This is a genomic window from Flagellimonas algarum (genome assembly GCF_040513375.1).
GTDB lineage: Bacteria > Bacteroidota > Bacteroidia > Flavobacteriales > Flavobacteriaceae > Flagellimonas_B > Flagellimonas_B algarum.
The window spans coordinates 1,093,995-1,209,337 of sequence record NZ_JBEVTG010000001.1; the positions used below are offsets into that span (position 1 = coordinate 1,093,995).

The 115,343-nt window shown below is 47.8% G+C and carries 105 protein-coding genes (2 of these 105 cut by a window edge); 39 read left to right on the forward strand and 66 right to left on the reverse strand.

From position 1 onward, the window contains the following. The 11 genes from ABV409_RS05030 to ABV409_RS05080 form a co-directional block, all read right to left on the reverse strand. Positions 1-49, reverse strand: the beginning of a protein-coding gene (locus ABV409_RS05030) for a carbonic anhydrase family protein (RefSeq protein ID WP_353876452.1). The gene continues 578 nt to the left of window position 1, outside the view; the window shows 49 of its 627 coding nt (coding positions 1-49); its start codon is at positions 47-49; its stop codon lies off the left edge, out of view. Between the two features lies 1 nt (position 50). Then, a complete protein-coding gene (locus ABV409_RS05035) occupies positions 51-1,646 on the reverse strand; it encodes a SulP family inorganic anion transporter (RefSeq protein ID WP_353876453.1) in 1,596 nt (531 codons plus the stop codon). A gap of 75 nt (positions 1,647-1,721) precedes the next feature. Next, on the reverse strand, positions 1,722-2,021 hold the full coding sequence (locus tag ABV409_RS05040; protein ID WP_353876454.1) for a hypothetical protein: 300 nt from the start codon (positions 2,019-2,021) through the stop codon (positions 1,722-1,724). A gap of 57 nt (positions 2,022-2,078) precedes the next feature. Beyond that, entirely contained in the window at positions 2,079-2,837 is a 759-nt protein-coding gene (locus ABV409_RS05045; protein ID WP_353876455.1) for an SH3 domain-containing protein, read from the reverse strand. Further along, positions 2,834-4,618, reverse strand: a complete 1,785-nt coding sequence (locus ABV409_RS05050; protein WP_353876456.1) for a BatD family protein — start codon at positions 4,616-4,618, stop codon at positions 2,834-2,836. Before ABV409_RS05050 ends, ABV409_RS05045 begins: the two co-directional genes overlap by 4 nt. Next, the gene (locus ABV409_RS05055; protein ID WP_353876457.1) at positions 4,612-5,472 is read right to left on the reverse strand and encodes a tetratricopeptide repeat protein; all 861 of its coding nucleotides are present in this window, start codon (positions 5,470-5,472) and stop codon (positions 4,612-4,614) included. The genes ABV409_RS05050 and ABV409_RS05055 overlap by 7 nt, the downstream gene beginning before the upstream one ends. A gap of 1 nt (position 5,473) precedes the next feature. After that, positions 5,474-6,523 carry a VWA domain-containing protein gene (locus ABV409_RS05060; protein ID WP_353876458.1) on the reverse strand — a complete coding sequence of 350 codons (1,050 nt, stop codon included), beginning with the start codon at positions 6,521-6,523 and terminating at the stop codon, positions 5,474-5,476. Positions 6,524-6,527: 4 nt separating this feature from the next. Next, complete coding sequence (locus ABV409_RS05065; protein WP_353876886.1) at positions 6,528-7,526, reverse strand: vWA domain-containing protein; 999 nt, start codon at positions 7,524-7,526, stop codon at positions 6,528-6,530. After that, positions 7,526-9,190: a BatD family protein gene (locus ABV409_RS05070; RefSeq protein ID WP_353876459.1), complete on the reverse strand. Its 1,665-nt coding sequence runs from the start codon at positions 9,188-9,190 to the stop codon at positions 7,526-7,528. Before ABV409_RS05070 ends, ABV409_RS05065 begins: the two co-directional genes overlap by 1 nt. Continuing rightward, positions 9,190-10,056 (reverse strand): DUF58 domain-containing protein, encoded by an 867-nt coding sequence (locus ABV409_RS05075; protein ID WP_353876460.1) that lies wholly within the window; start codon positions 10,054-10,056, stop codon positions 9,190-9,192. Before ABV409_RS05075 ends, ABV409_RS05070 begins: the two co-directional genes overlap by 1 nt. A gap of 70 nt (positions 10,057-10,126) precedes the next feature. Further along, positions 10,127-11,128 carry an AAA family ATPase gene (locus tag ABV409_RS05080; protein ID WP_353876887.1) on the reverse strand — a complete coding sequence of 334 codons (1,002 nt, stop codon included), beginning with the start codon at positions 11,126-11,128 and terminating at the stop codon, positions 10,127-10,129. A 158-nt stretch (positions 11,129-11,286) separates the two neighbouring features. On the opposite strand from ABV409_RS05080, the gene ABV409_RS05085 reads away from it, so the two are divergent. The 3 genes from ABV409_RS05085 to ABV409_RS05095 are packed head-to-tail and all read left to right on the forward strand — an operon-like array spanning position 11,287 to position 14,057. After that, the gene (locus ABV409_RS05085; RefSeq protein ID WP_353876461.1) at positions 11,287-12,159 is read left to right on the forward strand and encodes an aldo/keto reductase; all 873 of its coding nucleotides are present in this window, start codon (positions 11,287-11,289) and stop codon (positions 12,157-12,159) included. A gap of 9 nt (positions 12,160-12,168) precedes the next feature. Continuing rightward, positions 12,169-12,924, forward strand: coding sequence for an SDR family NAD(P)-dependent oxidoreductase (locus ABV409_RS05090; protein WP_353876462.1), 756 nt, complete (start codon positions 12,169-12,171; stop codon positions 12,922-12,924). Continuing rightward, on the forward strand, positions 12,921-14,057 hold the full coding sequence (locus ABV409_RS05095; protein WP_353876463.1) for an ATP-binding protein: 1,137 nt from the start codon (positions 12,921-12,923) through the stop codon (positions 14,055-14,057). Before ABV409_RS05090 ends, ABV409_RS05095 begins: the two co-directional genes overlap by 4 nt. On the opposite strand, the gene ABV409_RS05100 is transcribed toward ABV409_RS05095, so the two are convergent. Both ABV409_RS05100 and ABV409_RS05105 read right to left on the reverse strand, forming a co-directional pair. Further along, the gene (locus ABV409_RS05100; protein ID WP_353876464.1) at positions 14,058-15,983 is read right to left on the reverse strand and encodes an amylosucrase; all 1,926 of its coding nucleotides are present in this window, start codon (positions 15,981-15,983) and stop codon (positions 14,058-14,060) included. It lies immediately after the preceding gene. A gap of 1 nt (position 15,984) precedes the next feature. Continuing rightward, on the reverse strand, positions 15,985-16,929 hold the full coding sequence (locus ABV409_RS05105; protein WP_353876465.1) for a carbohydrate kinase family protein: 945 nt from the start codon (positions 16,927-16,929) through the stop codon (positions 15,985-15,987). 138 nt (positions 16,930-17,067) lie between these two features. On the opposite strand from ABV409_RS05105, the gene ABV409_RS05110 reads away from it, so the two are divergent. Continuing rightward, complete coding sequence (locus tag ABV409_RS05110; protein WP_353876466.1) at positions 17,068-17,802, forward strand: metallophosphoesterase family protein; 735 nt, start codon at positions 17,068-17,070, stop codon at positions 17,800-17,802. An 8-nt stretch (positions 17,803-17,810) separates the two neighbouring features. On the opposite strand, the gene ABV409_RS05115 is transcribed toward ABV409_RS05110, so the two are convergent. The 7 genes from ABV409_RS05115 to ABV409_RS05145 all read right to left on the reverse strand — a co-directional run bounded on the left by ABV409_RS05115 (position 17,811) and on the right by ABV409_RS05145 (position 23,573). Then, positions 17,811-18,251 carry a hypothetical protein gene (locus tag ABV409_RS05115; protein WP_353876467.1) on the reverse strand — a complete coding sequence of 147 codons (441 nt, stop codon included), beginning with the start codon at positions 18,249-18,251 and terminating at the stop codon, positions 17,811-17,813. Between the two features lie 126 nt (positions 18,252-18,377). Continuing rightward, entirely contained in the window at positions 18,378-19,289 is a 912-nt protein-coding gene (locus ABV409_RS05120) for an OmpA family protein (RefSeq protein ID WP_353876468.1), read from the reverse strand. Between the two features lie 351 nt (positions 19,290-19,640). Continuing rightward, positions 19,641-21,194 carry an L-piperidine-6-carboxylate dehydrogenase gene (gene amaB / locus ABV409_RS05125; protein WP_353876469.1) on the reverse strand — a complete coding sequence of 518 codons (1,554 nt, stop codon included), beginning with the start codon at positions 21,192-21,194 and terminating at the stop codon, positions 19,641-19,643. Between the two features lie 74 nt (positions 21,195-21,268). Beyond that, on the reverse strand, positions 21,269-21,643 hold the full coding sequence (locus tag ABV409_RS05130; protein ID WP_353876470.1) for a DUF1304 domain-containing protein: 375 nt from the start codon (positions 21,641-21,643) through the stop codon (positions 21,269-21,271). A gap of 4 nt (positions 21,644-21,647) precedes the next feature. After that, positions 21,648-22,187, reverse strand: coding sequence for a 3-hydroxyanthranilate 3,4-dioxygenase (locus ABV409_RS05135; RefSeq protein WP_353876471.1), 540 nt, complete (start codon positions 22,185-22,187; stop codon positions 21,648-21,650). A gap of 111 nt (positions 22,188-22,298) precedes the next feature. Then, entirely contained in the window at positions 22,299-22,790 is a 492-nt protein-coding gene (locus ABV409_RS05140; protein ID WP_353876472.1) for a CAP domain-containing protein, read from the reverse strand. A 267-nt stretch (positions 22,791-23,057) separates the two neighbouring features. Then, complete coding sequence (locus ABV409_RS05145; protein WP_353876473.1) at positions 23,058-23,573, reverse strand: CvpA family protein; 516 nt, start codon at positions 23,571-23,573, stop codon at positions 23,058-23,060. 58 nt (positions 23,574-23,631) lie between these two features. On the opposite strand from ABV409_RS05145, the gene ABV409_RS05150 reads away from it, so the two are divergent. The 3 genes from ABV409_RS05150 (at position 23,632) to ABV409_RS05160 (ending at position 26,028) form a co-directional block, all read left to right on the forward strand. Next, the gene (locus ABV409_RS05150; protein WP_353876888.1) at positions 23,632-23,988 is read left to right on the forward strand and encodes a hypothetical protein; all 357 of its coding nucleotides are present in this window, start codon (positions 23,632-23,634) and stop codon (positions 23,986-23,988) included. Then, on the forward strand, positions 23,988-24,296 hold the full coding sequence (locus ABV409_RS05155; RefSeq protein WP_353876474.1) for an antibiotic biosynthesis monooxygenase family protein: 309 nt from the start codon (positions 23,988-23,990) through the stop codon (positions 24,294-24,296). The genes ABV409_RS05150 and ABV409_RS05155 overlap by 1 nt, the downstream gene beginning before the upstream one ends. Before the next feature lie 64 nt (positions 24,297-24,360). Next, positions 24,361-26,028 carry a glycerol-3-phosphate dehydrogenase/oxidase gene (locus ABV409_RS05160; protein WP_353876889.1) on the forward strand — a complete coding sequence of 556 codons (1,668 nt, stop codon included), beginning with the start codon at positions 24,361-24,363 and terminating at the stop codon, positions 26,026-26,028. Here ABV409_RS05160 and ABV409_RS05165 read toward each other — a convergent pair. After that, positions 26,025-27,026: an NAD(P)H-dependent glycerol-3-phosphate dehydrogenase gene (locus tag ABV409_RS05165; RefSeq protein ID WP_353876475.1), complete on the reverse strand. Its 1,002-nt coding sequence runs from the start codon at positions 27,024-27,026 to the stop codon at positions 26,025-26,027. The genes ABV409_RS05160 and ABV409_RS05165 overlap by 4 nt on opposite strands. Positions 27,027-27,150: 124 nt before the next feature. On the opposite strand from ABV409_RS05165, the gene ABV409_RS05170 reads away from it, so the two are divergent. Then, a complete protein-coding gene (locus ABV409_RS05170) occupies positions 27,151-28,068 on the forward strand; it encodes a nicotinic acid mononucleotide adenyltransferase (protein WP_353876476.1) in 918 nt (305 codons plus the stop codon). Positions 28,069-28,173: 105 nt separating this feature from the next. On the opposite strand, the gene ABV409_RS05175 is transcribed toward ABV409_RS05170, so the two are convergent. Further along, the gene (locus ABV409_RS05175; protein WP_353876477.1) at positions 28,174-29,022 is read right to left on the reverse strand and encodes a helix-turn-helix transcriptional regulator; all 849 of its coding nucleotides are present in this window, start codon (positions 29,020-29,022) and stop codon (positions 28,174-28,176) included. Between the two features lie 136 nt (positions 29,023-29,158). Between ABV409_RS05175 and ABV409_RS05180 the strand changes: the two genes are divergently transcribed. The 5 genes from ABV409_RS05180 (at position 29,159) to ABV409_RS05200 (ending at position 34,784) form a co-directional block, all read left to right on the forward strand. Then, a complete protein-coding gene (locus ABV409_RS05180; RefSeq protein WP_353876478.1) occupies positions 29,159-30,130 on the forward strand; it encodes a phytanoyl-CoA dioxygenase family protein in 972 nt (323 codons plus the stop codon). A gap of 31 nt (positions 30,131-30,161) precedes the next feature. Next, positions 30,162-31,841, forward strand: a complete 1,680-nt coding sequence (locus tag ABV409_RS05185) for a sodium:solute symporter (RefSeq protein ID WP_353876479.1) — start codon at positions 30,162-30,164, stop codon at positions 31,839-31,841. A gap of 4 nt (positions 31,842-31,845) precedes the next feature. Beyond that, positions 31,846-32,640: an SDR family NAD(P)-dependent oxidoreductase gene (locus tag ABV409_RS05190; protein ID WP_353876480.1), complete on the forward strand. Its 795-nt coding sequence runs from the start codon at positions 31,846-31,848 to the stop codon at positions 32,638-32,640. Positions 32,641-32,771: 131 nt separating this feature from the next. Further along, positions 32,772-33,098, forward strand: coding sequence for a Dabb family protein (locus ABV409_RS05195; protein WP_353876481.1), 327 nt, complete (start codon positions 32,772-32,774; stop codon positions 33,096-33,098). A 144-nt stretch (positions 33,099-33,242) separates the two neighbouring features. Beyond that, positions 33,243-34,784, forward strand: a complete 1,542-nt coding sequence (locus ABV409_RS05200) for a SulP family inorganic anion transporter (protein ID WP_353876482.1) — start codon at positions 33,243-33,245, stop codon at positions 34,782-34,784. A 1-nt stretch (position 34,785) separates the two neighbouring features. Here ABV409_RS05200 and ABV409_RS05205 read toward each other — a convergent pair whose 3' ends face one another. The 5 genes from ABV409_RS05205 to ABV409_RS05225 all read right to left on the reverse strand — a co-directional run bounded on the left by ABV409_RS05205 (position 34,786) and on the right by ABV409_RS05225 (position 37,243). After that, on the reverse strand, positions 34,786-35,367 hold the full coding sequence (locus tag ABV409_RS05205; protein WP_353876483.1) for a DinB family protein: 582 nt from the start codon (positions 35,365-35,367) through the stop codon (positions 34,786-34,788). Between the two features lie 10 nt (positions 35,368-35,377). Further along, the gene (locus tag ABV409_RS05210; protein WP_353876484.1) at positions 35,378-36,082 is read right to left on the reverse strand and encodes a DUF4488 domain-containing protein; all 705 of its coding nucleotides are present in this window, start codon (positions 36,080-36,082) and stop codon (positions 35,378-35,380) included. A gap of 2 nt (positions 36,083-36,084) precedes the next feature. After that, positions 36,085-36,324: a DUF1059 domain-containing protein gene (locus ABV409_RS05215; RefSeq protein WP_353876485.1), complete on the reverse strand. Its 240-nt coding sequence runs from the start codon at positions 36,322-36,324 to the stop codon at positions 36,085-36,087. Then, complete coding sequence (locus ABV409_RS05220; RefSeq protein WP_353876890.1) at positions 36,324-36,701, reverse strand: nuclear transport factor 2 family protein; 378 nt, start codon at positions 36,699-36,701, stop codon at positions 36,324-36,326. Before ABV409_RS05220 ends, ABV409_RS05215 begins: the two co-directional genes overlap by 1 nt. Positions 36,702-36,763: 62 nt before the next feature. After that, complete coding sequence (locus ABV409_RS05225; RefSeq protein WP_353876486.1) at positions 36,764-37,243, reverse strand: c-type cytochrome; 480 nt, start codon at positions 37,241-37,243, stop codon at positions 36,764-36,766. Positions 37,244-37,388: 145 nt separating this feature from the next. Between ABV409_RS05225 and ABV409_RS05230 the strand changes: the two genes are divergently transcribed. Beyond that, positions 37,389-37,862: a hypothetical protein gene (locus ABV409_RS05230; RefSeq protein ID WP_353876487.1), complete on the forward strand. Its 474-nt coding sequence runs from the start codon at positions 37,389-37,391 to the stop codon at positions 37,860-37,862. A gap of 18 nt (positions 37,863-37,880) precedes the next feature. On the opposite strand, the gene ABV409_RS05235 is transcribed toward ABV409_RS05230, so the two are convergent. Then, positions 37,881-40,619: a carboxypeptidase regulatory-like domain-containing protein gene (locus tag ABV409_RS05235; RefSeq protein ID WP_353876488.1), complete on the reverse strand. Its 2,739-nt coding sequence runs from the start codon at positions 40,617-40,619 to the stop codon at positions 37,881-37,883. Positions 40,620-40,692: 73 nt separating this feature from the next. On the opposite strand from ABV409_RS05235, the gene ABV409_RS05240 reads away from it, so the two are divergent. Next, the gene (locus ABV409_RS05240; protein ID WP_353876489.1) at positions 40,693-41,745 is read left to right on the forward strand and encodes an endonuclease/exonuclease/phosphatase family protein; all 1,053 of its coding nucleotides are present in this window, start codon (positions 40,693-40,695) and stop codon (positions 41,743-41,745) included. A gap of 24 nt (positions 41,746-41,769) precedes the next feature. Here the strand turns inward: ABV409_RS05240 and ABV409_RS05245 are convergent, their stop codons facing one another. The 8 genes from ABV409_RS05245 to uvrC form a co-directional block, all read right to left on the reverse strand. Then, on the reverse strand, positions 41,770-42,207 hold the full coding sequence (locus ABV409_RS05245; protein ID WP_353876490.1) for a hypothetical protein: 438 nt from the start codon (positions 42,205-42,207) through the stop codon (positions 41,770-41,772). Between the two features lie 97 nt (positions 42,208-42,304). Continuing rightward, complete coding sequence (locus ABV409_RS05250; RefSeq protein WP_353876491.1) at positions 42,305-45,547, reverse strand: TonB-dependent receptor; 3,243 nt, start codon at positions 45,545-45,547, stop codon at positions 42,305-42,307. A 156-nt stretch (positions 45,548-45,703) separates the two neighbouring features. Further along, positions 45,704-47,341 carry a glucose-6-phosphate isomerase gene (gene pgi, locus ABV409_RS05255; RefSeq protein ID WP_353876492.1) on the reverse strand — a complete coding sequence of 546 codons (1,638 nt, stop codon included), beginning with the start codon at positions 47,339-47,341 and terminating at the stop codon, positions 45,704-45,706. Further along, positions 47,316-48,620, reverse strand: a complete 1,305-nt coding sequence (locus ABV409_RS05260) for a peptidoglycan DD-metalloendopeptidase family protein (RefSeq protein ID WP_353876493.1) — start codon at positions 48,618-48,620, stop codon at positions 47,316-47,318. The genes pgi and ABV409_RS05260 overlap by 26 nt, the downstream gene beginning before the upstream one ends. A 5-nt stretch (positions 48,621-48,625) precedes the next feature. Further along, entirely contained in the window at positions 48,626-49,588 is a 963-nt protein-coding gene (locus ABV409_RS05265; RefSeq protein ID WP_353876494.1) for a tryptophan 2,3-dioxygenase family protein, read from the reverse strand. Between the two features lie 6 nt (positions 49,589-49,594). Beyond that, entirely contained in the window at positions 49,595-50,371 is a 777-nt protein-coding gene (locus ABV409_RS05270) for a DUF3108 domain-containing protein (RefSeq protein WP_353876495.1), read from the reverse strand. Positions 50,372-50,685: 314 nt separating this feature from the next. After that, a complete protein-coding gene (locus ABV409_RS05275) occupies positions 50,686-52,935 on the reverse strand; it encodes a patatin-like phospholipase family protein (RefSeq protein WP_353876496.1) in 2,250 nt (749 codons plus the stop codon). 8 nt (positions 52,936-52,943) lie between these two features. After that, on the reverse strand, positions 52,944-54,731 hold the full coding sequence (gene uvrC / locus ABV409_RS05280) for an excinuclease ABC subunit UvrC (protein ID WP_353876497.1): 1,788 nt from the start codon (positions 54,729-54,731) through the stop codon (positions 52,944-52,946). A 411-nt stretch (positions 54,732-55,142) separates the two neighbouring features. Here uvrC and ABV409_RS05285 point away from each other — a divergent pair, with 411 nt between their 5' ends. Continuing rightward, positions 55,143-55,703 (forward strand): 5-formyltetrahydrofolate cyclo-ligase, encoded by a 561-nt coding sequence (locus ABV409_RS05285; RefSeq protein ID WP_353876498.1) that lies wholly within the window; start codon positions 55,143-55,145, stop codon positions 55,701-55,703. Here ABV409_RS05285 and ABV409_RS05290 read toward each other — a convergent pair. The 9 genes from ABV409_RS05290 to ABV409_RS05330 form a co-directional block, all read right to left on the reverse strand. After that, positions 55,691-56,320, reverse strand: a complete 630-nt coding sequence (locus ABV409_RS05290) for a lipoprotein signal peptidase (RefSeq protein WP_353876499.1) — start codon at positions 56,318-56,320, stop codon at positions 55,691-55,693. The two genes, ABV409_RS05285 and ABV409_RS05290, sit on opposite strands and share 13 nt — an antisense overlap. 34 nt (positions 56,321-56,354) lie before the next feature. Further along, on the reverse strand, positions 56,355-56,978 hold the full coding sequence (locus ABV409_RS05295) for a hypothetical protein (RefSeq protein ID WP_353876500.1): 624 nt from the start codon (positions 56,976-56,978) through the stop codon (positions 56,355-56,357). A gap of 27 nt (positions 56,979-57,005) precedes the next feature. Further along, the gene (locus tag ABV409_RS05300; protein ID WP_353876501.1) at positions 57,006-57,389 is read right to left on the reverse strand and encodes a TraR/DksA family transcriptional regulator; all 384 of its coding nucleotides are present in this window, start codon (positions 57,387-57,389) and stop codon (positions 57,006-57,008) included. A 4-nt stretch (positions 57,390-57,393) separates the two neighbouring features. After that, positions 57,394-60,795, reverse strand: coding sequence for an isoleucine--tRNA ligase (gene ileS / locus ABV409_RS05305; protein WP_353876502.1), 3,402 nt, complete (start codon positions 60,793-60,795; stop codon positions 57,394-57,396). 86 nt (positions 60,796-60,881) lie between these two features. After that, on the reverse strand, positions 60,882-63,296 hold the full coding sequence (locus tag ABV409_RS05310) for a TonB-dependent receptor (protein WP_353876503.1): 2,415 nt from the start codon (positions 63,294-63,296) through the stop codon (positions 60,882-60,884). 1 nt (position 63,297) lies between these two features. Then, positions 63,298-64,017 carry a DNA repair protein RecO gene (recO, locus tag ABV409_RS05315; protein ID WP_353876504.1) on the reverse strand — a complete coding sequence of 240 codons (720 nt, stop codon included), beginning with the start codon at positions 64,015-64,017 and terminating at the stop codon, positions 63,298-63,300. A 65-nt stretch (positions 64,018-64,082) separates the two neighbouring features. Further along, a complete protein-coding gene (gene gdhA, locus ABV409_RS05320; RefSeq protein WP_353876505.1) occupies positions 64,083-65,426 on the reverse strand; it encodes an NADP-specific glutamate dehydrogenase in 1,344 nt (447 codons plus the stop codon). Between the two features lie 127 nt (positions 65,427-65,553). Beyond that, complete coding sequence (locus ABV409_RS05325) at positions 65,554-66,708, reverse strand: cystathionine gamma-synthase (RefSeq protein ID WP_353876506.1); 1,155 nt, start codon at positions 66,706-66,708, stop codon at positions 65,554-65,556. A 30-nt stretch (positions 66,709-66,738) separates the two neighbouring features. Continuing rightward, positions 66,739-67,200: a DinB family protein gene (locus ABV409_RS05330; protein ID WP_353876507.1), complete on the reverse strand. Its 462-nt coding sequence runs from the start codon at positions 67,198-67,200 to the stop codon at positions 66,739-66,741. Positions 67,201-67,263: 63 nt separating this feature from the next. On the opposite strand from ABV409_RS05330, the gene ABV409_RS05335 reads away from it, so the two are divergent. From ABV409_RS05335 to ABV409_RS05350, 4 genes are all read left to right on the forward strand, one after another. Then, on the forward strand, positions 67,264-67,566 hold the full coding sequence (locus tag ABV409_RS05335; protein ID WP_353876508.1) for an ArsR/SmtB family transcription factor: 303 nt from the start codon (positions 67,264-67,266) through the stop codon (positions 67,564-67,566). Positions 67,567-67,741: 175 nt separating this feature from the next. Then, positions 67,742-68,434 (forward strand): aspartate/glutamate racemase family protein, encoded by a 693-nt coding sequence (locus ABV409_RS05340; RefSeq protein WP_353876509.1) that lies wholly within the window; start codon positions 67,742-67,744, stop codon positions 68,432-68,434. Positions 68,435-68,488: 54 nt separating this feature from the next. Then, the gene (locus ABV409_RS05345; RefSeq protein WP_353876510.1) at positions 68,489-68,839 is read left to right on the forward strand and encodes an arsenate reductase family protein; all 351 of its coding nucleotides are present in this window, start codon (positions 68,489-68,491) and stop codon (positions 68,837-68,839) included. Continuing rightward, positions 68,839-69,750 carry a DMT family transporter gene (locus ABV409_RS05350; RefSeq protein ID WP_353876511.1) on the forward strand — a complete coding sequence of 304 codons (912 nt, stop codon included), beginning with the start codon at positions 68,839-68,841 and terminating at the stop codon, positions 69,748-69,750. The genes ABV409_RS05345 and ABV409_RS05350 overlap by 1 nt, the downstream gene beginning before the upstream one ends. Here the strand turns inward: ABV409_RS05350 and ABV409_RS05355 are convergent. Beyond that, positions 69,747-70,220 (reverse strand): acyl-CoA thioesterase, encoded by a 474-nt coding sequence (locus tag ABV409_RS05355; protein ID WP_353876512.1) that lies wholly within the window; start codon positions 70,218-70,220, stop codon positions 69,747-69,749. The two genes, ABV409_RS05350 and ABV409_RS05355, sit on opposite strands and share 4 nt — an antisense overlap. Before the next feature lie 102 nt (positions 70,221-70,322). Here ABV409_RS05355 and ABV409_RS05360 point away from each other — a divergent pair, with 102 nt between their 5' ends. The 3 genes from ABV409_RS05360 to ABV409_RS05370 are packed head-to-tail and all read left to right on the forward strand — an operon-like array spanning position 70,323 to position 73,669. After that, on the forward strand, positions 70,323-71,297 hold the full coding sequence (locus ABV409_RS05360) for an NAD(P)H-dependent flavin oxidoreductase (RefSeq protein WP_353876513.1): 975 nt from the start codon (positions 70,323-70,325) through the stop codon (positions 71,295-71,297). Between the two features lie 29 nt (positions 71,298-71,326). Next, the gene (locus ABV409_RS05365; protein ID WP_353876514.1) at positions 71,327-72,292 is read left to right on the forward strand and encodes a YheT family hydrolase; all 966 of its coding nucleotides are present in this window, start codon (positions 71,327-71,329) and stop codon (positions 72,290-72,292) included. 24 nt (positions 72,293-72,316) lie between these two features. Further along, positions 72,317-73,669 (forward strand): DUF5689 domain-containing protein, encoded by a 1,353-nt coding sequence (locus ABV409_RS05370; protein ID WP_353876515.1) that lies wholly within the window; start codon positions 72,317-72,319, stop codon positions 73,667-73,669. 14 nt (positions 73,670-73,683) lie between these two features. On the opposite strand, the gene ABV409_RS05375 is transcribed toward ABV409_RS05370, so the two are convergent. Beyond that, the gene (locus ABV409_RS05375) at positions 73,684-74,301 is read right to left on the reverse strand and encodes a DinB family protein (RefSeq protein WP_353876516.1); all 618 of its coding nucleotides are present in this window, start codon (positions 74,299-74,301) and stop codon (positions 73,684-73,686) included. A gap of 117 nt (positions 74,302-74,418) precedes the next feature. Here ABV409_RS05375 and ABV409_RS05380 point away from each other — a divergent pair, with 117 nt between their 5' ends. Genes ABV409_RS05380 through ABV409_RS05390 form a run of 3 tightly spaced genes read left to right on the forward strand, consistent with a single transcriptional unit; the run spans position 74,419 to position 76,303 of the window. After that, a complete protein-coding gene (locus ABV409_RS05380; RefSeq protein ID WP_353876517.1) occupies positions 74,419-74,898 on the forward strand; it encodes an ankyrin repeat domain-containing protein in 480 nt (159 codons plus the stop codon). A gap of 3 nt (positions 74,899-74,901) precedes the next feature. Continuing rightward, on the forward strand, positions 74,902-75,525 hold the full coding sequence (locus ABV409_RS05385; RefSeq protein WP_353876518.1) for an NUDIX hydrolase: 624 nt from the start codon (positions 74,902-74,904) through the stop codon (positions 75,523-75,525). Beyond that, entirely contained in the window at positions 75,509-76,303 is a 795-nt protein-coding gene (locus tag ABV409_RS05390; RefSeq protein ID WP_353876519.1) for a nitrilase family protein, read from the forward strand. The genes ABV409_RS05385 and ABV409_RS05390 overlap by 17 nt, the downstream gene beginning before the upstream one ends. Here ABV409_RS05390 and ABV409_RS05395 read toward each other — a convergent pair. After that, entirely contained in the window at positions 76,287-77,903 is a 1,617-nt protein-coding gene (locus tag ABV409_RS05395) for an Ig-like domain-containing protein (protein ID WP_353876520.1), read from the reverse strand. The two genes, ABV409_RS05390 and ABV409_RS05395, sit on opposite strands and share 17 nt — an antisense overlap. A 49-nt stretch (positions 77,904-77,952) precedes the next feature. Beyond that, a complete protein-coding gene (locus ABV409_RS05400; protein WP_353876521.1) occupies positions 77,953-78,534 on the reverse strand; it encodes a ComF family protein in 582 nt (193 codons plus the stop codon). Between the two features lie 167 nt (positions 78,535-78,701). On the opposite strand from ABV409_RS05400, the gene ABV409_RS05405 reads away from it, so the two are divergent. Together ABV409_RS05405 and ABV409_RS05410 are read left to right on the forward strand one after the other, a co-directional pair. Then, the gene (locus ABV409_RS05405; RefSeq protein WP_353876522.1) at positions 78,702-79,598 is read left to right on the forward strand and encodes an AAA family ATPase; all 897 of its coding nucleotides are present in this window, start codon (positions 78,702-78,704) and stop codon (positions 79,596-79,598) included. A 37-nt stretch (positions 79,599-79,635) separates the two neighbouring features. Next, positions 79,636-81,177 (forward strand): glycine--tRNA ligase, encoded by a 1,542-nt coding sequence (locus tag ABV409_RS05410; RefSeq protein ID WP_353876523.1) that lies wholly within the window; start codon positions 79,636-79,638, stop codon positions 81,175-81,177. Here the strand turns inward: ABV409_RS05410 and ABV409_RS05415 are convergent. From ABV409_RS05415 to ABV409_RS05425, 3 genes are read right to left on the reverse strand one after another with little or no spacing between them, the layout of a single operon-like run. After that, positions 81,174-82,490: a nucleoside hydrolase gene (locus ABV409_RS05415; RefSeq protein ID WP_353876524.1), complete on the reverse strand. Its 1,317-nt coding sequence runs from the start codon at positions 82,488-82,490 to the stop codon at positions 81,174-81,176. The two genes, ABV409_RS05410 and ABV409_RS05415, sit on opposite strands and share 4 nt — an antisense overlap. A gap of 3 nt (positions 82,491-82,493) precedes the next feature. Continuing rightward, complete coding sequence (locus ABV409_RS05420) at positions 82,494-83,504, reverse strand: nucleoside hydrolase (protein WP_353876525.1); 1,011 nt, start codon at positions 83,502-83,504, stop codon at positions 82,494-82,496. Then, complete coding sequence (locus ABV409_RS05425; protein WP_353876526.1) at positions 83,501-84,502, reverse strand: LacI family DNA-binding transcriptional regulator; 1,002 nt, start codon at positions 84,500-84,502, stop codon at positions 83,501-83,503. Before ABV409_RS05425 ends, ABV409_RS05420 begins: the two co-directional genes overlap by 4 nt. A 111-nt stretch (positions 84,503-84,613) precedes the next feature. On the opposite strand from ABV409_RS05425, the gene rbsK reads away from it, so the two are divergent. Together rbsK and ABV409_RS05435 are read left to right on the forward strand one after the other, a co-directional pair. Next, on the forward strand, positions 84,614-85,528 hold the full coding sequence (gene rbsK, locus ABV409_RS05430) for a ribokinase (RefSeq protein ID WP_353876527.1): 915 nt from the start codon (positions 84,614-84,616) through the stop codon (positions 85,526-85,528). A gap of 11 nt (positions 85,529-85,539) precedes the next feature. Then, the gene (locus tag ABV409_RS05435) at positions 85,540-86,544 is read left to right on the forward strand and encodes a multidrug DMT transporter permease (protein WP_353876528.1); all 1,005 of its coding nucleotides are present in this window, start codon (positions 85,540-85,542) and stop codon (positions 86,542-86,544) included. Between the two features lie 25 nt (positions 86,545-86,569). On the opposite strand, the gene ABV409_RS05440 is transcribed toward ABV409_RS05435, so the two are convergent. The 4 genes from ABV409_RS05440 to ABV409_RS05455 all read right to left on the reverse strand — a co-directional run bounded on the left by ABV409_RS05440 (position 86,570) and on the right by ABV409_RS05455 (position 89,515). After that, on the reverse strand, positions 86,570-87,409 hold the full coding sequence (locus tag ABV409_RS05440) for a glycoside hydrolase family 16 protein (RefSeq protein ID WP_353876529.1): 840 nt from the start codon (positions 87,407-87,409) through the stop codon (positions 86,570-86,572). Then, a complete protein-coding gene (locus ABV409_RS05445) occupies positions 87,406-87,831 on the reverse strand; it encodes a VOC family protein (protein ID WP_353876530.1) in 426 nt (141 codons plus the stop codon). Before ABV409_RS05445 ends, ABV409_RS05440 begins: the two co-directional genes overlap by 4 nt. A gap of 95 nt (positions 87,832-87,926) precedes the next feature. After that, positions 87,927-88,856: a LuxR C-terminal-related transcriptional regulator gene (locus ABV409_RS05450; protein ID WP_353876531.1), complete on the reverse strand. Its 930-nt coding sequence runs from the start codon at positions 88,854-88,856 to the stop codon at positions 87,927-87,929. Positions 88,857-88,924: 68 nt separating this feature from the next. Then, positions 88,925-89,515, reverse strand: coding sequence for a hypothetical protein (locus tag ABV409_RS05455; RefSeq protein ID WP_353876532.1), 591 nt, complete (start codon positions 89,513-89,515; stop codon positions 88,925-88,927). A 176-nt stretch (positions 89,516-89,691) separates the two neighbouring features. Between ABV409_RS05455 and katG the strand changes: the two genes are divergently transcribed. Then, positions 89,692-91,896, forward strand: coding sequence for a catalase/peroxidase HPI (gene katG / locus ABV409_RS05460; protein WP_353876533.1), 2,205 nt, complete (start codon positions 89,692-89,694; stop codon positions 91,894-91,896). Positions 91,897-91,946: 50 nt separating this feature from the next. Here the strand turns inward: katG and ABV409_RS05465 are convergent, their stop codons facing one another. After that, positions 91,947-94,064, reverse strand: coding sequence for a glycoside hydrolase family 97 protein (locus ABV409_RS05465; protein ID WP_353876534.1), 2,118 nt, complete (start codon positions 94,062-94,064; stop codon positions 91,947-91,949). Between the two features lie 63 nt (positions 94,065-94,127). Beyond that, entirely contained in the window at positions 94,128-96,185 is a 2,058-nt protein-coding gene (locus tag ABV409_RS05470; protein WP_353876535.1) for a TonB-dependent receptor family protein, read from the reverse strand. A 53-nt stretch (positions 96,186-96,238) separates the two neighbouring features. On the opposite strand from ABV409_RS05470, the gene ABV409_RS05475 reads away from it, so the two are divergent. After that, positions 96,239-97,003: an exodeoxyribonuclease III gene (locus tag ABV409_RS05475; RefSeq protein ID WP_353876536.1), complete on the forward strand. Its 765-nt coding sequence runs from the start codon at positions 96,239-96,241 to the stop codon at positions 97,001-97,003. 61 nt (positions 97,004-97,064) lie between these two features. Continuing rightward, positions 97,065-98,105, forward strand: coding sequence for an aldo/keto reductase (locus ABV409_RS05480; RefSeq protein ID WP_353876537.1), 1,041 nt, complete (start codon positions 97,065-97,067; stop codon positions 98,103-98,105). Here ABV409_RS05480 and ABV409_RS05485 read toward each other — a convergent pair. The 6 genes from ABV409_RS05485 to panC are packed head-to-tail and all read right to left on the reverse strand — an operon-like array spanning position 98,102 to position 105,040. After that, on the reverse strand, positions 98,102-100,261 hold the full coding sequence (locus ABV409_RS05485; protein WP_353876538.1) for an outer membrane protein assembly factor BamB family protein: 2,160 nt from the start codon (positions 100,259-100,261) through the stop codon (positions 98,102-98,104). The two genes, ABV409_RS05480 and ABV409_RS05485, sit on opposite strands and share 4 nt — an antisense overlap. 43 nt (positions 100,262-100,304) lie before the next feature. Next, positions 100,305-101,669 carry a DNA repair protein RadA gene (radA, locus tag ABV409_RS05490; protein WP_353876539.1) on the reverse strand — a complete coding sequence of 455 codons (1,365 nt, stop codon included), beginning with the start codon at positions 101,667-101,669 and terminating at the stop codon, positions 100,305-100,307. Between the two features lie 22 nt (positions 101,670-101,691). Further along, positions 101,692-102,834, reverse strand: coding sequence for an alpha/beta hydrolase (locus ABV409_RS05495; RefSeq protein WP_353876540.1), 1,143 nt, complete (start codon positions 102,832-102,834; stop codon positions 101,692-101,694). A 25-nt stretch (positions 102,835-102,859) separates the two neighbouring features. Further along, the gene (locus ABV409_RS05500; RefSeq protein ID WP_353876541.1) at positions 102,860-103,828 is read right to left on the reverse strand and encodes a lysylphosphatidylglycerol synthase transmembrane domain-containing protein; all 969 of its coding nucleotides are present in this window, start codon (positions 103,826-103,828) and stop codon (positions 102,860-102,862) included. Further along, positions 103,828-104,178 carry an aspartate 1-decarboxylase gene (gene panD, locus ABV409_RS05505; protein WP_353876542.1) on the reverse strand — a complete coding sequence of 117 codons (351 nt, stop codon included), beginning with the start codon at positions 104,176-104,178 and terminating at the stop codon, positions 103,828-103,830. The genes ABV409_RS05500 and panD overlap by 1 nt, the downstream gene beginning before the upstream one ends. A gap of 4 nt (positions 104,179-104,182) precedes the next feature. Continuing rightward, positions 104,183-105,040 carry a pantoate--beta-alanine ligase gene (gene panC / locus ABV409_RS05510; protein ID WP_353876543.1) on the reverse strand — a complete coding sequence of 286 codons (858 nt, stop codon included), beginning with the start codon at positions 105,038-105,040 and terminating at the stop codon, positions 104,183-104,185. 102 nt (positions 105,041-105,142) lie between these two features. Here panC and ABV409_RS05515 point away from each other — a divergent pair, with 102 nt between their 5' ends. The 6 genes from ABV409_RS05515 (at position 105,143) to ABV409_RS05540 (ending at position 114,729) form a co-directional block, all read left to right on the forward strand. Continuing rightward, on the forward strand, positions 105,143-105,952 hold the full coding sequence (locus tag ABV409_RS05515) for a glycogen/starch synthase (protein WP_353876544.1): 810 nt from the start codon (positions 105,143-105,145) through the stop codon (positions 105,950-105,952). Between the two features lie 6 nt (positions 105,953-105,958). Then, positions 105,959-107,827 (forward strand): DUF4270 domain-containing protein, encoded by a 1,869-nt coding sequence (locus ABV409_RS05520; protein ID WP_353876545.1) that lies wholly within the window; start codon positions 105,959-105,961, stop codon positions 107,825-107,827. 120 nt (positions 107,828-107,947) lie between these two features. Then, a complete protein-coding gene (gene glmS, locus ABV409_RS05525; protein ID WP_353876546.1) occupies positions 107,948-109,795 on the forward strand; it encodes a glutamine--fructose-6-phosphate transaminase (isomerizing) in 1,848 nt (615 codons plus the stop codon). Between the two features lie 205 nt (positions 109,796-110,000). Next, a complete protein-coding gene (locus ABV409_RS05530) occupies positions 110,001-112,772 on the forward strand; it encodes a TonB-dependent receptor (protein WP_353876547.1) in 2,772 nt (923 codons plus the stop codon). A 167-nt stretch (positions 112,773-112,939) separates the two neighbouring features. After that, positions 112,940-114,448: a F0F1 ATP synthase subunit beta gene (gene atpD, locus ABV409_RS05535; protein ID WP_353876548.1), complete on the forward strand. Its 1,509-nt coding sequence runs from the start codon at positions 112,940-112,942 to the stop codon at positions 114,446-114,448. Positions 114,449-114,450: 2 nt separating this feature from the next. Next, positions 114,451-114,729 (forward strand): F0F1 ATP synthase subunit delta/epsilon, encoded by a 279-nt coding sequence (locus ABV409_RS05540; RefSeq protein ID WP_353876549.1) that lies wholly within the window; start codon positions 114,451-114,453, stop codon positions 114,727-114,729. 77 nt (positions 114,730-114,806) lie between these two features. Here the strand turns inward: ABV409_RS05540 and ABV409_RS05545 are convergent, their stop codons facing one another. Together ABV409_RS05545 and ABV409_RS05550 are read right to left on the reverse strand one after the other, a co-directional pair. Next, positions 114,807-115,013: a helix-turn-helix domain-containing protein gene (locus ABV409_RS05545; RefSeq protein ID WP_353876550.1), complete on the reverse strand. Its 207-nt coding sequence runs from the start codon at positions 115,011-115,013 to the stop codon at positions 114,807-114,809. Between the two features lie 3 nt (positions 115,014-115,016). Further along, a protein-coding gene (locus tag ABV409_RS05550) for a DUF2975 domain-containing protein (protein ID WP_353876551.1) crosses the window boundary here: on the reverse strand, positions 115,017-115,343 show its 3' portion. Its footprint extends 189 nt past the window's final position; the window shows 327 of its 516 coding nt (coding positions 190-516); the start codon falls outside the window, past its right edge; the stop codon is at positions 115,017-115,019.

A 115,343-nucleotide genomic window follows, 5' to 3' on the forward strand; every position in this document is an offset into this window, starting at 1 on the left:
CCCCTTCCGGAGAAAGAGCGGCTTGTGTTTCTTTTGTTTGTGTGATCATGTTATGCGGTTTTCTTTTTTCTCAGATTAAAAAATTCAATGTAACTCGGCGGATTCTCAACGATGCCCCGTTCGGAAACCAATTTGATGTCGATGTTCCGTTCCTTGGCTTTCGATGAAAAATCTTCGAGGATCTCGATGATGTCGTTATCCAAATAACGGGTTTTGCGAACATCAAGTTCAAGGTAGGAATCTTCCGGGATTCGATCCAATTCCTTTAAGATGGCCCCTTTGTTGAAGAAGGTGACTTCTTCAGCCAAGGTCATTTTCATTCGATGGCTGCCGTTGCTCTTGTCTTCAATATGCAAGAAGTGGGAGTTTTGGTAGCTTTTGATCAGGATGACCACGATACCAACGGCAAGACCCAGACCGATACCGACCAAGAGATCGGTAAACACGATACCGACTACGGTTACGGTAAACGGAACGAACTGTTTCCATCCCAAATTATACATCTTCTTGAATAGTGATGGTTTAGCCAGTTTATAACCTACGATGAACAGTACCGCTGCCAATACCGAAAGCGGAATTTGGTTCAATAAGGTGGGGATCAACATGACTGAGATCAATAGGAAGAACCCATGGATGATGGCCGACATTTTCGTTTTGCCCCCAGACTGGATGTTGGCTGAACTACGAACGATTACCTGGGTAATCGGAATACCTCCGATCATACCTGAAAGGATGTTACCCGATCCTTGCGCCAACAATTCACGATTGGTCGGGGTCACCCGTTTTTTAGGGTCCAATTTATCGGTGGCCTCGACGCAGAGGAGTGTCTCAAGACTTGCGACCAAGGCTATGGTAAAAGCGGTGATCCAAATCTCACCTTTTCCTATGGCCGAAAAATCAGGAAAACTGAACTGGCCGATAAAACTATCAAAGCTGTCAGGAACGGGAACGCTGACCAAATGCTCTTCCGAAATGGCCAATGATGACGAATCCTTGGTCAGGATGTAAAAAACGATTCCGACGATGACAGCGACCAAGGGCCCCTGGACCAACTGAAAGAACCGCCCTTTTTTGGAAAGGACGTTGTTCCATAAGATCAGGATGAACATCGCTATGACGGCTACGATGGTGGCTCCCAAGGTGAAATTTCCGCTTAAAATACCACTGATGGTATTGAAGATTTCCGAAAAGGTATTTTCACCATCGATTTGGAAGAACGCGAAGTCACCTTCAGGGTCTTTGTCAAAACCGAAGAAATACGGGATTTGTTTTAGAATGATGATGATACCGATACCTGTGAGCATGCCTTTGATTACCGAAGAAGGGAAGTAATATCCTATGATCCCGGCTTTCAACAATCCGAAGATGATCTGGATAACGCCCCCTAAGACCACGGCTACCAAAAAAGGTTCATAACCTAGTGAGCTGATAGCGGCCAAAACAATGGCTGCCAGACCGGCTGCAGGTCCACTGACCCCGATTTGGGATCCACTTGCGGCACCGACCACGATCCCCCCGACGATTCCGGCGATAAGACCGGAGAAAAGGGGTGCCCCACTAGCCAAGGCGATACCCAAACACAAAGGCAGGGCAACGAAAAACACCACGATACTTGCGGGTAGGTCATTTTTTAAATTCTTGAACATAAAAGTAATTTTTTGTCTTCGTTGGTTGTTGCTTAAAATGAAGACAGTTAATAATTAGGATGTTTTCTGGAGCGGTTAGGCGAACGGTTCCGGAGGAGGTAGTACCACTTCGTGGTTGCCTTCGGAAAGCGAGATAAGGGCCGTCATACCGACGGATGCCGTTTGTTCGCTTGCGTACAGGGCGAGAAGGCTTTCTATGGGAAGAACACCGTCTTTTTCCCCGATTTTGAGTTCATTCTCACTGCTGTTCTCTTCTTCGTTCAGATCGACGACCAACGATAGGTCGTTCTTGGCGAATACCAAGGCCTCTACCGAAGGGGCCAGTATCGAACAAATAAGCAAGGACGCTATGAATGAAAAAACCAGGGTTTTCATGGAATACCTTCTAAAACAAATATAAAAGTAATACTATTGAAATCCTGTTAATTTTCTTTAAAAGTCTTTCAATAGTTTCAGGCTTTCAGCGGGAATCCAGCCGGTTTGGCCGTCAGCGATCCAGATTTTGTTCCACTCGTTCAAGGTTTCCAAGACATTGACCTTGGTGCCTTCATGCAAGGTGAATACTTTTTCGCTGCGTTCGTTGGGTTCCGAAGCGACCACGACTTCACGTTCGAATATAATGGCCGGATTGTCTGAAAGATGGTCTTGCCATTGCAGGTAGGCAAAAACCACCGATAGTCCGGCGAGGATCAGTGATACCACACTGGTAACGAACATCACCCGCTTCTGGGTGGCCCCGAACAGGGCGTAATACAAAAGGTAAGCGATAACAAAGGCCAAAACGAGGAAAACGGTCAAATAGGCCCACTGGTCGAACGTCATGATATTGACCAGGTTGTTATATAATTTCGACCAGGGGGTTTCGGGCATTTGATCAATGGCATCAAGGCGCATGTTCTGCGCATAGCCAAGGTTGTTCAAGATTTCGGGATCGTTGGGTCGCAGCAACAAGGCCTTTTCGAAATAATAGATACTCGGACCGATTTCATTCAGTTTGTAATGGCAATTTCCCAAATTGAAGTAAAGGGAAGCCGAATGCTTTCCGTTTTTCAGGATCTCTTGGTAATAGTCGGCGGCTTTTTCAAAATTTCCATCGTTATACGCCTTGGTCGCCTGCACGAATAAGGTCTCATTTTGGGCCTGGGCGCCGAGAGCAAAGCACAACATCACGATGAATATCCGGATCTTCATAGCTGCTTATCGATTTTGGAGATGACATCACTGGCTTTTTCGTAATCTTGCTGCATCTGCACCTCGGTGAATGGACTGTATCGTGCCATTTCACAATTTTTCAAAAGGCCGATAAAGGAGTCGATGTCGGTGGCATTGACCTGTTTTTCGTGCAATAATGCTTCTATTTTTTCTTTGCTGAATTCAGAGGTTTCAATTCGCAATTTCGCCTTTAAATAGTTGTGTAGCGCCTTCTCAAGGGCGATGTAGAACTGATCCTCGTTGCCCAGTTCCTTTTTGGCGGTCGAAAGGTATTTTCGTGCCAATCTGTTCGCTTTTCGTAAACGGTTGCCTTCGACGTTTTGGCTTTGCTTTTGTTGTTGTTTTCGGAAGAGGATGAACAACGGAATGATCAATAGGGATCCGAAAATATATCCGAAGAACCGGTTTGAACCAAAAAAGTAATTCGTAGCGATGGGGGTGAGGTTCGGTTTGACCTTGATGAAGTGGAACTGTTTTCCCGTAGGGATCGTAATTTTCCGGGCTCCCGGGGTGGCAGCAACTGATTCCCCTCCATCCGTAGGCCCTTCCATAACGTTGATGGTGATCTCGTCTGAATTCAGGGTTTTGTAGGTGGCCGTTTTGGGGTCGAAAAAGCTAAAAGAGATACTCGGAATCGGATATTTGCCTCGAAACGCGGGTACGATCGTATAGTTGTTGGCTACTTTGCCTTGCATGCCCGCAGCGGTAGTACGCACGTTTTCATCGAATTCGGGTTCGTAGACTTCCAAGGCACTGGGCAGATCGGGTTCTGGCAATTGAAACAGCTTCAGATTGCCTTTTCCGGTCACCTCGACCTTGGCCTGTAACGACTCCGAAGCATTCAAGCTCGTCTTGCTGGTGGTCACCTCAAAATCGAATTCCCCAACAGCACCACTGAAGCCATCGGGTTTTCCTGCCAAGGGTAATGGTTTCACATTCAAGGTGCGACGCCCCGCTGAAACGGTTTTGCTGGTTTGTTTGAAAATGCGCCCCCCGAAAAAATCCCGGCGATTGGTAGGAACATCCACGTAGATTTCCAATGAAAGGGGTTCGATATTCAATTTTCCTTCCTTTTGCGGATAGAGTACTACCCGTTTCAAGACCACGCTTCGATACGGTTTGCCTTCATAGGTAGCGTTCTTCGAGTTGTATTTGGTTACCGGGATGTCCTGACTCCAGAAATTATTGTATTTCGGACTGTCTAAAGGCCTAAAGTTCGTGACCGAAATGGAGGGACTGACATATAATTTGTAGACCACGGTGACCGCCTCGTTCAGGTACGGATTGCCCTTGGATACTTCGGCGACAAGATGAAGGCTTTCGTCGGCGACGTCATCGACCGATTTCGGCGCGTTCGGATTATCCACCGCCTCCGTAATGGTGACTTTCTTTACTGGGGTCTTATAGGTTTTGCCCTCGATTTCGACCGTGGCCTGGCCAATTTTGAAACTCCCTTTGCTCTTCGGTGAAAGAATATAGGAATACGTCAACGAGAACGATCGTTTACCGTTGACCCAGCTGTTGCTTTGGGAAAGCGCCGGACCCATGACCACTTTAAAACCCTCGAAATCGGGCGGGCTGAAATTATCACCGTTTTTGTTCATGGTGAATTCGACCTTCAACCGTTCGTTGATCCCCAGTCGTTCTTTGCTCAAATTGGTCTGGAATGAAATGGCCTCATCTTCTTGGCTCCAAGACAAATGGCTTGTCGCCAGCAAGAAAATCGCGAATCCATATGTTACCCATTTGTTCACTACCAATCCTTCTCGTTTTTGATCTTGGCACCTTTGACTTTTTTGGCGTCGATTTTTTCCTGGACCTTTTTCTCTTCGTTCTGCATGGCCTCTAAGAGGTTTTGGATCTGTTGTTTTGAAAGTTGGTTGGGTCGGGGTCGTTTTTGTTTTTCAGGTTCTTCGCCTTGATTCGGTTGTTTCTCCTGTTCCTTTTTTTGTTCACCGTCGCCTTCCTTATTTTCTTCGGGTTGGTTTTCCCCTTGGTCACCTTCGTCTCCCTCGTCCTTGTTTTCTTCGTCTTTGTTTTCGCCTTCCTTATCCTTGTCTTGATCCCCTTCGTTGTTCTGGTCTTGGTTCTTGTCTTTTTGGTCCTGTTGGTCTTGGTTCTTGTCGTCTTGGTTTTGGTCGTTGTTCTCTTCGTTCTGTTGCTTTTTTAGCATTTCTTTGGCCAAGGCAAGGTTGTACCGTGTTTCATCATCCTTTGGGTTGCTGCGCAATGCCTGTTTGTAGGCTTCGACCGCTTTTTCATATTCCTCGTTCTTCATGAACACATTGCCCATATTGTGAAAAGCCTTGTGCTTGCTCGGTTTTTCAGTCGCTTTTTCGCCGGCTTGTTTGAACCTACCAAAGGCTTCGGTGAAATTTTCCCTATTGTAATATGCCCTGCCTAGATTGTAGGGGGCGGCGGCATTTTGATCGCTTTTCGAAATCGCCCTCCGATAGTCGGCCTCGGCATTGACAAAGTCGTTTTTGGTCAGGGTCTTGTTGGCGTCATAGGTGATATCGGTCGATTCACGCAGGGCCTTTTCAGCTTGGCGCTGTGCTTCGGCATCCTCTTGGGCATGTCCGAAAACCACGGCGAATAGGAGAAGGGTACTCAATTTAAACTTTATCATCGTGCGCATTGAAAAGGTTCAACTTCTTTAACCATCCGGTTTTTCGATCTAAGAGGAAAATGTCTAAAAATAGAAAGAATAGTGCGATCCCCAAGAACCATTGGAATTGGTCTTTATATTCTGCGAACTGCTTGGCCTCGAATTCCTTTTTGTCCATTCGTTCGAGTTCCTCCTTGATATATTCGACGGCATCTTCGGTATTCGACCCATTGATGTATTGACCATTGCCTTTTTGGGCGATGTCCGATAAGACCATTTCATTCAATTTCGAAATGACCACCTCACCCTCTGAATTCTTTTTCAAACTTTCTACGATACCGTTGCGCTTGATGGGTATCGGGGCACCTTTGGGTTTACCCACCCCTATGGTAAATATCCGGATGCCGTTCAACACCGCACCTTCGACGGCATCAAGGGTCGATCCTTCCGAATGGTCTTCACCATCCGATATGATAAAAAGGATCCTATTGGTTTGATCCGCATCGTTGTAATAGGTGGTCGCCAATTCAATCGCCGAATTGATGGCGGTGCCTTGCGAAGAAAGCATATCGGTATTCATGCTCCTTAAGAACATTTTCGCGGCACTATAGTCGGTGGTGATGGGTAATTGCGGGTAGGCTTGCCCGGCATAGGCGATGATGCCGATCCGGTCACTGGCCAATTGGTTGATGATCTCGGAAACCAATCGCTTCGCTTTTTCGATGCGGTTCGGGGCGATATCCTCGGCCAACATGCTTTTCGAGACATCAACGGCAAAAACGATGTCGACCCCTTCGCGTTTGACGGTTTCGAGTTTAGTGCCGATTTTCGGATTGGCCAACGCAATGACCAAAAAGCTTAATCCCAACAACAAAAAAAGCAACTTCAGGGGTCCCTTGACCGTGGATCGATCAGGGGCTAGACGCTTCAACATGGCATGGGAAGCGAATTCGCGTTGTTTGCTTTTTTTCCAAACCTGGAGCAAAAGGAATAGCAAGACCAAAACCGGGACGATGCCCAATAAATAGAAATATAGTTTTTCGTCGAACTGTACCATTGTCCTAAATGAAACTTTTAAATAAAGTGGCTTTCAACCCCCATTCCAACAAAAGCAAAAGACCTGCCAAAAAGATCAATGGCCTGAATTTTTCTTCGTATTTGTAATACTTGAATTCTTCGATTTCGGTCTTTTCGAGTTTGTTGATCTCGTTATAGATTTCTTCCAGTTTTTCGTTGTCAGTGGCCCTGAAATATACCCCGCCGGTAACCTCGGCGATCTCTTGCAGCAATTTTTCGTCGATTTCGACCTGGCGCATTCCATATTGGAACGATCCATCCCTCTTATAGGCTATCGGGGTCAGTGCATTGCCATTGGTACCCAGACCGATGGTGTAGGTTTTGATATCGTATTCGACGGCCAGATCCGCAGCGGTCTGGGGTTCGATAAATCCGGAATTATTGACCCCGTCGGTCAACAAAATGATGACCTTGCTGATGGCCTTACTCTCTTTGAGCCGATTTACCGAGGTAGCCAGACCCATGCCAATGGCGGTTCCATCTTCCAGCTGCCCGTAGGTAATCTCACGAAGGGATCCCTGAACGATGGATTTATCACTGGTTATCGGCGTTTTCGTATAACTTTCCCCAGCGTAGGCGACCAATCCGATACGGTCACTAGGGCGCTTTTCGATAAAATCGGCTGCCACATCCTTCAAAGCCGCCAATCGGTTCGGTTTAAGGTCTTGGGCCAACATACTCGATGACACATCGATCGCCATCACGATATCGATACCCTTAGTCGTTTTGGTACGTGTCGAGATATCTTCGGTCTGCGGTCTTGCCAGGGCGGTAATGATCGCGGCCAATGCCAACAGACGGAGTACGAAGAGCAAGGGTTTTAATTTGGGTAACATCCCATTCCCTACAAAACCTTTGATACTCGAGAGGCGAACTGCGGCTACTTCTTTTTTACGCTTGAACAGATACCATAAAAGTGCCAGTGGCAAGAGCAAAAAGAGCCAGAAGAATTGAGGATTGGCGAACTCGATATTGTCAAACATCATACCTGGGTTTTTACATCGACCGAGGCCAATATACGTTGAACGATCTGTTCGGCGTAGGCATCGCCGTTTTCCCAAGTCATGATGACGTGTTGCATAAACCCTTTGCCCCCAAAACTGAGGATGGCATATTCGAAACGACGTGAACTGCCGCCGTCAGGTTCTTGCAACTGCCCCGAACCGTGGGTTTTCAAGCCCTGAACACCTGACTTTGAGAAAAAGTCATCTTGCTTGGTGATGATGTTTCGGACCCCACCTGACTCGAAAGTGGTCAGCATGCCTTCAATTGCCCCTTCGAAATTGGGATCTTCTTGTTCGACAAAGGTGGTCGAGTTGGTGGTTACGGAAAACAAACCGCGATAATTGCCGTACCCGAACGCCTGGAATTCCTTGACGGCCTTTTCGGCTTCCTGTGGTAGGGCAACCTCTTGTCGGATCAACACTTCGGGGGTTTCGATTTCGATTGGAGGGAAGCCGTAACTGCTGGCTACCCATTCCTTTTCAAGCAGGGTTTTGGTCGGATAGCCGAAAACGGAATCCTTAACGGTCTTGAATCCGAAATATGCCATGGAAATACCGCTTCCCAAAACGATGAACCCGAGAATACTCGCCGCTGCGATATAGATCCGTTTCTTTTTGTTCTTTTGGGCAAGTTCTTCCAAATAGGCCTCGTTGTGCAAGAGTTCCTCTTCGGAAGGTTCGGGTAAGGCTTCCTTGGTCTTTACTACTAGACTTTCAACGAATTTCCGGTCTTCCTCCGCCCTGCCCGAAGCGGGTTTCTTTTTGGCGAATTTGACCAAATCGGCGGTCTGTAATACATTCTTGAACTGTTGGATGGTATCGCCCTCCAAACCAAGTTCACCGGCATCCTTGAGCAGCTCCAACCTTTCGATCAATTGGTCGGTCGTACTTTCGAGGGCAGCGACATGGACATCTTCCTCAAGATACGAGCGGATGATATCGGTCAATTCCGAATAGTATTTCTTGTATTCGTCTTGAATGAGGTATTTTGAGTTTTCAAGACGCTTCAATTCCAATAGAGCTCGGTCATAAGCAGGCAACAAGGCTTCCTTCTCTTCTTCGCTCAAAGGTTTTCTTCGGTTGATATACCAATAGACCGCTCCTCCGATGGCGGCAAGCGCCAACAACACCCATAGCAAGATCATCCAGATTTTGGCGTTGCTTTTTTTCACCTGGATCAAGGGTTTGATATCGTACATCTTCTGTTTCGTGGTATCGACGACCACATCGGCGACCTTGATATTAAAAGAATCGGTAAAGTAAGGTTGTTCGTTGATCGCGATCCTTTGGGGCGGTATGGTATAGGCTCCGCTATCGAATTGGGTAAGTGCGTAAATGCGTTGCAGGGTAATCCGATCTTTATTTTTGGTCGAATCGATTTTTAGGGCTTCGACCATTTCAAGGGGCGAGAAAGTTTGGTCTTCCGGAAATGCAACGATGTTAAGGCTGTCAGTCTCAACGGTGATCGTAAACTGGATCTGCTCCCCGATCTTTATGGACGCGGTATCGATTTCAGCACGTACTTTGGAATCTTGCTGGGCCATCAATCCTTGGACGCCCAATAGAAAGCAACATAGCAAGGTTGTAGCGATGTGCTTTCGAAAAGCGAACGAATGTATGTATGGCACCCCGATCTTCTGCATTATCCCCTTCGTTTAAAATACCCCAATAATTTCTTCACATAGCTCTCATCGACCCGACAATGGATGACGCCACTGCCCGATTTGTTGAACGAATCATTGAAATAATCGACCCGCTCCAGATGGTATTTCCAATATTCATGGCGTACCTTTTTCGACCCGGTATTGATCAATTGATAGTTGCCCGACTCGGCATCCATTACCTGGACCATTCCAAGATTGGGAATGTATTCTTCTTTTTCGTCGTAGACCCTGATCCCGGTTACATCATGCTTGTTGCCGACGATCTTCATGGTCGTATCATATCCATCGGTGATGAAATCGGAAAGGACGAACACAATGGCTTTTTTCTTCATCACATTGGTCAAGAACTTCAAAGCCTCGGCCAAATCGGTTTGATTGCTTTGCGGTTTGAATTCCAACAATTCCCGTATGATCCGAAGCACATGGCTCTTTCCTTTTTTTGGAGGGATGAACAACTCTACTTCGTCTGAAAAAAGGATGAGTCCTACTTTGTCGTTATTCTGCAATGCGGAAAAGGCCAAGGTGGCCGAAATTTCGGTAATCACCTCTTTTTTGAACTGATCCGAAGTACCGAACAGTTCGGAGCCACTCACGTCGACCATCAACATCATGGTCAATTCACGTTCTTCTTCGAACACCTTGACGTAAGGTTCATTGTATCGGGCGGTGACGTTCCAGTCGATATTTCGAACATCGTCACCATATTGGTACTGCCGTACTTCGCTGAAGGTCATGCCCCGCCCTTTGAAGGTCGAATGGTATTCGCCCCCGAAGATATGATCCGACAACCGCCGGGTCTTTATCTCGATCTTACGTACTTTTTTTAGCAGCTCCTTTGTATCCATCCAAAAGTCAAGATTTCGGTTTGGCCGATTGCCATTGAACGACGACCGTCAAGCCAAACCCAAAGTGTGGTTAGGGCACTTCGACCTCGTTGACGATCTTGTTGATGATCTCTTCCGAGGTAATATTTTCAGCTTCGGCCTCATAAGTGATCCCGATACGGTGTCGAAGGACGTCGTGTACAACTGCCCTGACATCTTCTGGGATCACATAGCCCCTGCGCTTGATAAAGGCATAACATTTCGAGGCATTGGCAAGATTGATACTTCCCCTGGGGGAAGCTCCAAAACTGATCAGTGGTTTGAGGTTTTCAAGGTTGTATTTCTCCGGATAGCGGGTCGCGAACACGATGTCAAGAATGTACTTCTCGATCTTTTCGTCCATATATACCTCTTTGACCGCTTTTTGGGCACTGAGTATCTGTTTCACGGTAACTACCGGTTTGATGGCTTGGCCGCCACCGTTCAGATTTTGACGAATGATCAATTGTTCCTCGTTCAATTTGGGATAATCGATCACGGTCTTTAACATGAATCGGTCGACTTGGGCTTCGGGTAAAGGGTAGGTCCCTTCTTGTTCTACCGGGTTTTGCGTTGCCATGACCAAAAATGGTGCATCAAGCGCAAAAGTCTCGTCCCCAATGGTGACCTGACGTTCCTGCATCGCCTCGAGCAATGCCGATTGCACTTTGGCAGGCGCCCTGTTGATCTCATCGGCCAACACGAAATTGGCGAATATGGGTCCTTTCTTGATCGAAAAGTCGTTCTCTTTGATATTGTAGATCAAGGTACCCACGACATCGGCGGGTAACAAGTCGGGTGTAAACTGGATTCTGCTGAAACTCCCTTTGACGGCTTTCGCCAGGGTGTTGATCGCCAAGGTCTTTGCCAAACCGGGCACCCCCTCCAAAAGAATATGGCCTTGCCCCAATAAGCCGATGAGCAAACGTTCGACCATATGTTTTTGTCCGACAATGGCCTTGTTCATTTCAAGGGTCAACAAGTCGATAAAAGCGCTTTCCTTCGCAATTTTCTCGTTCACCGCACTAATATCCATCGTAGTATTTTCCTCCATATACAATTCGTTGTCTCTGTGGATTTTGTTCACCAAATTAATAAAGCGCAAAATGAAAATTAATTTAAAATCGACCTGTTAATTATTGGTTAAAAAAAGCCGGGAAGCCCAAGTTTTATGAAGAGTTTAAGGGATTAATTTTATACTTTCACCAGCCTATGGACAAGACCGATTTATATTCAAAGATCATTGCCGGAACGATGACTTGGGGAAGTTGGGGAAAGCAACTTTCGACCGATGGAATGCGCGATTTGATGCACCATTGCCTTGCCTCCGGAATCACCACCTTCGATCATGCCGATATTTATGGCGATTATGGAAACGAGGAGGCCTTTGGGGCCGCTTTTTCGGGCAGCGGTATCGCTAGGGAAGACATCCAACTCATCACCAAGTGTGGGATCCAACACGTCAAAGGAAGGCCCAATCACGTAAAACACTACCAATACGACAAAGACTACATCATTTGGTCTGCCGAGCGATCGCTCGAATGTTTGAAAACCGATTATCTTGATTTGTTCCTTTTGCACCGACCGAGTCCATTGATGCATCCCATGGAAATCGCTGAGGCCGTCGAACATTTGATGGACCAAGGAAAGATCAAGCAGTTCGGGGTTTCGAATTTCACGCCTTCGCAAATCGCCATGGTAGAATCGGCGGTGGGTGTTTCGGCGAATCAGGTCGAGTATTCCATGACCCATGACGCCCCCATGTACGATGGCACCTTCGATGATTGTATCGCAGCGAATCGTATGGCGATGGCCTGGAGCCCTTTAGGCGGTTATTTTAGGGAGGACGACGACCGAACCGCCAGGATCAAAGCGGCTTTGACCCCCATGTTGGAAAAGTATGATGCCAATGAAAGCCAGTTGTTGCTAGCCTTTATCATGAAGCATCCGGTTTCGATCCATCCGGTAGTTGGAACGGCCAACAAAGAGCGTTTGGTTGATTCGATGAAAGCTGCTGAAATCGATATGGAACTTACGGATTGGTTTACCTTATTGGCAGCCAGTCAAGGGCATAAGGTGCCTTAATCAAAGCTTATGAAAAAGACGGTATTCATTACGGGAGCCTCGAGCGGTATCGGTAAAGCAACGGCCGAACGTTTTGCGAATGAAGGCTACGGCTTAGTGCTCTGTGGCCGACGACAAGAACGTCTCGATGCCCTTAAGGAAGAACTTGGCGGAATGGCCCCGATCCATACCTTGAATTTCGATGTTCGGGAAAAGGAATCCGTGCAACAGGCCATCGCCTCTTTGCCAGAAACCTTCAGCTCGATTGATATCTTGATCAATAATGCGGGTAATGCGCACGGCCTGCACTTTATAGACGAAGGCAGCCTGGAAGACTGGGACGCCATGCTCGACATCAATGTGAAGGGACTTCTTTATGTCTCACGGGCCATTTTACCGCGAATGGTCGAACGCAAATCGGGCCATATCATCAATATCGGATCGACCGCAGGAAAGGAAGTGTATCCTAAAGGCAATGTCTATTGTGCGAGCAAGCATGCCGTCGACGCCATCAACCAAGCCATGCGCATCGATTTGAACGCCCACGGGATCCGTGTCGGGGCGATCAACCCGGGCTTGGTCGAGACCGAATTCAGCGAAGTGCGTTTTAAAGGGGATACGGAACGGGCCAAAGGTGTTTATGAGGGGTATCAGGCTCTTTTGCCCGAAGATATTGCCGATATCATCCATTTTGCGGTTACCCGCCCCTACCATGTGAATATCGCCGATTTGATCGTGATGCCCACGGCACAAGCCAGTTCGACCATTGTGAAGAAAACACCATGATCAACAAACGCTTGCTGGTCAAGAACTTGCTCGCCCACAATGACGAGAACAGTTTTTATGACAAAAAGCGTTTTATCTCGATCGGAGAAAAGGAAGGCAAGGCCAAATTCCTCAAGCATGTTTGCGCCCTCGCGAACAGCAACCCCAAGAACAATTCCTTTATCGTTGTCGGTGTAGAAGACGAAGACAACAAAATCGTCGGGGTCGATTTTTTCGATGATAGTAAGATTCAAAACCTGGTCAATGCCTATCTAGCAAACCCACCGAAGATCTCGTATGAGAACATCCCCTTTCCACATTTACCGGAAGGCAAAGTAGTAGGCTTGGTCACCATACGGTCTGATGGCAATATTTGTTCGTTGCGCAAGAATATCTGGAAATATTACGGAGGGTCCGTTTTCTTTAGGGAAGGAAGCATCAGTCTGCCGAAAGTCTTTGATATCGAAATCGAAGACATCAATTCGGCCACGGTTGCGACTATCGAGCAACATGCCCGCAATAATATCGAACTGACCTTGGATGGTGTCATCGATTTCATCAATAACCGCCACGGAGACCTGAATAGCAGCTACAAAGTATTCAAAGAACAGTTCGTGGTTTGTTGGGCAGGCCATCAAAAAAAAGTAAAGGATCAGGTCTATTACTCACGCGTCGATATCGAGCTGATCAACGAACAGGTCAAATTGTTCTATTCGGCTTTGGATGAAATTACGATCAGCTTTGATGACAATACGTTCAACACCCTCGAATTTGTGCAACTGGGGTTGGGGAAACAGCAGAAATACTATCCATTGGAGGAAGTGACCATTACCTTTTCCGAAAATGGCAATTATACCATTGACAGCCAATTGGTCTTCGACCCACCGCAATACGATAAAAAGACCTTGTTGCATATTTTGAATACCAACCAGACACTGCTATCGAAATTGACCAAAAGCATGCCACTTACGGCAACGGAACAAAGGGATTTGAAACATTTGCCCGACACCTTTCTGATCTGTTATCTGAACGGTTTCGAAGAGGCCAAAGAACAAATGGAACTGGCCAGACCGTTGTTGAAAGCTTTCGATACCGCGACCTACCTTTCGTTGAAAGAAGCCTTGCGGATCCTACGAAAAGTGCGGTACAGCTAATTAAGGCCGTCGGATCCATAACATGCCGTAAGGGGCAATGGAGATGAAACCGCTGTTCAAACGAATATGGTCACCACCGATGATTTCAAAAAAGCTTTGGTCTTTCAAATACCCTAAACGCTCTAAAAACCCGCTATCGAACACTTGTTCGGATTCATCGAAATTACAGATGATCAATAGGCTTTTTTCACTACCCTTCCGTTCAAAAACAAAGAGGTGCTCATTGCCGCAATGGTGGATCAACGGGTTGCTGCTATCAGCCAAAACCGGGAGTCGTTTGCGGAGTGCGATCAGTGATTTGATGCGGTGGTAGATAACGCCTTGCGGGTGTTGCATGTCATCCAATTTCTTGACCAGGGCCCAATCTTGTTTGGGGCGGTTCACCCATCGACTGTCTTCTTTTTTGTCGGTTTCGTTCAAAAAGGTGTAGTCGTTCAAGGTGCCGATCTCATCTCCGGCATAGATCATTGGAATCCCCCCGAACGACAAGACGATGCTGTGCAGCAATACGATTTTATCAATGGCTTTTTGGACCATTTCTTGGTTATTGCCTTCCAGTCCCCGCTCGAGTCCCAACAATGAAGCTGCGCTTCCTGTGATCCGACCGTCGCCGGTCTTTGGGTTGTACATAAAAGGAAGTCCTTTGGCCGGTGACCAGTCCAGCTGTTGGCAATAGTAGTCCAATAAGAATTTACGGTGCCCTTGGGGGTTCCAACCCAATTCGCCGATAAAGCGATCATCAAGACCCAAACCGATATCGTCGTGGCAACGGATGTAGTTGACCCACGTACAGTCTTCCGGTTTGCTGGCCACATTGGTCAGGCTTTTGTGTAGCAAGGCGGCTTTTTTGGTAGCGATCGAATTCCAGAGGAGGGCCATTAGGGAAGCGTTGTAGGCAATCTCACATTCATTGCCCTTTCGTTGCCCTTCGCCGAAATATTTCAAGATATCGGTCGGCGAAACGATGGCCTCGGCCAATAAAATGCTTCCTGGTGCAACCACCTGAAGACACATCCTGAATAAGCTGATCAATACATGGGCCTCTGGTAGGTTTTGCGAAATGGTCCCGATTTTCTTCCACAGAAATGCCAAGGCATCGAAACGGACCACATCGACCCCCAGATTCACAAGCTTGACCAGGTTTTCAAGCATGGCCAGAAAAACTTCCGGATTGGTATAGTTCAAATCCCATTGATAGGAATTGAAAACGGTCATCACCCAACGCTGCATTTCAGGGATAAAGGTGAAGTTGCCCGGGGAGGTTTCCGGAAAAACCTCAGGAAGGGTCTGTTCAAAAAGGTCAGGGATATCGCGTTCGGCATAGGTGTAGTAGAACCCCTGGTACTTTCGATCACCCGATTTTGCTTTTTCAGCCCACGGAAATTCATCCGAAGTGTGGTTGACTACGAAATCGAGCATTAAATACATGTTCTTTTCACGTAGGGTCGAACTGAGTTTCAGCAGGTCTTTTTTGGTGCCGAAGCGTTTGTCGATCCCGACATAATCATTCACGGCATAGCCTCCGTCATTTTCACCTTGGGGTCTTTTGGTCAAGGGCATCAAATGCAGGAAATTGACCCCTATCGCTTCAAAATAACCCAGCTTTCCCTCTAGCGTCTTGAGGTCCTTCGCAAAACGATCGACATAAAGCTGCATGCCCACGAGTTGCTCCGATTGGTACCAATTTCCGGAATGGAGCCGCTTGATATCTTGCGCTTTGAGTTCGTCGGGGCGCGATTTATGCAGCTTGCGCAGGGTTTTCAATAGCTTTTTGAAATGTCCGGATTCCTTGCCATTTGGGTATAGCATTAGGAAAAGGTCTTTGATCAGGGTCAGGTTGGTGGCCATTCGTAAATCGAAAAGCGCGGCCGGATCCTTGGGCTTGGCTTTTTCTGATAGCATGCGATGCAGCGCAGCCTGGTTCATTTTACGACTGGAGTTGGTTGAGGGTGGGTAGGGCGTTGATCGCCCCGAACTGTGTGGTCGTCAAGGCACCGGCCCGATTGGCGACTTTAACCATTTCGAGCAAGCTATCCGTGTCTTCAAAAATCGAAGGGATGTTGTGCAATTGCGCGATTTGGAACAAGAGGCATCCTATGAAGGCGTCGCCGGCACCAGTGGTATCAACGGCAGAAACCTTGATGCTGGGCACGGTATGTTGTTTATTCGGCGTGCTTACGAAGGTGCCGTCCTTACCTAGGGTAATCGCGATGATTCGGGCCCCTACTTCGTGCAGATAGGAGCAGGCCTCTTCAACCGCTGTTTTGCCCGATAGGAGTTGCGCCTCTTCGAGACTGAACTTGCACAAATGTGATTTTTCTACATAGGGCAGGCATTTTTTGATGAAGGTCGCCTGGTCATCTTGCCAAAGGTCACTTCGGTAATTGGGGTCGAAACTGATAAACGCCTCTTCGGTCAGGGCATCGAAAAGATAATGCCCATAGGCCTCTTCCAATTTGCCGCCCAACATGGCCGTTGCCGCACCGAAATGGATGATGTTGTTTTTGAAATCTTTCTTGATGGCCTTATCGTATTTCAGCTCCTTATCGGCCCCCCGATCGAAAACGAAATCGCGTTCGCCATCTTCCGCAATGGAGACAAAGGCTAAGGTCGTGAAGGTCTTGGAGCGTTGGGCCAATGAGATATCGACCCGCTCGTTCCTCAAAACGTTTAAAAGAAACGTACCGAAAGGGTCTTTGCCTACAGCTCCGATAAAGGAGCTTTTGCCACCTAATTTGGCAACGGCACAGGCCACATTGGCCGGAGCCCCACCGGCTTTTTTCGTAAAGTCGTTGGCTTTCGACAGTTCACTGCCTTGGTGTTCGGCAACGAAATCGATCAAGAGTTCCCCTATGCAAAATACTTTGGTCATGCGTTTGCATCATGCTTGGCTGCACAAGGTATAGAATTCGTATCGCCTTCCAAAAATTTTTGGGACATCGGCACAAACTTTACGCTAAGTTTTCATCCATTGCCGGGAATTCGACTAATATTGCCCCAAAATCGAAGTATGCGTACGTTGGTCATCGGTGATGTTCATGCCGGACTCAAAGCCCTGCAACAAGTATTTGAAAGGGCCAAGGTCAGCCCTGAAGATCATGTTGTTTTCTTAGGGGATTATGTCGATTCTTGGAGTGATGCCTTTGAAACGATCGCTTTTTTGATCGAGCTCGCCGACACCCATAACTGCACCTTTATTCGGGGCAACCATGACGAATTGTGTCGTGAATGGATGCTTACCGGAAACGAAAACCCCCAGTGGTTGGCCCATGGGGGCATCGCTACCCGCGATTCTTACCTTAAGGCCGGGAAATCGAAATGGGAGGCCCATCTTGATTTTTTTGCCAAACTGGAGAACACTTACTTGGATGATTTCAATCGACTTTTCCTGCATGCAGGGTTTACCAATTTGAAGGGGATCGAGTTTGAATACTTCAATCAGCTTTTTTATTGGGACCGCACCCTATGGGAGCTCGCCAAGGCCATGCCGGAAGGGATGTTGCAAAGCAATCCGAAGTATCCGAATCGGTTGCGCCATTATAAGGAGATATTCATTGGGCATACCCCGCTATCAAAAACGGGGGTCGTACCACCAAGCTGTCAAGCCAACGTTTGGAACCTCGATACCGGTGCCGCCTTCAAAGGGCCGTTGACCATAATGGATGTCGACACCAAAGCCTATTGGCAAAGCGACCCGGTCATATCGTTCTACCCAGGGGAAATGGGCCGGAACCAGGCCCTCTAAGTGTAATCTTAGAATTTACCTGCCTTATGTTCATCTTGCCATTTGACCAGTTGTTTCCACCGGCCTTCATAAGCCATTTTAGCCTGCATGGGCCAAGATGCCGGATCATGGATCCGGTAGCGGTCGCCACCAGAATCCAGGACTTCTTGGCATGTTGAAGCTGCGGTTTCAGATAAGGCTTTCCAAGTATCGATACCGGCGTTGTGGAATAGGCCTTCTATTTTCGGACCGATTCCTTCGACGATTTTCAGGTCGTCTTGCTTGATCCGTTTGCCGAAGGCCGCCTTTGCAGCGTTGGCATCGAATGCCATAGTCGTCGGTACCGCGGCCAATGGGGAAATGCTGAGGTCTTCTTGAGGGCTTGGCGGTGCTATCAACCGTTCTTCGCAAGCCTTCAGATCGGCTTCCAACCGATTGATTTTTGCTTGTAAGGCATCGGTTGCTGACATATCTACTTTGGGTTTTGCGGTTGATTTTCCCCAAAAGTATCCCAGCAAGGCACAGAGAAGCCCAACTAGAATCGGTATGAGCCAACACCAAATCGAATCTAATTCCATAATAGTTTTTTTAGCGGGTTATTGTTTTAACGTGACCACGGTTCTACGGTTCAAGGCTTTTCCTTCTTCGGTCCCATTTGAAGCAATCGGTTTGTCTGGGCCGTCTGACGCGGTAACGATACGATCGGAAGCGATGCCGTTACCGACCAAGTAGGCTTTTGCGAATTCGGCCCTTTGGAGGCCAAGGGCCACATTGGCCGTTCGTTCGCCAGTATTATCCGTATGACCTGTAATCGTACATTGTGATCCAGACACCTGGTCCAAAAAAGTCGCGATATCGATGACTTTTCGTCGTTGTTTCGAATCGAGCGAAATCGAAGCCTGTCCGGTTTCGAAATACAGCACCAAGGGATTTTCGGTAATCGAATCGAAAAGCGATTGAAGCTTTTCATGATCAGCGTCATCCATTTTGGTTATCGCAAAGGAAATCGGTCCGTAGAGTATGCTATCGGCAGCGACCATCCCTTCTTTCAATTTGCTCGATAAGGCCGTTCTGGTCGATGGGATCCCCAAAGCCACAAATCGATTTTTAACCGCGTTGGCCCTCGCGAAACCCAAATCGGGGAAGGCTGTCTGATTCACTTCGTCGGAACGGTAATGTCCGGTGATGGAGACCATGCGGTCACCATAGGTCGAAAAATGGGCTTTCAGGCTTTCGATACCCGAAACCACCTGTGTTGACAGCGAATCTTTAATCGTTGCCGAAGACAGGTTAAAATTGAAATTGTCATTGACCTCAAAGGCATAGCCGCCGTCCTTTAGCACAAAGGGGAAACGGGTCGCCTCAGGGGTCTCGGGTAATTCAGCTTTTTCAACCGGGGTATCGACAACAGCTGCGAAGCGACAAGTAGCGCAAAGCGAGAAATAGGCCCATACACCCAATATGATCACAGCCAAAATACCCAGGGGATACCCGAGGGTTTTCGTCATGTCAATGGTTTTAGTGTTTGAACTACAAAGTATTAAAAAATCGGAACAATCGAAAAAACACGGCTATGAAGCTTGTTCATTTACAAGGGATTACCGCCCTTGGGTTTCGAATTACACGAAAAAACCGCCAACCGAAAACCATGCAGAATCTACCACCCATACAATAATTCGGACCACTCATACCATTGCCCTTTCAAATTGAAGTCAAAATGGGCAACTTTGGGTAAGTTAAGTAACCGCCCTATTTCTCCCGACGAAGTTCCGGCATTGGGATAGGGTGATCAAATATTAAGTTTGAGTTAGTTAAGTTGGTTTAAAAAACCGTTGTTCGTGGTAGGGCAGCGGTTTTTTTTATAGGTCGAACTTTATGCCTTGGGCCAATGGCAACTCAGTGGTGTAGTTGATCGTGTTGGTCTGTCGACGCATATAGATTTTCCAGGCATCCGAGCCACTTTCACGACCTCCACCGGTTTCCTTCTCCCCACCAAAGGCACCCCCGATTTCCGCACCTGAGGTGCCGATATTGACATTTGCGATACCACAATCACTACCGGCCGCAGACAAGAACTGCTCGGCCTCCCGAAGATTGTTGGTCATCATCGCCGAAGAAAGCCCCTGCACCACGTCATTCTGTTGTGCAATGGCGTTTTCGACACTTCCGCTGTATTTCAAAAGGTATAAGATCGGAGCGAAAGTCTCTTCTTGCACGATGGCATAGGCGTTATCCGCTTCGACAATGGCGGGTTTTACATAGCACCCACTTTCGTAACCTGAACCACTGAGTTCACCACCTTCTACCAATACCGTACCCCCTTCTTGCTTTGCTTTTTCAAGAGCCGCCTTGTACATGGCGACCGCATCGGTGTCGATCAAGGGGCCGACATGGTTATTTTCGTCTAGTGGGTTTCCGATTCGAAGTTGCCCATAGGCGTCGACCAAAGCGCTTTTCACTTGGTCGTACATCGATTCGTGTATGATGAGCCTACGTGTTGAGGTACAACGTTGGCCTGCGGTACCGACCGCTCCGAATACCGCTCCGATTACCGTCATCTTAATGTCGGCATCTGGGGTAACGATGATCGCATTGTTGCCCCCGAGTTCGAGAAGCGATTTGCCCAAGCGGGAGGCGACCGCTTGGGCCACGATTTTACCCATCCGAATAGAACCAGTGGCTGAAACCAGAGGCACCCGTTTGTCGGCGGTCATCATTTCACCGACTTTATAGTCTCCATTGATTAGACAAGAAATGCCTTCAGGCAAGTTATTTTCTTTCAAAACCTGAGCGATGATATGCTGACAGGCCACACCGCACAAAGGCGTTTTTTCAGAGGGTTTCCAAACACAAACGTCACCGCAGATCCATGCCAAGGCGGTATTCCATGCCCAAACAGCCACAGGAAAGTTGAAGGCCGATATGATGCCGACGATCCCGAGCGGATGGTATTGCTCGTACATACGGTGCCCCGGTCTTTCGGAATGCATGGTCAATCCATGGAGTTGTCTGGATAGTCCGACCGCGAAATCGCAGATATCGATCATTTCCTGTACTTCACCAAGGCCTTCTTGATATGATTTTCCCATTTCATAGGAAACCAATTTTCCTAAAGGGGCTTTAAGTTCCCTAAGTTTTTCCCCAAATTGCCTTACCATCTCACCGCGTTGTGGGGCCGGTACTTTACGCCATGCTACAAAAGCCTCGGTGGCTTTTCCCATAACCTTTTCATAGTCTTCCGCCGTGGTGCACTCGACTTTCGCGATCAACTTACCGTCGACCGGTGAATACGAACTGATGGTTTCACCTGAAGCGAACCATTCGGAACCTGTTGATGTGCCTTTATTTACAGCTGCGATTCCTAATTGTTCGAGGGCGGTGTCAAGCCCAAAATCCTTGGCGATTTGTGACATTTTATAACTTTTTTGTGTGAGATTGTTAGATTTTTGACAAAACTACGAAGATTCGGACGTTCTTTTCCTAGGAGTCAGGATGAAAAATGGTCGATAAGGATCAAGAGGATCCCGATCAAGGCCGGAAGCCCCTGTACATAGAAAATCCTTCGCGAAACCGATAACGCTCCATACAGTCCGGCCACCAAGACACAACCAAGAAAAAACAGACTGACGTACATAGCCCATTGGGCATCACCTATGAGCAGGCCCCAAATCAAGCCCGCGGCCAAAAAACCATTGTAAAGGCCCTGGTTGGCAGCCATGTTCTTCGTGGGTTCGAATAAGTCGGAAGGAAAGTTCTTGAAGACCTTCGGACCCCGCGTCGTCCAGGCGAACATTTCGAGCCATAAAAAATAAAGGTGGAGCAAGGCCACAAGGGCTATCATTGATTTCGCAAGGTATATCATGGGTCTATGGTTTGGTTACAAAGCGTTCGTCTACCGGCATGACGGTACCGCAATTCGAACAGGTTCGAAGTGATTTCGAGCCATAGAAATGGTTGAAATGCTTTAAAAAGTCCTTTTCGATGTCATGTAGGGTAAAATACGCTTCGTATAGTTTGTTGTTGCAGTTGTCGCAGAACCACATCAGGCCGTCATCGACTTTCATATGGTCTCGTTTTCGCTCAATGACCAAGCCGATGGACCCTTCGTGCCGTACTGGCGAGTGAGGGACTTTCGCAGGATGCAGGTACATGTCGCCCGGCCCTAGTTGCAGGGTTTTTTTTTGGCCATCTTCTTGAATGTGGACTTCGATCTGCCCTTCAAGTTGGTAAAACAGTTCTTCGGTTTCATTGTAATGGTAATCCTTTCTGGCGTTCGGGCCTGCTACCACCATGACGATATAGTCCCCGGCATCTTTGTAGAGGTTTTTATTGCCAACGGGAGGTTTGAGGGTATCCCGGTTATCTTCGATCCATTGGTTGAGATTGAAGGGAGGAGCTATTGCCATTGCTTTTTATGGGTAAGTTACGAAACCTTCGCCACATCCCTAAAAAAGAAAAGGCCCGCATTTTTGCGGACCTTAACCAAACCATTGAAACACTTAATATAAAATCCGAATCTATTTTTTAAAGAAAATCTGGGTAAAATACAGATCACCGTTGGTATCGGCCTTGATGCTGATCGTGGTGTTGGTGTAATCACCCTCTATGGTATTTTTATGTGCGCTGCTGTTCAACCAACCTTGTAGGGCGGCATTGGCATTCGCATAGCTTTTGGCCACGTTCTCCGCTACGGATAACGCATTGGTCGCAGCGGCCACTTTTGAGGCCCGCTCACTGAAGTTGTCATGGCTGATTTCACCCACGCCGATCATATAGTCGGTATGTTCTATAGCATATGCATATGCATCAGCGCTGAACGAAAGGCTTTTCAAGCCGATATTTTGTCTATGGTCATTGATCAAGTCATGAAGCTCAAGCTCAATGGCTGAAATCTGTGCAGGAGTGGCTTCTTCGACCGTATTTTCGGTCTCGATCTCTTCGATACTCGATTTGCTGCAAGAGGTGAAGGCAGCTAGACACAATACTAATGATACAATTTTAATTCTCATGGTTGTTGATTACCCGTGGTTCATAAATCTTTCCGGAGGCTAAACTAGAGGATGTGCATCGCGGAACCACTAAAATGTCCATCACCGTCTGATTTTTTCGTTCAAACGCGCAATGCCAGTAAAATCAATGGTTTTGGGAGGTTGGACGATTTTTTTAACGGAAAAAACGTGCCGTTGAAAGATGAAATCCCCCTTGGTCGAACGAAAATTGCAGTTCGTCGTCACCGCTTGGTTAGGCTATGGGGATGAACGGTTGGGTTTCGGCGTTTAGAGGTTTTGATCCCTCGTCTCGGACTCCTCTTTATCGGTAAATACCAAACTGAAGACGAAGGCACCGATATCGCGAACTGGATAATACAAGATGGATTCCTTCTTGGTCTGTTCGTTCACCAGGTTCATCGAAGTGGCAGCGCGTTCAAAGAAAATCAAAAAGGCGCCTAGGATGATAGCGACCTTCAAGGCTCCGAAAATAGCCCCGGCAATCCGATTCAGAAGACCGAGCATGGCAAAATCGGCGATCTTGGTCAAAAACTTACCGGCCAATTGCACGGCCACTACAATGACCACGAAGGTGATAATGAACGAACCGGTCTTGATATAGTGTTCGTTCCAATCGAAACGTTGTGATAGATAATCCGCCGCGATATATGAAAAGTGGATGACCCCGTAGATACCGGCGATCAATGCGACCAAGGAGGCCAGTTCAAGGAACAGGCCGTTCTTTAGGCCTTTGAACAAACCCCAGAGCAATAAAATCCCCAAGACGATATCGATAAAGCCCATCGGTGCTTTTTGACAAATATAGAACTTTGGTTCGTACCTTTGTTTTTTGCAGATAGTCATGGCGAGAGATGCCCTTTTAAAACAGCAATGGGACCGACTGGTGGTCAAACTTTCCGATCAATTTTCAGATGGTGATCCCCTAGACCTCGATGCGATCATCTATCTCGTCGGCGTCCAAGAACTCGGACAATTCGATAGGAGCTTTAAAAAAGACGAAAAGGTCAATTTGATGCATATCGCCATATGCCGACTCTTGGAACCCTATGGGTATTATGAATTCGAATTCTTCGATCCCGACGGATGGCCGCATTATAAAGTAAAGGAAGCCCTACCACCATTAAAGGCCGGTGAACAAGCCGTGCTGATGAAGGAGGCCCTGGTAACCTATTTTCTGGAAAAGGAATTCATATCATAATGGAAATCAAAAAACCGTATTACGCCGTCATCTTTTCGAACCTGCGCACCGAAGGGGATAATGGCTACCCTGAAATGGCCGATGCCATGGAAAAACTGGCCCGTACCCAAAAAGGGTTCCTGGGTTTCGAAAGTGCGCGTGATGGATTCGGAATCGCAATCAGTTATTGGGAAAGTCTCGATGACATCGCCAAATGGAAAGCCAATACCGCCCATTTAAAGGCCCAGGAAAACGGGCGTTCGCAATGGTATTCGTGGTACAAGGTGCGGATATGTAAGGTTGAACGTGAATATTCTTTTGAAAAGTAAAAATTCAAGACCCTCGATTAGCATAGTGTAGCATAATTTGAGACCTTTGAAAAAAATTGCAGCCATGAACGAACCCATTCGATTTTCAAATAGCGACCGGCAAGAGACTTTGAAAACATTGCGCTCTGAATCCTTTGACCTAGTGGTCATCGGAGGAGGGATAACCGGAGGTGGCATCGCCTTGGATGCGGCATCGAGAGGCTTGAAGGTCGCCCTGTTGGAAAAAGGTGATTTTGCCTCTGGTACCAGCAGCAAATCGACCAAGCTGATCCATGGGGGCCTACGCTATCTCAAACAATTCGACTTTTGGTTGGTCAAAGAGGTCGGGTCCGAACGGGCCATAGTGCACAAACTGGCACCGCATTTGGTATTGCCCGAAAAAATGCTGCTGCCTTTGATAGAAGGCGGATCCTATGGTAAATGGTTGACCTCGATCGGATTGAAGGTTTACGATATCTTGGCACAGGTAGAAGGGGAAGACCAACGAAAAATGTTGGGTAAGAAAGACGCCTTGAAACTCGAACCTTTGTTGCCCAAGAAGATATTGAACGGAGCCGGGTATTACGCCGAATACCGAACCGATGATGCCCGATTGACCATTGAGAATATCAAGACGAGTTTGCAATATGGGGCCAAAGCCTTGAATTACGCCCAAGTCACTGATTTTCTATACGAAGACCAAAAGGTGGCCGGGGTAAGCGTTGTCGACCACTTGACCCATGAATCGTTCGAGATCAAATCGAAATATGTCATTAGTGCAGCGGGGCCTTGGGTCGACGAGCTTCGAAGTACCAACAATTCGAAAAAAGGGAAACGCCTCCATTTGACCAAGGGCGTGCATCTGGTCTTTCCACACGAAAAACTTCCGGTCAAGCAATCGGTCTATTTCGATATTCCCGATGGCCGGATGATGTTCGCGATTCCTCGGGGCAAGATCACCTATGTAGGTACGACCGACACCAATTTCAATTTGGATAAAGATCGTGTTCGTACCGATTTGGCCGATGCCATCTATCTGATTTCAGCGGTAAACAATATGTTCCCGGATATCCAATTGGAAATGGAAGACATCATTTCTTCATGGGCCGGCTTGCGCCCGCTGATCCACGAAGAAGGCAAATCGGCCTCCGAACTTTCGCGAAAAGACGAGATCTTCACCTCCGATACCGGCTTGATCAGTATCGCCGGGGGCAAATTGACGGGATACCGAAAAATGGCCGAACGGGTCGTGAACCGGATCACCAAGAAAATGGAAGAAGATCATGGCACTGAAGTCAATGCATGCAGTACCGATGAAATTCCGCTATGTGGTAATGGCTTTAAAAAGTTCAAGCATGTCAAAAAGTACATTGACGAAGTGCACGAGCAGATCAAAGGGGATGGATTCTCGCCTTACGATGCCTGGTATTTGGTGACCAACTATGGCAAACAGGCCGAACATATATTAAGCAACTACCAAGCATTTAAAAACAAAGACCCACGGGTACGCATGATCCGTGCTGAGTTGAAATTCGGTATGGAGCATGAGATGGTCTCCAGTCCGATGGATTTTCTGGTGCGCCGCACGGGCCGCCTGTATTTCGATATCGACAGTGTACGCGAACATCTGGCTACGGTCGCAGACGACATCCAAAAATTCTTCGGTTATGGGGCCGAGCAGATCGATGCCATGGTCACCCAAGTCGAAATGGAAGTCGAAGACCACTCCAATTTTTCATTAGAGCGGAACTAATCCAGTTTTTCGGTCAGTTTTTTAAAGGTTTTTTTGGCACTCTTCCCATTGTAGAGGATCTCATAAACGGCATCGATAATCGGTGTTTTCGATTTTTTTTCGTGTTTGGCATTCAACAAATGGGCACTTTTCGTGGCATAATAACCTTCGGCGACCATGTTCATCTCCATCATGGCACTTTTTACCCGATACCCCTTGCCGATCATCGTTCCGAACATACGGTTTCTGCTAAAAGTCGAGTAGCCGGTAACCAATAGGTCACCGAGATAGGCCGAGTTGTTGATATTGCGTTTCATTTTATGGACCCTACCAATGAACCGCTTCATTTCACGGATGGCATTGCTCATCAAAACGCTCTGAAAATTATCACCGTAACCCAAGCCGTGGGCGATCCCTGCGGCAATGGCGTAAATGTTCTTGAGCATGGCGGCATATTCGGTGCCGATGATATCATCCGAAATTTTCGTCCTGATATAATGACTTTTCAACTGGGCCGATAAAAATTCGGCCTTTTGGGCATCGGCACAGGCTAGGGTCAGATAAGATAAGCGCTCTAAGGCGACTTCTTCAGCGTGGCACGGACCCGTGATGACACCGATCTGCCCAAAAGGGACCCCATACTCGGAATGGAAATGCTCACCGACTATCAAACCCGTTTCCGGAACGATCCCCTTGATCGCCGAGAACACCACTTTATTCGTTAGGGGGAGTTGGAGCTTCTCCAACTCGGCGACTAAAAAAGCGGACGGAATAGCGAAGATCAAGAAATCGGAATTGGCGATCACCGAATTGATGTCGGTGGTGATACGCAACTTATCGGTCTGTAGCTCGACGGCGCTTAAATAGTTTGGATTGTGCCCTTCATTTTCAATATGGGCGACGGCGGCGGCATTACGCATGTACCAGTGTACTTCATTCAAATTTTCAGTAAGCATTTTGATGATCGCCGTGGCCCAACTACCACCGCCAAGAACACCGAATCGCCAAGTCATATCCATATTCCATTTTGATGATCAAATGTAAATAAATCCCCAAAACAGCTGTTAAGTATTGAAAAACAATAAGTTATAGTTTTTGGCACAATGCTTGGTTAGTATTTAACGAACCATAAAACCGTGAGATATGAAATCAAGAAAACTACTTTTAGCAATTTTAGCCCTAGGGCTATTGACCACCTCCTGCTACACGGAAGTGATCATCGATGATGATTTTATCGTTGAGTCGCCGGTCAATACGGATCAAGTATTGCAATCCTTCGACCTTTGGTATGTCGATATCAACGCCTCGAGCGCCGACGGTGCCGTTCCGTTTTTGCAACGTGCTTTTACGGTCTCTTTTGATCGTGGGGTGGTTTTGGCGAACAATAATATCGTAGGGATCGGTAAGACGGGTAACGGCCTGGGGATCGATGTGGGGTCGTACGCGACCTTGAACGGTGTGGTCGAGATCGATCACGACTTTGATGGGTTGTGGGCCTTAGAGGTATATGCCGTAAACAATACCACCATCGAGCTTTTCGATCCACGATCGCGAAGCAGCTACGTCTTACGCGGGTACCAACGGTCTAATTTTGACTATGACCTCGTCTTTTATGACAATATCGATTACTTCTTGGAAGAATATGAAGCATGGGAAAAAACCTTTACCAGTGAGGTCGGTGCCGTGAACGAATTCGATAACGAGAACTTTTTGCAATTCGTCGGGGGCAGTGCCACTTTTCGATCTTCGGTCGATGCCGTGCGTACTCCATTGGTGAACGTGCAATGGGACTATCAGGGCACCTATGAACTTTTCGATGTGGCAAACGATGCCACCTTGAAAACTTTAACACTGGATTATGACTTTTTGGGCAATGATTATTTTGAGCTCTACGTTATCAATGACAGTACGATCGAACTGTACCATGTGGCCAGCGAAACCGTCTATGAGTTTACGGGCCGCGGGTTTATTCAGTTTGCGAAAGCTGAGGTGAATACCGGTAAAATGCGTAAAAAATCAACGCGTAAGACCATGCCGGTGACCCGAAAGCGAAAAATGTAAGGAAAGTAAATAGTCGTCGACTATTCTAATAAGTTTTTTGGTTGGTTATTTAGTTAAGAATCGCCTTGGGCACTTGCGCAAGGCGGTTCTTTTTTTATCCCCTCCCTAGCGGTGCCCCCGCTGTCTTTTAAAAGTGGATGGGTTTTCGCCGACCACTTTTTTAAATACCCGATTAAAATAGGAGAGGCTTTCGAAGCCGCATGAAAAACAGGTCTCGGCCACATTCTTACCCATTAGCAATTGGCGCTGGGCATGACTGACGCGATATTGGTTCAAAAAGGTGGTAAACGTATTGCCCGTCGATTTTTTGAAATACCGGCAAAAGGCCTCTTTGCTCAGATGACATAGCTCGGCGATTTCCTGTATTTCGATCTTACGGCCATAGTGCTCATCGATGTGGGCGTAGATTTTGCGCAACCGTTCTTGTTCTTTTTTGCGGTATCGGTTGACGAAGGGCTCGTCATGCAGGTAAAACCGATCACTACTATTAGCCAGCAACTGCAATATGGCCATTGATTCCATATAAAAGGAAAACGGGTCTAGGCGGTGCAACGCCATCATGCGTTTGCCGACTTCCGACTTGGTCGCCCCGGTGAACACGATACCTCGCCTCGAATCTTCGAACAGCGTCCGTATAGCGGTCAGCTCTTCCGCTTTTTCAAGGACATCAGTGCTGAATGATGGTTTGATGTGGAGTACGTCTTTGATATACTCACTCTTCACCCCATAATCGAAATTCAAGTGCGGAATGTTCGAACCGATGAAAACGAGATCACTGCCCTCAAACTGACTGATACTATGGCCGACATGGCGTGTCGCACTGGCACCTTCAATATAGACCAATTCGAATTCAGGATGGAAATGCCAATAGAACAAATGGTTCAATCGGGGCAAGTGCAACAGTCGGAACGGACTTTGGGTATTCGGCGCTATGGTCTCTAATTGCACCTTCATAGTCACAAAAATAGCACAAAAAGTGACTCTTGAATGATAATTGATCAATATAGTTCAAATAATCATCAATATGTAGGTAGATTGCCCCCATAAACGACCGTAGTTTTACACCATTGAAATTTTAAAGTATCAGGTTATGAGCGAAGAAGTAAAATTGGAAATGGCCAATAAGGCCCATGAAGAGATCCCAGGAAACCCATCTACTGCGACCAGCAGTAAGCAAAAATTGAACGATCGCAGTAACGGGAAGCCTTTACGCGTATTGACCGAAGAAGAATGGAAGTTTTGGATGCACAATGGCTATGTGGTCATCAAGAACGCGGTGCCTCGGGAACAGGCCCAAGCGACCGCCGACTTCTTGTGGGAATTCGATGAAAAAGATCCCAACGATCCTAAAACTTGGTACGCCCCTCCAAGGGCGGCCATGCAGATGAAAGAATTGACCGGTACCGGTATGGTCGAGGTATACAATCACCAACATTTATGGAATAACCGCCAAACGCAACGGGTATACGATGCCTTTGTCGATGTTTGGGGCACTGAAAAGTTATGGGTGACCATCGATAGGGCGAACTTGAATTTTCCGCAACGCCCCGGTGAGAACAAAAAAGGGTTCATCCATTGGGACTATGACCCAGAGACCCGCCCGCAGAACGTACAAGGGGTCTTGGCCTTGGCCGATCAGACCGATGAAAATATGGGAGGCTTCCAATGCATCCCTTGGTTGTACCGAAACTATGATACCTGGAAGTTGACCCAACCCGAAGATCGAGATCATTTTCAACCCGATGTTTCCGACTTGCAAGATGAGATCGTCAAGGTCAAGATGGAAGCCGGGGATCTATTGATCTTCAACAGTACGGAGCCTCACGGTATCCGACCGAATAAATCAGGTGACAAAGTCAGGATCGCCCAATACATTTCGATGATGCCCGCAGAAGAAGACAACGCCGAGTTACGCGAATGGAGGGTCAACTCTTGGAAAAACCGTGTCGCCCCTGAAGGCTATGCATTTCCTGGGGATCCCAGAAATTGGGAGCGCGACCGATACGATACCGCCGAACTTTCCGATTTGGGCGAAAAACTGTTAGGACTGAAGAATTGGTAACTTTAGGGCATAACCAACCGAAAATCAAATCATGTTGACGAATATGAGTTCATGGGATGTAGGCATAATTTTGGCCTACTTCGCCATTATATTGTGGATTGCCCAATGGGCATCGAAATCAAGGGGTAAATCAGTAGCGGCCGCAGATTATTTTTTGGCCGGCCGTAGCCAAGGATGGCTGGTAGTCGGGGCATCATTGTTCGCTTCGAACATTGGATCCGAGATCATTCTAGGCGTTTCAGGGGCAGGGGCCAGGGCCAATATGCCGATGGCGAATTTCGAGATTTTGGCCGCCCTGGTGCTCATCTTGTTGGGTTGGGTCTTCGTGCCGTTCTATTTACGCACCGGAGTGTATACTATGCCCGAATTTCTTGAAAAACGCTATTCGAAAGCTTGTCGAAACTACCTTTCGGTGGTGTCGATCTTGGCTTATGTGATCACCAAGATTTCGCTGATCATCTTTGCCGGTGCCCTGGTCTTTGAGACCATAGGGGTCCCTTTTTGGACCGGAGCCATTATTACCGTGATCGCTACGGGTTTCTATACGGTTTTAGGGGGACTCAAGGCCGTAATCTATACCGATATGGTTCAAGCCGCCTTGCTGTTATTGGGGACGATTGCCGTCACCTGGTTCGGCCTACACCAACTCGGCGGATGGGAAGGACTGATGACCACCCTCGATGTGGCCTCACAAACCCCCGGAAACCCACCTTCAGAACGGTTCTTCAACCTTTGGAGACCCATTTCAGACTCCGAATATCCTTGGACCGGTATGCTCTTCGGAGCACCCATATTAGGGGTTTGGTATTGGTGTACCGACCAATATATCGTTCAGCGTACCCTTTCGGCGAAAGACGTTTCAAACGCTCGTAAAGGAGCGTTGTTCGCGGGTTACCTTAAGTTGTTGCCCGTCTTTATTTTCTTTATACCCGGGGTTATCGCCTATGCCTTGTTGCAAAAAGGCGAAATCAACTTTGCCCTCGACAATGCCGATCAGGCCTTACCGGCATTGATAACGAATTTCCTTCCTGTAGGAATCAAAGGATTGGCTATAGCAGGACTTCTCGCGGCCTTGATGAGTTCACTTTCATCAGCCTTCAATTCGAGTTCGACCTTGTTGACCATAGATTTTTACAAGCAGTACCGCCCGAAAGCTACCGAAAAACAACTGGTGCGTTTTGGGCAATGGGCCACCATAGTATTGGTGATCGTTAGTTTAGGATGGATCCCATTCATGCAGGCCCTGATGGGCGGTGGGATCTTTCACTACCTGCAAAGCGTGCAGGCCTATATTTCACCTCCGATCGCAGCGGTGTTCTTGTTCGGTTTGTTCTACAAATGGATCAATGCCAAAGGGGCTATTGTGGCCCTTTGGTCTGGGTTTATCATCGGGCTTTTGCGTTTGGTGACCGAATTCATGAGCAAGGAAGGCACGATCACGGTTTCGGAGGGGTCGTTTTTGGCGGCTTTTTTGGAGGTCAACTTCCTTCATTTCGCCCTCTTCCTCTTCATTTTTTGCGCTGTCGTCTTGATGCTGGTCAGCAAGACCGGAACGGCCAAGAGCGATGCCGAATTGGAATTGGTGACCTTTCAACGCGGCAGTTCGAAAACCACCTTGGGCTTACGCAATGATGCGCTGCTGACCATAGGCTTGGTCGTGTTGGTATTGATATTATGGACCCTGTTCAGTCCGTGGGGCATAGCGAATTAAACGTATGGATTTAAAACTTCAAGGAAAAACCGTCTTTATTTCGGGATCTACGGCCGGGATCGGTCTCGCCGTTGCCCAATCGATGTTGGGTGAAGGGGCATCGGTCATTGTGAATGGCCGAACCCAAGCATCCGTCGACAAGGCGATACGGTCTTTAAAGGCATCGTTTCCCGATGCCGATATTTCAGGGGTCCCTATCGATTTCGGGGATATCGAAACCCTGAGTGCCGCGCTAGGGCAACTGCGGGGGGTTGACATTTTGATCAATAATGTCGGCATCTATAAAGCGGAACCGTTTTTTGAGATGTCGGATGCCGATTGGCAACACCAATTCGAGATCAACGTGATGAGCGGGGTGCGTTTGTCGCGAGCCCTATTGCCGGGGATGTTGGAAAAGGATTGGGGGCGTATCGTTTTCGTCTCCAGCGAATGCGCCCTTTTGGTACCCCCTGATATGCTGGCGTATAGCATGACCAAAACGGCCATGTTGGCGGTTTCTAGGGGCTTGGCCGAAATGACCCAGGGCACTGGCGTCACGGTCAATGCCGTACTACCGGGATCGACCCTCTCAGAGGGGGCCGAGCGTTTTTTGGAAGAAGAAGCGCAAAGATCCGGTACCGATGTACAACAGGTCACCCAAGATTTTTTTACCAATGTCAGACCCACTTCCTTGCTGCAGCGTTTTGCGGCCGTTGATGAAGTGGCCCATACCATAACCTATCTTTCGAGTCCCCTAGCGGCGGCTACCAATGGCGCTGCGATCAAGATCGATGGGGGCAGTACGGGCGGCATTGTATAGCACTTTAAATTCAATTAGATCCTATGATAACCAAAACCCTTATTTCGCGAAGCGCTTTGTTACTGATTGTCGTTCTAGGCCTTTCATGTAAACAAACCGAGCAAGCGAAACCCGAACCTGAACCCACAGTTATGGAAACACCTGAAAACGAGAAACGCCTGCGGCATGTAGTCATTTTCAAATTCAATGACGACACCAGTGAAGAACAGGTACAGCAATTGAATGATAGCTTTGCCCAATTGCAGGAGCATATTCCCGTCATCCAAGATTTTGAATGGGGGTTGAACGATAGCCCTGAAGATTTCCACCAAGGTTTCACCCATTGCTATCTCTTGACCTTCGCATCTGAGCAAGATCGCGACAGCGTATACACCCCGCATCCGAAACACCAAGAATTCGTGGCCAGTTTGCAGCCGCATATCGAAAAGGTGTTCGTTGTCGATTATTGGGCGAATTAAGGCTAAGGAAAAAGCGGCCTTCGGCAGTTTAATTTGCCGATTCACACTTTTACGCCCTTTCGGATCGTTATTTTCCGAATAATGCCCCCGATACTGGTGGGCTAGGGTATTTATGCTAATTTTGCCCGCTTCAATACAGCAGCTATGCGCAAATACTTGAACCTCTTCGATTTTTCGCAACAAGTCAACTACCGAACCGAGGTCCTTTCGGGCCTAACGGTCGCCTTGGCCTTGGTGCCCGAAGCGATCGCTTTCGCCTTGATCGCGGGCCTTTCACCCCTGACCGGTTTATATGCCGCCTTCGTCATGGGCTTGGTCACTTCGATTTTGGGTGGGCGCCCGGGGATGATTTCAGGGGCCACTGGGGCCGTGGCCGTGGTCATTGTCTCCTTGGCTAAGGACTATGGGGTCGAATACGTTTTTGCGGCCGTCATTTTAGCGGGCTTACTGCAGGTCAGCGCCGGTTTCCTTCGACTGGGGAAGTTGATGCGCTTGGTGCCCCATCCGGTGATCTTCGGTTTCGTCAATGGCTTGGCCATCATCATTTTCATGTCACAGCTCGTTCAATTCAAGACCCCCGAGGGGAGTTGGTTGTCGGGTACTACCTTGTATATGTTCGGGGGCCTTGTTTTCTTGACCATGCTCATCATTTGGGGTTTGCCGAAATTGAGTAAAATGGTACCGGCGTCCTTAGTTGCCATTTTGGTCATCTTCGGTTTGGTGTTCTTCTTTGACATCGACACCAAGACCATTGGCGATATCGCTTCGATCAAAGGGGGTTTCCCTCCTTTCCATATTCCTTCGGTTCCGTTTAGTTTGGAGACCTTGACGATTATTTTCCCCTATGCCGGGATCATAGCGGGGGTCGGGTTGATCGAAAGCCTATTGACCTTGAATATCGTTGACGAGATCACCGAAACCCGTGGTAGGGGCAATAAAGAGGCCGTGGCCCAAGGAACCGCCAATGTACTTTCAGGCCTATTTTCAGGAATGGGCGGTTGTGCGATGATCGGTCAGAGTTTGATCAATACGTCGAACGGTGCGAGGGCCCGACTTTCAGGGATCGTCGCTTCGATCATGCTGTTGTGTTTTATCATGTTCGGGTCGACCTTGATCGAAAAAGTGCCGATGGCCGCTTTGACAGGACTGATGATCATGGTCGCCTTGGGTACTTTCGAATGGGCCAGTTTGCGCACTTTTCGAAGAATGCCGAAATCGGATGTTCTGGTGATGGTTTTGGTCACCTTGGTGACGGTATTTCTGCACAACCTGGCTTTGGCCGTATTGGTGGGCGTCATCATTTCAGCATTGGTCTTCGCCTGGGATAATGCTATTCGAATCAGGGCACGCAAACATACCGACGAAGCCGGTGTAAAACACTATGAGATCTACGGGCCGCTCTTTTTTGGGAGCACCACCCTTTTTGCCGAAAAATTCGATGTGGCCAATGACCCTGAAGAAGTGGTCATCGATTTTGCCGAGAGTCGGGTAGTCGATATGTCGGCCATCGAAGCGCTGCATAAGATTACCGAACGCTATCAAAAAGTAGGGAAAAACGTTCGTTTGAAACACTTGAGCAAAGATTGCAGGCGGCTATTGGATGATGCAGATGACATCATTCAGGTCAACGTTTTGGAAGATCCTACCTACAAAGTCGCCGTCGACAAAATCTGGCCGTATAAATAAATCACTCGCGGTTTTTCCCTAGAAAGACGTTGACCTTGGGATCCAATGGGTTGCCCGACATACGTCGAAAGGCAACGATTTGGCCGACGTGATAGATGCAGTCCGATAGCATGCCGTTGAGCATGTTCCATAAAGGAAAATCGAATTGGGCATCGCCGCGTTGAAAAATGACTTGGTACCCCTCCAATTCACTTTCGGTTCCATTCCGATACTTGGCACTGGCCGTTTTCAAATTGTTCAAGGTCATGGCCCGTAGGGTTTCGAACGAATGGCCCGAAAAATCCTTTGGGCGTTCATTGGGGGTGGCCTCGGGTACGTTCAAGATGATTTCTGACATGCCGTAAATATGTTGCAAGGTTTCCCAAACCGTTCGCGCATCTTCAGAGGGTTTGAATTGGATGTCGGTTTCGGTCAGGCCCTCGGTGGCCCAATAATAGCGATAACCTAGGCCATCGACCATACGTGAAATCACATTGCCGGCCGTATATGACTCGGGCGCATCCGGAATTTGGTGGTAGGGGAGTTCTTGGGCGGTCATATCGAGGGTTACCAATAAAGTGATGAATAAAAAGCGTCGTATCACGGTTCAGGTCTTAGTTTCGCAGGCTCCAAATTTCGTAAATCGGCCGGCCTTTGCTGCTCAGGCCTGAATGGTGCCAATCACCGTCCTTGAGCTCGAAATCGAATTCCAATTCGGCACCGACCCGGGCATTGTCCCTTGAGAAGAATTCGATATGCTCGGTGTATTTACCATCAACGGTGGTGTAGGTGCCCCCTCCGGTGCCCATGAATTCCTTGGTTTCGGTATTATAGGCGATCCATTGAAAGCGGGTTCCTGAAAGGATCTTCATGGTCTTGCGTGGCCGGTCGGTGTTTCTTTTCTGCAATGCGCCATCACGCATGCGCCCCGAAATCAACCAAGCGCCCATCAAAGCCCCCGGATTGCCGGCGTCGATCCGTTTCCAGACCTGGTCGTAGCCGTTGGCGGTCAATCGGTCGCCATCGATTTGGATCTCGAAAACCGAGGTAGACCCTACCCGGTCCGGGGTATCGGTATCGAACTCAACGGTTTCGGTCAGCTGGTTGCCCTCAAGGCTCCAACTGCCCCCGTTCGTACTGATGAAAGCACCGGTGTCGGCCTCGTAAAAGGTGGCGACTTGATAGCCTTCGGCAAAAATGACCACACTACGTTGGGTTGTACCGTCAGCTTCGAAGGTGGCTTCCCAAGCCCCTAATAAGGATTGCCCGAACGACAGGCTTGAAATCAATAAACAAAGGAATAACAAAGGGTATTTCATGATCATGGGTTTTCGGGTAAGGCATCAAAGGTCTTGCGTTTGTTCTCGAACCAGGTTTGCATGGCCTCTGGCGACTGCATCAGTGTTTTCATTTTTTCCATGGCTTCGAGATGGTCGGGATCCCCCGTCTGGAACATCCGCATGCCGTGTTGTTTGCTCATTTCAGCGATCTCTTCGAAGGTGTTGGCGGTAAAGGGGGTGTCGCAGGCACCACCCAATTGTTTACAGGTCATGGTTTTCATCAATACATGGTATTAGGGTTGGCTGATTTTTCGGGGATCTGTTGTATGGCATCCCAGTGTTCGATGATCTTTCCTTCCGTATCGAAACGGAAAAAATCCATGGTGACGTATTGGTCGTTGCCCGGCCAGGTCTGGTGGGTGTGCAGGGCGACCAGGTCGCCTTCGCCGATACAGCGCACAAAGGCGATCGACTTGTCGGGGTATTCGCGTTGCATGCGTTCGAAATAGGCAATGAACCCTTGGGTGCCGTCGGCCACATCGGGGTTGTGTTGTATGTATCCGTCCCCAATATAACGTGCTACCGCCCCCTTGGGATCCCCTTCATAGGCCATTCGGTAAAAAGCGATGGCATTGGCTTTGTTCGCTTCGATATCCATATAAAAAATGCCATTACCACCGAAAGGCGATAATGGCATCGAATTGAGTTATCTGAAATTGGTTATAACGTTCGAAGATACTCTGCCAAATCGCGTGCTTCGTCTTCGGTCAGGTTTTGGTTCAACATAATCGCATTGTTGTACTCTTTGAGCAACGCCTTGGCGATTGGGTCGTCTTTCAACATGCCATCGGGGTTGAGCATCATGTTCATGACCCACTCGGGGCTGCGACGCTCATAAACGCCTTTCATGGCCGGGCCGATCATACGCTGTTCGACCATATGGCAGGCGACGCATATCGCGTTGAATTTTGCTTCGCCGCGAGCGGCCATTTCGGCGTCGATCTCACTATCGAAACTCAGTTCTTTGATCGGGCCGATTCCCTTATTGTCAAGATCCACTGGGACCCCTTCGCTAGCGACCTCTTTCGCATCTTCTTTCTTGGTCCGATTGACTTCGAACCCTTCTTTCTTATCTTCTTTCTTACCGCCGCAACTGGCTATGAACAGGCCCATGACGGTCAACAGGAGCAGTCTTTTCATGTTTGTTTGATTAGAGAAACACTAAGATAAACAAAAGTTGGCAGTGGGGCCGGTTAATTTTTCGCAATGCCGAAATACCACAAAATTAACGAGGCTTGTTGCAACCCTGGGCCCTATTTGGCATCTCATTGCAAAACACTGCCCCATGAAACTTCGAATCCTTGGCCTTTGTTTGGCCCTTTTCTTCATGTCTTGCGATGATGACGACCCCTGTGGTGGTGTCATTGCCGATGTATTGACCCAGACCCTTTATGTTTCTTTCGAGAACGCCAATGGCGACAACCTGATTGCCGATGGCACCATATCAACAAGCGCGATATTCACCGAATTCAATGGGTTTCGATCGCCCGGGCTCATCTTCGACGACAGCCTTGAGAACGTACCCGAATCGCTGCGGCACCAACTTCAGATCCCCGTGGTGGGCGAAGAGGACACCGACAATACCTGGGCCATCGAACTCTCGGCTACCGAGACCGACACGCTGATATTGCGACTACGTGTCGAGAGTGAAGGCTGTAGCGGGCGGTTTTATGAGATCTTGGGGGTGACCTATAACGGCCAACCCAGTACGGTCATCGATCTGGGCGATAACAACTATCAGATTCGGGTGGTGAAATAAGCTAAGCTGTCGGTGAATTCATAAACTCACTGCGAAGTTGATAAAAAAGGTGCGGCCGAAACCATACCAGAACCGAGGGGCAAAGGAGGGGTTATCGCGTAACAGATCTTGCTGTAGTTGACCGAAGTTTCCATTGCGACTTTGTTCGAAACCCCCTGTTTTGTAAACGGTGTCAAAAATATTGTTCAAGCTGATGAACAGGCTGATATACTTCCCTTTTCGCAACCAAGACTTTCCACCTACCATGTTCAAAAGATAAAAATCGCCCAACGGATTTTGGTTCAAAAGCGCAGCAATGTTTTCAGGGGTCGCTTCAGGGAAAGGGGTGCTGGTTTCTGGGTCTAGGGCAAAACTTGATGTACGGGTTATCGTCGAAAGGCCCACATAAGATCTTTTTAGATGGTTGGCTGTCGCACCTATCCACCAATAACTTGGGTCCAGATACGAAAGTCCGATCGCATAGGCTTGTTCGGGACCTTGGGCTAGATGCAATCCCTTGATCTTGGCGTTACCCAAAGCGATACTGCCCTCGGGATCGATCAAATCTTCTTGCGCCGAGGCGGTATCAAAGTTTATGGTGACATTGGGATTGCTGGCGAAAACATAGGACCCCAAGTTTCCTGCCAAAGTAAGTTTGACCTGGGGGGACAGTGCATACTCGAATCCAAACTCGATACCCCTATGAAGTTGATCAAGATCGGTAAGTACCTCTTGCACGAAGTCAGATCCAAGTCCGGAATCCACGAAAAAGAAATTGATGTCGGTCCGGTTTTGGAAACGGGTATGGTATGCACCGATCCTTCCGGTCAGTTTAGGAAGTCTCATATCGTAGCCAACCTCCAAAGCATTGACGGTTTCGGATTGAAGCCCGGGCACGATTTCGTTTTGCTCCCTGGGGTTGACAAAGGCGTTTTGTAGCAAAGGGGGGCGTTCAGTGTGGGCGCCGCGGAAGCTGAACCAATGCCTGCCCGATATCCGATAGGTAAACCCTCCTTTTAATTGGAGCCCCGAATGATCGATGGGCTCACTTTCCCCCAATGAATCATCAAGAAAGCGTTCATTTCGAAATTTGCCAATCCTGCTTAGACTTTGGTTTCGGAACCCTACTGTAAGCGCTACTTGCCAACGGGATACCCCATAATGCAGTTGGGCGAAGAACCTACTGGAAAACCCTTCGATGTCATAATCGTAATTGAAGCGTTCGCCTTGTCCTTTTTGAACGTCCCCTTCCGTATCATTGCGGGTGTTTGAAAATGCATCTACATCGGCATGGAACACCCCGCCCAATAAATCTCGGATCTTTGCGAAATTGGACGAGGTGAGTTGTTTGATTTCCGCTCCAAAATCCATTGAAAGGGATTCCCCAAATCGAAAGTTCGCTACCATACCGGCAGTCAACTGGGTGTCGTCTACCGTATCATCATATAAGACATATGAAGCTTGGCCGTCGTTCAGTGGGGTCCGATTCGCTTGATGGATTCGTTCCCAATCAAGCTGTGGATTGTTCCTGAAACCTTCCCTTGCCAAAGCGGCATTGGTGAAATCAGCTCCGATGGGATTATTGATGTAAAAACTAGGGAGGTACCGGTAAAAAGTCGGGTCTGGATTTGGGGCATTGAAGAACCCCAATCGACTGTTCCTGCGGCTACCGATCTGATAAGCAACACCTGTGGTGAGCTCGAAATTTTTGGATCGATACCGGTAGTTGGCCATGACGATGGGTTCGAAAATAAAGCGCTCGCGTGCATTTCGGATCTTGCCATCTTGAAGTCCCCAATTCGGGTTGTACGCCCGGCCAGCCAAATCAAATACTTCATCGGTTACCGCAGCACTCCTACCACGTCTGGTATGGGCAAGGATACCGGAAATACTTAGGGAATGTCTATTCTTGAATTCCCATTCCAATGCACTGAAAAAGGAGAATCCGCCGAAAAGTGTACCGTCGATATATCCTTGATTTCCCGACCGATGGGAAACCGAAACCGTAAAGGCCAAACCATTTGATGGTGCACTGGTGTGGGTTGCCATAATACGTCCGCTATACGTACGGTTCGACGCTGATACCGAAAAGCGTGTACCCGGTCTCATTTTCGATGGTCGCAAATCAAAATCGGTGCTTCCCAGTACCCCACCGAAGCCATAACGGGAGGACCTTAATCCATGTCGATGTTCTTGGGTTCGTGTTACATCGTTCAACCCGCCCCAGTTGTTCCATTCCGGTCTTCCATTCAAAAGTTTGTTCATCGAAATCCCATTGATTCGAAGGACCCCTTCGCTCGAATCATAACCGCGGACCCGAAAAAAAGCTTGACCGAAATCGAAAGCTGCCTTTCTCAAGTACACATCCTTGGTGGCTTGCAATAAACCAACAGCTGCCTCAGGTGATTCCCCATCACCTGATAAATCGCTATCGGTCAACGACACGATGTTGTCCGTGTTCGCTATAGGAAGAAGGCGTTGAAGCCTAATGATGCCAAGAGCCAAGGGTTTGCTTTCAAGCATCAAGGCGATACTTTGGGTTGCGTAGTTGTTGGCCTCAATCACCAATACTTGATTGCCTTGCCATGTGGACCGAATCTCGAAGTACCCCTGTTCGTTGGTGGGGATGTGGGCGGTGCTCCCCAATAATGATACTTCCGCGAACGATATGTTAGTTCCTTGAAAATCCCGTATCGTTCCGGTAATTACCGTTTCATTTTGGCCGCAGACAGGAAAGTACCCACTGAAAAGAATTACAACGAAGAGCAGTGTTTTCATTACGATTTTTTGGATGGAGAATATAGGATGGCCATGTCGCAATTAATGCGAACGGGTCATGCTAAACTTCGGCATGAAGCATATGCTTGGTAAGGGAGTGTTACTGTGTTCCATTTTAGGGATTTCCGCGATATGGGGCCAAGTGGATAAGGAATATCAACTGCGCTCGGTGGCTTTTTATAATGTCGAAAACCTCTTCGACACCATCAACGACCCATTGACCCAAGATGATGCCCGAACACCAGAGGGGCGGTATCGATGGACGAAATCCAGATATGACCTCAAAATTAAGAACCTGGCCAGGGTAATATCCCAAATTGGAGCAGACACTCGGGGCACCCCTCCTGATATAATAGGCCTATGCGAGGTTGAGAACAGTGAGGTGCTCCAGGACCTGATTGCCGACCCCCAACTTGCGCCGTTTAGGTATCGGGCCATACATTTGGATGGAACCGATGAGCGAGGTATCGAAACGGCATTGCTCTATAAGAACGATAGTTTTTTGCCATTGACTATCAAATCCATACCCTTAAAACTATTTAACGAAAAAGGGTTTCGTGACCATACGCGAGATCAGCTTGTAGTCGAAGGACTCTTGGATACTGAACGGTTCTATTTTATCGTAAACCACTGGCCTTCCCGAAGTGGGGGAGAGCTGCGAAGCAAACCCTATCGTATGCAAGCGGCCCGATTGAATCGAAAGCTAATCGATTCCATTCAAATCCGGGACCCAAGAGCGAAGATCATCAGTATGGGGGATTTTAATGATAATCCGTTGGACGACAGTTTTAAAAAGGTTTTAGGTACGTCGTCAAAACGGGGGCAGGCCCAGGGGAAATCCTTGTACAATCCGATGGAATTGTTATACCGAAAAGGGATTGGATCCTTAGCGTATCGCGACCAATGGCACCTTTTCGACCAGTTCTTTATGACTGCTTCCCTTGACACGATAGATCGATCGTCCTATTCTTTTTGGAAAGCCTTCGTATTCCAATCACGGAATTTGTCGACTTCTTCGGGCAACTATAAAGGCTATCCATTTCGCACTTTTGTAGGAACGACCTATCAAGGCGGCTATTCAGATCATTTCCCGATCGGTCTTTTTTTAATCAAAACCGCGGAATAGGAAGAAGGAAGGGATCGTATTGACCTACCCAAACCACTGCCCCCAAGGGATCCGGCTCAGGATCAAGACCAGCCCGAGCAGATAGAAGATGGCGATGCTCTTGAACTTCGCCTTGTCGGTGGTTTTCTTTTTATGGCGTGACCAGCCCACGGTGATCAGGGCGATGGCCAATATATTGGTCAAAGGATGCTCTAAGGCCAACAAGCGCGATGCGGCGTTCATGCCCCCCATGCCCAATTCTTGGATCGCGTTGAACCCGTTCGAAGAAACAAAATACACGATCAGGCCGATGACCAACTGCAAATGGCTCAAAATAAGCGCGAACAGACTGACCCGAAGGTCTTTTTCGAACTTGAACTCGCGATTGCCCAACCAGCCCATCAAGGCGTTCGAGGTGGCGACGAATAAAATAAAGAGCACGGCATAGGCCATGTACGAGTGTAAGTTGGTCAAAATTTCCATGGGTATTCGCGTTTGATGCCCCAATGTACAATTTTTGGGAGCAAAAAAAAACCCCGCCATTGGCGGGGTTTTACTGGTATTGAACTATTAACCAAACTTAATTAAAGATATATCGAATACCTAGTTGTGCTTGCCATCTTGATGATTGGATACCGAAGTCATCCAATTGTTCGAAATCAGGGTTGCCATTGGCATCCATAACCCCATCATTGATAGCGAATACCGGAGTATCACCAGTCGATACGGTCGTCAAAGGACTGACCTCGCTGCTGACGAACTTCAATTGACCCCACTCTTTGTTCAACAAGTTGGTGAAGTTGAAGATATCGGCAGACAACTGGAAGGTGTGCTTCTTGTTACCGAAGTCGATCGTGAAGTCTTGAAGAACTTTCAAGTCAACGATATGGCTCCAAGGTCCGCGAACGGCGTTACGCTCGGCATAGTTACCACGGTTTTCACGTAGGTAATCGATGCTGTTGATGAAGGTATCCAAACGTTCCCATTGAGCAGCTTGCTCAGCGGCATCACCTGAGAATTGGATCTCAGCGGCGTTTCTTGGGATGTAGATCAAGGCGTTGTCACGTGAATCGTCGTTCAACAAATCACGGCCCTCACGGTAGCTAAAGCTGTAAGGGGTGCCTTGGAAACCTTGATAGAACAAGGCAACGGTCGTCTTAACGTTTTCGTTCCAAGTCAATTGGTATGACGCATCAGCAGTGATACGGTTACCGATGGCGAAATCGGAACGGGAAACAGGAATGTTCGAGTTCTTACCGTTAACGGTCAAGATGTTTCTCCATTGTGAACTGTTCTGTGAAGAGGTACCGTCAAAGATTTTGTTCGACTCCCCGTAGGTGTACGATACAGAGCCTGCAAAACCGTTTTCGAATGGCTTTCTCAAGGTGAAAGTCACGTTGGTCGCATCCCCACCACCGGTGTTCGAAGCCAAGATGATCCTACCGTAAGTATCATCGATCTCGGCCCTTCTGTCATAGAACGGACGGTTATCGGCACCTTGATAGAAACCGGTAGGGCCTCCAAGGTTCAAGTTTTCGTAATAAATATCCTGTACGACGTCGGTGTACAAGAAATCAACCGTACCGATCAAGCCCCACCAAGGGAGTTTTTGGTCGATAGCGATGTTGTATTTCATCACCTGTGGCAATTGGAAGTCTTCAGCGACCAAGTCGATGTTACCACCCAAACCACCTGAACCAGGTGCGGGATCTTCGAACTGGTTGTTTACATCAGCAACGAAAGGCTGGCCGAACTCGAAATTGAATCCACCGGTAACCCCGTTGTTGTTGTAGGTACCTCCAGGCCATACCAATGGCAAACGAGAGGTGAAGATACCAAGACCACCACGAATCTGGGTAGAACTCTCACCGTTAACGTCCCAGTTGAACCCAAGACGAGGGGAGAATACGGCCGTACTGACCTGTTGACCGACACGGGCACCTTGAAGGTCTTTTCCGTTGGCTTCCAAAAGCGCTACGGTTCTGGTGTTGAAATCTTCGTTTTCAGTACCGCTTTTCCAAACCGGAATATCGATACGTGCACCAAGACTAACCCTGAAGTTATCGGTAACGTCGATTTCATCTTGTACATAGAATCCGTATTGTTCGGTCTTGAAGTCGGCAGAACCGTCAGAATCATCACCGTTCAAACCGTTACCGACCAATGAGTAGCCGTGTTGGTAAACGTCGGCATCTTGACCGGTCAAGAATTGGTTCAAACCAGAAGAAAGCAAGTTTCCTTCATCGTCGAATTGATCTTCAAAGGTGTAATCACCGAAGTTAAAGGCGAAGAACAAGTTCTTTACGGTAGCGAATTCAAGGTTGGCCCCTAAGGTCACCGTGTGACGCCCTGCGTAGATGTTGAAGTTGTTCGTAATGGTCAAGTAATCGGTATTCAACAAGTTGGCCGTTGAGAAAGGCTCTGAACCAAAAGAGATCGTACCGTTACCGTCTTGGATATCGACAGTTGGGAACGGATCGCCAGAAGGATCCCTATCATCACGTACGGCAGTGTAACCGATAACCAAGTTGTTGCTGAATTTGTTTCCGAATCGGGAGTTCAATTCCAAAGCGGTAGAATTGGTGTTCGACTCGAAGAACTCAGAACCGTTGATGAACCCGATGTTGTTGTTTCCTGAACTACGGGCTTCAAGGTTTTCAGCACCAACATAACTGTGACGCAATGAAAGCTTGTGGTTGTCATCGATGTTCCAGTCCAATTTGGCAACAAGGGTGTTGCTTTCCAAAGTCCTGGTGTTGTTGTCGAAGATACCGGTGTTGTACCCGTAAGTGCTCTGTAAGAAGCTGCTCAAGTTATCCAAATCGGCCTGTGAGGCACGACCGGTGTAGTTACTGAAATTGAACGGCTGTGGAATCTCGGTCTCCCCTCTTTCGTAGTTCACGAAGAAGAACAGTTTGTCTTTGACCAATGGACCTCCGATACGAACACCATAGGTATTCGCTGAGAAGTCGGCCAATTTCTCACGCTCTTCACCGTCACCGACCAAGCTAGGTGGTGTTTTACCGGCCAAAGATTCGCCACGGGTAAAGTAGTAGGCAGAACCTTCGAACTCATTCGAACCCGAACGGGTAATCGCGTTGATCGAACCACCGGAGAAACCGGACTGACGTACGTCAAAAGGCGCGATGTTGATCTGGAAGGTTTCGATCGCATCGACAGAAAGTGGGTTGACCCCGGTCTGACCACCGTTGGTACCTGAGCCTGCTAGTCCGAAAACGTCATTGTTCACGGCACCATCGATGTAAATCGCGTTATACCTGTTGTTCTGACCTGCCAACGAAATCGAGAATCCGTCATCACCCTCGCTCAACTGTGCTTGAGGGGTAAGACGTACGAAATCCGCCAACGATCGTGAAGCGGCAGGAGTGGTAGCGACCTGTCGTTGCGAGATCGTGGTTTCAGTACCGGTCTTGCTCGATCCGAAAACCCCGTTTGAAACGGCAGTAACAACGACTTCGTCAAGTGCCGTAGCCGATTCTACCAATTGTACATTGATCCTTTGGGTCGAACCAAGGTTCAAGAAAATACCTTCTCTAAGGTCATCGTTGAAACCGATGTACGAATAGGTGATTTGGTAAGGACCACCAGAACGCATACCGGAAATACGGTAGTAACCGTCAAAGTCGGTAGCTGCACCATAAGTTGTTCCGGTAGGAACGTGAACAGCTACTACAGTTGCTCCGGGCAAAGGCTCCCCGTTGTTGTCGGTAACCTTTCCACCCAATGAAGAGGTGGTAACCCCTTGCGAGAACGCCGTAGCCGAAACTACCAACGCCAAAACTAACAAGTAGATTTTTTTCATTTTAACAGTGTTTTAAGTGTTCGGCAAAAGTCTTGCATTCACTCCTGTTATATGTTAACTAAACGTTAAGAATGGCGAAGGGCCGGTGTGCCGGCTGTTTGAAAACCCGATGATTCCCAATGGGTTAAGAAAGCCCGAATCTTACAAAATCGTAAATTAAGCTTTAAAAAATTGTATAAGATTCAAAGTCGACGAGTCGTGCTTGCCGATTTCGGAATTTTCAAGGTCGCTGAGTATGTTTTTGGCAAGTAATTTTCCCAATTCGACCCCCCATTGGTCGTAGCTGAAAATGTTCCAAACTACCCCTTGAACGAAAATCTTATGTTCGTAAAGCGCGATAAGACTTCCGAGGCTTTCTGGGGTTAGCGCATCAATGAGTAAGGTATTGGTCGGTTTGTTGCCCTCAAATACCTTATACGGTACCAAAGCTTCCATTTCGGAAGCCGATAATCCGCTGCCCTTGAGGTCAAGACGCACTTCGTCGGCATCCTTCCCGTTCATCAGGGCTTCGGTCTGGGCAAAGAAATTGGCCATCAACTTATTGTGATGGTCTTGTTCTCCGTGCAAAGGCTTCTTGAAGCCGATGAAATCGGCCGGGATCAATTTGGTACCCTGATGGATCAATTGGAAGAACGCATGCTGCGAATTGGTGCCTGGTTCGCCCCAAATGATCGTTCCGGTCTCATGGCCTACCCGTTGGCCGTTTCGATCGACGCTTTTTCCGTTACTTTCCATGATACCCTGTTGCAAATAAGCCGATAGGCGATGCAAGTATTGGCTGTATGGGATCACGGCCTCGGTTTCAGCGCCGTAAAAGTTGTTGTACCACACACTGATCATGGCCAACACCACCGGAATGTTCGTTTCGAAGGCTTCGTTTTTGAAGTGGGTGTCCATCCGGTTCGCGCCGCTCAGCAACTTTTCGAAGTTGGCATACCCAACGGCGATGGCTATCGATAGGCCGACAGCACTCCAAAGTGAAAAACGGCCGCCTACCCAATCCCACATCGGGAAAACGTTGGCTTCCGCGATACCGAATTCCTCGATTTTCGGTAGGTTGGTCGAAACCGCTGCGAAATGGGTCGCGATATCTTTCTCGGCGGCATGCTCCAGAAACCACTTTTTGATGGTCAGGGCGTTGCTCAAGGTCTCTTGGGTGGTGAACGATTTCGAAACAACGATGAACAAAGTCGTTTCCGGATTCAATGTTTTCAATACTTCATGTACATGATCCCCATCGACATTGCTCACGAAGTGGATGCCGAGATGGTTGCGGTAATAACGTAGGGCTTCCGTGACCATGACCGGACCGAGATCCGAACCCCCGATACCGATATTGACCACGTCGGTAAAGGCCTTGCCGGTAAACCCTTTCCTCTCGCCTGAAATGACGGCGTCGGCAAAATTTTTGATTTGCTCGCGTACCGCGAACACCTCAGGTACCACATTGCTACCTTCTACCAAAACCTCATCGTTTCGATTGGCGCGTAAAGCGGTATGTAACACCGCCCGATTTTCAGTGGCATTGATTTTGTCACCCCCAAAATAGGTTTTGATGGCTTGGGGCAGCCCTACTTCATTGGCCAAGTCGAACAACAGGTCTAGGGTGGTCTTCGAAATCCGGTTTTTCGAATAATCGACCAAGAAGTCCTCCCAATGGATGGTGAAATCACCCCCCCGATCGGGGTCGTTTTCGAAGAGGGTTTTTAAGGTGTGTGATCGTGTTTCGGTAAAGTGGGCTTCAAGCTTTTTCCAGGCTTCGGTCGACTTAGGGTCGATTTTGGGTAGTGCCATTAGGTTCGTTGAGGGTTAGTAAGTCTTCTTCGTCTGTGGTTGACTTTTCGAATTCGATACAATCCAATTGTTGTTTGATCGATGCGATATGATTGAGATAATCCGTTTTCAATGAATCGGCTATGGGTTCGGCCGCAGGTAGCTTTTCGCGTAGGGGATCTACCTGTCGTCCATTTTTCCAGAAGCGGTAACAAACATGGGGCCCCCCGGTATTTCCGGTCATTCCGACCCAACCGATCACATCGCCTTGGCGAACGAATTCGCCTCTTTTCACCTTTTGCTTGCGCATGTGCAGGTATTGGGTGCTGTAGGTGCCGTTGTGTCTGATCTTCACGTATTTGCCGTTACCCCCTCGGCGAGTCGATTCGGTGACCGTGCCGTCTGCCGTAGCGATGATCGGGGTGCCCACCGGAGCCGCATAGTCGGTGCCCTTGTGTGGCCTGACTTTATACCCGTAATAGGCGATCCGTCGTTTCAAATTGTAGCGTGATGAGAGACGATACCCGAATTTGATCGGGGCCCGTAAAAAGGTACTGCGCAGGTTATTGCCCGCTTCATCAAAGTAATCCAAGATCGCTTTTTCGGGATCTACGGTATATGGGAACGCATATACGGGTTTGCCCTTGTGCTCAAAAAACGCCGCTTCAATGGGTTCGACACCGGCGTAAATCGAGTCGTTGATATACCGTTCCTTGAAGAGGATCTTAAAGCGGTCCCCTTTTTCCAGTTTGAAGAAATCGATGGTCCACGCATAGATCTCACTCAGATTGATGGTGACCAGGTAATCGACACCCAAGCTGTCAAGGGTCATAGAGAGTGAGCTGTTGATGACCCCCGAAACCTCACGCTGTCGAAATGTAACTTCTTTCTTGCTTTTATAGGCCCGTACCGAATCACGAAGATCGACCACGGTGTAATTGATGCGGTCGTTTTCATAAATGAAGATCTGTGCCGCCTCGGCCGAATCCTTTGATTTCAATATAGTGTAAGGCTTGCCGATCTTGATGCGCTTGACATCGAAGGTATCTTTGTATTCTTCGGCGATCTTGGCGATTTTCGGATAGTCTACCTTATTGGCCAGCATCAATTGACCAAAGCTATCACCATTTTTGATGGTGTCGTTGACAACGAGGAAATCGTCAAGGTTGAAACCGTATTTTTTCGGGGAAGGTGTTGCGATCGGAATTTGGGCGATTACTTCCTCCGTGGTTTTCTTCTCCTCCTTGCATGAAATGATCAGTAGGCTACATGCCAAAATAGCGCCCCAGTATTTCCCCATTGAAATTATGTGTTATCCGGATTGAACATGTGGTCGACCCACTGTTTTCCCCAAGTATCCAGTTCGTTTTCTGAATACAAAGTTGGGAAAAATATTATTTTTTGAAAACTCGGGGGGAGATAGTCTTTCCAATTCGTGCCTCCGGTAGCATCGACCGCCTCTTTTTCCTTGGCCAAATAGCGGTAGGCGGAGCCCATATGCATCAACGGCCAGTTCACGTTGGCATTGACATCGAGATGCTTTAAAGAGCTGATCAGGGTGTCGTCATTTCGCGCCGCTTCCGGAAGTGAAAGGTATTTATGGTATATGGTCCGATTTTCGACCTGTTTGGCGATTCGGATCAAACGTGGGGTATAGCGGTATTCAAATTGTTTCAAAGTGAGGGTCTTTTCACCGGTCTGCAAATCGGTCGCCCCTTTTTTCCAATAGATATGTTCGTACAGTTCCTCGATACCATCTTCGGCGGAGTATTGCCCCCGCTCGGTATGATGCACCAAGTTTTCCATCGGCGTGGCATAGATCTCGATCATTCGGTACTGTGCCGATTGAAAACCACTGGCTGGCAATAGGGCCATGCGATATCTCAAGAACTGCTCCCTTTCCATACCCTTGATCATAATACTGAACGAAGAGATCAGGGCTTTGTAATAGCTGTTTATCCGGTTTACCCGATCGACGAAAAAATCAAGTCGTTGTGATTTGTCATCGACCAGCTGTTTTTGTTCGTGCAAGATCAACTTGAAGAACAACTCCGTGATCTGATGGTACATGATGAATATCTCTTCATCCGGAAAATGGGTCCGGGGTACCTGAATGCTCAATAGGGTGTCGAGGTGTATATAATCCCAATAGGTGAGGTAACGTTGGTATAGTAAACCGTCGAGATAGGAACCCAGGTCTTGCCCTGAGTTTTTGAACTTCTCTTCAAGCTTGTTGATTTGGGACTCAATCCGCTTGTCTTCTTCCATTGATCGTCAATCCATGATTATCTTGAACTGATTGCGAAGGCCGTTGTATCCATCCAAATCGGCTTTGATGGAACCTACGGCCAAATCGGCCTTGATACGCACGGGAATTTTGTTCAGGTCGTTCGAAACCCAAAGGGTGAGGCTTTCCTGCTCTTTGAATACCCTACCCGATTGTACATAGGGCCTAAATTTAAGACATTCTACCTTACCGTATTTCGTCTTTAGGATTTCTTTACCTAGATATTTTAGTTTGAATTGGTAAACGCCGTCGTCATCATAAAGCATGTTGAGCACGATACTTTCGCCCACGGTAAGGTCGTTTTCATGGTAATGGCTTCGCAGGTAATATGAGGCCGAGAGCAGATCCTGGATCTCATTGTCTATGGGGATGTCGTATACCTTCTTGTTCTTGTTATCAACGAGTTTCGCGAGGTCTTGGTTGTAATTGAAATCGATTTCAATGTCTTTGGTATAGCCCCCCTCATCGATCTTTCGGATAAAGCGATAGGGTTTGTTGTCGGTCTTTCCGAAATAACTTTCATAGGTATCGTCGACCTTGAAGAACAATCGGGCCAAACCTGTGGTGCGGCCCTTGCCGACTACATGGTATACCGGAATGCTATCGAGCTGCTCCGAAGTGAGTTTCAAGGTGGCGAAACTGGCATTGAATATTCCGTAGTGGATTCGGAATTTCAGCCATTCACCCGCTTTGTAGGCCGCAGTACCTTGACCGGTGGCCATAGCACTGAACAACAATAATCCTATGATAATGAGCTTTTTCATGCAATCGTAATCAATGTAAAATTACCAAAACCGATTATTTTGTCGGCCGTTTTACATTAACTTAAACAAAAGTTATTCCAAAGTATTGTATAAAAAAAGCCCCGATGGAGACATCGGAGCTTTTTCTAAATAACCAACCAAACTTTAAATTATGAAAAACCAATACTTAAAGTAATGAGGGAACCACCCCTCGTTACCCCAAAGATAGGACAAGGGGCTAGCAAAAAATGGGGTTTTAACCAACTTTAACTTTGCGGCTCGGATATTTAGATCGTCTTAATAAAATGGGGCCGTTTTTTAAGAATTTTTTGGGTTTAAAACCAGTATCCCACACTGAAAAACACGCTGCCCTCATCGATTTGGGGCGACCACGAATAGTAGACCTGTATCGGTCCGAGAAACGACTCCAGCCCATACCCGATACCATAGCCTGAAAAGGAGGGTTCGGTAAACCAATCCCCGGTACGGAAAAGGTCATCGGCCACGTTGGCGACATTGGCTGAGAACAATAGGTGGTTCTTTTTGGTGATGAGATAATCAAGGCGCGCATAGGCTTTGACATAGCTATTGCCTGGTAGACTTAGAAAATCATAGCCGAAAAAGGGGATGAAATTATTGATGGGGTCGTTTCCGAACCCGCCGAGAACGAAATCAAAGGAAGTCACCCCCGAGGTGCCAAGTTTAAAGCCCCCTTCCGTTTCTATGTTCAGGCTGAGGTTGGGAAACAGCCCGAAGGCCGTACCCATACGGGCCTGGGCAATCGAAAATTCCTTGAAGTTCTCATTGAAATCCGATGAGAGTAGGTAAAAATGGAAATCCCCGTCGAAATACAATCCTTTGGTCGGAAAGTACTTGTCATCATAGCTATCAAAAGTCAGCCTTCCGTAGGTACTAAAGTAATTGCTGTTCTCGAAGAAAGTTCGGTTATTCGGAGTGGCCATCAAGTTTTCGAGCTGGTCTTGAGGGAGGTCGTTCAAGGTCTTTGAACTGTACTTCAACAGCTTGTGTTCCAATCCGATACTGAAGGCGAATTCTTCACGTAAGACCGTCTGTAAATAAAACTGATTCGTTAGATCGGTAACATCAAGACGGATCTCGCCGATATTGGGGTCGTCGATCGCATTGAAGTTTTGACGGATGAGGTCGTAATCGATTTCGGCATCGAAACTGGTAAAATTCGAGTTGATACCGAAACTCCAATATGAACCACGATCGACGTAATATTCCAGATTGTATCGCACATGGTCGCCCAAGATGAGGTCGAACGAAGCGACATCGTCATTGACGAACAGGTTTTTTCGCGTCAGGTTGATCAGGGCGGCGCTTTTGTAGAGATCGTCGTAATGGGCGGCCATTTTGATATACATTTTGGTCGGGTCCTCTTTCAATTTCAAAATCAGATCCGTTCCCAGGCCGTTTGAGGATAGTTCATAACGTATGGCCTTGAAGTTCCCGGTCGCGGCCAAATTACTGAGGCCTTGTTTCAATTTTTCGAAAGGTATTTTTTCAGCCAGGTTGAATCGCAGTTTTCCTTTGATGTAGCCCCGTGTGTAGTTGTTGTTGCCTTCAATGAGCAATCGATTGATGACCAGGCTATCGGGCATGATGACCGGAATCCGATGCTTACGCTCCGAGCTTTGTTCTCCAGCGAGCTGTCGTAGCGCTTCGAGTTGTTCTTGGGCACCGGCGACGCCACTGTCGATGATTTCATCACCACGCTCGAAATCGATGACCGAAAAGTCTTCGATGTTAGGTTTGATATATACATCGGTCTTTCCGATCTTTTCGACCATATCATTTACCGTTCGATAGTTGTTGATCTGCAATAAGATCTCTGTAGCCGAAGAAAGCGATTCGCGATCGGCCAAGGCATCTTGAACGTCGACACCGATGATCAGGTCGGCGCCCAATTCCTTTACCTCGTCAATGGGATAATTGTTTACCACCCCACCATCGATCAACAGGTCACCATCCAACTCTGCGGGTTCGAATAAAGACGGAAACGTGCCACTTGCCATGATCGCTTCAGGAAGGTACCCCTGATCGAGTAACACGGGTTTTCCGGTTTCGACATTGGTTGCGATGCATAGAAACGGTATCGGGAGTTTATTGAAGTCGCGCACGTCCTTGACGTGGTACAACAGCCGAACCAATTCGATATAGATATTCTGGCCTCCGGATATCGCTTGGGGGAAAGACACCTTGAAATCATCAAAGGGCAGCCCGAGGGCATAACGCTCCGAATCTTCTTTTTCGTAAAAAGTCTTTGCGCCCCTTGGCACGTTATCTTGGATCAGGGTAGCGAAATTGGTTGATCGAAAAATCGAATCGAGCTGATGGGCCGAATATCCAGAGGCGTAAAGTGCCCCTACAATGGCCCCCATACTGGTGCCGCCGATATAGTCGACCTTTACCCCGGCTTCTTCGATGATCTTCAAGGCCCCGATGTGGGCCATGCCTTTGGCACCACCCCCACTCAAGACCAAACCGACCTTAACGTCTTCTTTTTGGGCTTGACCGAAAGCGCACAGGAACAATAGGATATAGATGATCGATCGATGCATAACGAGGTTCAATGAAAACTTTCGAAGACTTTTTTTGCTTTGGCCATTCCGATGGCCTGCGCTAGACTTTCTATCGAAGCTTCTTTTATTTTTTTTACTGATTTGAAGGTTTTTAAAAGGGTTTCGGTCGTTTTTTCGCCAATACCGTCAATCGTGCCAAGTTCAGACCCAATGGCCGCCTTGCTTCGTTTGTTCCTATGGAATGTGATGCCGAAACGGTGGGCTTCGTTGCGTAATTGTTGGATAATTTTAAGGGTTTCCGATTTTTTATCAAGATACAAGGGGATCGGATCGTCAGGAAAATAGATTTCTTCTAAGCGTTTGGCGATTCCGATAATCGCGATCTTACCACGTAACCCCAAGATGTCAAGACTTTTCAGCGCTGAAGATAGTTGTCCTTTACCGCCATCGATGACAATGAGTTGGGGCAGGGGTTCTGCTTCGTTCAACAGCCGTTTGTAGCGTCTAAAGACCACTTCTTCCATAGAAGCGAAATCATCGGGCCCCTCAACGGTCTTGATATTGAAATGGCGGTATTCTTTTTTCGCCGGCTTGGCGTTTTTGAAGACGACGCAGGCCGCCACCGGATTACTCCCTTGAATATTCGAATTATCGAAACACTCGATATGCGAGGGCTCTTTGGTCAAACGCAGATCGGACTTCATTTGCGAAAGGATGCGCTTCGAATGTCTGTCTGGATCGGTGATCTTGATCTGTTTGAAACGCTCTTGCCTGAAGAACTTGGCATTTCGCAATGAAAGATCGATGAGTTTCTTCTTTTCGCCTAATTTTGGAACGGTTACTTTCAGAGTATCGGGCACTTCGACCGGAAACGGAAGGTATACTTCCTTTGAAGATGCGTCAAAACGCTGTCGCAATTCAACAATGGCCAGGCTTAAAAGGGCTTCGTCACTTTCGTTCAATTTCTTTTTGATCTCAAGGGTGTGCGATCGTATGATGGCCCCATGTGAAACTTGCAGGTAATTGACATAACCGTAAGACTCGTCGGAAAAGACCGAGAAAACATCGACATTGTCGATTTTCGGATTGACCACCGTCGATTTGACTTGATAGTTTTCCAGGATATCCAATTTCTCTTTGACCCGCTGCGCTTTCTCGAACTCCAAATCAGCCGCATGTTGTTTCATTTGATGCTTGAAATAGGTCAGTGAGCTTTTGAAATTGCCTTTGATGATCTGGCGGATGTCTTGGATTTGTTGATGGTATTCTTCGGCCGATTGATACCCCTCACACGGACCTTTGCAGTTTCCCAAATGGTATTCCAAACACACTTTGAACTTATGGGCATCGATTTTCGTTTGGGCCAGGTCGTAATTGCAAGTGCGGATCGGATAAACGCTTTTGATCAAATCCAACAAGGTTTTCACGGTTTTCATGCTGGTATACGGGCCGAAATATTCCGATCCGTCTTTGATCAACTTTCGGGTCGGAAAGATCCTCGGAAAGCGTTCGTTTTTGATACATATCCATGGATATGATTTGTCATCGCGCAATAGGACATTGTAGCGCGGTTGGTACTTTTTGATGAGGTTGTTCTCGAGTAAAAGGGCATCCGATTCCGTTGCGACAACGATATGTCTGATGTAACTGATCTTCGAGACCAAGACCCTCGTCTTTCCGTATTCGTGTTTTTTGGTGAAATACGAAGCGACCCTTTTCTTTAGGTTTTTGGCCTTGCCCACATACAGGATGGTATCGTCCTTATTGTAAAATTGATACACGCCCGGACTATCGGGTAGGCTGCTCAATTGAACTTCTATGGGTACCTCGGACATGCTTTTCGGATGGAAATGGATTAGCGCTTAAAGCACGTTAAATTACTACGTTTTTTTTACAAGACCGGAAGCCAAGCAGGGTTTTGTCGAGCTTCATTTACAGAGGGTGCCGGCTGAGCTCAAGAGACCGGCCAAAAACGGAGTAGAAATACCCGCGTTGTTAAAAATTCATTAAAATGAGTGCATTTCACCGATAAAAAAATGCCTTTCATAGGATTTTAAAGAAAAAAATCTTTATTTTTATACCAAATTAAGGTTAACAAATGGAAAACTATTTAATCGTACTGGGCATGTACCTCATCTTGATGATTTTCTTCAAGATTTACGTTGCCGTTTCCACTAGGGATTAACCCCTTTTCACAGTACAGCTGTTCCCCAAGCACACCCATTTCCACGTCTACCGTCCTGTAGATGCACAAATCCGAATTAAGAACGATTTATAAAGCGAAGAGATTACAAGTCTCCGCCGCGTCCATTGCTGATTTTAGCATCCAAATTGCGAACCAAGCACTCCAAATCCCCATTTGGGACCTTTCTTTTTATCATTTATTTCTATCGATTTCCAAAAACAAAGAAGTGGATACCGCCCCTTTGCTATCGGTTTTGCAAGGCAAGGATAAACATGTAGTGGTGTCGAAAACCCTAGCCCATGGTGAACTGGGTCATTTCTTATTGACCGATCAGACCCGTTTGGTACTGAACCGTTTGCAAATCCCGGAACCGGAGAATGGTATCGCCGTTGAAGAATCCCAAATCGATGTGGTGTTCGTCCCCCTCTTGGCTTTTGATAAGCGGGGTAACCGGGTCGGCTATGGTCAAGGGTATTACGATCGGTTTTTGGCCCAATGCCGTGGGGATGTGGTCAAGATCGGACTTTCTTTTTTTGAGGCCGAAGAGGTCATTTCAGGGCTGAATGAAGATGATGTCGCCCTCGATTACTGCATTACCCCCAAGAAGGTCTATTCGTTTTGATCCGCAGGTTTGGCGAATGCCTTTTTATTGAAGACGATCAAAATGCCTACCCCGGTACTGATCGCCGTATCGGCGATGTTGAAGATGGGGTCGAAAAAGGAAAAGTGCTTTCCACCAACAAATGGCATCCAATCGGGCAGGGTCGTATCAATGATCGGAAAATAGAGCATATCGACCACTTTGCCGTAGAACAATTTGCCATACGGTTCATCAGCGAACATGGTGGCCACTTGCGAACTGCTATGGTCGAACAACAGCCCATAAAACACCGAATCGATAATGTTGCCGAACGCCCCTGCGAAAATCAGGGAAACTGCCAAAATGAGCACTTTGGGCGCCTTCTTCTTGATGATATCATAGAGCCAATATCCGATACCGACAATGGCAAAAAGACGGAAAATAGTCAAGACCAGTTTGCCTGTCGATTCTGAAATTGGAAGGATGTCGCTGAGTTTGGTTCCCCAAGCGGCACCTTCATTCTCGATGAACAAAATCCTGAACCAACCGAAGACCTCGGTAACGGGCCCCAATGGAAAATGCGTCTTAACGTAGATCTTGCTGACCTGATCGACGATCAATACTGCGATAATAAGGATAAGGGAACGCTTCAAACTCATTTCATGCCTTATAAACTGCGCAAAATTAGCTATATTATTCGGTTCTGGTGACAGAAATGTTCCCTTGTATCGAATTTAATCGAAAAGTCGATGGCCCTTGTGGAATGCTATCGAGCGAAGTGGTACCGTAATCCGAATGGGTATCGAAGTCGCCCGATTCGGCCGACACTGAAATATGTCCTTGGGCGGTCTTCACGACCACGGCTCCCCGGACTTCCGTCAATCGACAATTTCCATCTGAAAGAAGCACGTTCAGGGTATTGAATGTACCCGATGCCGATAAGTCGCTGGTCGTTCCGTATACGGAAACGTTGGAGTGAAGTGGCACCGAAATCCGCAAGGCGATCGAAATCACCTTGTGGGCACTGAGTTTATCGTTCGGGGCGACGAAATTAGGTAAGAACGAGGCGCTTACCTTGATGTTGGGGCCGTCTTCCTCAAGCTTTACGGCCAAGTCGTTTTGGTATTCGCCTTCTATGGCCGCTTCGATTCGAAGTGCTTGGGTATCGGCTGTTACCAGCTCGACCTTATAACAGTTTTCGGTGTCAATGGCAATGTACTTGGTCTGTGGATTAAGAAGGGTCTTTTCGACTACTTTTTGGCTGAAACACCAGCTGGTCGAAAACAGCAGACCTAATAAAAAGAGTGCACGTCCCACATCAAAAAAACGCCCGAAGGCGTTTCCTTATTTTTGCATGTTCTTAGCTTCGATACTGAGCGTGGCGTGCGGTACCAGTTTCAATCGTTCCTTATTGATCAATTTGCCGGTAACACGGCAAATGCCGTACGTTTTATTCTCGATCCGCAATATGGCGTTCTTCAAATCGCGGATGAATTTTTCTTGTCGAATGGCCAATTGGGTATTCGCTTCCTTACTCATGGTTTCGGATCCCTCTTCGAAAGCCTTGAAGGTCGGTGAGGTGTCGTCAGTACCGTTATTACCATCGTTCATGTACGAGCTCTTCAAAAGCTCAAGGTGTTTTTGGGCTTTTTCGATTTTCTCTTCAATCAGCGTTTTGAACTCCGCTAGGTCCTTGTCGGAGTACCGTACTTTAATATCTTGGGCCATTTTTTTAGTGTTTTTTGATGAATAATTTTGTTTTTACGTCATCGAATACAATCGGTGTGCCATCTTCCAATTGCTCTTCGATATCGAGATCTTCGGTCAAGGTCTCACTTTTGATATAGGCTACATTGCTTTCTATCGCCCGTTCAACTTTGCCGTCTTTTAAAATCTTTAAATCGATTTTGTCGGTCACATCGAATCCGGACTCTTTGCGTAAGTTCTGGATGCGATTTACCAGCTCCCTTGCGATACCTTCGTTTTTCAGGGCATCATCTATGGTAATATCGAGGGCGACCGTCAAGGGTCCTGCACTCGCTACCAACCATCCTTCGATATCCTGAGAGGTTATCTCTACATCGGAGAACTGTAATTTAATGTTTTTATTTTCCAAATCAAGCGATATTTCGCCCTCTTGCTCTATTTTTTGAATGTCTTCTTGGCCCAAGGCTCCGATAGCGGCCGCTACCGATTTCATGTCTTTGCCGAATTTAGGCCCCAAGACCTTGAAATTGGGTTTGATCTGTTTGACCAAAATACCTGATGCATCGTCCATCAGTTCGATTTCCTTGACATTGACCTCCGATTTGATCAATTCCGAAACCGCTTCGATTTCAAGGCGTTGGGCGTCGTTCAAGACTGGCACCATGATTTTTTTCAGGGGCTGGCGCACCTTGATTTTTTCCTTTTGTCGGATGGACAGCACTAGTGATGCGATTTTCTGCGCGGTTTGCATTTTCCCTTCCAACGCGGTGTTGACCTTGCTGGGATCAAAACTTGGAAAATCGGCCAGATGCACGCTTTCGAAAGCTTCTTGGCCCGTAACCCGATTCAAATCACTGTAAAGGCGATCCATAAAGAACGGGGCGATCGGTGCCGATAATTTGGCCACCGTGACCAGACAGGAATAGAGCGTCTGATAGGCCGATATTTTGTCTTGTTCGTAATTGCCTTTCCAAAAACGCCTTCGACTCAAACGAACGAACCAATTGCTGAGGTTCTCTTGTACGAAATCCGAAATTGCCCTTGCAGCCTTGGTGGGTTCGTAATCACCATAGGCCTGGTCGACCTTTTCGATCAAGGAATGCAATTCTGACAGGATCCATTGGTCCAATTCAGGGCGTTCGGACAAGGCGATTTCTTCTTCAGAAAAATCGAATCCGTCGATGTTCGCATAAAGGGCGAAAAAGGAATAGGTATTATACAAGGTTCCGAAGAACTTCCGTTTCACCTCGACGACCCCATCAATATCGAATTTTAGATTGTCCCATGGGTTGGCATTCGCTATCATATACCATCGGGTGGCATCGGCCCCATGCTCGGGTAGGGTAACGAAGGGGTCGACGGCATTGCCCAATCGCTTTGACATTTTTTTGCCTTCCTTATCGAGTACCAATCCGTTCGAAACGACATTTTTATAGGCTACGGAATCAAAAACCATCGTCGCGATGGCATGCAGGGTGTAGAACCATCCCCGGGTCTGATCGACCCCTTCGGCGATGAAATCCGCGGGAAAGGTCTTTCCTTCATCAATGAAATCTTTGTTTTCAAAAGGGTAGTGCCATTGGGCATACGGCATCGAGCCGCTATCGAACCAAACGTCGATAAGGTCGCTTTCACGTCGCATCGGCAAGCCTGATGGCGATACCAAAGTGATTTGGTCAACGATGTTCTTGTGAAGATCAACGGTATCGTAATTGGTATCGGTCATATCACCGACCACGAAATCAGCGAAGATGTCCTTTTCCATGAAACCGGCAGCGATCGCTTTTTCCATTTCCGATTTCAACTCTTCAATCGAGCCAATGATGCGTTCCTCAGCACCGTTCTCGGTGCGCCAAATCGGTAGTGGGATACCCCAGTAGCGAGATCGTGAAAGGTTCCAGTCGTTGGCATTGGCCAACCAATTGCCGAACCGGCCTTCACCGGTCGATTTCGGTTTCCAGTTGATGCTTTGGTTCAAATCGAACATGCGGTCCCTGATGTCGGTGACTTTGATGAACCACGAATCCAAGGGGTAATACAATATGGGTTTATCGGTACGCCAACAATTCGGATAGCTGTGTAGGTATTTTTCAACCTTGAAAGCTTTGTTTTCCTCTTTCAGTTTGATGGCTATTTCGACATCGACCGAGCGCTCGGGAGCTTTGCCCTCATCGTAATATTCGTTTTTGACGTACTTATGCCCGAATTCCTTCAATTCAGGACGAAACCGGCCTTGAAGGTCGACTAGAGGAACGGGGTTATTGTGCTCATCCAGAACCAGCATTGGCGGCACTTCAGGTTCCGCTTGCTTGGCGACAAAGGCATCATCGGCACCGAAAGTGGGTGCGGTATGGACGATACCCGTACCATCTTCGGTAGTCACGAAATCCCCCGAAATCACCCGAAACGCATGTTCAGGATTTTGGTAAGGTTGTACGTAATCGATCAACTGCTCGTAACGGATCCCGACAATATCGGTTCCTTTAAAGGCGGTAAGCACTTCAAAGGGTATTTTTTTGTCGCCCGGTTTAAAAGTGGTGAATGCTTCCGGTGATTCGGCGGCCACATATTTCCCGGAGAACTGTTTGTTGACCAGGTTTTGGGCCAAAACCACATGGATGGGCTCAAAAGTATATTGGTTGAATGTTTTGACCAAGACGTAATCGATCTTCGGGCCCACGGTCAAGGCGGTGTTCGATGGTAGGGTCCATGGGGTGGTCGTCCACGCCAATAGGTAAACCGCATCGCCATAAGGTTTGAGAAAATCCGGAAGACTATCGGTATTCGCCTTGAATTGGGCGGTTACCGTGGTATCGGTTACATCTTGATAGGTGCCGGGTTGGTTCAACTCATGTGAGCTGAGACCTGTTCCTGCTTTCGGTGAATAGGGTTGTATGGTGTACCCTTTGTATATCAGTCCTTTATCATAAATCTGCTTCAACAGCCACCAGACCGATTCCATGTATTTTGATTCGTAGGTGACGTAAGGGTCGTCCATATCGACCCAATACCCCACTTTTTCGGTCATCTCGTTCCATACATCCGTATATCGCATGACCGCTTTTCTACAGGCCTCGTTGTATGCTTCGACGGTGATTTTCTTTCCGATGTCCTCTTTGGTAATGCCCAACTCCTTTTCGACGCCAAGCTCGATGGGAAGTCCATGGGTATCCCAACCGGCTTTCCTCTTCACTTGATAGCCCTTCATGGTCTTATATCGAGGAAAGATATCCTTGATCGTTCGCGCCATTACGTGGTGGATGCCCGGCATACCATTGGCCGATGGGGGACCTTCATAAAAGACATAGTTCGGCCCACCTTCGCGTGATGAAACACTTTTTTCGAAAATATGGTGTTCTTTCCAATAGGCCAATACTTCATCGGCGATGTGGGGAAGATCCAATCCTTTGTATTCCGCAAACTTCATATAGGGCGCTTCTTCTCAAATTACAAGGTTGCAAAATTAAAAATTTAGATGGAATAAACGGCTAAGAATCAAGTGGCAACAATACCTTAGAAGCGATACCCCATGCTAAAGATCAAATTTCTGCCCGGGGCAACGATTCCTGAAGAGTAGGTACGGTAGCGTTGGTCGGTCAGGTTTTCAAGGGCCAAGCTCACCTTGACACTGTTCGAAACCTGGTATTGTGATCTAAAATTAAGGGTATACCACGATGGTGAAAATGGGTTTCCATCGGCATCGGTGGCATATATAAACGGTTTGTTCCGTTCCGAAAGCGTAAGGTTGTCAAAACTGATCTCGCCGTTATAATTTACGAATAGGTCGGTCTTAAGTTTTTGGTTCTTCCAAATAAGATGAAAATCGGCAAAGGTTGGGGCAACATGGCGTGCTGGGGTATCGGTGCCGTCATCGTCTTCTTCGGTGCCATCGGCCACGGTGAGGTTGCCCTTGAAGGACCAATGATCATCTATAAAAGCCTGTACCCCGAATTCAAAACCGTAGACATAGGCCCTAGCGGCGTTTTGAATGGCCTGTACATTGCTAAGCTCCCCATTGTACTGTATTTCGGTCTGCCCGTTGAACGTAAAGTCACGCCGTACCAAGGCATCGACGAGATAGGTGTAAAAGGCGGCCCCTTTCAAGACCACTTTGTCATTGAAGTTCTTACGAATACCAAAATCGATGTTATAGGCGTATTCGGGCTCAAGGTCAGGGTTGGGCACGACCACCGATCCAGGTTCCGAATCGAATACCTTGCCCACATCATCGATATTGGGCGCCCTAAATCCGGTCGAACCGTTCAAAGTGAACTGCAAGTTCGCCTTCGGAAACCAACTCAAACCGATACTGCCCGTCAAGGCTCCGGTAATCAAATCGGCTTCCTCGAATGGGAATGGGAAAAAGGTCGTGTCGAATTGGGCATCTACCCAGACTTGGCTGTAACGTAGCCCTGACAACAAGGTGAAATTCGGTTTCAATTGGTATTCGCCATTGATATAGCCCGCAAACGTCTGCCAGGTCGAACCATCAGGATACCTGGTTGACCAGTCTGCCACTGTTTCGGTATCAATGTCCTCGACCGAACCTTGCGAACCGATTTTGTTGAAAAGGTACTCGGCCCCATAATACAAGCGTAAATCACCGATTTTTTTGTTTTCGAAATCAAGGTTGACCGAAAGCGCATTGACCTGTTCGGTATTGCGAAAGAGGTTGGGGTCGTTGAAATCACGGCTATTCCGGCTCTCTTCGAAAAACTGATAGGCAGTTGTCAATTTGACCCCATCATAGAATTTGTTCTGTCCTTGTTTGGTGATCTGTAAATTGCCCATGAACCATTTCTGGGGGCCATAATACCATTCGGCCGAACGTAGGCCTTCACCGCTTTCGTCGGGTCGGATCAAACGATCGTAGCGCGAATAGCTCGAGGTTTCCGAATAATGTAGCCCCAAATCATACGTCCAGATCGCGCTGGGGCGGTAGGTGAATTTCTGTAAGAGATTGATTTGGTCATAACCCGTAGACACTTGTCGCTCCGGATCCGGATTTACCACAAGGACATCCTGTCCGTTTTCGCGGGTCACATAACGGTCGCGCAAATAGGAATCCCTACCATGACCACCCATGGTCAGATCACCGAAGTTATTGTAGCTGACACTGGTAAAAGAAGCCCATTTGCGTTCACCCAGGTTTAGGTCGAAATGTACCGTGTTCTCGTTGGTGGCCGACCCGAATCGGTAAAGTGCATTTCCAGAAACGGTCAGACTATCGGTATAGGAAAATCGTGGTGCCTTGGTGAAAAAGTTCATGACCCCTCCTATGGCATCACTACCATAAATGACCGAGCCAGGTCCAAAGATCACCTCGGTATTCTTGACGTTGAAAGGGTCGATCGAAATAACGTTCTGGACATTGCCACCCCTGAATATCGCATTGTTCATGCGCACCCCGTCTACCGACAGTAAAACCCTGTTCGTCGCGAAACCGCGTATCATGGGGCTTCCGCCTCCCAATTGGCTTTTTTGAACGAAGACCTTTCCTGAATTCGCTAAAAGATCGGCCGAAGTCTGTGGGTTGGTAAAGGCTATGGTCTGGGCATCGATCGATTCAATTTTTTGGGGGATGTCTTTCTTCTGCTGCTCCCATTTCGAAACCGACATGACCACCTCCTCAAGTTGTTCCGGGCTTTGTTCGAGGTATACCCGATTGCCTTTTTTCGCGATTTGCGACTTGGTCGAAATATAAGTTTGATAACTGAGGTGCCGAAAAATGATTTTCTCGTTGGTATCGAATTGGGTAAGATCGGCCCTGCCGTCAAAATCGGTCAAGGTCGATTTGGTCCGCGACGGATTGAACAAGGCGGCATTCACGACCGGGTTACCGGCATCACTGTCGAGAACCAACACTTTTTGGGCCCAAAGGGTGGTCGAAACCCCAAACAAGCATAGCAGTACAACAAGGATTCGCATACTAATCAAAAACGGCATTTAAAACGGCCAAGGACCTGGGCTTTCTGAATCCGTGCAAATGTAATTCAAAATAGAGAACCATCAATTTCAATAGTTCTTGACGCGCTTTCCTTGGGATTTTCATTCCCGGTACCGCATCAAAATTTATGCCCAAAAAGGGTTTGAACCGATTTAAAAGATCCCCTTGGATCAGGGGGTTCAATGTAGGGGATGCAACGAAGCACCCATCCAAAAGATCAAAATACGGATTTTCAATACCTGAGGTATCCGGGTAAAAGCCGAGATATTTCGAGAGGTTCAATAAAAAAAGGATGTGGAAATTGGCTACCGCGTCGTGATTGTCAAGCCAAAAGAGGGCATATTCCAAATAGTGATACAGCGATTCATCTTGTTCTTGTTCTTGGATGGAATTCACCAACAGCTCGGCCACGAAAAGCACGATGCTGTTTTTTTCGATCTGGGTATGCAAGCTGGTGTAGGGGTTGATGACCTTCGCCTCCCGGATGCGTTCCAAGGTGCCCTTGTTCTTATGGGTGGCAACGAGTTCGAGTTGGGTCAAGGGCATGAACTGGGCGGCCTTTAACTTTCCCCTTTTGGAGGTCAATACCCCTTTCAACAAGTACGATTTCAAACCATCTGAAACGGTAAACGCCTTGACGATAAGGCTGGTATCACCATATTTTAAGGAAGAAAGCACAATGGCCTTGGTCGTCAGTTGCATGCATCAAATATAAAGACCCATCCACTATTGCAGCGGATGGGTCTTGAATTTAGGATTTTTCAATATCAAATAACGCCCTGGGCGAGCATGGCATCCGCGACTTTGACAAAGCCGGCGATGTTGGCCCCTTTGACGTAGTTGCAATAGCCATCCCCTTCTTGACCATAGGCGATACAAGAATCATGGATGTCTTCCATAATCCCTTTAAGACGCTCATCGACTTCTTCCCTGGTCCAACTGATACGCAACGAATTTTGCGACATTTCGAGACCTGAGGTGGCTACACCCCCTGCATTCGACGCCTTACCAGGGGCGAATAGGATCTTGGCCTCATGAAAAGCGTGTATCGCTTCAGGTGTCGAGGGCATGTTGGCGCCTTCTGCCACGGCGATACATCCGTTTTTGATCAAGGAAGCGGCATCGTCACCGTTCAATTCGTTTTGTGTGGCACATGGCAATGCGATATCACAGGCTACCTGCCAAGGGGTCTTGCCAGCATGATATTCAGCTGACGGATAGGTGTCGGCATATTCCGAAATCCTTCCCCTTCTATTGTTTTTCAAATCCATGACGAAGGCCAGTTTTTCCGCATCGATACCGTCTTTGTCAAGAATGTACCCTCCTGAATCGGAAAGGGTCAATACCTTACCTCCCAATTGCAGTACTTTTTCGGCCGCGAACTGGGCCACATTGCCCGACCCGGAAATAACGACCCGTTTTCCTTCGAAAGAACTGCCCGAGGTTTTCAGCATGCTGTTGGCAAAATACACGGTACCGTAACCGGTAGCCTCCGGACGGATCAACGAACCACCCCATGACATACCCTTACCGGTCAATACCCCGGTAAACTCGTTACGGATCTTCTTGTACATCCCGAAGAGGAACCCGATTTCGCGGGCACCGACCCCGATATCACCGGCAGGGACATCGGTATTCGGGCCGATATGCCTACAGAGTTCCGTCATAAAAGCATGGCAAAAACGCATCACCTCATCGTCCGATTTTCCTTTGGGATCAAAATCCGAACCTCCTTTACCACCGCCCATGGGCAAGGTGGTCAAACTGTTTTTGAATACTTGCTCGAAAGCCAAGAATTTCAACACACTGGCATTGACCGTTGGGTGAAAACGAAGTCCTCCCTTGTACGGGCCAATGGCCGAATTCATTTGGATGCGATACCCACGGTTGACATGGATCTCACCTTGGTCATCGACCCAGGCTACCCTGAACGAAAGCAATCGTTCGGGCTCGACCATACGTAGTAAGATGTTCTTACCATGGTAAATGTCATGCTGTACGATATACGGGATAACGGTTTCGGCAACCTCTTGGACTGCCTGTATAAACTCAGGTTCATGGCCGTTCCGGGCCTTGACCTCATCCATAAATGCTTTGATCTTTGCTTCCATAAAAGGATTGGTAAATTGTTAGTTTTAGGGCGCTTTAAGCGGCCATATTTATCAAATTAGGAATATAACGGCAAAATTATGCCATTTATATAATTTGAAGCGCTTATTTTAAAAATATTTCAATTCCCTAAGAAATGGCCTGTTCAAGGTCGGCGATCAGGTCATCGACATCCTCGATTCCGACGCTCAATCGGATCAAAGAATCGACCACACCGCTTTTTTCCCTTTCTTCTTTCGGAATGCTTGCATGGGTCATGCTTGCCGGGTGGCCCGCCAAACTTTCGACCCCACCCAGTGATTCCGCTAAGGTGAATACTTTTAACCTCTCGACGATTTTGACGGCTTCTTCGAAATTGCTCCCTTCCGGAATGAACGAGATCATACCGCCGAACCCGTGCATTTGCGCTTTGGCCACATCGTGGTTCGGGTGATCTTCAAAGCCGGGCCAGTACACCTTTTCGATTTTCGGATGGTTTCGAAGGTAATTGGCAATCGCTTCGCCGTTCTCGCAATGGCGCTGCATGCGCACGTGCAATGTCTTGATACCGCGAAGGGTCAGAAAGCTGTCCATTGGTCCACAGACCGCACCGCTGGCGTTTTGGATAAAATAAAGTTTGTCGGCCAACGCCTGGTCATTGACTATCAACGCGCCGACGACAATATCGCTATGCCCACCCAAATATTTGGTGGCCGAATGCATGACGATGTCTGCCCCCAACTCTAAAGGACGCTGTAAATATGGAGATGCGAAGGTATTGTCTACCGCCAACAAGAGGTCGTGCTTTTTGGCCAAATCGGAAACAGCTTTGATATCGATGACATTCATCATCGGATTCGTTGGGGTTTCGACCCAAATCAATTTGGTGTTATCGTTGATCTTCGCCGCGATGGAAGACACATCTTGCATGCCGGTGAAATGGAAGGTAATGCCATACTTTTCGAAAACTTGACGAAAGAGACGATAGCTTCCTCCATATAGGTCATTGGTCGAGACCACTTCGTCACCGGGTTCCAATAATTTTATCACTGCGTCAATAGCCGATAACCCACTGGCGAATGCCAGGCCAAACGTGCCGCTCTCGATACTGGCCAAGGCATTTTCAAGAGCCGTACGGGTCGGGTTGCCACTTCGTGAATATTCGAAACCCTGATGCCCACCTGGTGTGGTCTGGGCATAGGTCGAGGTTTGATAAATCGGGGGCATCACGGCGCCGTAGGCCTTGTCAGGTGCTTGTCCTCCGTGAATGGTCTTGCTGTTAAATTTCAATGCGTTGTTATCCATAGACAGTATGTTCGTGAATTGCCTGCAAAATTACATTTTTGTCGCTCTGACCAAGGCCATGATCGATCCTAAATGCAGTCCTTCATGAAAAACATTGAAGGCCAAGGCATCTTCGACACTGTTCAGGGGTACCTTGGGTGTGGTCATATAAGCGTTAAAATCGGTGAACAACCCTTTGGCAAAATCCGATTCGGTACGCTCGGGCAATTCGAAAAGCAGTTTTTTTACCGTTTCGATCTCGGTAGCGTCGGGACGCTCCCCAGGAAAGGTCCCTTTTTGGTATTTTTCAACCAGTTCCTGCCCGATGTTCAACGGTAGTCCGCTCAACCCATAAACCAATTTTTGCTGGGTGACCACCACATGGGCGATGTTCCACCAAATATTATTGTTGAATGCTTTCGGTATGGTATACAATGTTTCCTCGGGGAGGTCATTGAGGAATTTGTAAAGGATCTTCCGATTTTGTCGGGTAATGGTAAAGAGGTTTTCCATAGGGCATCGTTAAAACATATCTATTTTTCTAGATATGTAAATATAATTGTTTATTTTTACAACGTGAATATAGTTGAAATCAACAAAGTGCTGGCCAACGATACCCGGGTGGCCATTTTGAAATGGTTGAAAGAGCCCGAGCGCAATTTTCCGCCCCACAAAGACATCGATCATTTTGACGATGGGGTATGTGTGGGGTACATCCAAGACAAGGCCGGATTATCACAATCGACGATTTCAACCTATTTGTTGGCCATGCAGAACGCTGATTTGGTGATACCCACGCGGCATGGTAAATGGACCTATTACCGAAGGAATGAAAAGGTCATCAAGGCCTATATTCGGACCCTTCGCGATGAACTGTGATTTTTTGATATACATATCTAGATATTGCGAAATATAAATGGATTATGGAATGTACATTGGAATGCCGACAGGCAACTGTTTACCAGAGGCGTAGCTACCTTTCCCGGGTTTTGGATTGGTTGGGCAACCTCAAGATCGAAGGGGCCGAGGGGCTCTCTAAAGTAAAATAAGGATTATGAAGACCATTGGCGTTATCGGGGGCATGAGTTGGCAATCCTCCAAAGTGTATTATGAATATTTGAACGAACTGGTCGCAGGTAGACTGGGAGGAGCGCATTCCGCCAAGATCTTGATGAGTTCGGTCGATTTTGCCGAAATCGAACGCTTGACCTTTGAAGATGATTGGGATGCAATCGGCGATTTGATGGCTGAACATGCGCAATTGTTGGAGCGGGCAGGGGCCGATGTGGTCATCTTGGCCACCAATACGATCCACTTGGTCAGTCAGGCCATACAGCAGGTTTTGAACGTTCCGTTTCTCCATATCGCCGAGGCCACGGGAGCGGCAATTGCCGAAAAGGGAATTGGTAAAATCGCTTTATTGGGCACCCGCTTTACTATGGAAAAGGACTTTTATACCGATATTTTGGAACAGCGCTTCGGTCTAGAGGTATTGATTCCTGACTTAGCTGCCCGTGAGCGCTTGCAACACATCATCTATAAGGAACTCGTTACCGGTACGTTTACCGAAGCCGCTAAGCAGGAATGCTTGCTCATGATCGATGCCCTGATCGCCGAAGGGGCCGAAGGGGTCATTTTAGGATGTACGGAACTTCCTATATTGATTCCGGCCGACGAAGTGGCGATACCCTCATTCGATACGACCATGATCCATGCCCGATCGGCGGTCGATTTCGCCTTGAAATGATTTTCTTTGTGCAGCGACCGAAAACCGGCCGCACTGAAATAAAAATCCATTCTTATGAAAAAAATATTCCATTTGGAGACCTGTAAGACCTGTCAAAAGATTTTAGCTGAATTGCAACCTTTGGACGGGGTCGAACTGCGAGAGATCAAGTCGAAAGGGATTACCCCTGATGAATTGCAAGAAATGCGCGACCGTACCGATTCTTACGAATCGTTGTTCAGCAGACGCGCCATGTTGTTTCGACAACGGGGCCTAAATGACAAAGTGCTTGGTGAGGAGGATTATAAAAACCTGATTTTGGAACACTACACCTTTTTGAAAAGACCCGTGGTCATGGTCGATGATGCCATATTCATCGGTAATGCGAAAAAGCAGGTCGAAGGGGCGAAGGACGCATTGCATTGATGGGAAAACGAACACTTGCTTTTTTGGCGGCCATTGGTGCCACGACCATTTATGGGATCAATCATACCATTGCGAAGGGCGTGATGCCCGACTATGTGACCCCTTTCGGCTTCATTTTTTTGCGTGTCGTCGGGGCAAGTATCCTGTTCTGGGCCATTTCGTTCTTAGGACCCAAAGAATCGATTGACAAAAAAGATTGGCCGCGACTGGTACTGGCGGCGCTTTTGGGGATGGTCATCAACATGTTGTCGTTTTTCAAAGGACTTGAATTATCAACACCGATCAACAGTTCGGTCTTGGTAACTATCAGCCCTATCATAGTGGTCGTCCTTTCGGCGTTTTTCTTGAAAGAACGGATTACCCTCAATAAGGGCTTGGGGATATTTTTAGGCTTTGTCGGCGCCTTGGCCCTGATCCTGTTCGGTGCCGAATTGCGTCAAGATGCCCCGAACATCCCCTTGGGTAATACCTTGTTCATTGTCAATGCCACGGCCTATGGGGCCTATTTGATCGTAGCCAAAAGCTTAGTGGCCAAGTACCACCCGTTTACTTTGATGCGCTGGTTGTTCACCATCGCGATGATCATCAATTTCCCCATTACCTTCGGCGACTTCATGCTGATTGAGTGGGCAACCATGCCGCTTTGGGTTTGGGGTGTGGTCTTATTCGTGATCATCGGCACCACCTTTTGTACCTACCTGTTCAATATTTTCGCCATGACTGAATTGAAGGCGAGTACTATCGGTGCCTTCATCTACATCCAACCCGTCTTCGGCATCCTCTTTGCCTTGCTTACCGGAAAAGACAGTTTGACCGCAACCAAGATATCGGCTACGGTTTTGGTATTGGTCGGGGTGTATTTGGCAAGTAAGAAAGTCAAGCCAAAAGCGGTGCATAATTTACGATCTTAAAGATCTTTCGGCACCTTTGCGAACGTTCGGGTATCGGCCTTGGTGAGATACTTGAAATCTGGGGAGCGCTCCATTTTTTCGAAGGCCTCGAGAAATTGATCGGGTAGGCCCGATAGTTTCCTGGTGGTCAGGTCCATCCATCCCCCCATCATTTCACATCGGGCGAAATTCTTTCCATTGGCATCGAAGAAATCATGCTGGAACTCGAAGAACATCCCATCTTCACTGATGCCTTTGAGATCAAGCGAAACCTTGACCGGTTTCCCTACGAATACCTCCTTGAAATAGTACATGTGCTCGTAGAAAACCACGGGCCCGATCTGAAACTGGGCCATTGATTTCTGGTTGAAACCCAGGATGCCCAAATAGGCCATGCGAGTGTGGCTCATAAAGTTGATGTAGGCCGAATTGGCCAGGTGCCGGTTGGCATCCAAATCACTCCATCTGATATCGAATTCCTTGAAAAACATAGCTTTGATTTGTTATGCATGCATAATAGTTGTCAAAAATAGCATAGATTTGAAGACGGTTCGCAAAAAACCTTAGATTTATCCATAACTTAAAGTTTCACCATGAGTCAAAAAGCCAGTTTTATTCCAGAATTGTCCCTTCCTGCCATCGCTGCCCCTATGTTCTTGATCTCGGGTCCGAAGTTGGTCATCGAATGTTGCAAGAACGGTATCGTCGGCACTTTTCCCGCCTTGAACCAGCGTACCAGTGAGGGTTTTGAAGAATGGCTGATCGAAATCAAGACCACCTTGGCCGAATGGGAAAAAGAAACCGGAAAAAAGGCGGCGCCTTTTGGGGTCAACATCGTGGTGCACCCGACGAACCCAAGGGTCGAGGCCGATGTGAAACTTTGCGTCAAACACCAAGTACCATTGGTGATTACCTCATTAGGGGCGGTACGCATGGTCGTCGACGCGATCCATAGTTATGGTGGACTGGTCTTTCACGATGTGATCAAAAAGCGGCATGCGCAAAAAGCGGCAGGGGCCGGTGTCGACGGACTCATTTTGGTGGCCGCAGGAGCGGGAGGCCATGCAGGAACGATCAATCCGATGACCTTGGTTTCCGAAACCCGGCAGTTCTTCGACAAAAACATCATCCTTTCAGGATGCATCAGTACGGGTAGGGATATCGCTTCGGCCCTACAAATGGGGGCCGATCTCGCCTATATGGGAACCCGCTTCATTAATGTGGAGGAAAGTCGCGCCCCGGAAGAGTATCGTCAAATGATTATCGATTCCGGAGCAAGTGACGTTACGTATACGGCTGCTATTTCTGGGGTACATGCCAATTTTTTGACCAAGAGCCTCGAAGCGGCTGGACTCACCGCCGAAGATTTGAAGAAAGATCAAAAAGTGGATTTCGGAAAAGAACTCGATACCGAGCATAAGGCTTGGAAAACCATTTGGTCTGCCGGTCAGGGATCGGCACTGATCGATGATAGCCCATCGGTGGCCGAATTGACGACACAGCTCAAAACCGAGTTCAAAGAAGCCATCGAAGCACAATACAAGTATTTGGAGCGCTATCCTAAGTAGCCCCGATCAATTCGTAATCCGGAACTGCCATGCCTCTTGTACCGTCAGATTACAGACCTCCATTTCTTTTCAGAAACGGCCATTTCTCGACCATTTACGCCGGGGTTATCCGTCGAGTGAACGGCCTGGTACAACAAAGGGAGCGCCTCGAATTGGACGATGGTGATTTTATGGACCTCGATTGGAGCGAGTCGGTTTTGCCGACCAAGAAACTCGTTATCATCTTGCATGGCCTCGAAGGGGATGCCCAGCGACACTATATCATCGGCAGCGCACAAAAATTGAACTTGAACGGGTTCGATGCCTGTGCGGTTAATTTTCGTGGATGCAGCGGTGAAGACAACAGACACTATAAATCATACCATTCCGGGGCCACTGACGATCTCGCTCGGGTGGTCGGCCATGTCAATGCAATCGGTAAATATGAGGAGTTGTATCTATTGGGCTTCAGCCTTGGGGGGAATATGAGCTTGAAATTCGTGGGGGAAAGTCATGCGGGCACGGAAACACTGAAGGCAGTCGTCGCGGTTTCGGTTCCTTGCGACCTGAAAGATGCCTGTGATCAACTCTTGCAATCAAAGAACGTATTGTACTCGGCCCGCTTCAAAAAACACTTATTGGCCAAATTGCGTAAAAAGCAAGAACGGTTTCCCGATATGATCTCCAAGAAAGCGATCAAACGCATTCGCACATTAAAGGATTTCGATGATACCTATACCGCACCAGCACATGGGTTCGAAAATGCGCTCGATTACTATGAGAAATGCAGTAGCAATCAATTCTTGCCGCATATCAAGGTGCCTTCTTTGATATTGAATGCCAAAAATGACAGCTTTCTAGGTGAAAAATGCTATCCTTATGAAATATCGGAAGCCAACCCCATGGTGCATCTTGAAGTACCCGAATTCGGTGGGCATGTAGGTTTTTGGGGCAAAAAGAACATCAGTTACGCAGAAGAGCGCGCACTTCAATTTTTTGAAAGCGTGAATCCATAGCTTGGTCGGTCAATCCGCCTTGTTATGCGCTTTTTCTTCTTTTTAATGGCCTCTTTCGGCTTTTTAGCCTGCCATCCGCCTCGTGAATTCGATCAGATCGAACCGAATTGTGAGACTGCCTTATCGGCGAACGTTTCTTATGCCGAAGTACATGCCCTTTATCAAGATAGATTGTTACAGATCCAAAATGATTGGGTCATCGAGGGGTATGTGAATTCATCGGATCGCAGCGGTAACTTTTTCAGCGTCCTCCACTTTCAAGATGCCCCGGAAAACCCGAACATGGGCTTTCAAATCGAAATCGACCTGAGGGACAGTTACCTGCAATATCCAAGGGGAAGTAAGATCTACATTAAATTGAAGGGGTTGTATCTGGGAAAGCGCAATGGTGTCTTCACCTTGGGTGGTACTTTTGAGGCCTTTGGTACGACTTCGGTCGGAAGGTTGCCGGCCTTGCAATTGCAAGACCACATCGTTCTCGACTGTGGGGCGCCGGTCGAATTGCGTGCCCTACCCGTAAGCATTGGCGAGTTGCATATGGGTTTGACCAATACCTTGGTCACCTTTTCGCAATTGGAATTCGAATTTGATGCGCTAGGGCAGCCCTTTGCATTGGAATTCGAGTCGACAGAGCGCGTTTTAATCGATTGTCTCGACGACCGACTTGGTATGGTGAACAGTGGATTTTCGGATTTCCATCAAACCCCAGTACCCGAAGGAAGTGGGTCGATTACCGGGGTGTTGTTGCGCGATGGTGACGACCTGCAATTGGCCATACGAGATCTTGAGGATATTCGTTTCGGTGAAGACCGTTGTGCGGAACTCATCACCGCATACACATCGACCGAATTGTTCTTTTCTGAATTGGGCGATCCCGATAACGATGCGGATGCCCGCTTTATTGAGTTGTACAATGCGGCGGATACCCCATTGGATTTGAATGGATGGAGCATTCGACGATATACTAATGCGAATCTTGAAGTGGGATCTACAACGGATCTTTCGGGGCTTGCCATAGCTGCCAAGGGCAGCCTTGTCATTTCACCCAATGCGGTGGTTTTTGAACAGGTATATGGATTTAGCCCTGATTTGGGGGTGGGTTCGAACAGTCCTGCTGATTCCAATGGTGACGATAATCTCGAATTGGTCGACCCTTTTGGCAGCGTGATCGATACCTTCGGGCGTATCGGGGAAGACGGTTCGGGTACCGATCATGAATTTGAAGATGGCAAAGCCGTTCGCAAGCCCGAAGTGATTCGGGGCAATCCGGTATACGATTTTTCGGAATGGAGGGTTTTCAACGATACCGGGGGAGCCATGACCATCGACCAACCACAAAACGCCCCGGAAGATTTTACACCAGGTCGTCGCGATTGAGGTTGCGTCGTGGCTTATTCCGGTTTGATCGGAAAACCTTCACTGGCCAAGATTTGTTCCATTTGCAAGACATGTCGCTCGCAATGGGCCGACATAAAAAGCAAGAGCTGTACCCCATCGACCGTCCCGAAAGGTAAATCGCTATTGAAGTGGTTGCGCAGGTCATCTGTCGTTTCCATGATATATTCGATCTGCTCTTCCCTTTTTTCGCGAAAGGCCCTGACTGTTTCCCTATGTGATCCGAACTTGCCACTAGGTTCGAACCGCTCAGAGGTCTTGACTTTCCGATTTCTTTGGGTGACGGCTTCAACAAGCTGTTCATCAGTTAAGGAGACCTCCGATTTTTTAGAGGGATCGTTACCTTCTGCGATCGTTTTGCGCAATAGCTCCTGAAACGCCGTTTCAGACAAGGTGATATGTTCGGCACAGTTCGCGATCGACCAGCTATCGGGCGTTGGTTTAAAATGCAATTGTAGTGAATCAAGACCATCGAGTACGCTCAGCATATGGGCCATGGTCTTTTTCAAATGCATGTTGGCCGTTTTACGATCTGAATCGGAGGGCCCGTTTTGTCCATAGGAAAATCCGACAAGGAAGAACAGGGCTACGAAAGGGATATGGTTTTTCTTCATTGGTATTTGTTTAACTGGTCAAGGCCACCTCAAGGCCATGATCCTTAGACCATAAAATTAAGAATTGGATCGATTCATACGATAGCGCATGGCCTTTTTTAGTACCTTCACTTGCCTATGGACACCCAACAACTTTTCTTCAACGCCATACGCGAAGGCAATCTCGAGAGTATACGTTCCTTTTTGGACGAAACCCCTGGATTTATTGAGATAAAAGACGCCCGGGGATCGACGGCTTTGTTGTTGGCTACTTATTACGGACATGGTGATTTGGCTGATTTTCTGATTGCGAAGGGAGCTGAGGTCGATGCGCAGGACGGTTCGGGGAATACCGCTTTAATGGGGGTCTGTTTCAAAGGCTACCTCGGATTGGCCGAAACGCTTATCAAGGCAGGGGCAGATGTCAACCATATCAATGCCATGGGGGCGACCTGTTTGATCTATGCCGTAACGTTCAACAAACCCGATATCGTGACCCTGCTCTTACAAAACGGCTCGCGAACCGACATCAAAGACCCTCGGGGCATGACCGCTTTGGATCATGCAAAAATGCAGGAACATACGGCGATGATCGAAATGCTCGAAAAATCGCAATGACCGATGGATAGTAAGGAACAATTGAACTTGGTCAAACGGATCAAGGCAATCGCCGACACTGGGTTGGTTTATGCTGAGTCTGGCTATGATTTGGAGCGTTATGAAGAATTAAAGCGTATTAGTTTGGCCTTGATGGGCCATTTGTCGAACGAGCCGCTTTCCGTAATCGATTCTTTTTTTCTTCCTCCAAAAGACTACCCCACCCCTAAGGTCGATGTGCGTGGTTTCGTTGTAAATGCGGATAATGAGATATTAATGGCCAAAGAAAGTGTCGATGACAAATGGACCATCCCAGGAGGATGGGCAGATATCGGCCATTCCCCCACCGAAGTGGTAGTCCGCGAAATCAAGGAAGAGACCGGAATCGAAGCCAAAGTGGTCCGGCTGATGGCAGTATATGACAAGCAACGTCATGACCATCCGCCCGAGCCCTATTATATCTACAAATTAATGTATCTATGTGAGGCTGTCGGAGGCACCTTGGAGGCCGGTTTCGATATGAAGGGCGCAGCGTATTTTTCGCTTGACGCGCTTCCCGAATTGTCAGAGGATCGAATTTTGAAGAGCCAATTACAGCACTTATTCCGGATGTATCAAGAAAATTCCAAAGATGTCTATTCCGATTGAAAAAGACGAACGCTTAACGGTCGCGCTGATCCAGTCCCATTTGTTTTGGGAAAACCCAACGGGCAATCGTAAGCTATTCGAGGAAAAAATCGAAGCGATTTCCAAACCCGTTGATTTGATCCTTCTACCCGAAATGTTTACTACAGGTTTTACCATGGCACCGGATCATATTCCTACCACTGATGGCGAGGCCACGCTTTTGTGGATGCAACGAATGGCAGGGTTGAAGCAAGCCGCCATCACGGGGAGCACGGTCTTTCATGAAGCCGGAAAATGGTACAATCGGATGTTATTCGTTTTTCCAGACGGCAGCTTTACGAGCTACGATAAGAAACACACCTTTACCCTTGCGGGAGAGCACGAGGTCTATGAGAACGGAACCGAAAAAGGACTGATCTCTTACAAAGGATTCAAAATCAGGCCATTGATCTGTTATGACCTGCGGTTTCCGGTCTGGGCGCGAAATGTTGACGATTACGACCTCTTGATCGTCGTGGCCAACTGGCCAAAACCGAGGATCACTGCCTGGGACACTTTGCTCAAGGCACGCGCCATCGAAAACATGGCCTATTGTATCGGGGTAAACCGGGTGGGTATAGATGGTTCTGGTCTGGAATATGTGGGTCATTCGGCGGTGTACGACACCTTAGGAGCGGAACTTTGCTTTACGACCACCGAATCCATTGAATTCGCCACCCTTACCAAATCCCATCTCGAAGGTACTCGGGGGAAATTGCGATTTTTGAACGATCGGGATTCTTTTAATTTGGTGCAATGATGAAGGTTTCGACCTGCTCCCAGTTTGCACGGATATTGACAAAATTCGGGTAATAACTGATGCGTTCGGGCTGTTTCTTTTGCAAGTAGTTTCCGGTGTCCCATTTCCCATTCCCATTGGTATCGAAGATGACCCTAATGCCATAATTGCCTGGGCTGAGGTTGTTGAATGTGAACCCTTTTGGGGCATCCGCAAGGAGTTCACGGACCAGCTCACCCTTATCGGTGGTCAATTGAACGATGATCGGATAGGCATCTACGCCCGAGATGTTGACCTCCAAATTGCCGTATTCTGAATATTTGCCTGTGGAAACCGTATAAAACACCGTATCGTTTTCCGTTCCGAAAAAGTCCGAAATAGCTCCGGGTAAGGCACGAACCGTGTACTTTTGGTCTTCGGTCAATTCGAAATCGAAGGCGATTTTGTTTTCGATCGAATCCTTCGAAGCGGTAAAAGTAACCCCTAGCGAGTCTTTGTCGATCACGTTGATTTTTGAAGTATCAAGACCGGTTATCGGTGTATTGGCCAATATTTCAAAGCGTTCATTGAAATTGATACTCCGCGAATGGCTCGGGCTGAGCATCAGGGTGTCGAGCCCTAATTTTCGGGTCTTCACTGTGAAGGTATCCTTGGTATCCGCTTGGCTATTGGTGACCACAAAAATGATCGAATCGATATCGGTGGGGGTCAACCAATAATTCAGGCTGTCTTTTTCACGCTCTTTGGTAATCCGTGTACGTACCGAATCAGGTAAAACCGTCAAGGGTTCGATATTTACGGTACCCCTGCCCTGATAGCCAAAAATGATTTTGTTCTTTGCGACATAACTTGGGACCGAGGCACTGTAATCCGGTTCTTCTTTGAACAAGTTCATTAAAAACAGTGAATCACTGGGTACTGTGATCGTGTCACCAAAGGCGATCTTATCGCTTCGTTGGTCAAAAAGGTTGTTCTTTCCTTCGTCCTTGATGGCAAAAAGCGCGTAACGACCGGCTTTGAGGTTTTTAAGCTCGAATAAGGGAAGGCTGTCGAGGGTGTTGGTGATATAATTCGGCGGTTTCTTATAAATGGATGAATCGGTGTAGGCCGTGTCAAGCTCATAGAGCATCACACTTACGAATTCATCGGCTTTGCGGTTGAAGGCATCCTTTACGGCACCACTGATACTCAGAGAATCGAGATAATCGCCGGTCGAAAAGACATAGGTCAGGAAACTTGTAGGGTTCCCTTCGTTATTGTCGACGATGCTTTGGCCAAAATTGATCGTATACGTCGTGTTCTCTTGAAGCGTATCTTTCAAGTTGATCTCGATAAATTTGCTCGCTCCTCCCAGGGGTTTGATTTCCGGAGTGTATTTCAAAGGAGGCGAAACGATGAGTTGGTTTTGGGCATCCTGCAATTTGATATACTCATCGAAATACAATTTGATTTGATTCCCCTTGAAATTTACCGTGAGGTTTTCCGGTTCGGATCTCAACAAAACCGGAGGGGTTTCGTCTTTCGGACCGCCCGATGGATTGCCCCTTCTGGCGCACTGCCAAGAGGCCAGTAAGACCAAGGCTAAAAAAAGAACGCTTAACGATCGCTTGAGTACCGGCATTGCATGGGTTTCTTGAACAAAGAAACGACTTATTCGCTCATAAAAGAAGTCATTGCCCCAATTTGGGAACCATGGCCATGGTCGCAATGTAAAGGGTCACCTCTTCGGCGGTTTGCAGGGCTTGTGCGCAGCGTTCCAGGGTGGCCCCTGTCGTGATCACATCGTCGACCAATAAAATGTGCATTCCGCTATAAGATGCGGGATCTTTCAATCGAAATTGCCCCTGTCTGTCGATCCATCGCCCGATACGCCCTTTTTGGGTCTGCGAGCTTCCCCTTGAAGTCCGGATCAAATTCCCGCCATCATAGGTTGAGTTGAGATGCTGGGCGAGGCGACGGGCGAACCGTTCGACCTGGTTGTAGCCTCGTTTTTTTAGTTTTCGAGGGTGTAAGGGAACCGGCACCACCAAATCGAAAGGGGGCATCTTGTCGGATGCGGCCAGTTGTGCTCCGAACCAATTGCCCAAGAAGTCACCAATGACCTCCTGTTTCCGGTATTTCAGATGATGGAGGAGGTTTTTCACGATGCCTTGATGGTGAAAAAAGAGAAAGGAAGCGGCTTTTTCGATGCGAACACGACCGAAAAAAGTGCGGTCAACGGCATTTTCAAGGGTAAAATCATGATCGGTCATCGGCATTTCATGTCGACAAACGGTACAAAGCAGGTGCTCTCCTCTAGATAATCGCGCATTACATCCAAAACAGAGCAATGGCAATAGGATGGAGTTAATCTCGTTTAGTATATTTGATATCTTGTACACAATCAAATCTTAGACCTACAGTTTCAGCTACTTAACCCATGGAATCCCAAGATACCACTTTCAACTATAAGATTATCCTTGCGGCTTTGGTGGCAGTGATCATAGCCATTTTGATCGCCTTTTACTACAGCTATGCGCAATCACAGCGTCAAATGGGTTTGTTGGAAGATGAAAAGAAGTTGTTGGTCAAAGATATTACCCTAATGCGTGTGGAGGTCGATCGCCTGTCGGGCTTGAACGAGGTCAATGATATCGAGTTACAGACTTCCCGGTTTCGCATCCAACAATTGTTGGATTCCGTCGGCCAATTGAATTTCAATATTACCAAGCTTAAGGAAGACCGCAGGGCACTACGTATTTTAGAGGCAAGTTTCGACAGTTTGAAACTGAAGAACAATTTTTTACGATACAACAACAGTCTGCTTACCGAACGTTATGAAAAAGCAAGGCGCCGGATCGAAGAACTTCGAGGGCGTACCAGTTCTTTGGAGCAGGCAGAGGCATTGGTCCGACAGAAAAACGAAGAATTGGCCAAAGAGTTGAAGGTCAAGAGTTATTTGAAAATGGACAATGCCGAGGGAAGCGGGTTCCGTTTACGGGCCGGTCGCCCTCTAAAGACCAACAAGGCTTCGGTCATCGAGAAACTTCGGGGTTGCGTGACGGTTTTGGGCAACCCGAATGAAGAACGTGAGGTCAAGGTGGTCTATCTGCAGTTTTTGGATCCGGACATGAGGGTCATTGAAGACAACGCAACCGTGGTCAATGTCAGTGGCAATACGTACAGCAAACGGGTCGAGATCATCTACCTTGGTGATGAATTGAGCTTCTGTGATGCCATTACCGTACCTGAAGGTTCATTGGAACCGGGTATCTACACGCTCAATATCTTCGAAGACGAGCGATTATTGGCTTCAAGCGAATTTCAGCTCAAATAAGATTTCCTTTTTTTAGCCATTGTTTTACTTTTGCCGAATGGCAAAACAAGAAGACGTTTTCAAGAAGGTGATCGCGCATGCCAAAGAGTATGGCTATGTGTTCCAATCCAGCGAGATCTATGATGGTCTAAGTGCCGTTTATGATTATGGTCAAAACGGGGCCCAACTGAAAAAAAACATTAGGGAATACTGGTGGCGCGCCATGGTGCAGCTCAATGACAACATCGTGGGCATCGATGCCGCTATTTTCATGCATCCTACCACTTGGAAGGCATCCGGTCACGTTGATGCCTTTAATGATCCTTTGATCGATAATAAAGATTCGAAGAAGCGCTACCGGGCCGACGTCTTGGTCGAGGATCATGTCGCCAAAATCGAAGCGAAGATCGAAAAAGAAGTGACCAAGGCCGCCAAACGCTTTGGAGATGCTTTTGATAAGACCCAGTTCTTAGCCACCAACCCTCGGGTACTCGGTTATCAAGAAAAAGCCGATACCATCATAAAACGGTTGGGAAAATCACTGGAAAATGAAGATTTGGCCGATGTGAAGGCATTGATCGAGGAGTTGGAAATCGTTTGTCCGATATCGGGATCCAAAAATTGGACCGATGTCAAACAGTTCAACCTCATGTTCGGAACGAAATTGGGATCCACCGCCGAAAGTGCGATGGACCTGTATCTGCGCCCGGAAACCGCCCAAGGGATTTTCGTGAATTTCCTGAATGTGCAGAAAACCGGACGGATGAAGATCCCTTTCGGAATCGCACAAACAGGAAAAGCTTTTCGGAATGAGATCGTTGCGAGACAATTCATTTTCAGGATGCGTGAATTCGAACAAATGGAGATGCAGTTTTTCATTAAACCGGGCACCCAGAAAGAATGGTACGATACCTGGAAGGAACGCCGTATGAAATGGCATCTTTCATTGGGCATGGGAGCGGATAATTACCGTTTCCACGACCACGAGAAACTGGCCCACTACGCCGATGCCGCCGCCGATATCGAGTTTAGGTTCCCATTCGGCTTCAAGGAATTGGAAGGGATCCACTCCCGTACCGACTTCGATTTGGCCAACCATGAAAAGTATTCGGGCAAGAAACTACAGTATTTCGACCCGGAGGAAAATAAGAGCTATGTGCCCTATGTGCTGGAAACTTCGATTGGTTTGGATCGGATGTTCCTCGCTATTTTCTCCAATTCATTGGAAGAAGAGGTACTTGAAAACGACACCACAAGAACGGTTTTGAAATTACCCGCGGTGCTCGCACCCACGAAAGCCGCGATATTGCCCTTGCTGAAGCGCGATGGCTTACCTGAAATGGCCAAAAAATTAGTCGACGACCTCCAATGGGACTTCGATGTGGCCTATGACGAGAAAGATGCGGTCGGTCGACGCTATAGAAGACAGGATGCCGTCGGAACCCCGTTCTGTATCACGGTAGACCATCAGACCCTTGAAGACCAGACCGTGACGATCCGCCATAGGGATACCATGGCGCAAGAGCGCGTACCGATGGGCGAGGTAAAATCGATTATCGCCAAGGAAGTTGCCATGAAGGAGTGGCTGAAAAAAATCTAATACCCTACTTTGGCCGGCGCACTAACGCTTCCGCTAGCATTGATGGCCCGAACTTCAAATACCCCTTCGAAGGTTTCGAGTTCATAACGGGTTCCAAAAGCCCGATGTATGAGGCTTCCATCCTTATAGACATCATAGGCCACTACCCAACTGCCGGGATCGGGATCATTGGAGGCGTTCCAGGTCAATACCCGTTTTCCATGTTCGGTTACGATCTTGGGTTGTTGGGGTACCGTTGGGGGTGATGCATCGAATACCGGGGTGGCTCCCATCATGAGGCTTTCGATTTCACTGGCGATCAGGGCGTCTTCACGTTTTTTCTGGATATGACCTTGTAAGCCATTCGGGGTCGCCTCCCAATGGCATTCGCCCGAATCCGATAGCGTGATTTTCCCTTCGAGAAATGCCGTATAGTTGTTTTCTTCACCTCGTATGGCATAGTGCAGGGCGATTTGATCATTACTGTGTCGTGTAATGCTTTCGGCCCCTCCGCGGTATTCGAAATGCTTTTCATAGCTGACCCTGGCGATATGGTCAGTGGCCAATTTTTTTAGGCCTTGTCCAGACATGACATTGCCATTTTCCGCATTAAAATAATCGCCGTTGCCGTTCTCCCATCCGGAAGCGATGAAGGGGGCGGGGCAATTTTCGATAACGTAGCGGCACATGCGGTTGCGCTCTTCGTTCAGACAAGACCATTCGGTATAGGCGCACAATTCGTCCGATCCGCCCCAATTGGTCCGATCCAATCCTTCGTTGTTGAGAAAGTTGCCTCCCATGGTGACTACTTTTTTCACTTTCCGTTCCACCAAATCAGGGCCGTTCTGCGGACTCCAACGATCAGGACCGGATTTCAATAAGCCGTAAAAGTTATGCATGGTACCTATGATGACCACGGTAATACTGGTGTCTTGTGCACTGGCCAAAACTTCGCGATAAAGTTGTACCCCATCGAGCGAGGCTTCCCAATTTTTTAGGGCCCTGGGATAGTCTTTTGCTATATGGTAATCATAGGTTCCTTCCGTGGCATGTATTTTTTCGGCATACCCTTTATAATCACCCACCGGAATGGCCATTCGGTTGTAAAATTGGTTGATCGCACTGATACAAAGGGCCGATTCTTTTTGGTTGGTCGAATTGACGACGGCCAAGATATCGCACTCCCCCTGGGTCGCCATGGTATGCAGCATAGCCATACAGCCGACATCGTCGGGATCAAAGGAGGGGTCGGTATCCAAAATTACCTTTTGTTGGGCCGATACACCCAAAACAAAGACCAACACATAGAAAATAAAGACGCAGATCTTTTTCATAATTTAAAATTTACCTAACATAAAGTCTTCCAATGCTTCTTCCATTCGCGCTTTCGGCCAATTCAAGACCAAATAGGACTGCTGGGCCGAAGGATCGTTTTTCCAAGTGTTCCTTCCTTCATGATCTGGCACACAAATGCCATTACCGATGCGACTCCAATAGGTGTCGACACCCCCTCGAACGGCATATAATACCGCCGTTTGATCATAGGTGGCATTATCATAGATCTTCCCCTTGAATTGATGTTTCATCCAAGGGGCGTATTTACTGAAGTGGTAGAAGCCCAAATAAAGCGGCGAGTTTTTGTCCAGTGAATTGAATACCTCACCGGTCCGCAGGTTTACCCCGATTTCATAGCCCAAATACGTTATCGGAACCGGGATTTCGGCCAGTACGAATTGGGTGACTCCAGGCATATTGCCATCAAAGTTCCACTCTTTACGACTACCTTCCGGAAACTGACCACCCATGATAACGAATTCTTGCACCTTTTGGGCCACCAATTCCTTGCCGTTTAATGAAACGATATCGTCGGCTTCAGATTCCAATAAATTCTTGATGTTGAGCAAGGGGCCGACGGTAACGATCTTTACGCTGTGATCATCGGCTTCGCTTAGTAGCTTTCGATACAATTCGGTCGTATTGGGTACCGCTTCGTAAGAGGCATCGTACGGCAAATTTTCGGCCAAGACCTTATTGTGGTTCCAATCGGTATGGGTGACCGCACCACCGACAAAACCAATAGGCACATCAGGATTGCCATAGTAGGTGTTGACGGCGTCAATAGCACTTACCGCGTAGGTTTCCCGGTTCCAGCACATGATGGCCAGGAGGTTGATTTCCTTTTTATTTTGAAAGTGGTTCAGCATGGCCAATGCGCCAAGATCATCCGCATCGCCTCCGAAATCGGTATCGAAGATGATCGGGGTCTGTGCGATGCCTTGTTGGATGCCCAAAGATAGGAGGAGGGCAAGAACTGTTTTGTGTTCGGTTTTCAAGAGATATTTGATCATGACTGCGTGTATAATGGGGCAACGGATTGCCGTTCTATGAATTCAGGTTTCAACATGTGGGTGGCCGGCTTTTCATTTTCCAAAAGTTCAAGCAGGCTGCGTACGGCGACGGACCCGATTTGCGCCATGGGCTGCTTGATGGCTGTCAAGGGTGGTGATAAAAGATCGAAAAACGGCTGGTCGTCGAAAGAGATCAAGGAGAGTTGCCCGGGGATATCGATGCGATGTTCCTTTAGGGCCTGCATGCACCCCATAGCGATTTGGTTGTTCAAGGCAAAGAGGCTTGTGGGTCTGTCTTGTTTAGCCAAAAGGGTTTGGGTACATTGATAACCGTTCTGCATGCTAAAATCATCTCCCGACACTTGGATGTGTTCTGATAGGCCATGGTCGCTCATGGCCTTCACGTACCCTTCAACGCGTTTGTCGTTTGAGGTCGTACCAAGGATTCCTTGAATACAAGCAATGGCTCGATGGCCCTTTTGGATCAAATAGGAAGTCGCTTCATAGGCACCGGCAAAGTTATCGGTGGTGACATAAGGAAGTTTTCCTGTTTCTGAAAAGCGGTCGATCAAGACCATCGGTACCTCTGAAATCGCATGGAGATGGTCCCATTGTTTGCCCACAGGGGCCACCAATAAGCCGTCGACCTTGCGGGCCAACAACAAGGAAAGTGATTCCTTTTCAAGTTCGGTATCATCCTTGGTGTCACTCAACAACACCATTTTACCAAATTTACGGAGTTCCAATTCGATGGTCCTGGCCAGGTTGGCAAAGAAAGGATTTGAAATATCAGGAATGGCCAGCCCAATGGTATTGGTCTTCTGTAAACGAAGGTTACGTGCGACCTGGTTTGGGGTAAATTGATGGTCTTTGGCCAAGGCCCTGACTTTCATGGCGGTCTTGTCACTGATCCGGTACTTTTTTTCCTGCCCGTTCAATACCCGTGAGACCGTTGTGGTCGACATATTCAGGGTCTCGGCAAGTTCTTTTAGTGTCATTCCTGATTCTTGTTTTCAGCCTACCGAATCCTAAAAATTTGGTCGGTAAACCAGAGTTTGCTAAATTGCGCAATCGATTGTGCAATATTAAACATTTTTTTACAAATCAACATGGACCACCAAAATATCACTGTTATCGGAAGCTCGAATACCGACATGGTCTTGCAGACCGAACACCTGCCTGCCCCAGGTGAAACCATAATCGGCGGGCAATTCGAAATGAAAGCAGGAGGTAAAGGGGCCAACCAAGCCGTTGCCGCGGCCAAGCTAGGGGGTCATGTCACTTTCATCGCCAAAGTAGGCGACGACCCGTTCGGAGAACAGGCGATATCCGATCTATCACGACACGGAATCGATACCTCCTATATCACCACGGATCCCAATGCTCCCTCAGGGGTGGCGTTGATCATGGTCGATGCTAAAGGTGAAAATTCCATTGGGGTGGCCCTTGGTGCCAATGACCGACTGATCGAGTCGGATTTGGAACCGGCTTTGGATCGAATTAAATCGAGTGCATTCGTACTCATGCAGCTAGAGAGCCCAATGGTGCTGATCGAGCATGTCGCCCGATTGCGAAACGACTTGGGATTCCGATTCGTCTTAAACCCCGCCCCGGCCAAACCACTATCGAGAACCGTTTTGGAGGCGTTGTTTTTGATCACACCCAACGCCATCGAGGCCGAGTCGCTGACCGGTATCAAAGTCTCCGATAGCGCCAGTGCTTCCAAAGCGGCGCATTACCTGCGCGATGCAGGGGTTGCGAATGTCATCATCACCATGGGTGGGCAGGGGGCCTTCGTCTGTACTTCGGATTGGGAAGGATTGATTCCTTGCCCAAAAGTGAAAGTGGTCGATACCACTGCTGCCGGTGACACTTTCAATGGCGCCTTGGTGGTTGCCTTGGCCGAGGGCAAATCCATGCAGAATGCCGTTATTTTCGCCAATGCCGCCGCGGCTTACGCCGTGGGGATTTTAGGGGCCCAAAATTCGGCTCCGACCCGTAATGATCTTGTAATGACCGATTAAAACAAAACCATATGTTCATTCCATCAACCTATGCCCTAGCCGTTCTTTTATGCGTTGTTACCATGTTGTGTTGGGGCTCCTGGGCCAACACCCAAAAACTAGCGTCGAAATCGTGGGGTTTCCCATTGTTTTATTGGGATTATGTACTCGGTATCGTAATACTGACCCTGCTATTCGGGCTGACTTTGGGGAGTCAAGGTGAGGCGGGCCGACCTTTTTTGCACGACCTGCAACAAGCTGACACATCCAGTTATCTCTCGGCATTTATTGGAGGGGTCCTATTTAATCTAGCCAATTTGTTGATTGTGGCGGCAATTGCCATCGCGGGTATGGCGGTAGCCTTTCCGGTCGGAATCGGTATCGCGTTGGTATTGGGCGTGGTGGTCAATTATGTCGCCAATCCTATCGGAGATCCTTTTTGGTTGTTCTTAGGGGTTTTCTTGGTGGTATTGGCTATTGTTATCGACGCCCTGATCTACCGCCGCATTGCCGATCAAAAGGCAAAAGCGACGACCAAAGGATTGTTACTGGCGATTTCAGGAGGGGTGTTGATGGGGTTCTTTTTCAGGTTCGTGGCGGCATCGACCTCAATTGATTTCGTGAATCCTGAAGGCGGATTGTTTACCCCCTATAGCTCGGTATTCGTTTTTTCATTGGGGATTTTGGTTTCGAATTTTTTGTGGAATAGCTGGTTCATGTATAGACCGATAACGGGCTCCAAAGTGACTTATCGGGATTATCTCGCCAAAGGAAGTCCGAAGTTACACCTGATCGGTATTTTGGGAGGGTTGATTTGGAGTATCGGTATGGCCTTCAGTTTGATCGCTTCCGAAAAAGCCGGATTCGCCATTTCCTATGGTCTTGGACAAGGAGCGACCATGGTCGCCGCGGCGTGGGGGGTTTTTATCTGGAAAGAATTCAAAGGGGCCCCCAAAGGCACGGATCCTTTGATAGCCCTGATGTTCCTATGCTTTATTTCCGGATTGGCGATGATCGTCTATTCACGAATGGGTTGAGGTCTGGTAGGGTTCCTTGGAGCTGCTACTGATAAACCCTAATATAGTCGACCACCATCTCGCTTTCAGTGAAATCATCGGTGATTTCAGGAAGGATGGCAATGTTCAAGATCAAGTAGTAGTCGCTATTATAGGGCCAGGTATTCTGGTTTTTCTCTTCAGGACGATAGGTGTAGTGTACAATGCCATCGATACTGAACAGCATGCGATCTTCGTTCCAATCCAGGGCATAGGTGTGGAAGGTATCCGAAACCGCTTCAATCCGTCTTCCTCCGACATTTTTGACCTGATCACCGAAACTGGCTCCGTTGTGTACCGCACTTGAAACCTGGTTTTGATTGCGCCCCCAGTGCTCAAGAATATCGATCTCACCGCAATACGGCCACTTTACGGTTCCCAATCCTTGGTTGTCCCAATAGGCCCCATCTTCGTCGATATTGGTATTCAACATCCAAATAGCAGGCCAGGTACCCACTCCTTTCGGCAACTTTGCCCGGATCTCGACCCGACCGTGGGTAAAGGCGAATTTTGAATTCAAACGCGCCGCCGTGAAGTTTTTGGTATTTCCTTGATCCGTAAATCGTTCTCTTTTGGCTACCAGGTGCAGTTGCCCATCGGCTTGGAACGAATTCTCGACCCGATCGGTGTAATGTTGGATCAGTCCACCCCACCAATTCCCACCCGGGGGCAATTGGGTCTGGTGAAACCATTTCTCGGTATCCAAGGCACCTTCACCATCAAATTCATCGGCCCAAACCAAGGTTTGGAACTGGGAAGTGGGCTTAGTTTGGGCGAATACGCTCGTACCCATTAACAGAATACATAAGAACAGGCGGCCATAAGTCGGTATGTGGTACATTGTCATTCGTTCGTTAGGGAATATTGGTTCCTTTCTTCAGCTACCTCACTAAGATACTGCACGAATTCAAATTGATTGCCATCGGCATCGGCAAAATAATCACGGATTCGGAATTCTTCTTCCGCTTTCGGATAATCCCTTTTGTACCCTTTGCGCAATAGGTTTTCGGCAATTTCAGCTACGTTGGGCACCACGAATCCGATGTGGTTGATCCCTGATTTATCATAGTTTTTCGCTACTTGGGTAGGGGTATCGGCTTGGTTGATGGCAATGTAGGTATGGTCGTCGCCGAGGTGTACCCATTCCCTGAGCTCCTTGCCCGCTCCACGGATCTTAAAATGCGGAAAGGCGGTTTGAAAAAAGTCAATGGCTTGTTGAAGGTCACTCACGGTGATGTTTACATGTTCCAAATAGATGTTCGTTTTCATAAGCTACTGTTTTGAAGTTGACCACAAAGTTCTGCTGGCATGAGGCTCGTTCAAACGATCTTAAGTACAGAAAACAACCTGTACTTTAGTTCAGGTCAATTACTGAGCAGCCCACGGCGAAGTCCGATATCGACCGCTTCGGTGCGGTTCTTGGCATTTAATTTGGATAGGATGGAGGTGATATGGAATTTGACGGTTCTTTCGGTAATGAACAATTGTTGGCCGATTTGCTCATTGGTCAGGCCCGTTCTGATGTGCTCCAAAACCTGAAGTTCACGTTTCGTTATCGGCAATTCAGGATAGTCGAAGCTGCTGTCAGTGGATCCGTCGCGATCCAGGTTTTCGGTTTCCTTCAATATGCCCAAGAGTTGTGCTTTCAAGGTCTTGGCCTGTTGCAATGGATCGGCCTGTGCGCGATCAGGGGATTCCAAAGCTTCGATAATGGCTCTCAGGCGCGGAAGGATCACTTTCTTTGACACTGTTTGTATCGGTTGATCGGCTTGGGTTCGGTCTGAGCCATGGGATCCATACATCCGGCTGCGCTGTATGGCCGTACCCACCAACTCACTAATCGTATTGAGCAAGGTCAGTTCGTTTTCACTCAATTTTCGGGTTTCCTTACTCAGTAAATTGATCAACCCGACTTTTTGGTTGTTGCTGATGATCGGAATGGTGGCATGGAATTTCAGGTCATTGGTTCCTGACTTGATATCTTCCAAGCGCGAGCAAGCGATCTCACTGATGTTGGTCGCCTGATCGATTTCGTCTGAGAAATAGTGTTTGATGCAATAGCACCAACCGGAAAGCCGTTCGGGATGATTGCCAAGCGCAGGGGGAAGATTATGCGAAACGGCCAAATACACCGAGCGGTTGTCGGGTTCGGTCAGCCAGATCCAACCGGTTTCCATATGCAGGAGTTCCGCCGTTTTTTCTAAGGACTTACGCAAGATGGCATGCAACGAAAATTCCTTGTTCAACAAGCTGGCAATGCTATACACATAAGATAAGTAAGTGCTGTCATTCATCCTGGCAAAGAATATTCAAAAAAGATACGGTATTTACCAATAGGGGTCGAAAATCAAGCATATCACGATTAAGGTAGTAGTTGATATGATTCTATGACTTCGAAACCGAAGAACCCTTTAGCGGTTCGCAATTGCAGGGTATGGAACACCGAATAGTCTTTTTTCGAATCGTAGCGTTCGGGCAATAAATAGGAGGTTTTCTGCCCATCTTGGGCAAAATAAACCCTTGGTCGTTTGAGTGCCAAACTCCTTCTTCGTCCATAGCTTCGATACGAAACGATATCGGTAATCGCATATTCCGTTTGCTGTGAAAGGGCGCTTTTTGCCCAATAATTCAACCCTAAAACCGAGCCATTGATGAGGTTTCCAAAGATGACCAAAGCCCCGATACATAAGATAACAAACAGCCCGCCCTTCAAGGCCTGAAGTTTGCCCCCTTTGATTTTTCTATAACTCGAATCTTTGTGTAAACGCAGGGCCTTGAATAGGTAAAAACCACCCAATATGCCCATCAAGATGGCCGTTGACCAAAACAGGGAGTCGCTATAAAAGGTGTGGTTATAATACAAATAGGTTATGAAGTGGAATATGGCCCCAAGGGTCACCAGTGTGCTGAATTCCCGTTTTTTGAATTTTCGTTTTTTCTTCGATTTGGGCATAAGGATAAGCCACGGGAATTTTGGTGCCGTGCAGCTAAAAATAACTAAAATCGATAGGATATCTTTGCAACATAGCCAAAATCGATATACGCATAATACAATTAGATGGGGGCTCCCACTTTTTTAAGCCATGTCTGTGTACTTTTAGTTCGGAATTTAATCAAAACACTATACACATGGATCCTAATCACAACGGTAGTGGCGATGCTAGCCAATGTCCATTTTTGAATGGCGAATTGCAACAAGCCGCCGGAGGGGGAACGACCAATCGCGATTGGTGGCCGAACTCCCTGAACCTAAACATCCTTCGTCAGCACTCGAACCTGGCAGATCCCATGGATGAAGACTTCGATTATGCAGAAGCATTTAAGAACTTGGACCTAGCGGCCGTCAAAAAAGATCTGACCGATTTGATGACCGATAGCAAGGACTGGTGGCCGGCCGATTACGGTCACTACGGACCTTTTTTCATCCGAATGGCCTGGCATGCGGCCGGAACATATCGCATTTCGGATGGCCGTGGAGGTGGGGGAACCGGAGCACAACGTTTCGCACCCTTGAACAGTTGGCCTGACAACGCCAACCTTGATAAGGCACGACTGCTGTTATGGCCTATCAAGCAAAAGTATGGGAAGCAGATTTCATGGGCCGATCTTTTGATCTTGGCCGGGAACGTAGCCCACGAAAGTATGGGCTTACCCATGTTCGCTTTCGCAGGAGGGCGTGAAGATATTTGGCAACCAGAAGAAGATATCTATTGGGGTGTCGAAAAAGAGTGGTTGGGCAACAAAGAACGTTATGCCGAGAATGGCGAATTGGAACGTACCGTCGGTGCTGCCCATATGGGGTTGATCTACGTCAACCCGGAGGGCCCGAACGCTAATCCGGATCCTCTTGCCGCGGCGCATGATATCCGTGAGACGTTCGGTCGAATGGCCATGAACGATTATGAAACCGTTGCCTTGATCGCCGGTGGACACACTTTTGGAAAAACCCACGGTGCGGCCAGCGATGCCGAATTCATCGAAGCGGAGCCTGCAGGAGCCTCGATCGAAATGCAGAGTATGGGTTGGAAAAACAATTTCGGATCCGGTAAAGGGGCCGATACCATTACCTCTGGATTGGAAGGTGCTTGGACGGAAACCCCAACACAATGGAGCCACCGCTTTTTCGAAAACCTCTTTAAATACGACTGGGAGTTGACCAAAAGTCCAGCAGGTGCGCATCAATGGAAACCGAAGGACGGCGCCGGAGCCGGAACGTTCCCTGATGCCCACGATGCAGCGAAGAAGAACGATCCCTTTATGTTGACCACGGATCTTTCATTACGCTTCGATCCCGAATATGAGAAAATCTCAAGACACTTTTTGGAAAACCCTGCGGAGTTCCAAAAGGCCTATCAGCAAGCTTGGTTCAAATTGACCCACCGAGACATGGGACCGATCCAACGGTATTTGGGAGCGGAAGCACCGAAAGAACCATTGATCTGGATGGATCCCGTACCTGAGGTCAGCCATGAATTGATCAACGATTCCGATATCGCGACCTTGAAAGACCAACTGTTGTCTTCAGGACTTTCAGTATCGCAATTGGTGAGTACGGCCTGGGCCTCTGCTTCGACCTTTAGGGGTTCCGATTTCAGGGGTGGGGCAAATGGAGCCCGTGTTCGCTTGGCACCACAGAACAATTGGGCGGTCAATAACCCAGCACAATTGGTGAAGGTTTTGGAAACCCTTGAAGGCATTAAAGCTAATTTTGGAAAAGAAGTTTCCATGGCCGATTTGATCGTCCTTGGAGGTTGCGCTGCCGTTGAAAAAGCCGCGGCCGATGCCGGTTTTGAAGTTAGCGTGCCCTTTACTCCAGGTAGGACCGATGCCACGGACGCCATGACCGATTCCGAATCTTTCGATGTATTGGAGCCAGTGGCCGATGGGTTCAGGAATTACCTGAAAGGTTCGTATAGCGTAAAGACCGAGGAATTGTTGGTCGATAAGGCCCAATTATTGACCTTGACCGTTCCTGAAATGACCGTTTTGGTCGGCGGTATGCGCGTTCTTGATACGAATGCCGACAAATCACATAATGGGGTATTCACCCATAAACCGGAAACCTTGTCGAACGATTTCTTCGTGAATTTGTTGGATTTGGAAACGGAGTGGAAAGCTGTTGACGCTACAGAGGAAGTGTTCGAGGGTGTTGATCGTACTTCAGGTAATCTGAAATGGAAGGCTACCCGTGTCGATTTGATTTTTGGATCGAATACCGAACTACGTGCCATTGCCGAAGTCTATGGTGCCGGTGACGCGAAGCAAAAATTCGTGAATGATTTCGTCAAAGCTTGGAACAAGGTGATGAATCTTGATCGCTTTGATTTGAACTGATCATTGCTATGGATCAGAAAAAGGAATGGCGCCGATCGGCGCCATTTTTTTTATTCCGCTAACAAGCTTATGGCCAAGCCGCCCCCTTCCTTGAGGCGGAACGTTTTGGAAGTCGAGGCATCGATATCCATATTCTCTATGATCAAGGCTTCGGGTTTATCGCGAAAATGGGCGTCATCGGCATCGCGATAAATTAGTGCCTTATAGGTTTTTCCAGCTTCTAGAAAATCAAAATCAACAGTAATTTCACGGGCATTTTCATCGGTAATCGCGCCCAAAAACCAATTTCCGGTTTCCCGCTCCTCACGGGCAATGCTGACGAAATCACCTACCTCACCGTTCAATACCTTGCTCTGTTCCCAATCGACCCCAACGTCACGAATGAATTGCATGGCGGGCTGTCCGGCATAATTTTCGGGTAGATCACAGGCCATTTGTATCGGGCTGTAAATGACCACATACAAAGCCAATTGCTGGGCCAAGGTGGTGTTGATCTGGTTGTTGGGTTTAGTAGGCAGACCAATGTCAAAAACCCCCGGGGTAAAATCAATCGGGCCGGCCAGCATACGTGTGAAGGCTACTATGGGCAGGTGTTCGGGCGGGTTGCCCCCATCGGTCGCCCAAGCGTTGAATTCTTGGCCGCGCAATCCTTCCCGCGATATCGCATTCGGATAGGTGCGGCGTAAGCCCGTTCCTTTAATAGGCTCATGGGCGTTGATGGCTACCTCATATTCGGCCCCTTTTTCCAATGCCTTTCGATAGTGGTTGACCATCCACTGCCCGTGGTGGAATTCCCCTTTAGGGATGATTTTGCCCACATAGCCCGATTTCACTGAATGGATGCCCATGTCTTTCATTAATTGATAGGCGGTATCCAATTGTTGCTCATAAGTGCGCGGCGCGGCGGAGGTTTCGTGGTGCATGATAAGTTCGACCCCTTTTTCTTTTCCATATGCAGCCAAGGCCTGAATATCATAATCGGGATAAGGCGTCACGAAATCGAATACACCTTCGCGGTCTTCAAAGCCGATCCATCGTTCCCATCCGGTATTCCATCCTTCCACCAAAACACCCTTTAAACCATTGGCCGCTGCAAAATCGATATATCGTTTGGTGTTTTCAGTGGTCGCACTATGCTTTCCATGGGCTTTACCAACATCTTGCCATACGCCATTTTCATCGAGCTCCATACCATAATCCCAAGTACCTTTTTCGACATGCATTTCCCACCAAATGCCAGCATATTTCATAGGGGTGAACCAAGAAACATCACCCAAAACACTAGGTTCGTTAAGGTTTTCGATCAAACGTGACTCGATAAGTTCAGTAGCCTTGTCGGCAATGTGTATGGTTCTCCATGGGGTGCTGAACGGTAATTCGACCCTTGCCTTGTGGCCTTGACGCTCCGAACCTACCAATTCACTGGTGAGTGCCAAGTCTTCCGTGTCGACCTTTAAGGTCATGCCCGGGTAGTTGGTGAGATTGGCTTCATGAAAACTGAGGTGGAGCCCTGATGCCGTGCGCATGGTTACAGGTGTGTTTACCGCGTTCTCTGGGATATGGGTCGCCGCCAAATTCGGATGATCCCTTTTTGAAAGTGCGTCGATTTCCGACACTTTCGTGGTATTATACAGGTGTTCGTAGATATCCCAATCACCCGGTATCCACCAGCTTGTATGGTCTCCGGTCAATTGAAACTCCGTATGCTCGTCCATGATCACCACGCTATCTACCCCATCCTGTTCAAGCAAACGGTAGCGAAAAGCGACCCCATCATCATAGGCCCTGAAATGGATTTCTATCTTTCGTAAGGGGGCCGTCGTTTCTTCCAAGGTGACCTTCATCATGTTGAAGTGATTTTGGACTGTGCGCTGCTCCCCCCAAGGCATTTCCCAAGTCTCGTCGACCGTATTGGTTTCGACCCCGGAAATTTTGAGTCCTTTCCGAAGCGTTTCTTGATCTTTGAATTCAAAACCAAGCGATGAGGTATCGATGATCATTTCATTAAGATGTGAAACGGTATAGAAGGCGGCACCCGATTCATCCAAAAAGAAGTCGATGCTATTCGAAGCATCTGGTGAGGCTATTGTAGTAGCGAATTCTTGATCGCTACAGGATAGGGCCATAATGGTGAAGCCTATGACCGGAATAAAGGATGTCATTTTCATTCGTCTGGTTTTTAGCATGGTGAACCAGACCTAAAAATAAGGTTTCGACAGGTCAATACAAAACTAGGGGAACCGGTATGCGAGTTGTACCCCACCATAGTAGTTACGGCCATCGCCCGGATAGAAGAACCTTGGGGCATTGCCGCCGAACCCAACAGCATTGATCAAGACCGATTGGGCATAGTTCGTGTCGAACAAGTTATTGACTCCCGCGTTGACCCCGATCTTGAATCCTTTACCCAAGTCAAAGCGGTATCGGGTATTGACCCGAAAAACATTGAAGGACTCACTTTGTAGGTTACCGCCATCGGTCAAGGGGATCGGATCCACGTATTGGTGGTTCAGGGTTAAGGTAAAAGTCGCCGCATGCCTTAAGGTTATTCCCGACTGTACCCGATTGTTCGGAACACCGGTCAGGGCATTGCCCGAAAAATCATCATCACCATCTACAAAATCAACAAATCGATGGTCGTTCAAGGTGTAACTGATAAAGGGGACCAGTTGGGTCCGGTTTCCGAGGTCCAATCGGAGGCGGGCATCGATTTCGAGGCCTTGATGTTCGGTTTCCCCGGCATTCCGTCCTATAAATTGATCTTCGGTAATCCGTTCTGCGACCAGTAGATCCTTGATCCGCATATGGTACAGGGCAAACGAAAGGGTGAGACGGTCATTGAGGGCCGAAAACCGCCCGCCCAGTTCCAAACTGCTGCCTTTTTCTTGCTCGATGTCTGGGTTGATCACCCCGTCAGGGGTCAGGGTTTCCTCCAAGCCCGGATTCGAAAAACCCCTGCTATAATTCGCATACAAACTGCCTTTGTTCAATTGGTACCACAATCCGACACTGGGCAAAAGAATGGGGTCGAAGTCACGTTCGGCCGAACCGTTGGTATCCCCGGTGTTGAACAGGTCACGAAAATCATAAGTGGTGCTGTTCAAGCTCAGTCCTAATTGGGCCGTTAATCGGGTAGCGATGGGTTGGGTAACCGAGGCAAAAAGGTTCAGTTGGGTCCGGAATTCCTTGTTCAGGCTTAATTGCTCTCCTTGAAGACTCCCATTTCCGTTGTTGTCCCTGAATAGATTTTGATACGTACTCCAATTGTATTCGTCTTTGTACAATTCGGAACCGAGGACGAAGCTGCCTTTGAAAAGGGTGCCATCGATTACCGAACGAAACCCGAACCCATTGGTGAACTCATCCAGAATATTGAAAGGGCGGGGCTCAAAATGATCGAGGTAGGTGTAGAAGATGCTGTTGGTAATATCCAAAGCCGAAGAAAAGGTATGGGTATGTGAAATCCCGACCAGGGTATAGGCGTTGGCCTCAAAACCACGGGCAGCCAACCAATTGGCCGCGGCCCGTCTTGGATCTTCCCGAAAATCGGTGGCATTCAAGGTACTGGGTATACCTGCCGTATAATCGATGTGATTGAGCAAGAAATCGAGTTTGTCCTTTGGCGATATCCGGAGGGCCGAGGTCAATAGGATGCCATCACGTTCAAAGCTGTTGTTTTGACGGAAGCCATCAGTTTCAAAATGGTTATAGCTCAGGTTCAGATTGAAATTGCGTTCCGAATGCTTGAACGACAAATTGTTCTTCAACATATTGAACGAACCAACGGTGAACGAATTGCGGATCAAGGTGCGGCCTACCTGCGGAGGCTGGGTGCTCAGAACGATCGCGCCCCCTAGATTCGATCCCAGGGTCGTTCCCTTTGGGCCTTTGATCACTTCGATACTTCCTAAATTTTCGAAATCAAAGGCTTCGATGGTCGACACGCCGGTTCCATCGGTCACGGGTATACCATTGAAATACATGCGAAGCTTATCCGTCGAGAAGGGTGTTCGCGCACCGACTCCACGAATGGTGATCCGATTGGTATTCAACGCTCCTGAAAGCAGATAAACCCCAGAGATTTGGTTGATACCGGAAGCGAAATCGGAAGGGCCGAAACGTTCCAATTCGGCCAAGCCGACCTTGGCCGAGGGGGTAATGCCCTCCGCCTTATCCTGGATGAGGTTCTCCAACAATACGATTTCGTCAAGGGCGTTGATCGAATCTTGTTGTGCGGTTACTGAACAAAAAGAAAACAAAAGGGTACAACAAAGTAAAAAGGCTCTCATAAAAGCGGAAAGATTCGTCTCAAAAATAGCTATTTTTAGGGCAAATCTTCCGTATGAAAATCGTCTCTTACAATGTTAATGGCATCCGCGCCGCTCTGAACAAAGGGTTTATCGATTGGTTGGTCAGTGTCGGGCCCGATGTGGTCTGTTTGCAAGAGACCAAAGCCATGAAAGAACAGGTCGACGTTTCCTTATTCGAAGCAGCAGGCTATCGGTACCATTATTGGTTCAGCGCCCAGAAAAAGGGGTATAGCGGGGTAGCCCTGCTCTGTAAAACGGAGCCCGATCATATAGAATATGGCACGGGAATCGATTATATGGATTTCGAAGGAAGGAACATCCGAGCCGATTTCGGTGACCTTTCCGTGATGAGCATGTACCTGCCATCAGGAACGAATATCGCCCGACTCGATCATAAGTTGATGTATATGGCCGATTTTCAAAAATATGCCGATGAATTACGCAAGACCAGGGAAAACTTGGTGGTCTGTGGCGATTACAATATTTGCCATGAGGCCATTGATATCCACGACCCCGTACGCAACAAAAACGTATCGGGTTTCTTGCCTGTAGAACGGGAGTGGATCGGCAATTTCATCAAAAGCGGGTTTATCGACAGTTTTAGACATTTCAATACGGAACCGCACAATTACACGTGGTGGAGCTATCGGGCCAATGCCAGGGCCAACAATAAAGGATGGCGCTTGGATTATGGTATGGTCAATGAGTCCCTCAAGGAACGATTAAAGCGCTCCGTGATCCTTTCGGAAGCCAAACATAGTGACCATTGTCCGATTCTTTTGGAAATCGAAAAATAACAATCCGGGTACGTTTTGAACCCCGGTCTTTTGTTAATTTTGAACGGTCAAAAAAATCGCTATGAAATATACCAGACTACCCAATACCAGCATTCGTATCAGTAAGATCTGTTTGGGGACCATGACATGGGGGCGTCAGAATTCTGAGGAAGAAGGCCACCAACAATTGGATTATGCCTTTGAACAAGGGGTCAATTTTTTCGATACGGCCGAGTTGTACCCAGTACCAGCGAAAAAAGAGCTGTATGCGGTGACCGAAGAGATCATCGGTTCGTGGTTCAAGAAAACGGGTAACCGTGACAAGATTGTTTTGGCCTCCAAAATCGCCGGTCCGGCAGATTTCACCAAACACATCCGAACCACGGGCTTTAGCAAGGATTCCTTGATCACCGCCGTCGAAGGAAGCCTACAGCGTTTACAAACCGATTATATCGACCTCTATCAATTGCATTGGCCGGAGCGGAACACCAACTATTTCGGGCAGCGGGGTTTCAATGCGGATACCACCGACTTTTGGCAAGATAACATCCACCAAGTCTTGGAGACCCTCCGTGATTTGGTCAAGCAAGGCAAGATCCGACATGTGGGCTTGTCTAACGAGTCACCATGGGGTACGATGCGGTTTTTGGAAGAAAGCAAGGTGCATCAAGACCTTCCGCGCATGTTGACCATTCAGAATCCGTATAGTTTGTTGAATCGTTTGTTCGAAGTCGGACTATCGGAAATCGCGATACGCGAAAAAATCGGATTGTTGCCCTATTCCCCATTGGGATTTGGGGTGTTGAGTGGCAAATACCTTGGGGGCAAAAAACCAAGAAAGGCCCGAGTAACCCTATTTCCCAACTATAACCGCTACAGCAATGAACGATCCGTCGAAGCGACACAACGGTATTATGACTTGGCCGAGGCGCATGGGTTGTCGTTGACACAAATGGCACTTGCCTTCGTCAATACCCGCGCTTTCGTGACCAGCAATATCATCGGTGCGACGAGCATGGAACAGCTCAAGGAAAACATCGATAGCATCAATGTCGAGCTTTCGGATGCCGTCTTGGATGGCATTGAAGCGATACACAGTGATATCCCGAACCCTGCACCTTAAGGGAGTAATTCCGGCAGCGCAAAAGCGAGATAGTTATCGCCCGATGGCGTCCCCATTTTTCCACCACCGCAAGCAATGACAAGAAATTGACGCCCCGCTATGGCATAGGTTGCCGGGGTGGCGTAGCCGCCTGCGGGTAAGGGAGCTTCCCACAATTGTTTTCCTGATTTCATGGAGAAGGCCCGTATTTTTTCATCTTTGGTGGCCGCGATGAACAGGACGCCACCCGCTGTAATGACCGGACCTCCGTAGTTTTCCGTCCCACTGACCGGAATTTCGGGGTCGTTGAATCGGGGTTCATGACCTAGCGGAACTTGCCAGAGGTATTCCCCGGAATTCAAATCCAATGCATTTAAGGTCCCCCATGGCGGGTTGACCACCGGAAAACCGCGATTATCTTTGAAGCGGCCGAATCCCGCTACGGCATAAGGTACTTCGATCCCATTTTCCTCCACTCGATGATCGACCTCTTCGTCCATTCCACTGATGAAATTCGAAATGGCCCGTACTTCGGCCGATGATAAGTTCGGCATGCCGGGCATGGCTCCCTTGCCGTTTGAAATGATCGCTGCGATGGAGTCTACGGTAAACCTATTGGATACTTTCTGTAGCTCGGGGATACCAGCCAAACCTTGCAAGTTGCCCCCATGACAACGGGCACAGTGAATTTGGGTCAACGACTCGCCGAAGGATGTTTTTTGTCCATTGCCACTAACAGCTTTCATGCGCACGATCCAAGCCATTTCGTTCGAATTCACATACATGACCCCTTGATTCGGGTCGACGGCCGCACCGCCCCATTCCGCGCCACCATCCGCTCCAGGGTACAGCAATACCCCAGTAGTGTCGATCGGGATGTACTGCCCTTCCGAAACGATTCCCCTGAATTTTTCCAATACGGTCGGGGGGTCAACATTCTGGTCGTGGTCAACGAAATCGTCTACAAAGGCGGCACGATGGGGATCGTAAAGATCGGATTCGGTCAAGAGTTGTCGGGCAAAGGGTTTTGGATGGGTCGGTAAGGGTTGGGTAGGGTGGGCTTGCTCTCCGATCAAGTTCGATGGGGGAAAGGGCAATTCTTCGATTGGAAACAAGGGTGTGCCATTTAAGCGGTCGAATATGAAAACATGGCCGCTTTTAGTCACTTGGGCGACCGCCGGAATCGTAACACCATCGCGTTGAAAATCAAATAGATTGGGAGGGGCAGGAAGGTCGCGATCCCATAAATCATGATGTACGAACTGGAAATGCCAGAGCCGTTCACCGGTCTGTGCGTTCAGGGCGAGTAGGGAATTCGCGAATAAGTTTTCACCGTGCCGATCACCTCCATACCAGTCAAAGGCGGCCGATCCGGTCGGTACAAAGGCAATCCCGTTTTTATGATCCATGGTGATACCGGCCCAACTGTTGGCGCCGCCAACATGCCGAAAGGCTCCTTCAGGCCAGCTTTCATATCCGAACTCACCAGGCTGGGGGATCGTATGAAAGGTCCATTCGATTTCACCGGTGATGACATTGTAGGCCCTCACATGCCCTGGAGAGGCTCCCGGACCTTCACCGACGCGCGTTCCCATAATCAACAACCCTTCGAAGAGTGCCCCAGGCGTATTGGCCACGACAGCGAGTTTTTCAGGCGGACGACCTAGGCCTTCGCGCAGATCGATAGCTCCGTTTTCACCGAAAGTCTTAATCAACGAACCATCACTCGGGTCGATGGCATAGAGCTTTGGCCCTGAAGTAAAGAAGAGCCTTCCCTTTTCCGCCCCTCCCCAATAACTCAACCCCCGGTTCAAACCCAAGCCGGAGTCGTCTTTCGATGCTGGGTTGAAGGTCCAGATTTCATGGCCGGTCGCGGCCTCGATGGCAAAAATCCCAAGGCTGGCATTCACCCCGAATAAGGTGCCTTCAACTATCAGCGGATTGGTCTGGATTTGTGTGGTTCTGCCCACTTCGGTACCCCCGCTTTCATAACGCCATACCTCTTGCAATCGATGCACGTTGGTGGTGTCGATCTGTGATAAGGTTGAATAATGGCTCCTACCTGGATCCCCTAGGTAGTGCCGCCAGGTTTGGTGGAAACTTTCCGTTTCCTTATCCGATGGTTGGCATCCGACCAAAAAAAGGACGGCCAACAAAAGGGGCATTGGTTTTTTCATGCGGTGGCTATTTGCTTAAAGATAAGACAAATCCGCAGTCACTTTAGGCAAACAAGCGTTGGACGACTTCTTCGATTTTGGTCGCCAGGATGACTTGGATACCCGTCTTTTTGAGGGAGATTTTATTTTTCTTGGACACGAAAATGGCGGTAAACCCGAGCTTTTCAGCCTCGGAAATCCGCTGATCGATACGTTGTACCGGTCGTACTTCGCCCGAAAGGCCGATTTCAGCCGCGAAACAGGTGGTACTGGGTACCGGAATATCGAAATTACTCGAAAGTACCGCAGCGACAAGGGCAAGGTCGATCGCTGGATCATCGACGGTGATTCCACCGGTAACGTTTAAGAACACGTCTTTGGCCCCTAGTTTGAACCCTGCGCGCTTTTCAAGTACGGCCAATAACATGTTCATCCGTTTGGCATTGAAACCATTGGCCGATCGTTGGGGTGTGCCGTAGACCGCAGTGCTCACCAAGGCCTGTATTTCGATCAATAACGGTCGCATGCCTTCTACGGTAGCGGCAATCGCAGTACCGCTCAGCTCCCCATCGCTATTCGAAATCAAGACTTCCGAAGGGTTATTGACCTCTCGAAGCCCATGGCCCTGCATTTCGTAAATCCCTAGTTCGGCCGTCGAGCCAAAGCGGTTTTTCAAAGCCCTTAAGATGCGGTAAACATAGTTGCGGTCTCCTTCGAATTGTAGTACGGTGTCGACCATATGTTCGAGGATCTTGGGCCCCGCAATGGCCCCTTCCTTGGTGATGTGCCCGACCAAGATGACGGGAACATTACTCTCTTTGGCGAACTTGATGAGCTCAGCCGTACATTCCCTGATTTGTGAAACGCTTCCTGCGGTTGCCTCGATGTGGTTCGAATGTAGGGTTTGGATCGAATCGATGATCAATAGATCGGGTTCGAAAGTACCGATCTGTTGAAAAATATGCTGGGTTTTGGTCTCGGTCAGCACATAGCAGTTCGAGGCATTGGGAACGATACGATCAGCACGCATCTTGATTTGCTTTTCACTTTCCTCACCGGATACGTATAAGGTCTTTCCTGGAAGTCTCAATGCGATTTGGAGTAGAAGGGTGCTTTTGCCGATTCCAGGTTCACCCCCTAACAAGGTGAGGGATCCCGGGACAATACCCCCACCCAATACCCGATTGAACTCTTGGTCCAAGGTGTTGATCCGTACTTCTTTCTGGTTTTTGATCGCACTGACCAAGACCGGTTTGGCAACCCTTTTGTTCGGTGCCGAGGATTCGGTGCGCCAGCTTTGGGGTTCGTTCTTTGCAACAACCTCCTCGACCACGGTATTCCATTGTTTACAAGAGGTGCATTGGCCTACCCATTTTGGATACTGCGCTCCACAATTTTGACAGAAATATGCAACTTTCGTTTTGGCCATTGGGCTAAGATAGCCCAAACAATCAATATCCGAAATCGGCTTTCAGGGCATCGATCTTTTCAATAGCCATTTCTTTGGTGAGAAAGTCGATTTCTTCCATTAAGAAGCTTTTTTCGAAAGCTTTCATGGCCTTTTTGGGTTCGCCCATCAATTCAAGGTATTCACCTTCGAAGTAGAAGCCCAACATGGTTTCCGGGAACTGTTTTTTACAGATCTCGGCCAAAGGTTTGAGGGATTCGAAATCCTCTTTTTTACGGCTTGCCGCATAGATGGCCATGATGTCGTTGAGTTCGACTTCTTTTTTAAAGCCCAATAACTTCTCGATCATATCGTATTTGTCTTCCAAATATTGGATGACCGGTTCATTGGAGGTCAGGATGTGGTCTTTGTATTCTTTCGGGCTAATGGGGCGGAACAATTTGAAAACATTGTCGAAAGCCTTACTGATCCCGTAGGCCGCGATCGAAATATGATCCGGTTCATCGTATTGGTCGAAAAAATAATGTAGGGTTTCTTTCTGGATCGAGGCGATCGAGTTGTTCATTTGTAGGATGCGCTGGCGATCGTTCGACTTCTCTTTTTCTAAAATGAGGTTGTAGAAGATCTCTTGATTGATATCCGATAAGCGTGCCGGCACCCGACTCTCCATTTCAGTGGCCAAAACCGGTGAGATACTCACATAAGAGTTAAAAAGGGATCGGTCTTTGAACAGGAAGAAATTGCCGAAGTTCGCCGTAATGTCGTATCCGATGAACATTTTAAACGGCGCAATGCTATAACTGGTCTCCAGATACGGAATCAACTCGGTACCTAAAAATTCATAGAATAGCTTTCCTTTTTCCGTGGGTAGTCCCGTGCTTTCCTCATAATCGCAGTCTTCCCATCGAAGATCGTTCTCGCCTTGGTGCACGGCGACGATGATCGACTCCGGCATGCGGTTGTGATTGGTGTAGAATTTCGTATTCGCTACGACGATATCAAAAAGGTATTCGGCATCGAGAACGACGATCAAGGGGTATTTTTTGTCTTCACTGTAGTTTTCTGGAAAATAGTATGAAACGTCCCTTCGTTCCTGCAATTTGAACGATTCGAAGATCTCTTGTTTTATTTGGGCGTTGACGCCCATGAGGCTAAATGCCAAGATAGGCAGTAGATATTTTTTCATTGGGGTATGCTTTTGATTGTCAGGCTTATCGATTCCTGTTCAATAACGGCAATAACAGGAAGGATATTGCCCCGAAAACTACGACCATCAGGGTTTGGGCGATCCACATGATCCAACCGAACGCATCCCCTGAAACCGAACTGATACCGAAGATCGCTAGGCTAGCACTAACGGCGATGGGGTAGAGTCCGATACCCCCATTGGTAGTCGACATGGCAAAAGCTCCCCCGACAAAAGCGACCAATAGTTCAGACAAGGAAAGATCCATGGTCTCGGGTACAGTGTACTTGATGACCCAAAACATGGCCACGTAACAAACCCAAATGATAAAGGTATGTAGTGTGAACAGCCACTTTTGCTCCATCTTGAAAATGCTTGATATCCCTTCGAGCAAGCCATTCAGGAAGTTTTTCAACTTGAGGGTAAAACCCGATTTTGACTTTCGGATCAAATAAAGAAAGACGATCAAACCGACGATACCAACCCCTAAAAGCAGGGCCGCGGATACCAAGTTGATTCCGTTATTTCCCAGGAAGTCCAAAATAACATCGGTCTGTAAGAGCAAAGCGATGATGATCACAAGCAATAGCATGATCAAATCGATTACCCTTTCGGTCACTATGGTGCCGAAACCTTTTTCAAAAGGAACCCCTTCATAGGTCGATAGGGCCGTTGCCCTCAGGAATTCACCAGATCGAGGAATCCCGAGATTGGCGAAGTAGGCCATGAGGATGATCAAGACGTTGTTGCTGAGTTTGGGTCGGTATCCGAGGGGTTTGAGCATGTAATTCCATCGGATCGCCCTAGAAAGATGGCTCAAGATTCCGATAAGTACGGAAAGGATGACCCAAAAAAGGTCGGCATTCTTTATGTAGTACAGGATCTGTTCACGCTCTTCGTCACTAGTCGAGTAATAGGAATACCACACAAGAAAGAGTCCCAGTGCGATCGGAACGACGGTTTTCAATACCTTTTTGAGCGAAGGCGAAGCCATTATTTGAGCAAGTTACTCGCTTCGTCTGGGAATACCAATGCCGGATTGAAGTTTTTGGCCGTCTCAATATCCATGGTGGCATAACAGATCAAGATCAGGATATCACCAACAGCGACTTTTCTGGCAGCGGCCCCGTTCAAGGTCAACTCGCCGGATCCCCGAGGTCCTGGAATCGCATAGGTTTCCAAACGCTCACCGTTATTGTTGTTGACGATCTGCACTTTTTCACCACGAATGATGTTGGCCGCATCCATCAGATCTTCATCAATGGTAATGCTACCGATGTAGTTGAGGTCAGCGCCCGTGACGCGAACACGATGGATTTTTGATTTTACGACTTCAATTTGCATGTTTTCAATCTGCTTGGTTAAGGGCGATATTGTCGATCAACCGAACGTTTTCGGCATAAACGGCGATAAAAGCCCTGTAAGTTCTGTTCTTTTGTTTTTTGATCATCGGGGTCAAGGTGGTGACATCGGCAATTTCAAAATATTCCAATTCGAAAATCGGATCGTGCTGAAATTCATCGGCCACCCAACCCTTGATATCCAATGCACTTTCCGTGCCAAATTTCACTTTGGCAGTCTGGAGTATGGAATAGATCCTTCCTGCCCGCTCCCTAGTCGCTTCGGAAAGGCGTTCATTACGCGAACTTCTTGCCAAACCGTTGGTTTCGCGTTCAATAGGACAGCCGATAATGGTATAGGGCAACTTTTTTTGTTCGACCAGCTTTCTGATGATCTGTAGCTGCTGAAAATCTTTTTCACCGAAGTAGGCCCTCGTCGGCTCGACGATGTTCAGCAAGATTTCGACAATGGTGGCTACCCCGTCGAAATGACCGGTCCTGAAAGCTCCTTCCATGGCTTTCTCAAGTCCGTTGAAGTTATATGTTTTTGAAATGATTTCCCCATCGTAGACCCCCTCTTTGGTCGGGGCGTAAACAAGGATCTGGTCGGACACTTGGGCAAGTAGCCGCAGGTCATTGTCCATGCTTTGCGGATACTTTTCCAAATCGTCTGGATTGTCGAATTGGGTCGGATTGATGAAGATGGTCACTACAGTGACATCATTGGCTGAGAAAGCCCGCTCGACCAATGAAAGATGGCCGGCATGCAGGGCTCCCATGGTGGGCACCAGCCCGATGGTACGATTTTTGGAACGTTCCCTATCAAGCAGCGAACGAAGCTCATTTTTATCGTTGAATACCCGCATGCTGTAACTCAAAAGCGTGCAAAAATACTATAAATACTGGTAATCTACATAAATTTTGTACTTTTGCAGCTACGTTTTTTCAGATAAACAAAATTTGCGTTTATGAATGGTAAAAAGATATTGTTTGTATCTTCTGAATTAGTGCCCTACCTACCAGAAAACCAAGTCTCCCTAATGTCTTATGAAACCCCAAGAATGGTCAACAGCAATGGGGGGCAGATCCGGATTTTCATGCCTAGATATGGCAACATCAACGAGAGGAGACATCAATTGCATGAGGTGATTCGTTTATCCGGAATGAACTTGGTCATCAATGATATGGACATGCCCTTGATCATCAAGGTGGCGTCCATCCCAAGGGAGCGCATCCAGGTATACTTTATTGACAATGAGGAATATTTCAAACGCAAAGCCACTTTTGCAGACGCCGATGGAAACCTATTCCCAGATAATGACGAGCGTGCCATCTTTTTCGCAAAGGGTGTGGTCGAGACCGTTAAAAAACTGAATTGGACGCCCGATATCATCCATGTTCATGGGTGGATGGCTTCCCTTTTGCCTTTATACTTAAGACAATACTATGCCGATGAACCCCTGTTTGCCGACAGCAAAATCGTTACCTCTGTGTATGAACAAGGTTTCGAAGGGGCATTGGATACCGAAATGTCGAAGAAAATCGTGTTCGATGGTATCGCTGAAGATAAGGTAAACGCCCTGGCTACCCCCGACTATAATAATTTGTTAAAGGTAGCAGTAGATTATTCCGATGCGGTTATTTTAGCCTCGGAGGCGGTTTCGGATGACCTGAAGGACCACATCTCCAAACTGGATAAGCCTGTTTTACCTTATGTTTCGTTTCAAGAATCTGAGGAGGCTTACACGAATTTCTATAAAACGGAAGTATTAAATTAAGCCAAAATGGGTTTGAATAAGGGAATCATTTCAGCATTTGCTGGAATATTTTTTTTGTCGGGATGCTTGGTTTCATGTGAGGAAGAACTCGATACATTAGGCGACGGGGTAATTGCCGGGGAGCCGTTTGACACCGATCGTGCCGAGTTCGATGTTTTTGCGTTCAATAGGCGTATCAATGCTGTACAGACGAACAAATTACCACTGTACCAAGTCGGGGTTTTCAATGATCCGATTTACGGTCGCAGAGAGGCGCAGATCACTTCACAGATTACGTTCACCAATTTACAGGCAAACCCTTTGTTCGGGAATTTTTCGCAAAATTCCGAAGATGCCGCCGATCTTGACGACGACGACAATACGATAAACGAAAACGAGACCGTAAAGGAAGTCATCCTTTATATGCCTTACCAGTTGGTTCCCAATACGAATCGGGATACCGATAATGACGGGGTACAGGATGAGTTCGATGACGATCCCGACGACCCCAATACGGATAAGGATGGTGATGGCCTGACCGACAACGAAGAACGGTTGCGGGGTACCGACCCGTTCAATCCGGATACCGACGGTGATGGTATCGGTGATGCCGAAGACGATGTCACCGCGATCAATTCGTTTCCGATAACCTTTGCCCTCGACAGTATATTCGGATCGACCACTGCCTTGGAATCGCCCTTTAATTTTAAGGTCGAACGATCGACTTTTTTCCTGAGGGATTTGGATCCCAGTACCAATTTCGAGGATGCCCAGGAGTTCTTTTCAACCCAGGAATTCTCACCCGCCTTCGTATCCGACGTTTTATTCGACGGCGAGGTCACCATCAGTAACCTGGAGTACGTGTTTTTTGAGGAAGACGATCCCGACACGGAAGAAGATGAATCCGAAATCGTTGATAGCCGGTTCAATCCGGGAATCCGGGTTTCGCTCGACCCGCAGTTCTTTCAAGAGAACGTCCTTGACAAGGAAGGCAGTATCGAATTGCTGAGCCAGGCCAATTTGAACGAATTCATTCGTGGGTTCCATTTTACATTGACCCCTTTGAACGGAGATTTAATGTTGCTGCTCGACCTCAGTCAGGCCAACATAACGATTACCTATGAATTCGATGACTTTACGACCGATGATTCTACCGATGATACAGCGGGCACTATAGAAAAGGTCGAGCGTGAATTTACTTTTAATTTCCTTCAGAACAACAACAATGTCACCAACGGAAATGCGGTGAACACCTTTATTGACGAACCGTTTTCTTCCGATATCGCATCCAATTTGGATAACGGTGAGAACGCCTCTCGAATCTATCTCAAAGGTGGATCGGGAGCGTACACCGAAATCCGATTGTTCGATATGGATGGTGGGGCCTCGATCATCGAAGAGATCCGGGCGAATAATTGGATCATCAACGAAGCCAATTTGGTATTCTACGTCGATCGTGATGCGCTCGATAATTCCGGGGGTGATGTAATCGAACCACCTCGTCTTTATTTGTACAATGCGGAGACCAACGAGCCCCTTTTTAACGAAAGTACGGAGTTCTCAAGCTCACAATCCCCCTTGGGGCTGTTCCTGAATTACGATGGTATTTTGCAAGAAGACGATAATGGTAGGGGCACGAGATATTCGGTCAAGATTACCGAATACCTAAACGACATCATCGTTCGCGACTCGGCGAACGATCCATTGGCTTTGACGATTACTTCGAACATCGATATCATCGGGGTATTGGAGGCCCAAGGTGAAACGGATCGGGTCGATTTACCAGTGATGGCGACCATCAATCCTTTCGGCACCGTGTTGTTCGGAAGCAATGTGGCCACTGAAGAAGAAGAACAGCGATTGAAGCTTGAAATATTCTTCACGGAATCGAATTGATGTCGCTGAAGTTACCATTGGTCCTATTTTCGATGAATTAATCCAAAATCGCCTTGATTTTCTGAATCAAAGCCTATTTTTGATAGCGCCTACTGGCATTAACCAAAACTTAGTTCTAATATGTGTGGAATCGTTGGCTATATCGGACATCGGGATGCCTATCCCATCATCATGAAAGGTTTACAGCGACTTGAGTACCGGGGTTATGACAGTGCCGGTATCGTGCTATTTGATGGGGAGTCGCTTCATATGTCAAAGACCAAAGGAAAGGTCGAAGATTTGAAACATAAATCCGAAGTATCGATTTCTACCGATGGCAAACTGGGCCTTGGCCACACCCGATGGGCGACCCACGGGGTTCCAAATGATATTAACTCCCACCCGCACTATTCGAATTCGGGTAACCTGGTAATCATCCACAATGGGATTATCGAAAACTACGAGTCCATTAAAAAAGCATTGCTCGATCGAGGCTATACCTTCGAATCGGATACCGATACCGAAGTGTTGGTCAACCTGATCGAGGAAGTCAAAGAGAAAGAAGGGGTAAAGCTTGGCAAGGCCGTTCAAATCGCTTTGAACCAGGTCGTTGGGGCATATTCAATCGCCGTTTTCGATAAGAGCAAACCCGACGAGATCGTGGTAGCGAAATTAGGAAGTCCGCTAGCGATCGGTATCGGTGAAAACGAATACTTCATCGCATCCGATGCTTCCCCTTTTATCGAATACACCAACAACGCGGTGTATTTGGAAGATGAGGAAATGGCCGTGGTGCGCATTGGTAAGGAAATCAAACTCCGCAAGATCAGAGACGACGCTATTGCCTATCCGAACATCTTGGAATTGCAACTCAATCTTGAGGAAATCGAAAAAGGGGGCTATGATCATTTCATGCTCAAGGAAATCTATGAGCAGCCCCGTGCTATTCTAGACACTTATCGTGGCCGTTTACTCGCTGATCAAGGCTTGATCCGTATGGCAGGCATCGATCAGAACCTCGAGAAATTCATGAACGCCGATCGCATCATCATTGTAGCCTGTGGTACCTCTTGGCATGCAGGTTTGGTCGCTGAATATATTTTCGAGGACCTTGCCAGGATACCCGTTGAGGTCGAATACGCTTCGGAATTCCGTTACCGGAATCCGGTCATTTCCGAAAAGGACGTCTTGATCGCCATTTCACAGTCGGGGGAGACCGCCGATACCTTGGCGGCTATCAAGATGGCCAAGAAAAGAGGGGCTTTCGTATTCGGTGTCTGCAATGTGGTAGGTTCTTCTATTGCTAGGGAGACCCATGCCGGGGCCTATACCCACGCCGGGCCTGAAATCGGGGTAGCGTCTACCAAGGCGTTCACCACACAGATTACCGTACTTACCTTGATCGCTTTGAAATTGGCTAAAGAGAAAGGGGAGATGTCGGATGCCAAGTTCCATGAATTCCTCACCGAATTGGAAGGCATCCCAAGTAAAGTGGAAGCCACCTTGTCGTCGAATGAGTTGGTAGAAACCATTGCGGAGGCTTATAAAGACTCTTCAAACTGCCTTTATTTGGGCCGGGGTTATAACTTTCCCGTTGCACTTGAAGGAGCGTTGAAACTAAAGGAAATCAGTTATATCCATGCAGAAGGATACCCGGCGGCCGAAATGAAGCACGGCCCGATAGCATTGATCGATGAAGCGATGCCGGTTGTGGTCATTGCCACCCGAAAAGGACATTACGAAAAAGTCGTTAGCAATATCCAGGAAATCAAGTCGCGAAGCGGTAAGATCATCGGAGTGGTCACCGAGGGTGATACCATGGTCAGGGAACTGGCCGATCATGTGGTCGAAGTTCCGGAAACCTCAGAACCCTTGACCCCCTTGCTTACGACAATACCCTTACAATTGCTCTCTTATCATATCGCCTTGATGCGTGGTTGTAATGTAGATCAGCCCCGTAATTTGGCAAAATCGGTTACTGTAGAGTAACTTTCCGAAATAGGGATTTTTTAGAATTCAACCGCCTTTTCGGGCGGTTTTTTGTTAAATTCTCACCTTGAAGCGTATTTTTTTACCGAAAAAGTATTATGCATGCATAATTTTTTTTCTTTCCTGAGGATAAAAGGGCAAAAAAATGTATATTCCGCTTCAAATTCTGAATACACTTTAAAACTAACTTAACGTAAATTCACTGATGAAAAATTTAGTTGCTGCCCTATTTCTTTTAATGGGCATAACACTGTCGGCTCAGACTACAGTGACAGGAACAGTGGTTGACCAAGACGGCAACCCGGTCCCAAGTGCGAATGTTGTTGTTGTTGGATTGGCTGAAGGAGCCGTTGCCGACTTTGACGGTAACTTTACGCTCGAGACCACAGCAAGCCTTCCCTTTAAGGTACGGGTTTCGAGTTTGGGATATACCGAAACGACCGTCGATGTCACTTCGGCCGCCCAACCCTTGACCATTACCTTGAACGAATCATTGGCACTGCTTGATGAAATCGTTATCTCGGCCTCACGTACCCCTGAACGGATATTCGAATCGCCGGTTTCGGTCGAGCGTTTCGGCTTGAAAGAAATCAAGAACACTACAGCCGAATCCTTCTATGGAGGGTTGCAAAACTTGAAAGGGGTCGATTTGAACACGAACAGTTTGACTTTTCAGTCGGTGAATACCCGTGGTTTCGCCACCTTCGCCAATACCAGATTCCTCCAATTGACCGATGGTATGGACAACACGGCACCTGGTCTGAACTTCGTACTCGGTAATTTGGTGGGGATGTCCGAATTGGATGTGCAGAGCGTTGAGATCTTACCCGGTGCTTCTTCGGCACTTTATGGTGCCGGTGCCTTTAACGGTATCTTGTTCATGCGCAGTAAGAGCCCATTTGATTTCCAAGGAATCAGTGCCTATGGTAAAACGGGGATCACTTCGCAAGATGCAGCTGGCGACAATGCCTATTATGACGTAGGGATCCGTGCGGCCCATGCTTTCAGTGATAAATTTGCGGTGAAGGCCAACATTTCCTTCTTGAAAGGGGAAGACTGGCATGCCAACAATACCGTTGATATCTTCAATCCTGGAGCGGATCGAACCAATCCGGCCTATGATGGGTTGAACGTCTATGGGGATGAAGTCGGTACACTTTTGAACTTCGATGCCCTTGGCGGTTTGCCTGCGGGTACGGTCGGTTCGGCGTTCATTACCCGTACCGGTTATGATGAAGGCGATTTGGCCAATTACAATGCCGAGAGTTTGAAGACCGATTTTTCGGTACACTATCGTCCCTTCGGTGATGATCTTGAACTTATCTACAATGGTAGGATCGGTCGTGGTACGACCATCTATCAAGGGATCAATAGATACTCCGTTGATGGATTCACCTTGCAACAGCATAAATTGGAATTGAAGAACGACAACTTCTTCATTCGTGGATACATCGTTTCCGAAAACTCAGGGAACGCTTACGACACCCGCTTTGCAGCGATCAACGTCAATAGGAGATGGAAGTCTGATTTGGATTGGTTCGGGGATTATGCGGCCACCTTTATCGGCGCCAAGCTCGGTGTGGGTACCGGCGTATTGGCCACTGACGAACAGGCCCATGCCGCGGCCCGTATAGCAGCCGATACTGGGCGGTTTGAACCAGGCACGGCACAGTTCCAAAGTGCGTTCAATGAAGTAATCAATGATGGTGATTTAACTACAGGTGCGAAATTCATCGATAATACGAAATTCCGCCACGTGAACGGTAACTATAACTTGGCACATCTGATTGACGATTGGGCCGATATCCAAGTGGGTGGTTCCTTTAGGGAATACGAATTGAATTCAGGGGGTACCATCTTTACCGATATCGATGGTCCGATTACGTATAACGAGTACGGGGCCTACATGCAGTTCCAAAAGAAATTTTTGGATGATCGTTTGAAACTGACTGCCTCAGGGCGTTATGACAAGAACGAATTCTTTGATGGGTTCTTCTCACCCCGTGCCGGTCTTTCGGTCACCTTGGGTGAAAACAGGAACCACAATCTTAGGGTTTCCGTTCAACAAGGTTTCCGTAACCCGACGACGCAGGATCTCTTTATCGGTTTGAACGCTGGACAAGCGATTTTGGTCGGTTCAGCACCTGATAACTTGGATCGTGACGTGAGGACCTTCTCAGTGAGCCAACCAGGGCAGGCCTTTACGGGCAGCCCGACGGTTCAAGTGGTCGGTCGTTCGGCCTATGAGAACGCCTATTCCTTGAGTTCCGTAGGGACTTTTGCAGCAACCCAGAATCCAGCGGATCTTGAAATCGCTACGCCAGGGTTGGTGCAGCCTGAAGAAATCACCGCTTATGAAGCAGGGTATCGTGCGCAATTGGGCAAGTTCACCATTGATTTGAGCGGGTATTACAACAGCTACTCGAATTTCATCGCGAACGTCACCACCATCGTACCTCTGTATGGTACCGTAGGGGATAACTCACTGTCTTTGTTGGCCATCGCGAATGGTGATTTTGAAGCCTATCAAGCTTACACCAACTCAACAGTGGATATCAATTCATGGGGAACCACCATCGGGGTCGATACCAAAGTATTCGGTAATTTCGATTTGGGAGTGAACTATACCTATACCGATTTGGATTTCGATAGGGCACAGTTTCCTGATTTCAGAACAAACTTCAATACACCGCAACACAAGGTGAAAGCCTCTTTCGGTAATACTGAACTCTTTAAGAACTTCGGTTTCGGGGTGAACTACAGATGGAGTGATTCATTCTTCTGGGAAGCTTCTTTCGCAGATGGGGACGTACCGGCCTACACGGTTCTCGATGCGCAGATCAATTACTCGGTACCGAGTATCAAGTCCGTTTTCAAAGCGGGTGGTTCCAACCTTTTGGGAGAAGAATACTTTACGGCCTTCGGTTCGGGTAACATCGGTTCCATTTACTACGTTTCTTGGACGATCAATCCGTAAAAGGAACACAGAAAGTATAAAACAAAGGCACCCACTTCGGGTGCCTTTTTCTTTTAAAAAAAGCAAGACATAAGTTTCTATTTACCATTGTAATGGCCTATCTTTGCGGCCGGAAAAACCAAGGTTTTTTCTTACAGTAAAAAGAACAGAAAGAAATCTTATAAGTAATGTCAAAAGTTACAGGAAAAGTCGCCCAGATCATTGGCCCGGTAATCGATGTTGAATTCGAATCAGGAACGGAAATCCCAAAAATCTATGATTCTTTGGAAATCGATAATGCCGATGGTTCGAAATTGGTATTGGAAGTACAATCGCATATCGGTGAGAACACCGTTCGGACCATTTCGATGGACTCTACCGATGGTTTGAGCCGAGGTACTGAGGTCGTAGCCACAGGAAACGCCATTCAAATGCCGATCGGGGAAAATGTTTATGGACGTCTTTTCAATGTAATCGGTGACGCCATCGATGGATTGGAAGAATTGCCCAAAGAAGGCAAGGACGGACTACCGATCCACAGGGAAGCACCGAAATTCGAAGATCTTTCAACGTCAACCGAAGTGCTTTTCACCGGAATCAAGGTCATCGACTTGATCGAGCCCTACGCCAAAGGGGGTAAGATCGGGTTGTTCGGTGGTGCCGGGGTAGGAAAGACCGTATTGATCCAAGAATTGATCAACAACATCGCCAAAGGCCACGGGGGTCTTTCGGTATTCGCTGGTGTAGGGGAACGTACCCGTGAAGGAAACGATTTGCTTCGTGAGATGTTGGAATCGGGCATTATCAAATATGGTGACGATTTTCTTCATTCTATGGAAGAAGGGGGTTGGGACCTTTCCAAAGTCGATAAGAAGGCCATGAAAGAGTCTAAAGCGACCTTCGTGTTCGGACAGATGAACGAGCCTCCAGGAGCCCGTGCCCGCGTGGCACTATCCGGGTTGACCATTGCAGAGTATTTCCGCGATGGGGCTGGTGACGGTCAAGGAAAGGATGTATTGTTCTTCGTTGATAACATCTTCCGATTTACCCAAGCTGGTTCAGAGGTATCGGCCCTTTTGGGACGTATGCCTTCAGCGGTAGGTTACCAACCGACTTTGGCCACTGAGATGGGGGCCATGCAAGAGCGTATTACTTCGACCAAAAGAGGTTCGATCACATCGGTACAGGCGGTGTACGTACCTGCGGATGACTTAACGGATCCCGCGCCGGCAACAACATTTGCCCACTTGGATGCGACCACCGTACTTTCACGTAAGATCGCGGAGTTGGGTATTTACCCTGCCGTGGATCCATTGGATTCGACTTCAAGGATTTTGACGCCAGAGATTTTGGGGAACGACCATTACGGTTGTGCACAGCGCGTAAAGGAGTTGTTGCAGCGCTATAAAGAATTACAGGACATCATCGCCATCTTGGGGATGGAAGAATTGTCAGAAGAAGATAAATTGGCCGTAGGACGGGCAAGACGGGTACAGCGTTTCTTGTCGCAACCGTTCCATGTTGCCGAACAGTTTACCGGTATCCCTGGAGTCTTGGTAGATATCAAAGACACCATCAAAGGATTCAACATGATTATGGATGGTGAATTGGATCACCTGCCTGAATCGGCCTTTAACCTTAAAGGGAGCATCGAAGATGCCATCGAGGCCGGTGAGAAAATGTTAGCAGAAGCATAAGTATGTATCTAGAAATCGTATCTCCGGAAGCCACCCTTTTTTCGGGTCAAGTCAACGCGGTAACCGTACCCGGAATCAACGGGGAATTCCAAATGCTCGAAAATCACGCCCCGATCGTTTCCTTACTTCAGGAAGGTGAGGTCAAAGTACAGGGTAACATCGAGATCGATGAGGAATTCCAGAACAAGTTTTCAAAAGGGGCCAATGGCGAAACGGTTTTGTCGATTGCCAGTGGTACCATTGAAATGAAGGACAATAAGGTCATTGTATTGGCCGACTAGAACATGCTAATAACGTATTGAAAAGCCGCCTTTCGGGCGGCTTTTTTTATGATTTCAAATTTCAGAGTGTATTTGGATTAAGATTTTTGATAACCAATGATATCGGCAGGTTGACATTCCAATTCCCGACAAATAGCCTCCAGTGTCGAAAAACGGATGGCTTTCGCCTTTCCGGTTTTTAGTATGGAAAGGTTGGCAGTGGTTATGCCGATACGCGCAGCAAGTTCATTGCTGCGCATTTTGCGCTTGGCGAGCATGACATCTAGATTGATGATTATCGGCATAATTTATATGGTTAAATCGTTTTCATTCTGCACCTTCAAACCCCTTTTGAAAATGGCCGCAACGAACAATACCCCGATTCCCAAAATGATGCTCAAAAACAGATTATGAATGTTGCCAAGTCCATCTTTTCTCAAAATGATGTACTCTAGAACAACAAAGAAAATAGGGAAGACCACCAGATTTAGACCTGCAAACGCGTATAGTTGATCGATAACGGATTTATTGAACAAGGTCTGCCCTTGAAATGATTTCATGATTGTTGATAAGCAATAAAAGAACGTTGCGATATAAACAAGTGACAAGATGATGCTTAAGATTATTGGATGTTC

Bases quoted from the DNA above. Each gene is read 5' to 3' on its own strand.
- ABV409_RS05035 (WP_353876453.1), bottom strand. From the start codon at position 1,646: ATGTTCAAGAATTTAAAAAATGACCTACCCGCAAGTATCGTGGTGTTT.
- ABV409_RS05040 (WP_353876454.1), bottom strand. From the start codon at position 2,021: ATGAAAACCCTGGTTTTTTCATTCATAGCGTCCTTGCTTATTTGTTCG.
- ABV409_RS05045 (WP_353876455.1), bottom strand. From the start codon at position 2,837: ATGAAGATCCGGATATTCATCGTGATGTTGTGCTTTGCTCTCGGCGCC.
- ABV409_RS05060 (WP_353876458.1), bottom strand. From the start codon at position 6,523: ATGGTACAGTTCGACGAAAAACTATATTTCTATTTATTGGGCATCGTC.
- ABV409_RS05065 (WP_353876886.1), bottom strand. From the start codon at position 7,526: ATGTTTGACAATATCGAGTTCGCCAATCCTCAATTCTTCTGGCTCTTT.
- ABV409_RS05070 (WP_353876459.1), bottom strand. From the start codon at position 9,190: ATGCAGAAGATCGGGGTGCCATACATACATTCGTTCGCTTTTCGAAAG.
- ABV409_RS05075 (WP_353876460.1), bottom strand. From the start codon at position 10,056: ATGGATACAAAGGAGCTGCTAAAAAAAGTACGTAAGATCGAGATAAAG.
- ABV409_RS05080 (WP_353876887.1), bottom strand. From the start codon at position 11,128: ATGGAGGAAAATACTACGATGGATATTAGTGCGGTGAACGAGAAAATT.
- ABV409_RS05085 (WP_353876461.1), top strand. From the start codon at position 11,287: ATGGACAAGACCGATTTATATTCAAAGATCATTGCCGGAACGATGACT.
- ABV409_RS05090 (WP_353876462.1), top strand. From the start codon at position 12,169: ATGAAAAAGACGGTATTCATTACGGGAGCCTCGAGCGGTATCGGTAAA.
- ABV409_RS05095 (WP_353876463.1), top strand. From the start codon at position 12,921: ATGATCAACAAACGCTTGCTGGTCAAGAACTTGCTCGCCCACAATGAC.
- ABV409_RS05100 (WP_353876464.1), bottom strand. From the start codon at position 15,983: ATGAACCAGGCTGCGCTGCATCGCATGCTATCAGAAAAAGCCAAGCCC.
- ABV409_RS05105 (WP_353876465.1), bottom strand. From the start codon at position 16,929: ATGACCAAAGTATTTTGCATAGGGGAACTCTTGATCGATTTCGTTGCC.
- ABV409_RS05110 (WP_353876466.1), top strand. From the start codon at position 17,068: ATGCGTACGTTGGTCATCGGTGATGTTCATGCCGGACTCAAAGCCCTG.
- ABV409_RS05115 (WP_353876467.1), bottom strand. From the start codon at position 18,251: ATGTCAGCAACCGATGCCTTACAAGCAAAAATCAATCGGTTGGAAGCC.
- ABV409_RS05120 (WP_353876468.1), bottom strand. From the start codon at position 19,289: ATGACGAAAACCCTCGGGTATCCCCTGGGTATTTTGGCTGTGATCATA.
- amaB (WP_353876469.1), bottom strand. From the start codon at position 21,194: ATGTCACAAATCGCCAAGGATTTTGGGCTTGACACCGCCCTCGAACAA.
- ABV409_RS05130 (WP_353876470.1), bottom strand. From the start codon at position 21,643: ATGATATACCTTGCGAAATCAATGATAGCCCTTGTGGCCTTGCTCCAC.
- ABV409_RS05135 (WP_353876471.1), bottom strand. From the start codon at position 22,187: ATGGCAATAGCTCCTCCCTTCAATCTCAACCAATGGATCGAAGATAAC.
- ABV409_RS05140 (WP_353876472.1), bottom strand. From the start codon at position 22,790: ATGAGAATTAAAATTGTATCATTAGTATTGTGTCTAGCTGCCTTCACC.
- ABV409_RS05145 (WP_353876473.1), bottom strand. From the start codon at position 23,573: ATGGGCTTTATCGATATCGTCTTGGGGATTTTATTGCTCTGGGGTTTG.
- ABV409_RS05150 (WP_353876888.1), top strand. From the start codon at position 23,632: ATGGCGAGAGATGCCCTTTTAAAACAGCAATGGGACCGACTGGTGGTC.
- ABV409_RS05155 (WP_353876474.1), top strand. From the start codon at position 23,988: ATGGAAATCAAAAAACCGTATTACGCCGTCATCTTTTCGAACCTGCGC.
- ABV409_RS05160 (WP_353876889.1), top strand. From the start codon at position 24,361: ATGAACGAACCCATTCGATTTTCAAATAGCGACCGGCAAGAGACTTTG.
- ABV409_RS05165 (WP_353876475.1), bottom strand. From the start codon at position 27,026: ATGGATATGACTTGGCGATTCGGTGTTCTTGGCGGTGGTAGTTGGGCC.
- ABV409_RS05170 (WP_353876476.1), top strand. From the start codon at position 27,151: ATGAAATCAAGAAAACTACTTTTAGCAATTTTAGCCCTAGGGCTATTG.
- ABV409_RS05175 (WP_353876477.1), bottom strand. From the start codon at position 29,022: ATGAAGGTGCAATTAGAGACCATAGCGCCGAATACCCAAAGTCCGTTC.
- ABV409_RS05180 (WP_353876478.1), top strand. From the start codon at position 29,159: ATGAGCGAAGAAGTAAAATTGGAAATGGCCAATAAGGCCCATGAAGAG.
- ABV409_RS05185 (WP_353876479.1), top strand. From the start codon at position 30,162: ATGTTGACGAATATGAGTTCATGGGATGTAGGCATAATTTTGGCCTAC.
- ABV409_RS05190 (WP_353876480.1), top strand. From the start codon at position 31,846: ATGGATTTAAAACTTCAAGGAAAAACCGTCTTTATTTCGGGATCTACG.
- ABV409_RS05195 (WP_353876481.1), top strand. From the start codon at position 32,772: ATGGAAACACCTGAAAACGAGAAACGCCTGCGGCATGTAGTCATTTTC.
- ABV409_RS05200 (WP_353876482.1), top strand. From the start codon at position 33,243: ATGCGCAAATACTTGAACCTCTTCGATTTTTCGCAACAAGTCAACTAC.
- ABV409_RS05210 (WP_353876484.1), bottom strand. From the start codon at position 36,082: ATGAAATACCCTTTGTTATTCCTTTGTTTATTGATTTCAAGCCTGTCG.
- ABV409_RS05215 (WP_353876485.1), bottom strand. From the start codon at position 36,324: ATGAAAACCATGACCTGTAAACAATTGGGTGGTGCCTGCGACACCCCC.
- ABV409_RS05220 (WP_353876890.1), bottom strand. From the start codon at position 36,701: ATGGATATCGAAGCGAACAAAGCCAATGCCATCGCTTTTTACCGAATG.
- ABV409_RS05225 (WP_353876486.1), bottom strand. From the start codon at position 37,243: ATGAAAAGACTGCTCCTGTTGACCGTCATGGGCCTGTTCATAGCCAGT.
- ABV409_RS05230 (WP_353876487.1), top strand. From the start codon at position 37,389: ATGAAACTTCGAATCCTTGGCCTTTGTTTGGCCCTTTTCTTCATGTCT.
- ABV409_RS05235 (WP_353876488.1), bottom strand. From the start codon at position 40,619: ATGAAAACACTGCTCTTCGTTGTAATTCTTTTCAGTGGGTACTTTCCT.
- ABV409_RS05240 (WP_353876489.1), top strand. From the start codon at position 40,693: ATGAAGCATATGCTTGGTAAGGGAGTGTTACTGTGTTCCATTTTAGGG.
- ABV409_RS05245 (WP_353876490.1), bottom strand. From the start codon at position 42,207: ATGGAAATTTTGACCAACTTACACTCGTACATGGCCTATGCCGTGCTC.
- ABV409_RS05250 (WP_353876491.1), bottom strand. From the start codon at position 45,547: ATGAAAAAAATCTACTTGTTAGTTTTGGCGTTGGTAGTTTCGGCTACG.
- pgi (WP_353876492.1), bottom strand. From the start codon at position 47,341: ATGGCACTACCCAAAATCGACCCTAAGTCGACCGAAGCCTGGAAAAAG.
- ABV409_RS05260 (WP_353876493.1), bottom strand. From the start codon at position 48,620: ATGGGGAAATACTGGGGCGCTATTTTGGCATGTAGCCTACTGATCATT.
- ABV409_RS05265 (WP_353876494.1), bottom strand. From the start codon at position 49,588: ATGGAAGAAGACAAGCGGATTGAGTCCCAAATCAACAAGCTTGAAGAG.
- ABV409_RS05270 (WP_353876495.1), bottom strand. From the start codon at position 50,371: ATGAAAAAGCTCATTATCATAGGATTATTGTTGTTCAGTGCTATGGCC.
- ABV409_RS05275 (WP_353876496.1), bottom strand. From the start codon at position 52,935: ATGCATCGATCGATCATCTATATCCTATTGTTCCTGTGCGCTTTCGGT.
- uvrC (WP_353876497.1), bottom strand. From the start codon at position 54,731: ATGTCCGAGGTACCCATAGAAGTTCAATTGAGCAGCCTACCCGATAGT.
- ABV409_RS05285 (WP_353876498.1), top strand. From the start codon at position 55,143: ATGCACAAATCCGAATTAAGAACGATTTATAAAGCGAAGAGATTACAA.
- ABV409_RS05290 (WP_353876499.1), bottom strand. From the start codon at position 56,320: ATGAGTTTGAAGCGTTCCCTTATCCTTATTATCGCAGTATTGATCGTC.
- ABV409_RS05300 (WP_353876501.1), bottom strand. From the start codon at position 57,389: ATGGCCCAAGATATTAAAGTACGGTACTCCGACAAGGACCTAGCGGAG.
- ileS (WP_353876502.1), bottom strand. From the start codon at position 60,795: ATGAAGTTTGCGGAATACAAAGGATTGGATCTTCCCCACATCGCCGAT.
- ABV409_RS05310 (WP_353876503.1), bottom strand. From the start codon at position 63,296: ATGCGAATCCTTGTTGTACTGCTATGCTTGTTTGGGGTTTCGACCACC.
- recO (WP_353876504.1), bottom strand. From the start codon at position 64,017: ATGCAACTGACGACCAAGGCCATTGTGCTTTCTTCCTTAAAATATGGT.
- gdhA (WP_353876505.1), bottom strand. From the start codon at position 65,426: ATGGAAGCAAAGATCAAAGCATTTATGGATGAGGTCAAGGCCCGGAAC.
- ABV409_RS05325 (WP_353876506.1), bottom strand. From the start codon at position 66,708: ATGGATAACAACGCATTGAAATTTAACAGCAAGACCATTCACGGAGGA.
- ABV409_RS05330 (WP_353876507.1), bottom strand. From the start codon at position 67,200: ATGGAAAACCTCTTTACCATTACCCGACAAAATCGGAAGATCCTTTAC.
- ABV409_RS05340 (WP_353876509.1), top strand. From the start codon at position 67,742: ATGAAGACCATTGGCGTTATCGGGGGCATGAGTTGGCAATCCTCCAAA.
- ABV409_RS05345 (WP_353876510.1), top strand. From the start codon at position 68,489: ATGAAAAAAATATTCCATTTGGAGACCTGTAAGACCTGTCAAAAGATT.
- ABV409_RS05350 (WP_353876511.1), top strand. From the start codon at position 68,839: ATGGGAAAACGAACACTTGCTTTTTTGGCGGCCATTGGTGCCACGACC.
- ABV409_RS05355 (WP_353876512.1), bottom strand. From the start codon at position 70,220: ATGTTTTTCAAGGAATTCGATATCAGATGGAGTGATTTGGATGCCAAC.
- ABV409_RS05360 (WP_353876513.1), top strand. From the start codon at position 70,323: ATGAGTCAAAAAGCCAGTTTTATTCCAGAATTGTCCCTTCCTGCCATC.
- ABV409_RS05365 (WP_353876514.1), top strand. From the start codon at position 71,327: ATGCCTCTTGTACCGTCAGATTACAGACCTCCATTTCTTTTCAGAAAC.
- ABV409_RS05370 (WP_353876515.1), top strand. From the start codon at position 72,317: ATGCGCTTTTTCTTCTTTTTAATGGCCTCTTTCGGCTTTTTAGCCTGC.
- ABV409_RS05375 (WP_353876516.1), bottom strand. From the start codon at position 74,301: ATGAAGAAAAACCATATCCCTTTCGTAGCCCTGTTCTTCCTTGTCGGA.
- ABV409_RS05380 (WP_353876517.1), top strand. From the start codon at position 74,419: ATGGACACCCAACAACTTTTCTTCAACGCCATACGCGAAGGCAATCTC.
- ABV409_RS05385 (WP_353876518.1), top strand. From the start codon at position 74,902: ATGGATAGTAAGGAACAATTGAACTTGGTCAAACGGATCAAGGCAATC.
- ABV409_RS05390 (WP_353876519.1), top strand. From the start codon at position 75,509: ATGTCTATTCCGATTGAAAAAGACGAACGCTTAACGGTCGCGCTGATC.
- ABV409_RS05395 (WP_353876520.1), bottom strand. From the start codon at position 77,903: ATGCCGGTACTCAAGCGATCGTTAAGCGTTCTTTTTTTAGCCTTGGTC.
- ABV409_RS05400 (WP_353876521.1), bottom strand. From the start codon at position 78,534: ATGACCGATCATGATTTTACCCTTGAAAATGCCGTTGACCGCACTTTT.
- ABV409_RS05405 (WP_353876522.1), top strand. From the start codon at position 78,702: ATGGAATCCCAAGATACCACTTTCAACTATAAGATTATCCTTGCGGCT.
- ABV409_RS05410 (WP_353876523.1), top strand. From the start codon at position 79,636: ATGGCAAAACAAGAAGACGTTTTCAAGAAGGTGATCGCGCATGCCAAA.
- ABV409_RS05415 (WP_353876524.1), bottom strand. From the start codon at position 82,490: ATGAAAAAGATCTGCGTCTTTATTTTCTATGTGTTGGTCTTTGTTTTG.
- ABV409_RS05420 (WP_353876525.1), bottom strand. From the start codon at position 83,504: ATGATCAAATATCTCTTGAAAACCGAACACAAAACAGTTCTTGCCCTC.
- ABV409_RS05425 (WP_353876526.1), bottom strand. From the start codon at position 84,502: ATGACACTAAAAGAACTTGCCGAGACCCTGAATATGTCGACCACAACG.
- rbsK (WP_353876527.1), top strand. From the start codon at position 84,614: ATGGACCACCAAAATATCACTGTTATCGGAAGCTCGAATACCGACATG.
- ABV409_RS05435 (WP_353876528.1), top strand. From the start codon at position 85,540: ATGTTCATTCCATCAACCTATGCCCTAGCCGTTCTTTTATGCGTTGTT.
- ABV409_RS05440 (WP_353876529.1), bottom strand. From the start codon at position 87,409: ATGACAATGTACCACATACCGACTTATGGCCGCCTGTTCTTATGTATT.
- ABV409_RS05445 (WP_353876530.1), bottom strand. From the start codon at position 87,831: ATGAAAACGAACATCTATTTGGAACATGTAAACATCACCGTGAGTGAC.
- ABV409_RS05450 (WP_353876531.1), bottom strand. From the start codon at position 88,856: ATGAATGACAGCACTTACTTATCTTATGTGTATAGCATTGCCAGCTTG.
- ABV409_RS05455 (WP_353876532.1), bottom strand. From the start codon at position 89,515: ATGCCCAAATCGAAGAAAAAACGAAAATTCAAAAAACGGGAATTCAGC.
- katG (WP_353876533.1), top strand. From the start codon at position 89,692: ATGGATCCTAATCACAACGGTAGTGGCGATGCTAGCCAATGTCCATTT.
- ABV409_RS05465 (WP_353876534.1), bottom strand. From the start codon at position 94,064: ATGAAAATGACATCCTTTATTCCGGTCATAGGCTTCACCATTATGGCC.
- ABV409_RS05470 (WP_353876535.1), bottom strand. From the start codon at position 96,185: ATGAGAGCCTTTTTACTTTGTTGTACCCTTTTGTTTTCTTTTTGTTCA.
- ABV409_RS05475 (WP_353876536.1), top strand. From the start codon at position 96,239: ATGAAAATCGTCTCTTACAATGTTAATGGCATCCGCGCCGCTCTGAAC.
- ABV409_RS05480 (WP_353876537.1), top strand. From the start codon at position 97,065: ATGAAATATACCAGACTACCCAATACCAGCATTCGTATCAGTAAGATC.
- ABV409_RS05485 (WP_353876538.1), bottom strand. From the start codon at position 100,261: ATGAAAAAACCAATGCCCCTTTTGTTGGCCGTCCTTTTTTTGGTCGGA.
- radA (WP_353876539.1), bottom strand. From the start codon at position 101,669: ATGGCCAAAACGAAAGTTGCATATTTCTGTCAAAATTGTGGAGCGCAG.
- ABV409_RS05495 (WP_353876540.1), bottom strand. From the start codon at position 102,834: ATGAAAAAATATCTACTGCCTATCTTGGCATTTAGCCTCATGGGCGTC.
- ABV409_RS05500 (WP_353876541.1), bottom strand. From the start codon at position 103,828: ATGGCTTCGCCTTCGCTCAAAAAGGTATTGAAAACCGTCGTTCCGATC.
- panD (WP_353876542.1), bottom strand. From the start codon at position 104,178: ATGCAAATTGAAGTCGTAAAATCAAAAATCCATCGTGTTCGCGTCACG.
- panC (WP_353876543.1), bottom strand. From the start codon at position 105,040: ATGCGGGTATTCAACGATAAAAATGAGCTTCGTTCGCTGCTTGATAGG.
- ABV409_RS05515 (WP_353876544.1), top strand. From the start codon at position 105,143: ATGAATGGTAAAAAGATATTGTTTGTATCTTCTGAATTAGTGCCCTAC.
- ABV409_RS05520 (WP_353876545.1), top strand. From the start codon at position 105,959: ATGGGTTTGAATAAGGGAATCATTTCAGCATTTGCTGGAATATTTTTT.
- glmS (WP_353876546.1), top strand. From the start codon at position 107,948: ATGTGTGGAATCGTTGGCTATATCGGACATCGGGATGCCTATCCCATC.
- ABV409_RS05530 (WP_353876547.1), top strand. From the start codon at position 110,001: ATGAAAAATTTAGTTGCTGCCCTATTTCTTTTAATGGGCATAACACTG.
- atpD (WP_353876548.1), top strand. From the start codon at position 112,940: ATGTCAAAAGTTACAGGAAAAGTCGCCCAGATCATTGGCCCGGTAATC.
- ABV409_RS05540 (WP_353876549.1), top strand. From the start codon at position 114,451: ATGTATCTAGAAATCGTATCTCCGGAAGCCACCCTTTTTTCGGGTCAA.
- ABV409_RS05545 (WP_353876550.1), bottom strand. From the start codon at position 115,013: ATGCCGATAATCATCAATCTAGATGTCATGCTCGCCAAGCGCAAAATG.